Consider the following 115343-nt stretch of genomic DNA (forward strand, 5'->3'; position numbering starts at 1 on the left):
GCCTGCTTTCGAGCAGGCTTTTTGCTTTTCAATTTTCTCATTCGTCTAATTATTCATGTTGTCCTCTGCGAGGGATATAATCGTTTCCTCTTCATGCCTGTCGCGGTAATCTCATAACGTCCGGTAATCTATCGGCTGCAATGTGTGTAACCCAACTCAAATACTAATAATTAAAAGACAGTACAGACAGGATAACTATGGATTCCACCCTCACCTCCACGGGTCCCCAACAGGACGCCTCTTCGCTCAACCGTGCCCGACGTGCTGCGCTTGGTAGCTTCGCGGGCGCCGTGGTCGACTGGTATGATTTTCTGCTCTATGGCATCACCGCTGCGTTAGTCTTTAACCGCGAGTTCTTTCCGCAGGTCAGTCCGGCGATGGGAACACTTGCCGCCTTCGCTACCTTTGGCGTCGGATTTCTGTTCCGCCCGCTAGGCGGGGTCATCTTCGGCCACTTCGGCGATCGTCTTGGGCGTAAACGTATGCTGATGCTCACCGTCTGGATGATGGGGATCGCCACGGCGCTGATTGGCATTATTCCTTCCTTTGACACCATTGGCTGGTGGGCCCCTGTTCTACTGGTGACGCTGCGCGCCATTCAGGGCTTCGCCGTGGGTGGTGAATGGGGCGGAGCCGCGTTGCTCTCCGTCGAAAGTGCGCCGAAAAATAAAAAAGCCTTTTATAGCAGCGGTGTACAGGTCGGGTACGGCGTCGGTCTGCTGCTTTCTACCGGCCTGGTCTCGCTGATTAGCTCTCAAACTACCGATGAGCAGTTCCTCAGTTGGGGCTGGCGTATTCCGTTCTTGTTCAGCATCGTGCTGGTATTAGGCGCGTTGTGGATGCGTAACAGAATGGATGAATCGGCCGAGTTCGAACAGCAGCAACAGGCGCCACAGCCCGAGAAAAAGCGGCTTCCGGTCATCGAGGCCTTAATCCGCCATCCGGGAGCATTCTTAAAAATTATCGCCCTGCGCCTGTGTGAACTGCTGACGATGTATATCGTCACCGCATTTGCTCTTAACTACTCGACACAAAACCTCGGCCTGCCACGCGAGCTGTTTCTGAATATCGGATTGCTGGTCGGCGGGCTGAGCTGTCTGACCATCCCCTGCTTTGCGTGGCTTGCTGACCGCTTTGGTCGTCGTCGCGTCTACATTACCGGGGCACTGGTCGGGACGCTAAGCGCCTTCCCATTCTTTATGGCGCTGGAGGCCCAGTCTATTTTCTGGATCGTGTTCTTCGCGATTATGCTGGCCAACATCGCACACGATATGGTGGTCTGCGTGCAGCAGCCTATGTTTACCGGTTTATTTGGCGCAAGCTATCGCTATAGCGGCGCAGGCGTTGGTTATCAGGTGGCCAGCGTGGTTGGCGGCGGTTTTACCCCCTTTATTGCGGCGGCACTGGTAACATTTTCAGGCGGAGACTGGCACAGCGTAGCTATTTATCTGATGGCGGGTTGTCTTATCTCCGCCACTACCGCGCTGTTGATGCGGGATAAGCAGCACGGTTAAACCCCCGGTGCGAGGGCCGTCCAGTCTTCGCACCATCTTCCTTAACGTCTGACTTTTGTTTCACATTCCTGTGACATACTATCGGGAGAGCGGTATATCTGTGGAACAAGGAGACAGACATGAACAATAAGGGCGCCAGCCTGACCCCGGCTCAGGCACTGGATAAACTGGACGCGCTGTACGAACAGTCGGTTAAATCACTGCGTAGCGCCATTGGTAAGTATATTGAAACAGGGACCCTCCCTGACGTAATCGCCCGCCAGAACGGTCTTTTTGTCTACCCGTCACTTCGTGTCACCTGGGATGGCAGCGCCACTAATCCGCCAAAAACACGCGCCTATGGCCGTTTTACCCATGCGGGTTGCTATACCACCACCATTACCCGTCCGTCGCTCTTTCGTCCTTATCTTGAAGAACAGCTCACGCTGCTGTATCAGGATTATGATGCGCATATCTCCGTTGAGCCATCGCAGCATGAAATCCCCTATCCCTATGTGATTGACGGTTCAGAACTGACGTTGGATCGCTCGATGAGCGCCGGATTAACGCGCCATTTCCCCACCACTGAATTGTCGCAGATTGGTGACGAAACGGCGGACGGGATTTTTCATCCGGCGGAATTTTCTCCGCTGTCTCACTTCGATGCCCGACGCGTGGATTTTTCGCTGGCGCGACTGCGCCATTACACGGGCACGCCGGTTGAACATTTCCAGCCCTTTGTGCTGTTCACCAACTACACCCGCTATGTCGATGAGTTCGTACGCTGGGGCTGCAGCCAGATCCTCGCCCCGGACAGTCCGTATATCGCGCTGTCATGCGCGGGCGGGATCTGGATCACCGCCGAAACCGAAGCGCCAGAAGAAGCCATCTCCGATCTCGCCTGGAAGAAACACCAGATGCCCGCCTGGCATTTAATTACCGCTGATGGTCAGGGGATCACGCTGGTGAATATCGGCGTCGGCCCGTCTAACGCCAAAACTATTTGCGATCATCTCGCCGTATTGCGCCCTGATGTCTGGCTGATGATTGGGCACTGTGGCGGCCTGCGTGAAAGTCAGGCAATTGGCGATTATGTTCTGGCACACGCTTATTTGCGTGATGACCACGTGCTGGATGCCGTACTCCCGCCGGATATTCCGATTCCGAGCATCGCTGAAGTGCAACGCGCGCTGTATGACGCGACCAAAGAGGTCAGCGGCATACCCGGCGAAGAGGTCAAACAGCGCCTGCGTACCGGTACCGTTGTCACTACCGACGATCGTAACTGGGAATTACGTTACTCCGCCTCTGCGCTGCGCTTTAACCTCAGCCGTGCGGTAGCTATCGATATGGAAAGCGCCACTATCGCCGCCCAGGGCTACCGCTTCCGCGTCCCCTACGGCACATTGCTTTGCGTTTCCGACAAACCGCTGCACGGCGAGATTAAACTGCCTGGTCAGGCCAACCGTTTTTATGAAGGCGCCATTTCCGAGCATCTGCAAATAGGTATCCGGGCTATCGATCGTCTTCGCGCCGAAGGCGATCGACTGCACTCCCGTAAATTACGTACGTTCAACGAACCGCCGTTCCGTTAAGGCCTGAGGTAACTATGCACAACTCAACTCCTCTTTCCGCCCTGCGTAACCTGCTGATAGCGCAGGGGCTGGATGGTATGATTGTCCCGCGCGCCGACGCTCACCAAAGTGAAGATTGTACGCCGCATGATAATAAGTTGGCCTGGCTGACTGGTTTTAGCGGCTCAGCGGGACTCGCGCTGGTCCTGCGCGACCGCGCATTAATATTTGTCGATGGGCGCTATCAGGTCCAGGTGCGCAATGAAGTCTCGCTGGATGATTTTGAAATTCACCATTTACACAACGAACCGCTGGCCGACTATTTGCAGTCTCACGTTGCAGCGGGTACACGTATCGGCTTTGAGCCGCTGCTGATGGTTAACAGCCAGTTTGAAGCGCTGTCGGCTACCCACTGCGAGCTGGTACCTCTGGAGCAGGATCCCTTCGACCAGGTATGGTTAGATCGTCCGGCAGCGCCTTGCGGCATCATTCGCGAAATGCCCCTCGACATCAGCGGTGAGAGCAGCGCACAGAAACGTGCCCGCGTCGTGGAGCAGCTCACTCAACATCAGGCCGATGTGCTGGCGATTACGCTGCCGGACAACATTGCCTGGCTGCTTAATGTCCGTGGTTCGGATCTTGCTATGGTTCCGGTTCCGTTCTCATTTGCCCTGCTCCATCGCAGCGGCGAACTGGAATGGTTTGTCGATAGCAATAAAACACAGCAACTCCCCGCATCGCTGTTGGATACGCTTACGCTGGCCCCGCAAGAGAGCTTCCTGGCTCGCTGCCAGCAGTTGGCAAATGGGAAGCGCTTTCTGGTCGATAAAGACTACGCTCCGGTGGCATTGCGTTTTGCCATAGAAGAACATGGCGGCCACGTCCTGTGGGCCCCCGACCCTATTACGTTAATGAAAGCGCACAAAAATGACATTGAACTGGCAGGCTATCGGGAATGCCATGAACAGGATGGCGCAGCCTGGGTTAACTTCCTCGCATGGCTGGCGCATGAGGTCCCTTTACGCGAAGCGGCGGGCAATCCAATCACCGAACTGGAAGCGCAGGCTAAACAGCTGGAGTTTCGCCAGCAGCAGCCGGGATTTATCGAGCAGAGTTTCAGCACGATTTCAGCCTCTGCCAGCAATGCGGCGATGTGTCATTACCACTCCAGCGAAAAAACCAATACGCCAATTACCTCGCAGGCCATGTACCTGAATGATTCCGGTGGTCAGTATCATAATGGTACCACGGATACGACGCGCACCCTGGCATTTGGCCCACAGGATCCGCAGCGACGCTTGCACTACACCGCCGTGTTGAAAGGCTTCTTGTCACTTATTTCACTGCAGTTCCCCAGCGGTACTCAGGGCCATCAACTGGATGCCTTTAGTCGGCGGGCGTTGTGGGATTTGGGACTGGATTTTGATCATGGAACCGGGCACGGCGTAGGCCATCAGTTGCTTATCCATGAACAACCTCATCGCATTGCCAAAAAAGTTAACCCCTGGCCTCTGGTGGCGGGCAATATCATCACCATCGAACCGGGTTATTATCTGGCCGGGCAATATGGGATCCGCATTGAGAATCAGGTGGAGATTATCAACAGCCGTCCGGGCTTCTGCCGTTTCTCAACGCTGACGCTGGTGCCGATTGATTTGAACCTTGTGGAACTGCATCTGCTGAGCGATGCTGAGAAACAGTGGATTGATGATTACCACCAGCAGGTCAGAGAGACATTGTCCCCACGCGTAAACGCAGAAGCCCGTCCATGGCTGTTCGCCGCCACTGCGCCCATTCGCGTTCAGGCCAATTAAGACAATAAAAAAGGCAGCCCGCAGGCTGCCTTAGTTCTCCCCAACGTCTTACTGCTTAGCTGTTACGGATGTACTCATCCATTTCAGTTTTCAGGTTATCGGACTTGGTACCGAAGATCGCCTGAACACCGGAACCAGCAACCACGACGCCCGCCGCACCCAGTTTCTTCAGGCCAGCCTGATCCACTTTGGCAACGTCAGCCACGCTAACGCGCAGACGAGTAATGCACGCATCGAGGTTAGTGATGTTTTCTTTACCACCGAATGCAGCAACCAGAGCCGGAGCCATTTCGCCGGACGCACCCGCTTTGCTGTCTTCGGTCGCATCTTCACGACCTGGCGTTTTCAGGTCCAGCGCTTTGATCAGCACACGGAAGATGGTGTAGTAAACAATCGCATAACCGATACCGACAATCGGGAACAACCACAGTTTGCTGCTGTTACCGGACAGAACGATAAAGTCAATCAGACCGTGAGAGAACGATGTCCCGTCACGCATACCCAGCAGGATACAGATCGGGAATGCCAGACCAGCCAGAATCGCGTGGATGATGTACAGGATCGGCGCCACGAACATGAAGGAGAACTCGATCGGCTCGGTAATACCGGTCAGGAACGAGGTCAGCGCCGCGGAGATCATAATACCGCCCACTTTCGCGCGGTTTTCTGGTTTAGCAGAGTGCCAGATAGCGATAGCGGCAGCTGGCAGACCATACATTTTGAACAGGAAACCACCGGACAGTTTGCCCGCAGTCGGGTCGCCCGCCATATAGCGAGGGATATCGCCGTGGAACACCTGGCCTGCAGCGTTGGTGTACTCACCGATCTGCATCTGGAAAGGAACGTTCCAGATATGGTGCAGACCAAACGGCACCAGGCAGCGTTCAATGAAGCCATAGATACCGAACGCCACTACCGGGTTCTGGTATGCAGCCCACTGGGAGAACGTCTGAATAGCAGTACCGATCGGCGGCCAAATAAAGGACAGAACCACGCCTGTGAAGATGGCAGCCAGACCAGAAATAATAGGAACGAAGCGCTTACCCGCAAAGAAGCCGAGATACTCAGGCAATTTGATACGGTAGAAACGGTTGAACATATACGCTGCAATCGCACCGGAGATAATCCCCCCGAGAACACCCGTATCAGCAAGGTGTTTAGCGGCGATCTCTTCAGCAGGTAAATGCAGAACCAGCGGCGCAACAACAGCCATGGTTTTAACCATGATGCCGTAGGCAACAACGGATGCCAGTGCAGATACGCCGTCATTGTTGGTGAAGCCTAACGCAACACCGATGGCAAAGATCAGCGGCATGTTCGCAAAAACAGAACCGCCTGCTTCTGCCATTACGTGCGATACAACGGCTGGCAGCCAGCTGAAGTTAGCGGAACCGACACCCAGCAGGATACCTGCAATCGGGAGTACGGATACCGGCAGCATCAGCGATTTACCGACCTTTTGCAGGTTAGCAAATGCATTCTTAAACATAATTAGGAGTGCTCCTGAGTATTTGTGCTTATACACTTCATCCTTCAAACCGCCTCAGCGTTGGCTGCGCTCATTCACTCCAGTCACTTACTCGAGTAAGCTCCTGTCATTCACTCACTTGCCGCCTTGATGCCGCTTGAATGATTTTGTGTATTCTACGTTCTCACGCATTGGCAAGGGGGGAGAGCCTCGCCGTGGACAGAGCATCTAAGTGCTCTTTATTTATTACACAGAGTAAAATAATTCAGTCTGTATTTGTTTGACGGCTATCACAATTCAGTTGTGAATGGCCGCAAAATTCGCACATTCCGATAAAATGAGTTTCTGAATGTGTCTAACTGGTTATTCACCGCCCATTTTGTGGCGGTGAACTTTACTCGCTTTAGTTATTAATTACGAGCTTTAAAAAAAGTCAGTTAACGGACTGATTGCAGGCGAGAAGCATCGATGTGAAACAGGCGGGCAAAGTTATCAGTGGTTGCCTGCGCCAGTTCTTCCACGGCAACACCTTTCACTACGGCCATATACTCCGCAACGTCACGCGTCATGGCAGGTTGGTTCTCTTTTCCACGATGCGGCACCGGCGCAAGGTACGGAGAATCCGTCTCAACTAACAAACGATCCAGAGGAACATAACGGGCAGCATCACGAAGTTGGTCAGCATTACGGAACGTGACGATGCCGGAAAACGAGATATAAAAGCCGAGATCCAGCAATTTGCCCGCCGTTTCTCTGTCCTCTGTAAAACAGTGTAGTACGCCGCCGCAATCCGTCACCTTTTCTTCGCGCAGAATTGATAACGTATCGGCTCGGGCATCACGGGTATGCACGATAACCGGTTTCTGTAACTCGCGGCCAATCTGAATATGGTGGATGAAAGATTCCTGCTGGCGCACCTTCGTTTCCGGCGTGTAAAAATAATCCAGCCCGGTTTCGCCCATCGCTACCACACCGTCTTCGGCGGCAAAACGACGCAGGTCTTCAACATCATAAGTTTCATCCTGATTTAACGGATGCACACCGCAGGAGAAAACCACGTTGTCACGTTGGCCAACCAGTTCACGCATACTGCGGTATCCCGGCAGGGTGGTCGCGACGGCAAGACAAAATTTCACATCGCGTGCGGCCGCTTTCGCCAACACGTCATCCACGTCCTTATGCAGAGATTGATAATCCAGGCCATCAAGATGGCAGTGTGAGTCGACTAAAAACATAATGTCTCTCTCAAAGATGAGGAACAGGCAGTACGGTGCCTGGTTGCAGGTAATGCTCAATACGGAGAATAAGATCGGTTAATACCAGTTCACGGTTTATGCCCGTCACGTTCAGCAACTGCTGACGACAATGACAAACATCACCGAGTATCGCCTGTATCTGGGCGACGGATAACCGCTCGGCGATAGAAGAGATGAGATCCTGAGCATCAGGATTGGTTAAATGGGAAATCCCATAAGAACGCTTTAAGGCATCCGTCAACAGCGTGGCCAGCCAGTGTAAACGAGCGGCAGCCTGATCGTGGTTGAGCGCCGCTAACAGGATATACCAGTCGCCTGATTGCAGGGTGTTCGCCAGCGCGGCGAGGAAATCTGTGCGGTGCGTCCAGCTTTCAGCCTGTAGCAACGTTAATGCCGCGCCAGGCGACCCCGCACTCAGACGTAATGCGCTCAACAATGCTTCCGGTGACGCCGTCACTTCACGGGTAAGCCAGGAAATAGCGTATGACTCTGCCGGTGGTGCAAGGTGATGTAACCGACAGCGGCTACGCAGCGTGGCCAATAAACGCGCAGGTTCGCGACTGGCGAGGAAGAACCAGGTCTGCGCCGGAGGCTCTTCCAGCGTTTTCAGTAACGCATTAGCGGCGGCATCAGTTAACTGGGCGGCATCCGGGATCCACACCACTTTCGCCCCGCCCAGGCGTGAATGCTCGTACAGTTTCTCACTGACTTCACGTACCGCATCAACGCCCAGCGTGCTTTTGCCTTTTTCCGGCAGCAGCGAATAGTAGTCCGGATGGGTCCCCGCCTGCATCAGCTGACAGCCGCGGCAGTGTCCGCAGCTTTTATGTCCTTCCGGCTGCTGACACATTAAATAGCGACTGAGCGCGTAAATCAGCGCATCGTCGCCCATGCCGGGTAACGCCTGAATCAGTAACGCATGGTGACCACGACCCGTCTGGTAGCTCGCTACCAGTTTTTCAAAATCAGGTCGTAACCATGGGTACCATTTCATGCGCCCTGCTCCTTCACCCACTGAGTAATGGTGTTGCGAATATCAGCCATCACAGCCTCCAGCGGCTGCGTAGCGTCAATAGTACGAATGCTGGCATCTTTGGCAGCCAGTTCAAGATAGCGCGCTCGGGTACGATTAAAGAAATCGAAAGATTCCTGTTCAATACGGTCCAGTTCGCCACGCGCACGCGCACGCTTCAATCCGACTTCTGGAGTGACATCCAGATAGAGCGTCAGGTCCGGGCGAAAATCTCCGAGTACCGCATCACGCAGCGTTGCCAGCATGTTTTGATCGATACCGCGGCCACCGCCCTGATACGCCTGGGTCGACAGGTCGTGACGATCGCCAATGACCCATGCGCCTCTCGCCAGCGCAGGTTTAATAACGGTTTCGACCAACTGTACGCGCGCGGCGTAAAACATCAGGACTTCGGCTTTGTCGGTAATGACCTCGTCACCTACCGACTTAATGTCCAGCACCAGGCTTCTTAGTTTCTCAGCGAGCTGCGTTCCACCAGGCTCGCGGGTAAAAACCATGTCACGAATACCGAGTTGCTCAAGTGTCTCTACCACCACATTACGCGCAGTGGTTTTTCCGGCGCCTTCCAGGCCCTCGATGACGATATAGTTACTGCCCATTTTTTTCCTTAAGCACTTTCAGGTAATCCTGTACTGACCGGTTATGGCTGACAAGATTGGTGTTAAATGTGTGGCCGCCTTTACCATCTGCCACGAAATAGAGATACGGCGTTTTTGCCGGATGTGCGGCAGCCTGCAACGAGGCCTCTCCCGGCATGGCAATCGGGCCAGGCGGCAGCCCGGTGATGGTGTAGGTGTTATAGGCGGTTGGCGTTTCTAAATCCACACGCGACAATTTGCCATTATACCGTGTCCCCATGCCGTAAATCACCGTCGGATCGGTTTGTAAACGCATGCCAATACGTAAGCGGTTAATAAAGACCGAGGCCACCTGGTCGCGCTCGCTGGCAACCGCAGTTTCTTTTTCAATAATCGAGGCCATTGTCACTAGCTGATTTTTATCCTGATAAGGCAAGCCATCAGCGCGCCCTTCCCAGACGGTATCCACCGCTTTAACCATCTTTTGATGCGCACGTTTTAGCAGTGCTACGTCGGTCGTATTGGCGGTATACATCCAGGTATCGGGCCAGAACCAGCCTTCCACCCACTGCGGGTTTTCCAGCTTCAGCGCCTGAGCGACAGTCTCGTAGTTATCGTCGCTCAGCGTATGTTTGATATAGGGAGCATCGCGCAGTTGTTTGAGGTAATCACTCAGGCGCATCCCTTCCACCAGACGTAACGGGAACTGGGCCTCTTTACCGCTTTCCAGCAATAGCAGCATTTCTCGCACCGTCATGTCGGGCGTCAGGCGATAGGTACCCGCCTTAAAATGCGACAGGTCAGGCTCCACACGCAGCAGCCACTGGAAGACACGCGGACGATTGATAACCTTATCCGCATACAGCTGTTCACCGAGGGCCAGGCGGCCTGTACCCGCTTTCAGCGTAAAAATGGTCTCTTCTTTAATCAATAACTTACTGTCCGCCAGATGGCGAACTTTCCACATGCCCACGCCCGCGGCAATGCCCAGCACAACCAGCAATAACAGGACAACGAGTAACAGTTTTTTCATGACTAATTCGGGTGCTCACAAAGTGGGGCTAAAAAATCGAATAACAAACGTGAAGACAACATCGTGTCGCCACAGGTACGCACGGGAATAACCGGCATTAATGCGTTACAGACGACGATTTCATCGGCTTGCATAATCTCCTCCAACCCGGCATACACTTCGACAAGACTGAACGGTGATTGTGCCAGCATACGGATACAGAATTGTCGCATAATGCCGTTCACTCCGGCCTGATCCAACCGGGGAGTGTAAACCACATTACCTTTACGCCAGAACAAATTAGCCGCACAGCATTCCGTAACCCATCCCTCGCTGTCAAGAACCAGCGCTTCATCGGCATCCGTCTGCTCAAGATGAGAGCGAATCAATACCTGCTCCAGGCGATTCAGATGCTTAAGTCCGGCAAGCATAGGGTTACGCCCCAGACGCACTGGGCTTAACGCCAGCGTAATCCCTTCATGGCGCCAACGATCGTAATGTTCGGGCCAGGCTGAAACAGAGAGAATACGGGTGGCGTTGTGACAATTTGCGCCGCTGTATCCCCGACCGCCGCTACCGCGGCTAATAATGACTTTCAATACGCCACGCGCGTGTCCTTGAGCCAGCATTTTCATTTCATCTTGCAGTTCTGACCACTGTTCAAAAGCGATCAGCAACTTTTGGCAAGCGTCTTGTAAACGCGCAAGATGCGCTGCAAAGAGGCAAATTTCGCCGTCGATAATTCGCGCGGTAGTAAAACAACCATCGCCAAATTGGGTCGCTCGATCGCTTACGGCCAGCAGATTTTGCTCGCAGCCATTAATTAAGAACATGGAGGCTCCTTATATCTGGTCCGCTAGTTTCGCAGGATGAGTAACACAGGACAAGGGCGAAAAACCGAATAAAAAAAGGCCCGACAAGCGGACCTTTTCAGTTTTATTTCGATGCTAACGCATCACCTGACGAGACTTAAATCTTTTTAAAGATCAAAGAACCGTTGGTACCACCGAAGCCGAAGGAGTTACACAGAGTATATTCCAAACCACTCACCTGACGCGCTTCGTGAGGAACGAAGTCCAGGTCGCAACCTTCATCCGGGTTATCCAGGTTGATGGTTGGCGGAATAGCCTGGTCGCGCAGCGCCAGGATAGAGAAAATAGACTCTACCGCGCCCGCAGCGCCTAACAGGTGACCGGTCATGGATTTGGTTGAGCTTACCATCACACGGCTCGCCGCATCGCCAAAGACAGATTTCACTGCCTGGGTTTCAGCTTTATCGCCTGCAGGCGTAGACGTACCATGCGCGTTGACATAGCCGATCTGACCCGCTTCGATAGCCGCATCGCGCAATGCGTTGACCATTGCCAGCGCAGCGCCTGCACCGTTTTCCGGTGGTGACGTCATGTGGTAAGCATCGCTGCTCATGCCAAAACCAACGACTTCAGCATAGATTTTCGCGCCGCGCGCTTTCGCATGCTCGTACTCTTCCAGTACCACCATGCCTGCGCCGTCGCCCAACACGAAGCCATCACGCTCTTTATCCCACGGGCGGCTTGCCGCTTGCGGGTTATCATTACGCGTAGACAGCGCGCGTGCCGCGCCAAAACCACCCACGCCAAGCGGTGTACTGGCTTTTTCAGCACCACCCGCAACCATCGCGTCTGCATCACCGTATGCAATGATACGTGCGGCGTGACCGATGTTATGTACGCCTGAAGTACAGGCGGTCGCGATGGAGATGCTTGGCCCTTGCAGGCCGTACATGATGGTCAGGTGACCTGCCACCATGTTAACAATCGTCGACGGAACGAAGAACGGGCTGATCTTACGCGGTCCACCGTTTACCAAAGAGGTATGGTTTTCTTCGATCAGACCGAGACCGCCAATACCAGAGCCAATAGCGGCGCCAATACGGTGAGCGTTCTCTTCCGTAATTTCGAGGCCAGAATCCTGCATGGCCTGAACGCCAGCGACAATTCCATATTGAATGAAGGCATCCATCTTGCGCTGTTCTTTGCGCGAGATAATGTCTTCACAGTTAAAATCCTTTACTAAGCCAGCAAATTTCGTTGCATAGGCGCTAGTATCGAAATGGTCGATCAGGCTGATGCCACTCTGACCGGCAAGGAGAGCTTTCCAGGTAGACTCTACGGTATTGCCGACAGGAGACAACATGCCCAGTCCGGTCACAACTACACGACGCTTAGACACGGTTGTCCTCCAGGGAGGGAAAATAATTCAAGTGGGATAAAAAGATAAAACTCAGGCGGTCGAATGACCGCCTGGAGATGTTCACTTACGCCTGGTGGCCGTTGATGTAATCAATGGCAGCCTGAACGGTAGTGATTTTCTCAGCTTCTTCGTCCGGAATCTCAGTATCAAACTCTTCTTCCAGAGCCATTACCAGCTCAACGGTGTCAAGAGAATCTGCGCCCAGGTCTTCAACGAAGGAAGCATTGTTGGTAACTTCTTCCTGCTTAACGCCCAGCTGTTCGCCGATAATTTTCTTAACGCGTTCTTCGATAGTGCTCATACTCTTAAATTTCCTATCAAAACTCGCTTTCGCGATGGTTTTCGTAGTGTATAAAATGTTGAAAAATTTGCAACTAAATCCCGGCAGGTCTTACCACGATTTTACGTTATTTTGAGGCCATTCCCCCTAATAACGCAAATATTTTTCAATCGTGGTTAAACCATGTACATCCCGCCGTTGACGTGCAAAGTCTCACCTGTGATGTAACTTGCTTCGTCAGAAGCTAAAAATGCAACCGCACTGGCGATTTCCTGAGCGCCACCAAGGCGACCCGCAGGAACCTGCGCCAGTATACCCGCACGCTGATCATCAGACAGCGCACGCGTCATGTCCGTTTCAATAAAGCCCGGAGCAACAACGTTTACAGTAATACCACGGGACGCAACTTCGCGCGCCAGTGATTTACTGAAGCCGATCAGACCTGCTTTCGCCGCAGCGTAGTTAGCCTGACCCGCATTTCCCATGGTACCAACCACAGAACCGATAGTGATAATACGCCCATGACGCTTTTTCATCATAGCTCGCATTACCGCTTTTGACAGACGGAAAACAGATGACAGGTTGGTTTCGATGATATCGTTCCACTCGTCATCCTTCATGCGCATTAACAGGTTATCACGAGTAATCCCGGCATTATTGACCAGAATATCGACTTCACCAAATTCTGCGCGAATATTTTCCAGAACAGATTCGATAGATGCCGGATCGGTCACATTCAACATCAGACCTTTACCATTTGCACCTAAGTAATCGCTAATGGCCTGCGCACCACTTTCACTGGTTGCAGTCCCGATAACTTTCGCGCCACGGGCAACGAGTGTTTCAGCAATTGCGCGGCCAATTCCACGGCTTGCACCGGTTACCAGCGCGATTTTTCCTTCAAAATTCATGGGCTTCCTCTTTTATTGCTCTAGCGCCGCAGACAGCGCCGCCGGCTCATTCAGTGCCGAAGCGGTCAGGGTGTCAACAATACGTTTCGTCAAACCGGTGAGAACTTTACCTGGCCCCACTTCATACAGGTGCTCTACGCCCTGAGATGCCATAAATTCAACGGTTTTGGTCCACTGAACCGGGCTGTACAGTTGACGAACCAGCGCATCGCGAATCGCGTCTGCGGTAGTTTCACACTTCACGTCGACGTTGTTCACAACTGGAACAGTCGGCGCGTTGAAAGTGATTTTTTGCAATTCAACGGCCAGTTTCTCAGCGGCAGGCTTCATCAGCGCGCAGTGAGAAGGCACGCTGACCGGCAACGGCAGCGCACGCTTGGCGCCAGCGGCTTTACAAGCAGCACCTGCACGTTCTACGGCTTCTTTATGCCCGGCGATAACCACCTGACCCGGCGAGTTGAAGTTAACCGGAGAAACGACCTGCCCTTCAGCAGACTCTTCACACGCTTTAGCGATAGAGGCATCGTCCAGACCAATAATCGCAGACATGCCGCCAGTACCTTCCGGTACGGCTTCCTGCATGAATTTGCCGCGCAGTTCAACCAGACGGACGGCATCGGCAAAATCAATTACGCCCGCACATACCAGCGCAGAGTATTCGCCCAGGCTGTGACCTGCCATCAGCGCAGGTGTTTTACCCCCCTGCTGCTGCCATACGCGATACAGCGCGACAGATGCAGCCAATAGCGCTGGCTGCGTCTGCCAGGTTTTATTCAGTTCTTCTGCCGGACCTTGCTGAGTCAGCGCCCACAGATCATAGCCCAGCGCAGCTGATGCTTCAGCAAAAGTTTCTTCAACAATTGGGTAGCTTGCTGCCATTTCAGACAACATCCCAACGGTCTGGGAACCCTGCCCCGGAAACACAAATGCAAATTGCGTCATGTTAAAATCCTTATACTAGAAACGAACCAGCGCGGAGCCCCAGGTGAATCCACCCCCGAAGGCTTCAAGCAATATCAACTGCCCGGCTTTGATACGCCCGTCGCGGACGGCTTCGTCCAGTGCGCACGGTACGGAAGCCGCGGACGTATTGCCATGTCTGTCCAGTGTAACGACGACATTATCCATCGACATGCCCAGCTTTTTCGCTGTCGCGCTGATAATGCGCAGGTTTGCCTGATGCGGCACCAGCCAGTCCAGCGCAGAACGGTCGAGATTATTGGCTTCCAGCGTTTCATCAACGATGTGGGCAAGCTCGGTCACCGCGACTTTAAATACTTCGTTACCCGCCATCGTCAGGTGGATCGGGTTATCCGGATTTACGCGATCGGCGTTAGGCAGCGTCAACAACTCACCATAACGACCATCAGCATGCAGATGCGTGGAGAGAATACCCGGCTCTTCGGATGCGCTCAGTACCACCGCGCCCGCGCCGTCACCAAAGATAATGATCGTTCCACGATCGGTTGGATCACAAGTACGAGCAAGAACATCAGATCCAACGACCAGAGCATGCTTCACTGCGCCAGACTTAACGTACTGATCGGCAACGCTCAGGGCATAGGTAAAACCGGCGCAAGCGGCCGCAACGTCAAACGCCGGACAGCCTTTGATCCCCAGCATACTTTGGATCTGGCATGCCGCGCTTGGAAATGCGTGTGTGGATGATGTGGTGGCAACCACAATCAGACCAATTTCGTCTTTGTCGATGCCCGCCATTTCCAGCGCACGGTTTGCGGCGGCAAAGCCCATCGTCGCAACTGTTTCATTTGGCGCTGCAATGTGGCGTTCACGGATACCTGTACGAGTGACGATCCACTCATCAGATGTCTCGACCATTTTTTCCAAATCGGCGTTAGTACGCACGTGTTCAGGCAGATAGCTGCCGGTACCAATAATCTTCGTATACATGTACGCTCAGTCACTTTTTGGTTATATACCGCCACGAGCAAAACGCTGGTACGCTGACAGCTTTCACAAACGCGCTATTATCTGTGCGGTCGTGAGTTTGCGCTTTCGCCACCGTCCAGCAGTTCGAATCCAGATGGGTATACAGATTCCAGGCGAGCGGCAATTCGCTGAGGAACTTGTCGCTGCACCGCCTGCACTGCCTGTTCAATCGCGACCTCAAATGCTCGCTGATTAGCCGCACCATGACTCTTAATCACCGTGCCGCGCAATCCTAACAGACAGGCGCCATTATACTGGTCGGGGTTGAGGTGACTAAATCGCCTTGTCAGGCTTTTTTGTAACCAACGTTTTAATAAAAGCAGCCACCACGACCGTTTTTTGCCCTCACCCTGAGATTTCAGCAGTGAAAGGAACATTCTGACAACACCTTCCATCGTCTTTAATGTGACATTACCTGTAAAGCCGTCACAGACCAGTACATCAGTTTTGCCAGTCAGTAACTCATTGGCTTCAAGATAGCCTATATAGTTAATGGAAGGGATTGTTTTTAGCACCGCAGAAGCATCCCGAATACTGTCGAGACCTTTAGTTTCTTCTTCGCCGATGTTGAGCAACGCAACGCGAGGATTAGCAATCCCAACGACTTCTTCTGCCAGCACGGAACCCATAACGGCAAATTGCACCAACATCGTGCTATCACAATCCACGTTGGCGCCTAAATCCAGCACCACCGTTTTGCCCTTTTGCTGATGCGGTAAAACCGTCACCAACGCAGGACGCTCAATACCCTCAAGGGGTTTGAGCAATAACTTCGCAAGTCCCATTAGCGCGCCGGTATTACCAGCACTCACACAGGCTTGCGCTCGACCTTCTTTCACGAGCTCCAGGGCAACACGCATTGAGCTTCCACGACTGGCGCGAATAGCCTGCGAGGGCCGGGCATCACTGGCAATAACTGACTGAGCAGGGACAATCTGCAGACGTGAACGTTGTTCGAAGTCAGCTTTGGCAAGTAATGGCGTGATTGTATCGGGATCCCCGACTAAAAGAAGTGTGAGTTGCGAATTAGAATTCAGTGCCTGCAATGCTGCAGGCACTGTCACGGTAGGGCCAAAATCTCCCCCCATGACATCTAACGCCAGGGTTAGATGTGTCAAGGTATCGTCGCTGCCCGGTTAGGTGTTTCCCCAGTTACCCGGGGAAAGCCTCACTAAGCTTCATCACGCGTGCGCTCTCTGTCTTTCTCACCGAAGCGGGAAATCCATTGAGTCATGCGTGATTACTTAGCGATTACCTTACGGCCACGGTAGAAACCGTCGGCAGTGATGTGGTGACGCAGGTGTTGTTCACCAGAAGTTTTGTCTACAGACAGGCTGGTGACTGCGGTCAGAGCGTCATGAGAACGACGCATGCCACGTTTGGAACGGGTTGGTTTATTCTGTTGTACGGCCATGGACCTTACTCCTCAATTACTTACGCTTTAAGCTGGCTAATACGGCAAATGGGTTTGGTTTTTGCGCTTCATCAGGCAATTCGCCAAAGACCATGTCCGCCTCGGACACTTCACAGTGTTCAGAATCATGCACCGGAACTACCGGCAAGGAGAGGATAATCTCATCTTCAACCATTGCAAGCAGATCGATTTCACCGAATTCGTTAACCTCAATCGGCTCATACGCTTCCGGGAGTGCTTCAGCCTGTTCGTCAGAACGGACAGGACTAAAACAATATGTTGTGTGAACATGAAGTGGGAACGGTTTCCCGCAACGCTGACATTCGAGCGTAACCGACACTTTCGCATCACCGGTTATCACGGCAAGGCGCTGGTTATCGATAGCGAACGACATGGAGCATTCCACATCACTGTCCACACTGACCACAGAATCGGCGACGCGCTCAACCAGATCAGAAGTATAGATACCTTCATAATCGAGGCGTTTTTGAGCCGTACGAACCGGATCAAGAGTCAGGGGTAATTTTACCTTTTGCATAGGGCGCGCATATTAACTTTGTAACGTCATATAGTCAAAGAAAAAGGCAGCCTGAGGTTGCCTTTTGCCAATAATTCGCACACATTGCGGGTCATCGACTTAAAATCGCTCAAGACAAGCCAATACAGCCAGCTTGTAGGACGAAGTCCATAGTTTAAAATGGCTCTCATCAATACGCTATATGCGAGGGGAAAAATATGCCTCAACTTATACTTGCCTCGACCTCTCCCTGGCGTCGCGCTTTACTTGAAAAACTGGCAATTCCGTTTGAATGCGCGGCTCCTGAGGTGGATGAAACGCCGTTACCCGGCGAAGCGCCACGCCATTTAGTCTCGCGACTGGCGCAACAAAAAGCGCAATCTCTCGCCCAACGTTATCCAGCGCATCTGATTATTGGCTCCGATCAAATTTGTGTTCTTGATGGTGAAATAACCGGCAAACCATTAACAGAAGAAAATGCGCGCCAACAATTACTCAAAGCCCGTGGCAATATTGTGACGTTTTACACCGGACTGGCGCTTTATAATTCAGCTACCGGACATTTACAAACTGAGGTCGAGCCGTTCGACGTTCATTTTCGGCATTTAAGCGAAACGGAAATTGATGATTACCTGCGCAAAGAACGCCCGCTACATTGTGCCGGCAGTTTTAAAAGTGAGGGGTTAGGTATTGCTCTCTTTGAGCGTCTCGAGGGGCGCGACCCCAATACGCTGATCGGCCTGCCGCTGATCGCATTGTGTCAAATGCTGCGCCGGGAAGAGATGAACCCGCTGAACGCCTAGTTAATCCACCTGATGGCGACGCGATGCGTCTTATCAGGCCTACGGCGCATAACGCGATTGCAGGCCTGATAAGCAACGCGCATCAGGCTTTGCTACGTAACACCTCAAGGCAGCGCTTCAACTGTTTATCCATTGGCGCTTCAACACGCATCACTTCGCCCGTCCCAGGATGGGTGAATTTCAACGCCGCGGCATGAAGGAACAGCCTGTTCAGTCCGGTATCCGCGAGTTGTTTATCGAACTCACGGTCGCCATAGCGATCGTCAAAGGCTATCGGATGCCCGGCATATTGGGTATGCACACGGATCTGGTGCGTGCGCCCTGTGACCGGGCTACAGCGCACAAGCGTGGCAAACGCATAGCGCTCTTCCACCTTAAAGCGTGTTTCCGACGGTTTGCCTTCCTGATTCACCCGCACGATACGCTCGCCGCTTTGCAAAATGTTCTTCAACAGCGGCGCCTGCACGGTTTTGACATGCGACTGCCACTGGCCTCTCACCAGCGCCAGGTAGTCTTTTTGCATCCCTTTTTCACGCAGCTGTTCATGTAACGAACGTAAGGCTGAGCGTTTTTTAGCAACCAGCAGCACACCGGAGGTATCGCGGTCCAGGCGATGCACCAGTTCGAGGAAACGCGCTTCCGGACGTAACGCGCGTAAACCTTCAATAACACCGAAGCTTAATCCGCTTCCGCCATGTACGGCCGTTCCTGAAGGTTTGTTAAGCACCAGAATATGATCATCTTCATATAAAATGACATCAGTCAGCGCCGCAACCTTCTGCAGATTTGGGGAAATAGTCTCTTCTTCACGTTCAGCGACACGCACAGGTGGAATACGCACGATGTCCCCATCTTCGAGTTTGTACTCGGGTTTAATGCGCTTTTTATTCACCCGCACTTCGCCTTTACGCAAAATGCGATAAATCATACTTTTCGGCACACCCTTAAGTTGAGTGCGTAAAAAGTTGTCGATGCGTTGCCCTGCTTCGTCGGCAGTGATAGCAACTGTTTTTACGGCTGGAGTCTCTGTTTTCATGGGGGCCGATTTTAAATAGCCATCAAGATTCGCGCCACACATTTTTCTATGCTTATATTAACTGCTATACCCTATTACTTAAGTTTGACATAACCGATTTGGTGGTTATTAAACCAATCACTACGCGGAAGTGAAAAAACTGTGAGTAACCGGGTGATAAATGGCAAAAGTCATCTTGCTATAACAAGGTTAGCAGTGGAATAATGAGGTCGTCTCCGTGTTGAATCTTGTTAAAACAAGACCTTTTCCGGAATGACCCAATTTTGCCCGACCGATCATCAACGCAGCAATGGCGTAAGACGTATTGATCTTTCAGGCAGTTAGCGGGCTGCGGGTTGCAGTCCTTACCGGTAATAAGGAAGCTTTTCTGGAGAGTAACACCCAGACTGTTCCCCTGATAATTGCGCTGTGTTTCCGTATGAAATACAGGCAACCGACACTCTGCGCCTCTTTGAGCTGACGATAACCGTGAGGTTGGCGACGCGAATAGACACGAGGCCATCGGTTCACACCCGGAAAGGCATTACTCTGCCCGCAGCTTAGTCGTCAATGTAAGAATAATGAGTAAGTTACGATGAAAAGAATGTTAATTAACGCGACTCAGCAGGAAGAGTTGCGTGTCGCCCTTGTAGATGGGCAACGTCTGTACGATCTGGATATCGAAAGTCCCGGACACGAACAGAAAAAAGCCAACATCTATAAAGGTAAAATTACCCGTATTGAACCGAGTCTGGAAGCTGCTTTTGTTGATTACGGCGCTGAACGTCACGGTTTCCTTCCGTTAAAAGAAATTGCCCGCGAATACTTCCCCGCTAACTACAACTCCCATGGTCGTCCCAACATTAAAGATGTGTTGCGCGAAGGTCAGGAAGTCATTGTTCAGATCGATAAAGAAGAACGCGGCAATAAAGGCGCTGCGCTGACCACCTTTATCAGCCTGGCGGGTAGTTATCTGGTTCTGATGCCGAACAACCCGCGCGCGGGCGGCATCTCCCGTCGTATTGAAGGCGATGACCGCACCGAATTAAAAGAAGCGCTGGCAAGCCTGGAACTGCCTGATGGTATGGGGCTTATTGTGCGTACCGCAGGTGTCGGCAAATCCGCCGAAGCGCTGCAATGGGACCTGAGCTTCCGCCTGAAACACTGGGAAGCCATTCAAAAAGCCGCCGACAGCCGCCCTGCTCCGTTCCTGATTCACCAGGAAAGCAACGTCATCGTCCGCGCATTCCGTGACTATTTACGTCAGGATATTGGCGAAATCCTCATTGATAACCCGAAAGTCATGGAGATGGCGCGTCAGCACATCGCCGCGCTGGGTCGTCCGGATTTCAGCAGCAAAATCAAACTGTACACCGGTGAAATCCCGCTGTTCAGCCACTATCAAATTGAATCTCAGATTGAGTCCGCGTTCCAGCGCGAAGTGCGTCTGCCGTCCGGCGGCTCCATCGTCATCGACAGCACTGAAGCCCTTACCGCTATCGATATCAACTCCGCACGCGCGACCCGCGGCGGCGACATCGAAGAAACCGCATTCAACACCAACCTGGAAGCAGCCGATGAAATTGCGCGTCAGCTGCGTCTGCGCGACCTCGGCGGCCTGATTGTCATCGACTTTATCGATATGACGCCGGTTCGCCACCAGCGTGCGGTTGAAAACCGCCTGCGTGAAGCCGTGCGCCAGGACCGAGCGCGTATTCAGATCAGCCATATTTCTCGCTTCGGCCTGCTGGAGATGTCCCGCCAGCGTCTGAGCCCGTCTCTGGGTGAGTCCAGCCATCACGTCTGCCCGCGCTGCTCCGGCACCGGTACCGTGCGTGATAACGAATCTCTGTCGCTGTCTATTCTGCGTCTGATTGAAGAAGAAGCGCTGAAAGAGAATACCCAGGAAGTTCACGCTATCGTTCCTGTGCCGATTGCCTCTTATCTGCTCAACGAAAAGCGTACTGCGGTCAACGCCATCGAGACGCGTCAGAATGGCGTGCGCTGTGTAATCGTGCCAAACGATCAGATGGAAACCCCGCACTATTCCGTGCTGCGCGTCCGCAAAGGCGAAGAAACTCCAACCCTGAGCTACTTGCTGCCGAAGCTGCACGAAGAAGCAATGGAACTGCCGTCAGAACAAGAGTATGTCGAGCGTAAACAGCCAGAGCAACCGGCACTCGCGACCTTTGCTATGCCAGACGTGCCGCCAGCACCAACCGTGCAAGAACCCGCTGTTAAAGCCGCAGCGCCTAAAGCTGCTGCCGCCACCGCAGTAACAGCCTCTCAGCCTGGTTTGATTAGCCGTTTCTTCAGCGCACTGAAGTCTATCTTCGGCGGTAACGAAGAAGCGAAACCGGTTGAACAACCTGCACCGAAAGCTGAAGAGAAGACGGAACGTCAGCAGGACCGCCGTAAACCACGTCAAAATAATCGTCGCGATCGTAACGATCGTCGTGATAACCGCGATAACCGTGGCGATCGTGATAACCGTAACGAACGTGCGGAAAACGGCGAAAATCGCGATGACAATCGTCGTAACCGTCGTCAGGCCCAGCAGCAAAATGCGGAAGCGCGCGATAATCGCCAGCAATCCAGTGATGTCGCTGACAAAGCGAAATCAGGTGATGAGCAGCAGACCCCGCGTCGCGAGCGCAACCGTCGCCGCAACGATGACAAGCGTCAGGCGCAGCAGGAAGTTAAAGAGCTGAACCTGGCTGAACAACAAGCGCAGGATACCGAGCAGGAAGAGCGCGTACGTCAGCCTCAGACCCGTCGTAAACAGCGTCAGTTGAACCAGAAAGTGCGTTATACAGACAGCACGGCGGTTGAAGCCGAAGTGGCAACTACCGCTGCGGCAGCTGAGGTCGTTGTCGCTCAAGCCGTTGAGCAGTCCGTACCGACTCCGCGTACCGAACTGGCGAAAGTTGATCTGCCAGCCGTTGTCGCACCTGAGCAGGAAGACAACAGCGAAGCGCGTGACTCCAACGGTATGCCACGTCGTTCCCGCCGCTCCCCTCGCCATCTGCGCGTAAGTGGACAGCGTCGTCGTCGTTATCGTGACGAGCGTTATCCGGCTCAGTCGCCAATGCCGCTGACCGTCGCCTGCGCTTCTCCTGAATTGGCGTCCGGTAAAGTATGGATCAGCTACCCTGTCGTTCGTCCGCAGGATCAGCAGGTTGAAGAACAACGCGAGCAGGAAATTCACCAGGAGCAAACTGCCTCTGTCGCAGTAGAGCCTCAGGTTGCTGCGGCTGCCGTTGAGCACATTGCGGACACTCCTGCGCCGGTTGAAGCCGTGCAGCCAGAGGAAGTTGTAGCGGAACCTCAGATTGCCGTTGTTGAAACCACGCATCCGGAAGTCATTGCGACCCCGGTTGAAGAACAACCGCAAATTATCGCTGAATCTGACGCACCTGTAGCTGAAGAGATCGCCGCTGAAGCTCAACCGGTCGCTGAAACCCCGGCTGAAGAGCCTGCGGAAATCGTTGTCTCCCGGCCGGAGGTGGTTGAAGAAATTGCACAAGTCGCGCAAGCAGCACCTGTTGTGGAAGAAGTCGCTGCGCCGCAGGAAGTTGTTGCTGCGCCGGTTGTAGAAGCTGAAGTCGTTAAGTCTGACGTTGTCGCAACAAGCGTTGACGCCGAGCACCTTCACAGCCATGCGACTGCGCCGATGACCCGCGCTCCCGCGCCGGATTATGTGCCAGAAGCGCCGCGTCATAGCGACTGGCAGCGCCCGCCATTCGCCTTTGAAGGCAAAGGCGCCGCCGGTGGACACAGCGCCACGCATCAGGCCACTGCGCCGGCAACACGCCCGCAGCCGGTTGAATAAGTCATAATCAACATCAAAGCCGACCTTAGGGTCGGCTTTTTTATATCGGCTCTACGCGTTTCATCCCGGTTAACTGTGGCATCACATCCTTCATTAACGCTAAAAATTTGCGCAACCGTGTCGGATAGTAACGCGCCCAGGGATAAACCAGATGCACCGGCAACGAGGCTGCCCGCCACTCGGGTAGCAGCATAACTAAACGTCCGTTGGCGATATCTTCTTCAACCATCCAGCTTGAAACAATCGTCACCCCCAGCCCCGCCAGCGCGGCATTTCTTGCCACATAAATACTGTCAGTACTTAATCTGGGTGAAATAGTCAGCGTGACAGGTTCATTACGCGCCTGGTGTAGCAACGAAACGCTATGCTGAAAAAACGTGTTCACTGCAATCCACGGCAGCGCGGATAACTGCTCAGGGTGCGAAATTTCGCCATATTGCTCCAGCAATACAGGACTCGCCACCATGCTACGGGGAACTTCAGCCAGTAAAACGGAAACCGTGGCCGGATCGACTTCCGCGCCAACCCGAATCGCGCAATCAATATTATCGCTCAGGAAATCAACGGTTTTGTCGTTAAGCATCCACTCCACCGATAACTGTGGATAGCGCGAAAGAAACTGCAACAGCGGCTCAAGGAGCTGTTGCTGTCCAAACGCATGCGGCGCCCGTACGCGCAACGTCCCCACCGGTTCATCTTCCGTGACATTAAGTCCATCTTCCAGCGCCAGCCAGGCATCGATGATATTTTTGGCGTGCTGGTAACCGCGCTCTCCATCGTCGGTTAATTTCATCGCATGCGTGGTACGCATGATCAGTTTCACACCCAGCAGGGTTTCCAGGGATTGCAACCGTCGGCTTACCGTCGCTTGCGTTGTCCCCATCTGTTTTGCCGCTGCCGAAAGCGACCCTGCTTCAACGATACGCACAAACGTGCGCATCAATTCCACCCTATCTATACGTTCAGTTTTTATCATATCGGTTTCTTCATACGCCCGGCGTATAACTGTTTTACCACTGCGCTCGCTACCGCACCACCCGCAGAAGGATAAAAATAGCCGCACATCCTGTGATTGAGGAATCATTTGTGAACACACACACCGCATTTTCCCGTTGGGTCATTTTCGTTCTGGCATTAGGAGCCGGATTCAGCGTTGCCGCTATCTACTATGCCCAGCCCCTTCTGCCTTTAATGGGTCAGGATCTGGACTTAAGTATTACTGGCATGGGACTGGTTCCTACGCTGACCCAGGCGGGATATGCGCTGGGTATTCTGTTTTTATTACCATTGGGCGATCGTTATGACCGCCGGACATTAATCCTGCTGAAAAGTATCTCTCTTGCCGTACTGCTTCTGGCATGCAGCTTTACCGGGCAGTTACATTCACTGCTAATAGTGAGCCTGTTGATGGGCATGGCGGCAACAATGGCGCAGGATATCGTTCCCGCGGCGGCTATTCTGGCGCCGGAAGGCAAACAGGGAAAAACGGTGGGCACGGTGATGACAGGCGTGCTGTTGGGGATTTTACTCTCGCGTACCGTTAGCGGACTGGTGGGTGAAGCGTTTGGCTGGCGTGAGATGTACCAACTTGCCGCCGCCAGTATTGCCATGATTACCGTAATTATGTGGAAGGTACTGCCTCGCTTTACGGCCCATTCTACGCTGAGCTACCCGTCATTGATGCTCTCTATGGCGCAGCTCTGGCAACGGTATCCCGCATTGCGCCGCGCGGCGCTGGCACAGGGCTTTCTGTCCATAGCCTTCAGCGCTTTCTGGTCCACGCTGGCGGTGATGTTATCTGAACATTATCACATGGGTAGCGCTATGGCGGGCGCGTTTGGTATCGCGGGAGCCGCCGGTGCGCTTGCCGCGCCGTTGGCGGGTCATCTGGCCGATAAAGTGGGCGCAGCAAAAGTGACGCAGTTAGGTGCTTTGCTGGTAACCGTCTCTTTCGCACTGATGTTCTTGTTACCCGCCCTGCCAGTACAGGGGCAGTGGCTGCTGATTGCTGTTTCGGCGGTCGGTTTTGATCTCGGATTGCAATCCAGCCTGGTTGCCCACCAGAACCTGGTTTATGGCCTGGAGCCTCAGGCCCGGGGCCGTCTGAATGCGCTGCTGTTTACTATGGTGTTCATTGGTATGGCGCTGGGTTCCGTTCTCGGGAGTCAGGTCTATGCGCTGGCAAACTGGGAAGGTGTGGTGACGCTGGCAACCATCAGCGGTGCGCTTGCGCTGGTAATAAGGCTGACGGGAAATCTGTCGCTTAGCAAAACAACGGTAGCCTAAAAAAATGCCCGCTCCTGGGTGTTAAGGGAGCGGGCAGACAAACATACCCAGTTTCAAGATATGTTCAAAAAGAGTTTTTACCGATTAAGCTGGAACAACGACATTCCCTGCATATCGGTAAATGCTTTATAAGAGGCCTGAAGTGCGGCCTGTTGCATGACGTAGGACGAAATCGCCGCATTCCAGTCGACATCCACCAGGTTGCTCATCTGTTGGGTTTGGCCTAACGCACGATCGGCTCCCAGTGAATCCAGTGAGCTCAGTTCACTCAGTTGGGTACCCAATTCTGCGCGAACGGAAAGCACGTTATTCAGTGAGTTTTTCAAGCCACGATTGGTTTTATCGATAGCGGCTGCGGCCTTATCCTTTGCCACATCATCACCCGCAATAGGAATTTTTAGCTCTTCAATCGCGCTGTCCAGCATTTTGAACAGGTTCTTTTCCTGGGTGCTACCCGGTGGTTCCGGTACGGCGTTGCTGGTCAGGCTGGCGAAGATTTTGTCGCCCGTGTGACCAATGACCATGGTACGGGAAGCATCAACCTGCTGGGTCACATTTGTTGTTCCACCGCTATAGGAACCATCAGCCTGGGCAAACGGGGCCGATTCGGTTTTATATCCGCCAAAAATGTAGCGCCCATTACCGTCGGTGCTGTTCGCCAGGTTCATCAGCTGATCGCGGATACCCTGCAAATCAGTGGCCAACGATGCACGGTCATCATCACTTAATGTACCGTTACCGGCATAAACAATTTTCTCCTGCGCAGCCTGAATAGCCGTTGTTACCTGGCTCAGTACGTTCTCTTCCAGCGAGACTTTCTGCGTCGCGAAGGTGCGCGCCAGCGTGTACTGGCTGTTCTGCGCCTGAGCCTGAGAAAGCACTACGGCCTGCGACGCGGCAATCGGATCGTCAGACGGGCTGATCACGCGTTTGCCGGTCGACATCTGCTCGCCGAACTTCATCCATTCAGCCTGAGAGTTAGTGATGCCACGCATATTCTGCTGGTACATCATCTGGGTGCTGATACGCATTGTGTCCCTCTCCCTTAGCGAATATTAATCAATGCATCAAACAGCGCATTCGCAGTTTGCAATACCTGTGCGTTAGCCAGGTAATACTGCTGATAACGCTGCAAATTACCGTATTCTTCGTCGAGGTTTACCCCGGAAATCGACTGCTGCTGGTTATAAAGCTGCTTGACCACATTGTTTTGCGTGGTACTGCTGGTTTTCAGCGTCGCCGTTTTGTTGCCCACGTCGCTCACCAGAGTGGCGTAAGCGTCATTAAAGGTTTTATTACCAACAGTTGCCTTGGTTTGCAGATCCAGCAGTTTCTGACCGTTACGGTTATCGCTTGCACCTGTATCTGCAGCAGGATCAGTGCTTTTCTCTGACGCCATGGCGATTTTCGACTCGTCTGTCACCATGACTTTCATATCAACGATAGCGTTGCTCACGGGTTTCAGAATAAAGCTGTCGTTATCGTTAGCGCCGGTTGGATTAGCCTTAACCGTTACCTTCAGACCATCAATATCCAGTTTACCGTTCGCATCAGGTTTAGCTTCAAACGTGGTGTTATCGGCCAGACGCGTCACCTGCCATTTGCCGCCGCTAAACACAACTTTATAGTCGGTAGCCTGCACTTTCGAACTGTCATCAACTTCAGCACTTAATTCTGCTTTACCGGTATTTTTAGCGTTACTCAGTACGGACGGGCTGCCGATAGCAAAGAAATCTTTACCCGCATCGCCGTTAGCATCAAAACCTTCTTTATGCTGGGTGTTAAACGCATCGGCAAACGCCAGCGCCAGTTGGCCCAGCGTGTTACGCGTTTGATCCAGTTCCTGCGAACGGAAGGTGAGCAGTCCACCCAATGAACCGGTATTCAGCAGTTTCTCAGGGATCTCAACCGCTCCGGCAACGCCATCCACATACGCAACGGTTGTACGCGAAGGATCGTCACTGGAAGGCACTGCCGCCAGTTGGCGCGCATTGCTGCCCTGCACCAATGAATAACCGTTCGCCATGGTTACGTTGTAAGTACCGCCGTCCTGAACGCTGACTTCCACGCCGACAAGCTGGTTCAGTTCACTGACCAGTTGGTCGCGCTGATCGAGCAGATCGTTAGGGGATGCCCCCGCCCCAACACCGGTCAGACGAGAAATCTGGTCGTTAAGGCTGGCGATTTGTTTCGAGTAGTTGTTGATCTGATCGACGCTGGCTTTGATAGCGGTATTAACCTGCTTATCCTGATCGCGCAGATACTGATCGGTCGTTTTAAACTGATTCACCAAACCGTCAGCTTTACCGATCAGCGCCTGGCGTGCCGCCGGATCTTCGGCGTTACTGACCAGCGTTTGCAGACTGGTAAAAAAGTCCTGCATTGAGGTCGAAATCGAACTGGTTTTGCTGGACAGCAGGTTGTCGATTTTCGACATTTGCTCATAACGGGTCGTCAGACCGCTGCTCTGGTTTTGCGCTGCCCGCAGCTGATTGGTGATAAACGAGTCATACTCGCGCTGCACGCCAGAAACATAGACGCCATTGCCTACCCAGCCCCCCGCACCCAGCGTGCTGTTCGCTTGCGCCATAATTGTCGTTTGTCGGGTATATCCGGCGACGTTATAGCTGGAGATGTTATTACTGGCAGTGTTCAACGCGGCCTGCGCTGCGCTGAGTCCACTCATCGCGTTATTAATCAAGCTGGACATGGAGGTTCCTTGTAATCCTTCAATACTCGTTATTATCGGCAGCAGGTCGGTAGACTTGAGCTATTTAAAAGAGATTATCGATGTTCGTGCTGTAGGTTTTGCTCACCTTTTCACTCATCGATTTCAACTGCTGGATCATGCTGGTTAATTTCCGCGCATAGTTAGGGTCGGTAGCGTAACCGGCATTTTGCAGGGCCTGCGCGCCCTGCTCAGCGGTTGCAGCTGCGGTCACCGCCGCATAGCGCGGGTTACGGGAAATCAGCCCGACATAATCCGACAGCGCCTCAAGGTAAGAGCTATAGACGCGGAATCTGGCTTTCACCTTTTTCGCCTCGCCGTTTTCATATTCGGTGGTGGTGATTTCGGTCGTTGGTCCCTTCCAGCCTCCCGAAGCCTTCACGCCAAAAATGTTGAAGCTCGGTTCACCGTTTTCCCGGCGAATTTGCCGCTGACCCCATCCGGACTCCAGCGCCGCCTGCGCCAGAATCAGATGATGCGGAACGCCGCTTTGCTGACTCGCCAGTTTTGCCGGCAGCGACAGCTGGGCGAGGAAGTCTTTACTGTCGCCCGACAGCGGCTCATCATTACTTTCCGTCGTCCTCGGGATGGCTTTGCGCACCAGTTGCGTCAGCGCCTGGTTTTGATAGCTGGTCACCGTTTCCAGCGGAAACTTCATCGGTACCTGTGGCGCATCATCAGCAGGTTGCGCTTGTCCTTGCGTCATCTGCTTAACCATCATTTCAGCCAGTCCCAGACCTTTGCCTGCGGTCATCTGCTGCGCAATTTGTTGGTCATACATGCTGGTATACAAACGCGTTGAATCGCTGCTAAACACACCATCTTTCGGCAACGCTTCACGCATGCTTTTCAGCATCATCTGCACGAACATCCCTTCAACCTGACGGGCCACGGGGCGAATATTCGCCGCCGGATCCTGACCCGCTTTCGCTTTCAGTTCGTTCAGTGCTTGCGCATCCCAGGCGGCGCTGGTCAGCAGTTTGCTGTCGCCAATCATCAGATGATTTCCAGTTTGGCGCGTAAGCAACCCGCGCTCTGCATCGATTGCAGAATGGACATCAGATCCATCGGCGTCGCCCCCAGCGCATTCAGCGCGCGCACGACGTTGTTCAGATTGGCGCTGGAACGTACGCTTTGCAGCGAGCCGCCGCTCTGGCGCAGATCGATCTGCGTTTGTGGCGTCACTACGGTCTGTCCGCCGCCAAACGGCGTATCCGGCTGGCTGACGTTTGCCTGGCGGTTTACCGTAATCGACAAGTTACCCTGCGCCACGGCACAGCTATCCAGCGTGACTTCACGGTTCATGACTACAGATCCCGTACGCGAGTTGATAATGACCTTCGCGTCCTGCGGCGTGACGTTCACCTCCATATTCTGGATGTCGGCAAGGAAGCGTACCTGTGAACTGTTGCCGCTTGGCACACGCACTTGTATGGTCCGGGCATCCAGCGCCGTCGCGCTGCCAAAGCCACGCGAGCGGTTAATGGTGTCGGTAATCTGCTGCGCCATAGTGAAATCTTCATTATTGAGCTGCAGATTAATAGTGTTGCCGCCGCCGAACTGGCTGGGCAACTCACGTTCGATGGTCGCGCCGTTGGTGATGCGTCCGCCATTGAGCTGGTTAACTTGCACGCTACTGCCACCCGCAGCCGCGCCCGCACCGCCAACCAGAATATTCCCCTGCGCCAAGGCATACACCTGGCTATCGACCCCTTTCAGCGGGGTCATCAGCAGCGTTCCGCCGCGCAGGCTTTTGGCGTTCCCCATGGAAGAGACCACCACGTCAATGGTTTGCCCCTGGCGACCAAAAGCCGGGAACTGCGCGGTAACCATCACCGCCGCCACGTTTTTCAGCTGCATATTGGTGCCGGTTGGTACGGTGATCCCCAACTGCGACAGCATGTTATTGAGCGTTTGCGTCGTAAACGGCGTCTGTGTGGTCTGGTCACCGGTACCATCCAGCCCGACCACCAGCCCGTAACCTATCAACGAGTTTTCCCGCACGCCCTGCACGCTGGTCAGGTCACGAATACGGTCGGCATGCGCAAAGGCGGTTGCCAGTACCAGTACCATTCCAACAAGAGATTTAAACACCGGGTACCTCGCTTACATCGGCGACAAGTTAAGGAAGAAACGCTGCAACCAGCCCATATTTTGCGCTTCATTGATGTAGCCGTTGCCGACGTACTCAATACGCGCATCCGCAACCTGAGTTGACGGTACGGAGTTGCTGCCACTGATGGTGCGCGGGTTAACGACCCCGGAGAAGCGAATGAACTCAGTGCCCTGATTAATGGCGATCTGTTTTTCACCCACGACATGTAAATTGCCATTCACCAGGACCTGATCGACCGTTACGGTCAACGTCCCGCTGAAGGTATTGCTGGCGTTCGCGCCGCCTTTACCGTTAAAGGTGTTCCCACCGGAGGCTTCTACGTCGGCACGTTCGTTACCAAACAGCCCTTGCAGATAGCGCGGTACGGTATCAAAACCAAAGTTGGTCTTGCCGTCGCGACTGGCGTTTGCCGAGGAGCTTTTGCTCGCGCTGACGTTTTCCTGCAATACGATGGTCAGCGTATCGCCAATATTGCGCGGACGGCGGTCTTCGAAAAGCGGCTGATAACCGTAGTTAATCGGCTGTGCCGACTGGAAGATTGAGCCATTCGCCACCGGCGTCGGGCCTGGAACCGGTTGAGCAGATGTCGCGCCCTGCACGAGCGGCGTGGCTGGGATCCAGGCGCACCCTGTCAGTGAAACCACCAGCAGAGCTAAAATTGGGTATGGGTGAAGCGCGTATTTTCGCATTGCGGTCATCTTCAAAATCAGTGTGCCGGTGAGGTTCTCACCCCACCGGACTCCACTTTAGAGTTGCGTCAGTTTTTGCAGCATCTGATCGGTGGTCGATACCGCTTTACTGTTGATTTCGTAAGCGCGCTGAACCTGGATCATGTTTACCAGTTCTTCCGCCACATTGACGTTAGAGGTTTCAACATAACCCTGGTACAACAGACCCGCGCCGTTCAGCCCCGGCGTGCTCTCATTCGGCGCGCCGGATGACTGCGTTTCGGTGTACAGATTCTCACCAATACTTTCCAGGCCGGTGTCGTTCATAAAGGTGGTCAGGTTAAGCTGCCCGACCTGAACAGGCGCAGCCTGACCCTGTTGGGTCACACTGACAATACCGTCACGTCCAATGGTGATGCTGAGCGCGTTAGCCGGGATGGTGATGGCAGGCTGAACCTGAAAACCACCCGCCGTCACTAACTGACCGTTCTGATCCACCTGGAAAGAACCGTCACGGGTATAAGCTGACGTACCATCAGGCAGCATGACCTGGAAAAAGCCCTGGCCTTTAATCGCCACATCTTTACTGTTATTGGTTTGCGACAGGTTCCCCTGGCTGTGTAAACGCTCGGTTGCCACCGGACGCACACCGGTACCAATCTGCAAACCAGACGGCAGTGTGGTTTGTTCAGAAGACTGGGCGCCAGGCTGGCGAATCGTCTGATACAACAGATCTTCAAACACCGCACGTTGGCGCTTAAATCCGTTGGTGCTGACGTTTGCCAGGTTGTTGGCAATCACATCCATGTTGGTTTGCTGCGCATCCAGGCCGGTTTTGGCGATCCATAATGAACTGATCATAAAATGTCCTGTGTTAACTCATCGACAGCAGTTGGTTAGCGCGGCCCGCGTTATCATCCACGCTACTGATAATCTTCATCTGCATTTCAAAGCGGCGGGCGTTGGCAATCATGTCGCTCATCGCGGCAACCGGCTTGACGTTACTACCTTCCAGCACGCCCGACATAACGCGGATGCTCGGATCGGCCTGTAACGTCGCGCCACGGGTAGCCTGTGCGGCCTGAGTCAGACGAAACATACCGTCATCACCACGTTGCACTTCATTCCCCGTCGCCTTCACCAGCTTCAGACGCCCAACGGGCGCAACCGTATTGGCAGGATCGCCTGGGTTAAGCGCCGAGATCGTCCCGTCAGCCGCAATGGTGACTTCGGAACCTTCCGGTACGGCTATCGGCCCGGCTTCACCGATTACCGGATGCCCCTGAATAGTGAGTTCACCCGTAGGGCTTACCTGAATGGCGCCATTACGGGTATATCCTTCGCTACCGTCTGCGGTCTGGACAGCCAACCAGCCGTCCTGTTGCAACGCCACGTCCAGCGGGCGTGAGGTATAGTCCATCTGGCCCGGCGTCATGTCGGCCCCCGGCGTGGAGGCCACCACCAGCGTACGCGTCGGTAAAGACAAACCTTCAACGGGAACCGCACGCAGCGCATTGAGCTGCGCACGAAAGCCCGGCGTGGAGGCGTTTGCCAGGTTGCTGGCCGTCACCGCCTGTTGATTCAGCGTCTGACTGGCCGCGCCCATAGCGGTATAAATTGCGTGATCCATTAAGCCATCCCGTCAGGCGCTTAGCGCAGGTTGACCAGCGTGTTGAGGATCTGATCCTGGGTTTTGATGGTCTGCGCGTTCGACTGATAGTTACGCTGAGCGACGATCATATTCACCAGTTCTTTACTCAAATCCACGTTTGAGGCCTCCAGCGCGCCGTTGGTCAGTTTGCCGAAGTTACCTTCGCCTGCGGTACCCAGCAGCGCCACGCCGGAAGCCTGTGTAGCCGCCCAGACGTTGTCGCCCTGAGACGCCAGACCTTCATTGTTGGCAAAGTTTGCCAGCACGATCTGGCCCAGTACCTGTTGCTGTTCGTTGGAGTAATTACCGACCACGGTACCGTCATTGTTAATCTGGTAGCTCACCAGATCGCCCGGCTTGTAGCCGTTCTGATTCGTGGCGACGATGTTGTTGGCACCGGTGTTCTGCTGCATGGAGTTCAGGAAGCTCAGGGAGAATTTTGCGGTATCTGCACCGTTAATTTGCCCTGTTTCGATGTTGATGTCCGTTCCTGCTGGCGTACCGGTTGCCGTAGCGCTAATCCCTAAAAACGCACCATTTTCGTTAAACTGCATAAACCCGGCTGATTTTGCGGGGTCGCCGGTTGAGGCATCCTGTGTGTGAATTTCCCAGGTGTTGCTCTGCGCGTTTTTGACATAAAAAATATTCATGTCATGGGCGTTACCCTGACTATCGAAAACGGTAACAGTGCCTTTTTTGTTGTAGGAATCCGCATCGTTTGGATTAAACGGCGTTTTGCTTGGCACCTTGTCAGTGGAGTTCAGGTTGATCTGCATTGACGCGGTAGTCGTGGTTTTCGCCGCCATCAGCGTATTCGGAATAGTGATCGGTGCCGGGTTAGCACCTTGCTGTATTGTCGGCGGTGTACCGGTAGCAGGATAACCTGTCAGTTGCAGCCCCTGCATGTTAACGATATTGCGGTTTTCATCGAGCTTGAACTGACCGTTACGGCTGTAGAATACAGAGCCGTTGCTGTCTACCATACGGAAAAATCCGTTCTGGCTGATAGCCACATCCAGTCCGCGTCCGGTATTGGTGGTAGTACCATCGGTAAAGTCCTGAGTAATACCCGCAACTTTAACCCCCAGGCCCACTTTAGAACCGGCGAACATATCGGCAAAAGAAGCCGTACCAGATTTAAAACCGTAGGTAGCGGAGTTGGCGATGTTATTACCAATGACATCGAGGTTGGTCGCTGCAGCGTTCAGACCGCTGACCGCTTGAGAAAAGGCCATGACTTACTCCTGATAAGTGTGAGGGCTTAGATTATTTGCCGTACTTCGTCGAGGGTGGTGGTTCCATAGGTGCCCAGGTCCAGCGTATTACCGCCGTTACTGCGAATAACACCCTGCACCAGCGCAAACTGAAGCGGCTGCGCCACCAGTTGCGTTCCGCCATTGCTGGCAGCAATTGAGACGTTATAAGAACCGCTTGGCGCATCCGTGCCATCGGTCATGGTGCCGTCCCAGGTAAAGGTATGAACTCCTGCTTTCAAGCCGCCGATATCAATAGTGCGTATCACTTTGCCGTCTTTATCGGTAATCGTTGCAGTGACCTTATCTGCTGGCTGCTGCAGCTCAACGCCAAACGGCGTGGTGGTGGTTTTCGCGCCCTCTTCCGTACCTTTACCGGTCAGGATGGTGGTGCCGGGGATCATGACGCCGTGACCAATCAACGTACTGGCCTGCAGCGACTGACTGTTGTCGATCTGCCCGGAAATAGACCCCAGCGTGGTGTTCAGTTTCTCAATCCCACTCACGGTGCTGATTTGCGCCAGTTGGGTGGTCAGTTCGTTGTTTTGCAGCGGGTTGGTTGGGTCCTGGTTTTTCAACTGTGCGACCAGCAGCGTCAGAAAACTGCTTTGCAGGTCAGCGGCATTACTGCCCGTCAGGGAGCTATTCCCGGTAGCGGCTTTAACGCCTGCATTGCTCGGGTCATTCATGGTTACAGCAACAGACATGTGCGTCTCCTTTACTGGCCTAACGTAAGCGTTTTGAGCATCAAGCTTTTCACGGTGTTGAGCACTTCGACGTTTGCCTGGTAGCTACGCGAAGCGGACATGGTGTTGACCATCTCGCCGACGACGTCCACATTCGGCATTTTTACGTAGCCGTTCGCATCGGCCAGCGGATTACCCGGCTCATACACCAGCTTATCCGGCGCCTGGCTTTCAATAACGTCAGCCACTTTTACGCCGCCTGTAGCCGCCCCTGGCGCGGCATCAACCTGAAAAACAACCTGTTTGGCGCGATACGGCTGACCGTCGGGTCCGGTGACGCTATCCGCATTCGCCATGTTGCTGGCCGCCACGTTCAGACGCTTAGACTGCGCCGTCAGCGCAGAGCCTGCGATATCAAAAATATTTAACAGCGCCACGAATTAGTTCCCTCCTTGCAGCACGTTCATCATGCCTTTGATTTGTCCGCCCAACGCGGTCAGCCCCATTTGATATTTGAGGCTGTTGTCTGCAAATTGCGTACGTTCCCGGTCCATATCTACCGTATTACCATCCAGAGACGGCTGGTCAGGAATGCGATAGAGCAATTCCGTAGCGGGAGCAGAAGCGGTTTGGGCCGGAATATGTTGTGCAGAGGTCAGCGTCAACGAGACGCCGCCGGTTTGTTCCCGTCCACGCACCATGACTTTTTTCAATTCACTGGCGAAATCCAGATCGCGCGCCTGATACCCCGGCGTGTCGGCATTGGCAATGTTGGCGGCCAATATTTCCTGGCGCTGGGCGCGCAAATTCAGCGCTTCCTGTTGAAAACGTAAGGCGGCGTCGAGCTTATCGAGCATATCTCCTCCGCAAATGACAAAATTCAGCCGACAGCTTAAATCCCATTACGCGCGCGTTATCGCCGGAATAAACGCAAAATGCGTCGCTATTTGTTGCGTTGATGACTGCGTCACACAGGTAAAATCCTGCCACTACCTGAAAAAGCGCGAGGTTTTGATGCAAACGTTTAAACGTGGAATAGTTGTGGCAGCACTGCTGTTCAGCCCTATGACGCTGGCGCAAGACCTGAATTCACAGCTGACGGCATGGTTTTCCCAACGTCTGGCCGGATTTAGCGATGAGGTGGTCGTCACTATCCGTACGTCGCCTAACCTACTGCCCAGTTGCGAGCAACCCGCATTAAGCGTGTCAGGCAACGCGAAACTGTGGGGGAATGTGAACGTGCTGGCCCGCTGCGCCAACGAGAAACGTTATTTGCAGGTGAATGTGCAGGCCACAGGAAACTACGTGGTTGCCGCCGCGCCCGTCGCCCGGGGCAGCGCGCTAACCCCGACCAGCGTGACGTTAAAGCGAGGCCGGCTGGACCAACTGCCGCCGCGCGCCGTGTTAGATTTGAATCAGGTGCAGGACGCGGTGAGTCTGCGCGATCTGGTTCCCGGTCAGCCGATACAGCTTTCAATGTTGCGCCAGGCCTGGCGGATCAAAGCTGGCCAACGCGTACTGGTTATCGCCAATGGCGATGGCTTTCGGGTGAATGCCGAAGGTAAAGCGCTGAACAATGCCGCCGTCGCACAGAATGCGCGAGTGCGGATGATTTCCGGCCAGGTGGTGAGCGGCATCGTCGATTCTGATGGGAATATTCTTATTAACCTATAATAGGTTAAAGATTTTTTAGCGTGTGCCGATAGATAAACAACCAATGATTACAGCGGGCCGCTATAGCGTACCCCCTCGATGAGGATAAACAAAATGAGCATTGATCGTACCTCACCATTGAAGCCAGTCAGTACCGTTCAGCCACGTGAAACCAGCGATGCGCCGGTACAAAAAGCGCGGAAGGAAAAAACCACCGCGACCACCAGCACCAGCGTCATGCTGAGCGACGCCCAGGCCAAACTGATGCAGCCCGGCACCAATGACATCAATATGGAACGCGTCGAAGCATTAAAAACCGCGATCCGTAACGGTGAGTTGAAAATGGATACCGGAAAAATTGCTGACTCGCTCATTCGCGAGGCACAGAGCTACTTACAGAGTAAATAAAGTATGACTCGTTTGTCAGAAATACTTGATCAGATGACAACCGTCCTCAATGACCTGAAAACGGTAATGGATGCTGAGCAGCAGCAGCTTTCCGCCGGATATATCAACGGCAGCCAGCTACAGCGTATTACAGAAGAAAAAAGCTCTTTGCTGGCAACCCTTGATTATCTGGAGCAGCAGCGCCGTCTGGAGCATGACGCCACGCGCAGCGCCAACGATGAGATTGCTGAACGCTGGCAGACGATCACTCAAAAAACGCAGCATTTGCGCGACCTCAACCAGCACAACGGATGGCTGCTGGAAGGGCAAATTGAGCGTAATCAACAAGCGATTCAAGTGCTGAAACCGCACCAGGAGCCGGCGCTGTATGGCGCAAACGGTCAAACCTCTGCTGCGCACCGCGGCGGGAAAAAATTCTCTATTTAATGCCAGCCTGATCGCTCGCAGCTTTCAGGCCAGCGCGTTCTGCAGGCCGGATCCGGCGTAACGCCGCCATCCGGCAATTATCGGTTACGCCGTCCGGCGCACAAACTCTTTCACTTTAAAGCCCAGCACAGCAAGTGCGGCGAAGTAAGCTGCAATCCCAGCCACCACGACGGCCATCAGACGCAGTAAACGCCACAACATCGTTCCCTGCGACCAGTCCGGCATGATATAGAGCATCCCGAACAGGACCGCTGACATCACCACGACGGAAATCACCAGACGCGCCAGAAACCAGGCCCAGCCCGGTTGCGGGGTAAAGATTTTCTGTTTACGCAACTGCCAGTAAAGCAGTGACGCGTTCAGACATGCCGCCAGACCAATCGACAGCGACAGCCCGGCATGCTTCAGCGGGCCGATAAACGCCAGGTTCATCACCTGAGTCATAATCAGCGTCACAATAGCAATTTTCACCGGCGTTTTAATATCCTGGCGCGAGTAAAAACCAGGAGCCAGAACTTTCACCACGATCAAACCAATCAAACCGACCGAGTATGCCACCAGCGCGCGCTGGGTCATGGCGGCATCAAAGGCGGTAAATTTACCGTACTGAAACAAAGAAACCGTCAGCGGTTTTGCCAGAATACCCAACGCCACAGCGCTGGGTAATGCCAGCAGAAAACACAGACGCAGCCCCCAGTCCATCAGACGACAATATTCATCATGATTACCGCTGGAAAAGCTTTTTGATAGCGATGGCAACAGGATAGTCCCCAGCGCCACGCCAAGGACGCCGGACGGGAACTCCATCAAACGGTCGGCGTAATACATCCAGGAAACCGAGCCGGAGGCCAGAAATGAGGCGAAAATCGTATTGATGATCAGTGAAATCTGGCTGACGGAAACCCCGAGGATCGCCGGTCCCATTTGCTTGACGACGCGCATCGCCCCCGCATCGCGGAAGTTCACGCGCGGCAGCACCAGCATGCCAATTTTCTTCAGATGCGGCAGTTGATACACCAGTTGCAGCACGCCGCCAACGGTCACGGCCCATGCCAGCGCCAGTACCGGAGGATTAAAATAAGGCGCGGCAAACAGCGCAAAACCGATCATGCTGATATTCAAAAAGGTCGGCGCAAACGCCGGAATAGAAAAGCGGTTCCAGGTGTTAAGGATTGCGCCGACCAGCGAGGCCAGTGAAATCAGCAGGATATAAGGAAAGGTGATCCGCAGCAGTTGGGTAGTCAAGGCAAATTTGTCGGCGGTGTCGGCAAACCCTGGCGCAGTGACTAAAATCACCCACGGCGCAGCCAGCATCCCGGCAACCGTCACCACGGCCAGCGCCAGCGTCAGCAGCCCTGAAACATAGGCAACAAACACGCGGGTAGCATCCTCACCCTGCTTACTTTTGTATTCAGCCAGAATAGGCACAAACGCCTGAGAAAATGCGCCTTCAGCAAAAATTCGGCGTAGCAGGTTAGGAAGTTTGAAGGCCACAAAAAAGGCATCGGTCGCCATCCCTGCGCCAAAGATTCTGGCGACAATCGCATCACGCGCAAAACCCAGCACACGTGAAAACATCGTCATCGAGCTGACGGCTGCCAGCGACTTTAATAAATTCATCTATGTTGTATTCCAGACCCTGAGGCAAAACCCCGTATAACCAACATCGCCATCCGGCAATGTCACTGTGCCTGATGGCGACGCCGCAGCGTGTTATCAGGCCTACAAGCCAGCCTATGGTTGAAAAGAGGTGTTATTTTGAGTTGGCATATAGTACCTGGATTACAATGAATTACTACCGCCAGATGTTACAGGCGGTTATTCAGCCATCGCCTCCCGCCATAGCTTTTCGACAACACGCTGGGCCAGTAGCGCCTGCTCGCCTGCCGTCTGAGGAACCGTCTGATTTTGCACACACTCCATGAAATGCCGCGCACATCCGGCAAAACCTCGCTGTTCTAAGGTCGTTTGCCAGCCTGCTACCGGCTTGTGTACGACACCTTGCCCACGTTCTTCCCGCCATTCCCGCATATCTGTGACGTCAATCAGTCCCCCATCGGTCACCGCCTGAACGCACTCCCGCTGGCTACCGGCACGCCGATGCATACTGGTTGTTATCTGTAGCTGATCGACAGAAAAATGGTGCTCGGCGTAGAGCATCGCGCCAGCGTCATTAGTCAGCAAAGTACCGCTATTTAACTGCGCCTTCCCTCCTGCCAACCACAACGCAGTATCGACCACGTGCAGATAGTCATCCAGCAGAGTGAAACGCAGGTCATGCGGCCCCACGCTGTCCGAACGATGCTTATCCATACGCACAGACGCTGCGTTGCCCAACTGGGCTTTGAGATCCTGATACAGCGGCGCAAATCGGCGGTTAAAGCCGACCATCAACGCCAGTTTTTTCCGCGCGGCCAGCTCGACCAGTTGTTCAGCCTCACGCAGGTTTTCTGCCAGCGGTTTATCCACACACACATGGACCCCGGCATTCAGGAGTTCACTGACCACCGCAAAATGCGTCGCGGTGCTGGAATGGACGAAAACCGCGTCGCAGGTTTTCGCCAGATTCACCAGGGAGTCAACGTAGGGTATGCGCCAGGTCTCACAGACACGCAGCGCTTTTTCCCGCGAAGGTGAAAACGCGCCTTGCAGCGTCCAGTCAGCGGAACTGCCCAGTACGGGCAGCCAGGCTTTTTGCGCAATGCCACCCAGACCGACAACACCGATACGTAATTTATTCACGTTAGTCTCCCAGGTGCGCCAACAAAGAATCCAGCCGCTGCTTAAGTTCCGCGACTTCTGTTTCCAGGGCTTCAACGCGCGCCTGCAGATCGCCAGACGCGACCGGGAGTTCATCTGCCGCAGCGATGGGCTCATCAACATCACCGCAAAACAGGTGCATATAGCGACTTTCGCGTTTACCCGGCTCGCGCGCCAGACGGATCACATAAGGGCCATCTTCACGGGTCGCCAGTTTTTCCAGCGTCGACTCCACTTCAGCCATATCGCGGAATTCGTACATTCGCGAAGCACGGCTTCGCAGTTCGCCCGGCGTTTGCGCGCCGCGCAGCAACAGCGTGGTGACCAGCGCCACCTCGCCTGCGCTGAGTTTCAGATTGCCAAATTCAGAGTTGCAGAAACGCTGCTCATATTTCGTGACGCGATTGCCAAAGCCGCTCACCGTACGCAGAAAATGCCGCTTCACCAGGTTATCAAGCTGATCCTGCACTTCCGATTCCGACAGATTCATCACCGGTTCACGATTCGTTTTTTGATTGCAGGCGGTGACGACGCCATTGACAGAAAGCGGATACTGTTCGGGCGTGGTGACCTGTTTTTCCAGTAAACAGCCAATCACGCGTGCTTCGGTGGCGGTTAATTCGTATTTCATCGTCTTCTCCATTATTCAGGCTAACCTGAAACTTAGCGGCCAGGGGTCCATTCTGATGTGGTCAACGCCGTCAGCACATGATCGCGCCACTGCCCGTCAATCAGCAGGTAATCTTTGGCATACCCTTCTTTTTCAAAACCGAGTCGCGCCAGCAAGTCACCACTACGTTTATTGTGCGGCATATAGTTCGCCATAATGCGGTGAATATGCTGCGTGCGCTGCATATAACGAATGGCCGAGGTTAAAGCTTCGTACATCAGCCCCTGCCCCTGCCACTTTTGCGCAATGGAATAACCAAGATAACAAGCGTGGAAAGATCCCCGCACCACGTTCGAGAAGTTCGCGACGCCGATAATCTCTTTTTCTTCCGGATCGAGCAGCGCAAAATAATACGCGGTGCCTTGTTTATGAAACTCAGAGATCATACTCAGACGCGCCTGCCAGCCGGAGGGATAACAGTGGCTTTCATCGCGAATAGGTTCCCAGGGTTTTAAGAAATGACGATTTTCTGCGTAATAATCTGCCAGACGCCAGGCATCACGCTCGTGCACTAAACGCACGACCAGGCGGTCCGTGGTTAAGCGCACTTTTGGCACGTTACTGCGATAGCCAAACATTCTATACCTACTCCTTCCCGTAACGTCTTCAATACGCTATTCGCGATACTATACCTGTGCAAATATGCCCTTTGAAAAGAGCAAATTGCCATTTTTTGAATTATTCACACATTTTGATGAAAACTCTCTATCAAGACGGACTTTTGATAAAAAAATATTGTCCCGCCAAGGGTGGGAAAAGCGATGACGACACCGCAGAATAGGAGATGCTTATCTTTTAAACTCTAACCAGAGTGACGAGTTTTTCCCGGGAGGGGAAATGTCGCAAGTCTCGCAGGCAAGGAACCTGGGTAAATACTTCCTTCTCATCGATAATATGCTGGTCGTGCTGGGCTTCTTCGTCGTTTTCCCGCTGATCTCAATTCGCTTCGTCGACCAAATGGGCTGGGCTGCCGTTATGGTCGGGATCGCGTTAGGATTGCGTCAATTTATTCAGCAGGGTCTGGGTATTTTTGGCGGCGCTATTGCTGACCGTTTCGGCGCAAAACCGATGATCGTCACCGGTATGCTGATGCGCGCCGCCGGGTTCGCCACCATGGGTATTGCCCACGAGCCGTGGCTGCTGTGGTTTTCCTGTTTTCTTTCCGGGCTGGGCGGCACGCTGTTCGACCCTCCCCGTTCGGCGCTGGTGGTCAAACTGATCCGCCCTGAAAAGCGCGGGCGTTTTTTCTCTATCCTGATGATGCAGGATAGCGCAGGCGCCGTGGTTGGCGCGTTACTTGGCAGTTGGCTGTTACAGTACGATTTCCGCCTGGTCTGCGCGACAGGAGCCATTTTGTTTGTTCTGTGCGCGGCGTTTAACGCCTGGCTACTCCCGGCATGGAAATTGTCGACGGTGAAAATTCCGGTACGTGAAGGGATGGGCCACGTGATGCATGACAAACGTTTTGTCACCTATGTGCTGACGCTGGCGGGTTATTACATGTTGGCGGTACAGGTCATGTTAATGCTGCCAATCATGGTGAACGACATCGCTGGCTCGCCTGCCGCCGTGAAATGGATGTATGCCATCGAAGCATGCCTCTCATTAACGCTGCTCTACCCTATTGCCCGCTGGAGTGAAAAACGTTTTCGCCTGGAACATCGCCTGATGGCCGGTCTGCTGGTGATGTCTCTGAGCATGATGCCCATCGGTCTGGTCGGCAATTTACAGCAGCTATTCACGCTGATCTGCACCTTCTATATCGGCTCGATCATCGCCGAACCGGCGCGTGAAACCCTGAGCGCCTCGCTGGCCAATGCACGGGCGCGAGGAAGTTACATGGGCTTCAGCCGACTTGGGCTCGCCATCGGCGGCGCAATTGGTTATGTCGGCGGCGGCTGGCTGTTTGATATGGGCAAAGCCCTGGCGCAGCCTGAATTGCCATGGATGATGCTCGGTATTATCGGCTTCATCACCTTCCTGGCTTTGGGCTGGCAATTCAGCCACAAACGCCCGACGCGCGGCATGCTGGAACCCGATGCCTGATAGCTAATCCGGCGCACGAGCACTTTTCAGTTTTTTCTGCTGGTGCCCGGGGCGCTGGTACTCGATGATGCTTTGTGTCACGATTACGCCATATGCATCATGTTGAGGACTCCCATGAAAAAGCTTTTTTTTGCCGCTGCACTGATTGTCGGCGGCCTGTTGGTTGGTTGTAATCAACTCACGCAATATACGGTTAGCGAGCAAGAGATTAATCAGGCGCTGGCGAAGCATAATAACTTTTCAAAAGATATCGGTTTGCCCGGCGTCGCTGAAGCACACATCGTACTGAGCAATCTCGCCAGTCAGATAGGGCGTGAAGAGCCTAATAAAGTGACTCTGACGGGTGATGCCAATCTGGACATGAATTCCCTGTTTGGCAGTCAGAAAGCCACCATGAAGCTGAAACTTAAAGCGCTACCGGTCTTCAATAAAGAGAAAGGCGCGATTTACTTGCAAGAGATGGAAGTCGTGGACGCGACCGTCACACCTGAAAAAATGCAGTCGGTGCTACAAACGCTGATGCCGTATTTAAACCAGTCGCTGCGTAATTACTTTAACCAACAGCCTGCCTATGTTCTGCAGGACGACAGCAGTCAGGGTGAAGCGCTGGCGAAAAAACTGGCGAAAGGTATAGAAGTGAAACCGGGCGAAATCATCATCCCATTCACCGACTAATAAACCAGAGGGCGCTGATGCGCCCTTTTTTTTCGTGCAAACGAAAACGTTTCCGCTTATCCTTTGTTTCCGGCAAAAAAGACAATCCTCAGCCGGAGCATATTGATGACTGCACCATCCCAGGTTTTAAAGATCCGCCGCCCAGACGACTGGCATCTTCACTTTCGCGATGGCGACATGTTAAAAACTGTCGTGCCCTATACCAGCGAAATTTACGGCCGCGCCATTGTCATGCCGAACCTGGCACCGCCCGTCACCACAGTTGATGCAGCTATCGCTTATCGCCAACGCATTCTTGATGCGGTACCTGCCGGACACGACTTCACGCCCTTAATGACCTGTTATTTAACGGATACATTGGATCCCAATGAGCTGGAGCGAGGTTTCAACGAAGGTGTGTTTACCGCCGCGAAACTCTACCCGGCGAATGCCACCACCAACTCAACGCATGGCGTAACCTCTATTGAAGCCATCATGCCTGTGCTGGAACGGATGGAAAAATTGGGTATGCCGCTATTGGTGCATGGTGAAGTGACACATGCGGATATCGATATTTTCGATCGCGAAGCACGCTTTATTGAGACGGTGATGGAACCGCTGCGTCAGCGGTTGACTGCGCTGAAAGTCGTGTTTGAACATATCACCACTAAAGATGCTGCCGAATATGTGCGGGATGGTAACGAGCTTCTCGCCGCCACCATTACGCCACAACATTTGATGTTTAACCGCAACCACATGCTGGTCGGCGGCATTCGTCCGCACCTGTATTGTCTGCCAATCCTTAAACGTAACGTCCACCAACAGGCGCTACGTGAGCTGGTCGCCAGCGGATTTAGCCGTGCATTCCTTGGTACCGACTCAGCGCCGCATGCCCGTCATCGCAAAGAATCCAGTTGCGGCTGTGCCGGGTGTTTTAACGCCCCGACCGCGCTGGGCAGCTATGCCACCGTATTTGAAGAGATGAATGCACTGAGCCATTTTGAAGCCTTCTGCTCACTCAATGGTCCGCAATTCTATGGTCTGCCGGTGAATGAGACTTTTATTGAGCTTGAACGCGTGGAGTACCATGTCCCGGAGAGCATTACGCTGGCAGATGACTCGCTGGTGCCTTTCCTGGGTGGCGAAACGGTACGCTGGTCAGTAAAAAGCTAAAAAAAAGTGTAGCCAGCTGATCTGAATAACTGTATAAATAAACAGTATATTCAACAGGGGGCTATTATGCGTATTGAAGTCACTATTGCCAAAACTTCACCTTTGCCTGCCGGTGCGATTGACGCATTGGCAGGTGAACTCTCCCGCCGTATTCATCATCATTTTCCGGATAACGAGGGTAACGTTACCGTCCGTTATGCCGGAGCTAACAATCTGTCGGTAATTGGCGCGACCAAAGAGGACAAAGAACGCATCAGCGAGATCTTGCAGGAGACCTGGGAAAGCGCGGATGACTGGTTTATCAATGAATAAATAATGATATGCAGTGATGTTTGTTTGCCGGGTCGCCCCGGCTTTTTTTTACACGCAGTTTTAAAAAAAATGCAGACTCCCCCTGGTGGCCATTTAATTTAATATTAATTCCCTGGTTATCTTTTAACCAGAACGACAAAATAATTGTGCAACTTGCTAAAAAAAAATGAATGACATGTTGCTTTATTAGTCAGATAACGCTGAAAACTATAAATTTATGCGCTGCCCTCTTTAAATTTTCAATGAATACCCTTATTTATTGATATACTGAAGTTGCTTCAGAAAAAAAATGCATTGAACCTCGAAAACCGTTGTCTAGTAACACGAATTAGGGGGCATGATGGAAAAGAATAATGAAGTCATTCAGACTCATCCGCTTGTAGGATGGGACATCAGCACCGTTGATAGCTACGACGCGCTGATGCTGCGTTTGCACTACCAGACCCCGAATCGACCGGACCCGGATGGGACTGAAGTTGGTCAAACGCTCTGGTTAACCACTGATGTTGCCAGGCAATTTATTTCGATATTAGAAGCAGGAATCGCCAAAATTGAATCCGGCGATTACCAGGTAAATGAGTATCAGCGCCATTAAATCTGATACATCCAACCATCAAAAGGCACCTTAACGGTGCCTTTCTTATTTCCCGGTTGAATATTCCAGGTCAGTTATTTACCCTGCTACTATCGCGATTGCAGAGAGAAGCGGATGAAATACGACTTAATCATTATTGGCAGCGGTTCCGTGGGTGCCGCAGCCGGATACTATGCCACTCGCGCCGGTCTGAACGTTCTGATGATCGATGCGCATATGCCACCACATCAACAGGGCAGCCACCACGGCGACACACGATTAATTCGTCATGCTTATGGCGAAGGTGAGAAATACGTTCCGCTGGTGCTGCGCGCGCAGACATTGTGGGATGAACTTTCCACTCAAAATGAAGAACCGATTTTTGTACGCACCGGGGTTATCAATCTGGGCCCGGCAGATTCAACTTTCTTAGCTACCGCAGCGCAAAGCGCGAAACAGTGGCAACTCAACGTCGAACATCTTGATGCCGCCGCCATCATGGCTCGCTGGCCCGAGATTCGCGTACCTGAAAATTATATTGGTCTGTTTGAAGCTGAGTCGGGCTTTTTGCGTAGTGAGTTAGCGATTAAAACCTGGATTCGTCTGGCTGAAGAAGCTGGCTGCGCACAGCTGTTTAAATGCCCGGTCACGGCTATTCATCATAGTGAAGATGGCGTCACAGTAGAAACCGCCGACGGTGACTACCACGCCAAAAAAGCCCTGGTCAGCGCCGGGACATGGGTACAGGCATTAGTACCGGAACTGCCGATACAGCCAGTGCGCAAAGTGTTCGCATGGTATCAAGCCGATGGCCGCTATAGCGTTAAAAATAACTTCCCGGCCTTTACCGGCGAGTTGCCAAATGGCGATCAGTACTACGGTTTTCCGGCAGAAAACGACGAACTAAAAATTGGTAAGCACAACGGCGGACAGGTAATTCACGCAGCCGAAGAGCGCAAGCCGTTTGCCGCTGTAGCCAGCGATGGCTCCGAAGCTTTCCCATTCCTGCGTACAGTTCTGCCCGGCATTGGCTGTTGTCTGCACGGTGCATCCTGCACTTACGATAATTCGCCGGATGAAGACTTTATCATTGATACGCTACCTGAACATGACAATACCCTGATCATCACCGGACTGAGCGGGCATGGCTTTAAGTTTGCCTCCGTACTGGGGGAAATAGCCGCGGACTTTGCGCAGGACAAACCGCCAGCCTTTGACCTGACGCCATTCAGGCTGAGTCGCTTTACGCGATAATGATTAATGGCCTCGTGGTGAGGCCATTTTTAATGACAGGAATAACATCGATGCGGCGCATCTTTCACTATCTGGTTAATAATATTCGTGAGCATCTTATGCTCTACATTATTTTATGGTCGCTGCTGGCAATTATGGATGTGATATATATTATGTTTTTCTGACCAGATCGCACTGACACTAATTGACAAAAACTGATATTTACTTAAATTTCATTGCAATAAACTGAATAAGAAAACCCTATCAACACCGTGTAATGATGCCCACCTTTTGCTCATTCTCTCTAATACCTTGATGATGACATCAATATTCAATCAATTTTATTGAATATGAAAATAAATATCATCATCATTGTTATTTATTAGTTGCATTAATGTCTTTTACGCGCCATTTTCATTTACTCCTGAAATATCTAACGGTGTACTTATGCAATTCACTAATAGTCCACAGCGCTATGGCGTGGTGTCTGTCGCATTGCACTGGCTGATGGCGATTGCTGTATATGGCATGTTTGCGTTGGGTTTATGGATGGTCACGCTCAGCTATTACGATGGCTGGTATCACCAGGCCCCTGAACTGCATAAAAGCATCGGGATCCTGCTCATGATGGGACTGGTCATTCGCGTTGTCTGGCGGTTGTTCTCCCCTCCCCCAGCTGCGCTGACAAGCTATTCCCGCTTAACCCGCATCGCAGCGGCAATGGGTCACCTTGCGCTCTACGCCCTGCTCTTTTCGATTGTTATCAGCGGTTATCTGATCTCGACCGCAGATGGCAAAGCGATAAGCGTATTTGGTTGGTTTGATATTCCCGCCACCCTTGCCAACGCGGGCGCTCAGGCCGACCTTGCCGGCAGCCTGCACCTGTGGCTGGCATGGACCGTGGTGGTTTTATCGCTTCTTCATGGGCTTATGGCCCTGAAACATCACTTTATCGATAACGACGATACCCTGAATCGCATGTTGGGAAAATCGTCATCTGACTATGGAGCTTAAAATGAAAAAAAACCTGCTGGGATTGACACTCGCCTCTCTGTTATTCACGACCGGATCGGCTATGGCGGCAGATTACAAAATTGACAAAGAGGGACAGCATGCCTTTGTTAATTTCCGTATTCAGCATCTGGGTTACAGCTGGCTGTACGGCACCTTTAAAGATTTCGACGGTACGTTCACCTTTGATGAAAAAAATCCCGCAGCCGATAAGGTTAACGTCACCATCAACACCAACAGTGTTGACACCAACCACGCCGAACGCGACAAGCACCTGCGTAGCGCGGATTTCCTTAACGTGGCTAAATTCCCGCAGGCGACCTTTAGCTCCACCAGCGTGAAAAAAGAGGGGAACGACCTCGATATCACCGGTAACCTGACCCTGAATGGCGTCACCAAACCAGTGACGCTGGACGCGAAGTTGATCGGTCAGGGTGGCGATCCATGGGGTGGTACGCGCGCCGGTTTTGAAGCGCAAGGTAAGATTAAACTCAAAGACTTCAATATCACCACCGATCTCGGCCCTGCTTCACAGGAAGTCGATTTAATTATCTCAGTGGAAGGTGTGCAGCAGAAGTAACGCATAAATGTTGCCGGATGAGGCGATAGCCATCATCCGGCAACATTTTTATTGCGCGGGATCCGGAATACCCAGTTTGGTATTCAGACGACCGCGGGATTTATTAAAGATTTTGTTGCCATTTTCACGCCCGGCGCGACGACGTCGTTGCTCTTCTTCCGGCAACTCACTCTCTTCGCAACACAGCTCACTACAGCAGCCTTTATACTTCTGCGCGCAAGCCGGGCACTGAATAAACAGCAGATGGCAGCCATCATTTTTACAATTAGTGTGGCTGTCGCATGCGGTTCCGCACTGATGACAATGCGCGATAACATCTTCAGAGATCCTTTCGCCCATACGCTCATCAAAAACGAAATTTTTGCCGATGAAACGTACCGGAAGCCCCTGTTCACGCGCCTTGCGGGCATATTCAATAATCCCCCCCTCAATGTGCCAGACTTTGCTAAATCCGTTATGTTTCATCCAGGCGCTGGCCTTCTCACAGCGGATCCCGCCCGTGCAGTACATAACTATTTTTTTATCTTTATGCGCCTGCATCATTTCAACCGCTTTCGGCAACTGGTCACGGAACGTGTCTGCCGGGATCTCCAGCGCATTCTCGAAGTGCCCCACCTCATATTCATAGTGGTTGCGCATATCAATGAATACCGCGTCAGGATCGTCCAACATGGCGTTCACTTCTGCCGCCTTCAGGTAATCACCCACGTCGCTGGCGTTAAAGTCAGGATCATCAATGCCATCCGCCACAATACGTTCGCGGACTTTCATGCGTAGCACCCAGAATGATTTTCCGTCATCGTCCAGGGCGATATTAAGACGTAATCCATCCAGTGCGGGATTGAACGCATACAACTGTTGGCGGAATGCATCCACGTTGCTTTGCGGCACGCTGATTTGCGCGTTAATGCCTTCATGGGCAAGATATACACGCCCGAACACATTCAGCGCAGTGAACAGTTGGTACAACGCATCACGCGTATGTTGCGGGTCATCGATGGTGAAATATTTATAAAACGAGATCGTCGTGCGCGGCTCAGTCTCGGCCAGCATTTTGGCTTTGAGCGCGTCGTTCGAAATGCGGTTGTGTAACACTGGCATGGTGTACGTATCCTGCAAATAGGGAGTAAATGAAAATCGGCGGCATCATAAAGCAAACATCGCCAATTTACATCCACACATTTTACGCTACATTTCTTACTTCACGATAAAAACGCAACAACAATTGCCGATTTAATCACCGTTCTCCCGTCACAAATTTTTGATACGCGCGAAAAAATGCGACAATACAGGGAATTGGTCGTTTGAAGACAGGATAGACATGACGAATTTACCCAAGTTTTCGGCTGCGCTACTGCATCCACGTTATTGGTTAACCTGGCTGGGTATTGGCATCCTTTGGTTAATCGTACAGTTGCCCTACCCGGTACTTTATAAGTTGGGCTGTGCATTAGGTCGTCTGGCGTTACGTTTGATGAAACGCCGGGCAAAAATCGTTTCACGTAATCTGGAGCTGTGCTTCCCGCAGATGAGTGAGCAGGAACGCCAGCAGATGGTCGTCAGGAACTTCGAGTCCGTCGGCATGGGCGTAATGGAAACCGGGATGGCCTGGTTTTGGTCCGATAAGCGCATTTCACGCTGGACAGAAGTGATCGGGATGGAACATATCCGTGACGTTCAGGCGCAAAAGCGGGGGATCCTGTTAGTCGGTCTGCACTTTCTGACCCTGGAACTGGGTGCGCGTCAGTTTGGTCTGCAGGAGCCTGGTATCGGTGTGTATCGTCCTAATGACAATCCGCTGCTCGACTGGTTACAGACCTGGGGACGCATGCGCTCTAATAAATCAATGCTTGATCGTAAAGACCTGAAAGGAATGATTAAAGCGTTGAAAAAAGGCGAAGTGGTCTGGTACGCGCCGGATCATGACTACGGTCCTCGCGCCAGCGTGTTTGTGCCGCTGTTTGCCGTTGAACAGGCCGCCACGACCTCCGGGACCTGGATGCTTTCACGCATGTCGAATGCGTGCCTGGTGCCATTTGTTCCTCGTCGTAAGCCCGACGGGAAAGGGTATCAATTGATTATGCTGCCGCCAGAATGTTCACCGCCGTTAGACGACGCGGAGACCACAGCTGCATGGATGAATAAGATCGTTGAGCAATGCATCATGATGGCCCCAGAACAATATATGTGGCTGCATCGTCGCTTCAAGACCCGTCCTGAAGGCGCCCCTTCCCTGTACTAAAACCCGGTTGCAGTCCAGTGGGCTGCAACCCTCTCCTGACTCGCTTTAGGTTTAACTGCTATCCACATTGCAGCAACTATCAACCGGGCGCATAATTAGTCTGCTTACTTATATTCAATCGATAGCGCATACAGCGCATCACACTGCGGATCGTTATGTCACCCTCAGATGCCCCCATAAACTGGAAACGCAACCTCACCGTTGCCTGGATAGGTTGTTTTTTAACCGGCGCAGCATTTAGCCTGGTCATGCCCTTTTTACCCTTGTACGTTGAGAGTCTCGGCGTCACGGGGCATAGCGCCCTGAACATGTGGTCAGGTCTGGTCTTCAGCATCACCTTTTTGTTTTCAGCCATCGCCTCCCCTTTTTGGGGTGGCCTTGCCGACCGCAAAGGGCGAAAAATCATGCTGCTGCGTTCCGCGTTGGGTATGGCTATTGTGATGCTACTGATGGGCCTGGCGCAAAATATCTGGCAGTTCCTGGTTCTGCGCGCGCTGCTCGGTCTGCTCGGCGGTTTCATTCCCAACGCCAATGCGTTGATCGCCACCCAGGTTCCACGCAATAAAAGCGGCTGGGCGCTGGGAACGCTCTCTACCGGCGGTGTCAGCGGCGCACTGCTAGGGCCGCTGGCAGGTGGACTACTCGCGGACCATTATGGATTGCGTCCCGTGTTCTTCATTACCGCCAGCGTACTGCTGTTCTGTTTTATCCTGACGCTATTTTTTATCCGCGAGCGTTTTCAGCCGGTAAGCAAGAAAGAGATGCTGCACATACGCGAAGTCGTGGCCTCGTTAAAAAACCCCAAACTGGTGCTGAGCCTGTTTGTCACTACCTTAATCATTCAGGTGGCGACCGGTTCTATTGCGCCAATCCTGACGTTATACGTGCGGGAGTTAGCCGGGAACGTCAGTAATATCGCGTTCATTAGTGGGATGATTGCCTCCGTACCCGGCGTAGCAGCGTTAATCAGTGCCCCAAGGCTTGGCAAACTCGGTGACCGGATTGGCCCGGAGAAGATTCTAATCGTCGCGCTGATTATTTCCGTGCTACTGCTGATCCCGATGTCATTTGTACAAACTCCCTGGCAATTGGGCGTTCTGCGTTTTTTATTGGGTGCTGCCGACGGTGCTCTGCTCCCGGCGGTGCAAACGCTGCTGGTTTATAACTCAACCAACCAAATAGCCGGGCGTATTTTCAGTTATAACCAGTCATTTCGCGACATCGGCAACGTAACGGGACCATTAATGGGGGCGGCAATATCCGCCAACTACGGCTTTCGCGCGGTCTTCTGCGTGACCGCGGGGGTTGTACTGTTTAACGCGATCTACTCGTGGAATAGTCTGCGCCGTCGCCGGAGTGCCGAGCTCGCTGGATAATTTGTATATATTGCCTGAACCCGAAGAGTAAACTTTGCGTTTTCAGGCAGTATTCATTTTACTTTTAATGATAGTAGTAACACACCTTATTTCTGCCAGAGTTTTTGGCGTCATACAGCGCAGCATCCGCATAAGAAACAACTTTATCCGCTGAGTCATCATCAACTTTAGTACAATATACACCGATGCTGATCGTCATCTTTTCTTTTAAATCATATGCATTAGGTATAGTCGTTCCATGCTCAACATTTCTTCTGATTCGTTCTGCAACGACAATAGCTTCATCTTTATCCTTGCACTTAAGAAGAATCGCAAACTCCTCGCCGCCGATGCGCGCAAAGATATCCGAATCTCTAACTGACTTGTTGATTATATCAACAATACTAATGATTACCCGATCCCCCTCCTGATGCCCATAGGTATCGTTAATGCGTTTAAATTTGTCGATATCCAAAACCATTACGCAAACCACGCCTTTCGCTAGCGATGCTTTTAACGATCTATAGAACAGTTTCCGGTTGTATATTTTGGTCATGGCATCTTTGATAGCCGAATCCGTTTCTTTTTTTAGAATGATAAAAGTGTTATACATTAAGATCGATATTATACAAAGGGTACTGATCACCTCAATCCCTCTGCTGATATACCAAATATACATACTATATTCATCTAAACTTAATAGCAGCACATTGGTTAATATTCCTGAGCAACACAGTAAGCCGATACTTTTCCATAAGATATTATGCGTTTTGGTTTTAATGACCAAATAGAGTAGAACCAATCCCCAGGCAACAATCAGAGAGTAAATGTAGCCAATATGCCAGTGTACGGTTATGTTGTCGGGTTTCAAGCTCGTAATCTCAAGGGTCATGCCCGGGTTATAACTGGCCAGGCTATGTGCCAGGACAGCGATAGCCAACATGATCAAAAATGCTACCGCTATATAGCATGGTTCTCTTTCTTTGGTTTCAAGGATTGTCGAAGATGCTTTATAAGATTTCAAGGATACAAATAATAAAGCAATAAAACTCAGCTGGCGAAAATAATAGAATATAGCGATATCGTTAGTTCTTTTTTCTATCGAAGTGTGATCATTGATTAAATCCTGAACGATATAGATAGTTTCCACAAAGAAAATATTATTGCTAAGAAATGCCATACCTAAGACTATGAGACATGTTAGATCTTTTCTGCATAAATACTGAAACAACATAAACAGGAAAATAATTCCATATAAAAAGAATAAACCTACTATGATAATCAAATATATTGTTTGCGGAACACTTTGTATTGTTAATTTAAACTGTGTAAGACATAACCCACCAAGAATATAGCTGATTAAGCAAGTTATATAGAACGCCATCAACTTCCTGTTATTTGAATTACTGTTTTCCATAACATCCTTAGGAGTATTCTTGAGTTGGCATTTTATATAATAAAGCATAAGCATTTGCAATCTATATAGCCGTACAACTTCAGTGATATTTATTCATTTATTATTTAATGATTTTTTATCCATTTATAACACCTGGTATTAATCATCTATTATTATGTGTCCTTTTTTAAAACGCCTCACGCCATTAACAGATGTTGCACATAGCGGATACTTAGTCATTACCTTTCCGGCTCTTGAGTTCAGTATCTCTCAATAATTACCTCTGTGATTTTTTCACATTAATAAATATTTTTTCCTTTATTTTAATAAGGTTAGACATCCCCTCATCAGTACAATGGGCATTACCGCAAGCAAAAACACGAGTAAATACGTATTAAATCTGAAGATTCATTTATATAACAGTATCGTTTATTTATTTGATTTTCATTACGCCACTGCTAACCACACACATTACCTTTTTTTCTCAAATTCGCGGTCGTCCATTACGCCAACTTCAGTATCTCGCATTGTAAATTTTTCCATACCAATCGAAGACGTCATCATAAAACCCTGTCGTCGCTACCAACGGCTGGCATTCATTTAGGTTAGCTCTGCAGTCAATGGGTTTGACGCTCCGCGGATCGAGGTCTATAGATTGAATCATCACCATTTATTGTTCACCTTAGGAGAAGATTATGGCAAAGAATGACATGTATTTTTATGCCACGCTGGAAGAGGCTATTGATGCTGCTCGTGAAGTGTTTCTGGCAGATAACCCAGGTCTGGAGGCTGACGATGCCAGTGTTCAGCAGCTAAGCGTACAAAAATACGTGCTACAGGATGGCGACATTATGTGGCAAGCAGAATTCTTTGCCGATGAGGATGATGTCGATGGCGAATGTCTGCCAATGCTAAGCGGTGAAGCGGCGCAAAGCGTTTTTGATGGTGATTATGATGAGATTGAAATTCGTCAGGAGTGGCAGGAAGAAAACACGCTTCACGAATGGGACGAAGGTGAATTTCAGCTGGAGCCTCCCCTTGATACCGAAGAGGGTCAGACCGCAGCTGATGAATGGGATGAACGATAACTACTCGTAAGGCCCATGGTGAATGTCGAGCGGTAACAACAGCGTATCAAACACCAGCGAAAACGGCAGGTCGAGGATGGTGACGTAGCGCCATGCGGAATCCCGGACATCCCACTGTACGCCCGGATAGTATTGGTTGCCATGCCCTTGTCCTGGGATGGTCCGGCTAATGATGCTGCCGCATCCGCTCAGGAACAAGACCATTATCGCCACTGCCACTATTCGCATCTGGTACCCCATGACTCTTTTTATTCAGTATAAAAAAATACCGGCACCAGGCCGGTATTTTCACATTACAGAACGCTTATTTTTTCCTGAGCGCTAACGGATTCAGGGTCAGCCCCTGATAGTAATTCACCCACGAAGAATACTTATCAGGTGAATTCCAGACGCGATAATGCAAACGCGCCATGGTCACCGGATCGCTTAACAGCACAAGGCGACGATCGCGATTCAGTTTCTCCGGCGTTTCGTTCAGCGCCTGCTCCACATGACGGTCGCGTGCAATCTCAAGTACGTTACTCACACGGTGGCGAGCAGTCGCCATTGCCGTAGCCAGCGCGTTAAACGACGGGTTAAACACAGCATGCATAAAACCGTCGTCCAGCGTACGATTACGGTTCATTACCAGATAGGTATCTGTATCCACCAGCACCTGCGGCGGAGAGTACTCTTCCGGGATCAGGAACAGCTTCCAGCGTTTGGTTCGTAACCCAACCGTAGAACGACTGGAAATTACGGAAACAAACGGCGAGAGGATCAGCGAGAAGACAATCGGCGCCAGCCAGAACAGAAAACGCAGATCCAGCCAGGCCATACCCACAGCCCACACCAGCCCCAGCAAGAGCTGAGAACCGTGACGCATAAATGCTTCCCCCCACGGGGTGGAATCGTCATCACGCTGCGGCGAATTCCACACCACTTCCCAACCGAGGAATGCGCTCACCACGAAAACGGTATGAAACAGCATACGCACCGGCGCCAGCAGCACGGAGAACAGAACCTCCAGCAGCAACGACAGCGTGACGCGAATAAATCCGCCGTACTCTTTCGTCCCTTTACACCAGATAAGCAAAATACTCAGCAGCTTCGGCAGGAACAGCAGCACCATGGTGGAAGCAAACAGCGCGATCGCCAGTTCAGGACGCCACTGCGGCCAGACCGGGAATAGCTGCCGCGGTTGCAGGAAGTACTGCGGCTCCGTCAACGCATGGACTACCTGCAATGCGGTAGACAACGCGAGGAACATGAACCACAACGGCGCTGACAGATAGGACATAACGCCGGTCAGGAACACCGCGCGGTGAACCGGATGCATCCCCTTAACCAGGAACAGACGGAAGTTCATCAGGTTGCCATGACACCAGCGACGGTCACGCTTGAGCTCATCCAACAGGTTTGGCGGCAGCTCTTCATAAGAACCCGGCAGATCGTAAGCGATCCACACGCCCCAGCCGGCACGACGCATTAATGCCGCTTCCACGAAGTCATGGGAGAGTATCGAGCCTGCAAATGAACCTTCGCCAGGTAACGGCGCAAGCGCACAGTGCTCAATAAACGGCTTCACGCGAATGATGGCGTTATGCCCCCAGTAGTGCGATTCACCCAACTGCCAGAAGTGAAGCCCGGCGGTAAACAACGGGCCATAAACACGGGTCGCGAACTGCTGGCAACGCGCATACAGCGTATCCATACCGGAAGCCTTCGGTGAAGACTGGATAATCCCGGCGTTAGGATTCGCTTCCATCAGACGAACCAGACCGCTCAGACAGTCGCCGCTCATCACGGAGTCAGCATCCAGCACCACCATATAGCTGTACTGATTCCCCCAGCGGCGGCAGAAGTCATCGATGTTGCCGCTTTTGCGCTTCACACGACGACGACGACGACGGTAGAAAATCTGCCCTTCGCCCTGCACTTCGGCAATCAGTTCCATCCACGCTTTTTGTTCCGCTACGCAGATATCAGGATTGTAACTGTCGCTCAGGATGTAAACATCAAAATGCTCGGCGTTGCCCGTGGCTTTAACTGACTCCCACGTGGCGCGCAGCCCCGCGAATACGCGGTCAACGTCCTCGTTACAGATAGGCATAATCAGTGCGGTGCGGTGTTCAGGATTCAGTGGTTCGTCCCCGACCGTTGAGGCGGAGATACTGTACTTATCTCGCCCAATCAGCAGTTGCAGGAAGCCCATCAGCGCAGTCCAGAACCCTGCAGAGACCCAACAGAAAAGCACGGCAAACAAAATCAGGATCCCGGTCTGTAGCATATAGGGCAGCAATTGCATAAAGGAGACCCACAGGTCCTGCCCCATCATGTCGACCGGATTTATGAATGCCCAACCCTGATACGGAAGGATCGTCTTCATATACCAGGTTGCTACCACCGTTTGCGCCAGCGTTAAGATCAACAGCGTATAGCGGCGGATTGTGCCAACGGTACGCCATTTTTGCTCGCTCTCTTGTTCTTCTTTCGTCAAACGCGAAAGATAACGCGGAGTCACATCACGTCCACGCAGACGATCCCAAAAACGACCAACCGGGTTGGTACGCCAGGGATCGGGGAACATTGAGGTACGCGTTGCTTTAGGCATTGCCTGAAGCTGATCGCGTCCTTCATCGTCTTTAACCAACTGTTCTTTCGCCAGAGAATCTGGCCATGCTTGCTCAAGACGAGCTTTCACAGAACCCTGCGGTGAATCATCTTCGCGCGAGTAAGTACGATGCTCGGCATCCAGCGCCTGATGAACGGCGCGGATGTCAGTTTTCGGCAGGGCCGCTTTTTCGATATCCGAAAGCGGCATTGCGTCAATATACTCAGTAGTCTTATTCATTGGCAGGTAACTGGTAGCTCCAGGTTTCACTCAACGTCTGATCGGCATTGACCAGGGCTGCTCGCATTTCAGTGGTTTTCTTCACGTCTTTCACCTTCACACGCAGCATCAAACGCCAACCTTTAGTGACCGGGTTGTAACGCACGGTGTTTTCAACGATCTCGCCGTTGTCGCCAATGCTGGTTTGTGCGGTAACCGGGGTATCCTGTGGCAGCTTTTTCATGTCTGCGCCGGTAAAATCCACCACAAACGCGATAGTACCGTCTGGCTGACGAATCAGATTGGATTGTTTAACATCACCCGTAGAACGACGAGTCTGTTGTACCCAGGCATTTTCCGGCGCATGAAGCTTGTCTTCATCACGCGTGAACGTCAGGGAGTACTTGAAGTTCATCTCTTTGCCCGCTTCAGGCAGTTGATCCGGCGTCCAGTACGCAACGATGTTATCGTTCGTTTCATCGTTAGTCGGAATTTCAACTAACTCAATTTTACCTTTGCCCCAGTCACCTTTTGGCGTGATCCAGGCGCTTGGACGCAGGTCGTAACGATCGTCAATATCTTCAAAACGCGAGAACTGACGGCCACGCTGCAACAGACCGAAACCTTGCGGGTTTTCCATGGCAAAGCTGCTCACCGCGAGATGTTTCGGGTTGTTCAGCGGCCGCCAAATCCATTCGCCGTTGCCAGCGTGGATAGACAAACCATTAGAGTCATGCAGTTCCGGACGATAATTCGTTGCCGGAGAAGGCTGATTTGGGCCGAACAGGAACATACTGGTTAACGGCGCCACGCCCAGCTTGCCCACTTTGTCGCGCAGGTAAACTTTGGACTGAACATCAACAACCGTGTCGCGACCCGGAATAATGACAAAGCGATACGCTCCGGTTGCGCGCGGAGAGTCCAGCAAGGCGTATATGGTTAAACGTTTGTCAGTCGGTTTCGGACGTTCGATCCAAAACTCACGGAAGCGGGGAAATTCTTCACCAGAAGGGAGAGCGGTATCGATCGCGAGACCGCGCGCAGACAGACCGTAGACCTGGCCTGCGCCGAGAACGCGGAAATAGCTGGCCCCGAGCATGCTGACGATTTCATCGTTTTTATCTTTGCTGTTGATCGGATACAGCACTTTGAACCCGGCGAAACCGAGATCTTTTACCGTGTCTTTATCATGCTGAACATCGCCAAAATTAAAGTAATCCGGGCTATATTTGATTCTTTTCACCGCAGTGGCGGTAACTTCGTTGATTTTGACCGGCGTGTCGAAGTACATACCCTGGTGGTAGAATTCGAGCTTAAATGGGGTCTTGAGATTGCTCCAGTAGGCTTTATCGCGATTAAACTGGATCTGCTGATAATCCGCATATTTCATGTCGCGGAAAACGGAGGGCAAGTTACTTTTTGGCGCCTCATAGCCTTTACCGGCTAAGGATTGAGCTTGTTTTGCAACATCATCAATGCTGAACGCCCAGCTCGATGATGTGTACAGCGTTAACATGACTGCTGCACCCAACCAACGCATTTTCATCATTTGTAGTTTATGTTTCATAATTAGTAAGCACTTCCCCCTTTGTGTGCTTATATTGATCCGATCCATTTTAATGGATAATCGGGTATTCCGACAACTGAATCCCTGTATTGTTCGCGCGCTGGCTCATGCTTTAAGCAGCTTTGTCTGCTGTTTTCACTTTGCGTGCTTATCCTGGAGACAGGTTGTTGGACTTCGTGTAGGGTTGGCCTCGAATGTAACCATTATTCGTCTTAGGGATAAGACGAAAAGTCTGAGAATACGTAACTGTCTATGAGCCCTGTATCACCACCACGTGAATATTTTCTTGACTCCATCCGTGCCTGGCTAATGTTGTTAGGGATCCCCTTCCATATTTCTTTGATCTACTCCACTCATACATGGCATGTGAACAGCGCAGAGCCGTCATGGTGGTTGACCCTTTTTAACGATTTTATCCATGCATTTCGCATGCAGGTTTTCTTTGTTATTTCGGGTTACTTTTCGTACATGTTATTTTTGCGCTATCCGCTAAAGCGGTGGTGGAAGGTGCGTGTCGAACGCGTGGGAATCCCGATGCTGACGGCGATTCCATTGCTTACGCTGCCGCAATTTATCATGCTGCAATACGTGAAGGGCAAAGCAGACAGTTGGCATACTCTCAGCGGGTACGAAAAGTACAACACGCTGGCCTGGGAGCTTATTTCCCATCTGTGGTTTTTACTGGTTCTGGTGGTTTTAACGACCGTAAGCATGTGGGTATTTACCCAGATGAAAAATAAGACGATGCGTAGCGAAGGTGCTAACCCCTCTGCTGTGTCGATGACCAAATTAACGCTGATTTTTATTTTATTGGGTGTCGGTTATGCCACCGTCAGAAGGACGATTTTCATCCTCTACCCTTCAATTCTCAGCGATGGCATGTTTAATTTTATTGTTATGCAAACGCTGTTCTATATACCTTTCTTTATGCTCGGCGCGCTGGCGTTTATCAACCCTAATCTGAAAGCGCTGTTTACCAGGTCATCGCGTGGCTGCACGATAGGCGCCGCATTGGCGTTTGTCGCTTACCTGCTCAATCAACGTTATGGCAATGGCGATGCCTGGATGTATGAAACCGAATATGTCATCACCATGGTCATGGGACTGTGGATGGTGAACGTCGTCTTTTCGCTTGGCCACCGTTTGCTGAATTTCCAGTCGGCCCGCGTGACCTATTTTGTCAACGCGTCACTGTTTATCTATTTAGTGCACCACCCTTTGACGCTGTTTTTTGGCGCGTATATCACACCGCATATCTCATCGAATCTACTGGGCTTTTTGTGCGGCCTGCTGTTTGTGGTGGGGATTGCGGTGATACTGTACGAACTCCATTTGCGCATACCGGTGCTGAAGTTTCTCTTTTCGGGTAAACCGGCCGTTAAGCAAGATAAAAATAAAGCTGTCGCTGGTTAATTTTTCTCTCATTGCGTGGTTCAGAGCAGCCACTCAATGGGTAACACCGACGCAAGCTTCACCAGAACCCGCTTCCAGAATCCTGTGGCGGGTTCTTTTTTTAGTACCTGTTCGCTGCCGGAAACGCGATCCACCCAATTAATTCTACCCCAGCGGTCGAGGCGCAGTTGCCAAGCCATGTCACGCTGGCTCTGCATAAAACGTTTATGGATCACTTCAGCCAGCACTTCACTCTCAATCACAAACCCCATTTCCGTATTAAGCAGCGTTGAACGGGGATCAAAATTAAGCGAGCCGATAAATACTTTTCGACCGTCAATACTGAAGGTTTTAGCATGCAGGCTGGAACCTGAATTACCGGTTAATCCGCGATCGTGGACCACCGAAACGCGTTCGCGGGTAGGTTTAAGTTCGTATAATTCTACCCCGTAGCGCAGCAGTTTTTTTCGCCATCGCGCATAGCCCGCATGAACGATAGCCACATCATTTGCCGCCAGCGAATTGGTTAAAATCGCAATCTTGACGCCTTTCCTTACCATTCTCAACAGCTGCGCCACCCCAGCCCGAGTCGGCACAAAGTAGGCGGAAATAATATCAATGCGTTCGCCCGGCGACCCCATCACATCAAACAAACGCTGCGGTAATAACGAATGGCGCGGCGCTTTCCCTTCACCTTTGACAGGATCATCACTCAACAAACGCGTTTTCGCCCAAATCAGCGGCAGCGACTGCTGATCGAGGCTGGTCATAAACTGGCTGGTTTCCAGCTTATGCAGATAGCGACGAGTAATATCATCGTTATACCAGGATTCAGGCAGCTCGATACGCTGCGAAGAATCTGACTCCGACATCTCAAGTACGTTTTGTAACGTTGAAACAGAACGGCAGTGCCAGTAACGCTCAAAATCATCCGCAACATCTTTGACAACGGGACCAATAGCCATGACGTCCAGATCGGAAAACAACGGTTGCTCACCCGCCCCAAAATAGGCATCACCAATATTACGCCCACCCACGATGGTCACCACGCCGTCAGCGGTATAACTTTTATTGTGCATTCGCCGATTTAGCCGGGCAAAATCGGTCAAATAGCCCAGGGCGCGCAGGATGCGAAAGGAAAAGGGATTAAACAGACGAATTTCTATATTAGGATGGCTATCCAGCAGCCGCAGCGTGTCATCAAGACCCGGCGTGTTGTTGTCATCCAACAGCAAGCGAACCTTCACTCCACGTTTCGCCGCCGCCAACAGAACTGAAAACAGCAACAGACCGGACATGTCGTTCTCCCAGATGTAGTACTGCACATCCAGTGTACGTTCCGCCATTTCTGTTAGTCGATAGCGAGCAGCAAAGGCATCCAGGCTGTCATCCAACGTAAGAATGCCACAGTCTCCAGGATGGTTAGCACAAAGTGGCGTGATGGCCCGCTCAAGTCGCGTCATATCAGTCCGTGTTCTTGTCACCTTGCCGGGAAAGTAGTCTCTTGTAGAGTTGAGCGTTTTCTTCGTCAAAACAAACAAAGTATATTTGATCGGGAAGCGTACGACGGGTAATAAATTTTAACACCGTATTTACCGCTATTTCTGCCGCTGCGGCGCGGGGATACCCGTAGACTCCGGTACTGATCGCCGGAAAAGCAATGGATTGATACCCATTGGCCAGGGCCAATTGCAGCGAATTCAGATAGGCGTCTTCAAGACGTTCAGCCTCATGATGCCCTCCACCTTGCCAGACAGGCCCTACGGTATGAATGACCGCTTTTGCCGGAAGCGCCCCCGCCAGCGTGATAACGGCATGCCCGGTCGGGCATTCTCCCTGTTGCTGGATAACCTGTTTGCAGGCCTCCAGCAATGCGGGGCCGGCGGCGCGATGGATTGCTCCATCAACACCACCACCTCCCAGTAGCGATGAATTCGCCGCGTTGACGATCACATCAACAGCGATCGTCGTAATATCGCCGTGTAACACATGCACGCGTGAATGCATAAATTCCCCCTGACAAAACACGATTCATCAAGTGTACAGCAGGGATTTCCTTGAAATCTCACTTTTTAACCACAAGTTTGCATGTCTAAGCCAGAATGGTTCATTTATATTCAATGTTAAGGATCGCCATGTTTTTCTGTTCATTGAGGTAATGCATTTTCACAGTAGCAATTTGCTGCACATTCTGAGGGGCAGCCGTGACCTGTTGATGATTATAGAGACTATTACGGGTGGTGCCATTGCGCATACAAGACAATTCGACCTGTTGTTGTTGGGTGTTAACGTCGCAGGGTGCTTCAACTATTGCGCCGCGAAAATGGATAACGCCGCCGGGCGAGATCTGTTGCGCCATTATGGGAAAAGTGAAAAGAGATAACGTACATAAACTGGCGCTAAAAATACGTTTAAAAAATGTGCACATAAGGGTTCCTCAATGATTAGTCATCCTTGAGGGATCTGAATGATCCTTCACCACTGCGAGTTACGATCAAATAAAAACGCTGTACGTTTCTATATTCATAGAACAGCGCCGCATTCCCAGCCACACCCTTAATGCAAATACAGCAAAAATTATGGCTGACTGGTTGAGTCAGGCCATTGTTGTGACAAATGCAGAGACTGCCCGTCCGAAACGGTAACGATAATTTTGACCGAATCCCCCGGTGAAATATTAAAGCTCAGTTTGGTTAGTTCAATCGGCCGATTAGCGGGGACCGAAAGGCTTGTTTTCTGCTGCGATTGGCTTTGTCCTCCCTCCCCCTTACGAACGGCAAGGACCTGGACCTCACAAACGCAGGGTTGGGCTAACGTCACCTGAGGAATAATGGTGTACATATCGCCTTGTTGGGTCGTATTGAATGTTATTTGATTTGTCAGCGCGGCAATGAGTAATAATGTATGCATCATATTCTCCCGAAAAAAAAACAGGGCTCACGCCCTGTTTATTATCAGTCAGAAAACTGAATTAGTGTTGGTTAGCTGTTGCATTGTTGCCAAAACCAACTTGCTGAATCAGCACATTGGAGTCAGAAGCAGTCTGATTAACCAGCGCGCCGTTGCGGCCACCGAACTGGGTCACACTAATATCAGCATTTTTTGCATTCCACTGATCGATGGTGGCATTGTTCTGGAAGCCAGTCTGTTTCAGGCTAATAGTACTGTCATCAGCCCCCTGGCCTACGACCGCGCCATTACCACGCCCATGTTGGGTGATGGTGACATCTGATTTACGCGCATCGCTTTGCAGAGCATTCGCAGCGTTGTTTGAACCATATTGGTAGATACTCAACGAAGAGTCTGGGCCATAGTTGCTACCGCCGCCATGATGATTACCGCCCCATTGCGGAACAACACCTGCCAGAGCACTGCCAGAAACGACGATTGCTGCGAATGCTGCCACTTTTAAAAGTTTCATGGTAAACCCCCATCGGATTGATTTAAACGTCGATAATGGATTAGCGTTGAGTTACGCGAATTGCCATTTGCGACTGTCTCTGCACCACAACTGCTGTTTTTTGTGTACCATACTGGGTAATATTCGCTTTATTACCAGAGCCTTTCTGGATAATTACAGCTGTATTACCATAAGAACCTTGTTTAATACTCGCGTCATTGGAACTACCCACCTGATCAATATATGCAAAGTTATATGATCCCGTCTGGTCCGTATTCGCCCGGTTACCAGAACCTTCTTGCGAAATGACCGACAATAGCTTCGAGCCCCCCTGACGAGTATTTGCACTGTTCGCAGTGCCAACCTGACCAATAATGGCTGCCTGATTAAATGAAGACTTACTTAATTCATTTACCGCAAAGTTATATTCTGAATTAGCTAAATCATAACTTGTTGCGGATGCAATCCCAGGCACACCCAGTATTGTAAACATCATAAATAACAACTTGTTTTTCATGTTGTCACCCTGGACCTGGTCGTACATGAAGTTAAATTAGTTACCACTCAAATTGTTGTTAACATGACTTACATTTGTTAACGTCACGTTACGATGAAGAGTATGTCCGTTGAAACATTTTAAATAACTCACCCGCCAGTGGTATTTTTATATCCTGATTCACACCAAAGTATTAATTAACAGTAAAAAACACGGTTGCGACAACAGGTTCTATTTATTTTTTAACCCTGCAAGTGAATTTCTATGCAGTAACAAAAAAGTGCATTTTCCGCGATTTCCGGGCCTCCCAGCTTAGTGCTGCGATAGGCATAGGTACAAGTCGTGACAAGCATCATTTTTTTCTATCTAAAATTGTCCAACTTAAATCCAGGCGAAACAATCCGAATTCATTAGGAATGTAAAACTAACAAACTATAAATTTATTTATTTAATATCAATGATATAACATAATTTGTATGATTTTTTAAATCTATGCAATAATGCTGAAATGTACAACTTTACTATCAAATCTAAACTCAATTAAAACCCAAAAATCACATTTTAATATATAAATTTACATTATGTAACATGTTTAACACTTGCTTTAAGATTTGTAATAGCTAGATTGAAAACAGTTGAAGTCCATTTGTTTTAATATTTTCACCCCGTTGGGTCGATATTTTATTTCTACACAGCAGTGCAACATCTGTCAGTACTTCTGGTGCCTCTATTTTAGTAGCGGCAGCTGTCAGGTGTGCGACTAAAAAGTGGAGTTTCATCATGTTTAATGAAGTCCATAGTATTCATGGTCATACATTATTGTTGATCACTAAACCTTCTCTGCAGGCAACTGCGTTATTACAACATTTAAAGCAATCACTGGCGTTAACCGGAAAACTACATAATATTCAACGTTCTCTGGATGATATTTCCTCCGGCTGCATTGTTTTAATGGATATGATGGAGGCAGATAAAAAACTGATCCATTACTGGCAAGATAATTTAAGCAGAAAAAACAACAATATAAAGACTTTATTGTTGAATACCCCTGATGATTATCCCTATCGGGATATTGAAAACTGGCCGCATATCAATGGTGTATTTTACGCAACCGAAGATGAACAACGTGTAGTCAGCGGCTTGCAAGGTGTGTTGCGCGGTGAATGCTACTTTTCGCAAAAGCTCGCCAGCTACCTGATCACGCATTCCGGAAATTACCGTTATAACAGCACGGAGTCGGCACTACTCACTCACCGTGAAAAAGAGATCCTTAATAAACTGCGTATCGGTGCCTCAAATATTGAAATCGCGCGTTCGCTGTTTATCAGTGAAAATACCGTGAAAACGCACCTTTATAATCTTTTCAAAAAGATAGCTGTCAAAAATCGTACGCAGGCGGTCTCGTGGGCCAATGATAACCTCAGGCGATAAAGCCATGAAACGCTATTTGAACTGGATTGTGGCAGCAAATTTGTTCTTTGCTGCCGGGAATCTACACGCGGCTGTAGAGGTGGAGGTTCCCGGACTGTTAACTGACCACACTGTCTCTTCCATTGGCCATGATTTTTATCGCGCCTTTAGTGACAAGTGGGAAAGCAAGTACACAGGAAACTTAACCATTAATGAAAGGCCCAGTGCACGTTGGGGAAGTTGGATTACGATAACGGTTAATCAGGACGTTATCTTCCAGACCTTTTTATTCCCGACGAAAAGAGACTTCGACAAAATAGTGGTCTTCGCATTGGCAGAAACTGAGGAAGCATTAAATCGCCGGCAAATAGATCAAACACTATTAAGCACAAGCGATTTAGCGCGTGATGAATTCTAAAACATGATTTTGTCCGGAGGCTTTCATGCGTGTCAAACATGCAGTGGTTTTGCTCATGCTAATTTCACCATTAAGTTGGGCCGGAAACATGACGTTCCAGTTCCGCAACCCTAACTTTGGTGGTAATCCAAACAACGGCTCTTTTTTGTTAAATAGCGCTCAGGCGCAAAACTCATATAAAGATCCGAGCGCTGGCGACTACGGGATCGAAACCCCAACAGCACTGGATAACTTTACCCAGGCAATTCAGTCGCAAATACTCGGCGGCTTACTCACCAATATCAATACAGGTAAGCCGGGGAGGATGGTAACCAGTGACTTTATCGTTGATATCGCCAACCGGGATGGGCAACTGCAATTGAATGTCACTGACAGGAAAACGGGAAGAACTTCGACTATTGAAGTGTCAGGTTTACAAAACCAGTCAACCGATTTCTAAATGAGAGCCACGAAAGGAAAATATCATGCAGCGCTTACTTATCATGGTGGCAGTAATTTTACTCAGCGGATGCTTAACCGCCCCGCCTCAAGAGGCCGCTAAGCCGACATTAATGCCCCGAGCCCAAAGCTATAAAGATTTGACGCATCTGCCCATGCCTACAGGTAAGATATTTGTGTCGGTATACAACATTCAGGATGAGACTGGCCAGTTTAAGCCTTACCCGGCAAGTAACTTCTCTACCGCCGTCCCGCAAAGCGCCACGGCTATGCTCGTCACCGCATTGAAGGATTCTCGTTGGTTCGTCCCGCTGGAACGTCAGGGGTTACAGAACTTGCTTAACGAACGAAAAATCATTCGTGCGGCACAGGAAAACGGTACGGTTGCCATTAACAACCGGATCCCGCTCCAGTCTCTGACCGCTGCAAACGTCATGGTGGAAGGGTCCATTATTGGTTATGAAAGCAACGTAAAATCAGGTGGTGTCGGCGCGCGCTATTTCGGTATAGGCGCCGATACGCAATACCAGCTTGACCAGATAGCGGTAAACCTGCGTGTGGTTAACGTCAGTACCGGTGAGATCCTCTCATCGGTGAATACCAGCAAAACCATTCTGTCTTATGAAGTACAGGCAGGGGTGTTCCGCTTCATTGACTACCAGCGTCTGTTGGAGGGTGAAATTGGTTATACCTCTAACGAACCGGTTATGCTCTGTCTGATGTCAGCAATTGAAACCGGCGTTATCTTCCTGATTAATGACGGAATAGATCGCGGGTTGTGGGATTTGCAGGATAAGAAACAAGTTGATAATGACATCCTGGTTAAATACCGCCATATGTCGGTACCGCCAGAATCCTGATGGGTCGTTACAGCATAAAAAGCGTGAGGGAAGCCTCACGCTTGTTTTATTTACTGGTCGGGGTTGGCGATATCCTGTTTTCACGGCGTGACGCCAGCCACAAGCCGCTATTTTTCATCGCATAGCCAAATACCAGACCCAGCGCTAAAGATGGCACGACCAGTCGCCAGTCCCCCTGCCCTGCAAACGTTGCACAAGCCCCAATAAACGTGCCTGGCACGAATGAAAGCAACCATTGCTTTGCCTGAATACACATCAAAAACGCGACAATTCCCGTCATGACATAGCCGACAATATCCATATGCGGGGCAAGCGCACTGCCGTTAATAATCACCAACGCCCACACCACACCGCTTAGCAGCGTACACGCCGAGATCCACAACCCTTTCAGCCCACCTTGCGGACAGGCAAAGTAGGCAGTGCAGCCCAGAAACCCAGCCCAGCTGAGTAAACCGAGAGAAACGGCCACCCATCCCCAGATCCCGGAGAGAATGCCCGTTGTGATTGCAATTGAGAGAAGTATGTTCATGCCGCGCATCTTAGCAGAAAAACGGCATTGGAATGAGATCGCGCACACAAATTATGCAAGTTGATAAATTGCGTTGCAGCTTAGTGTGATTTAAATCACATTTATTCGTCTGTCTCTTCCTGTAATTCGTCCCACATCGCACCAATCGCATCACGTGTCAGGGGCGCAATAGTACGCCAGAATGGCGTATTCGCATGCGCTTCAACTTTGCCCAGAAACGTGCCGCACCAGGGTAACAGGTAGTCCACAAACAAGGTTTCAAGCGCTTCGCTTTCATCTTCCGCAGACTGGTCTTCAAGCCATGAAGCCGCCAGCAACAGCGTGCCAATATGATCTGCCGGCGTATCTGCCAGCGGCATTCCCCGGGCAGAAAGGAATGCACGCACATCCGATTCTTTAGCCCCTTCTACCCAGGCGCTGCGATAAGGCGGCACCGCGCAATCGTCTCCCACAAATAACGCGTTGTAATCCGCAGCCAACTGAGGCATATCGCAGCTCTTCTGCAGACGAGCCAGCAGTTCGTCCTGTTCCAGCGGCCAGTTGGCGGAGAGTTTACCTTCGCTAATCAGGGTAAACAGAGGAACCAGTAAAGGGTCCTGCGGTTGGCGGTAAAACAGCGAGCCCAGTACACGACACAGGATAGAAAACTCGTTCATTAATATATTCCAGTTAGTAACAATTACAGTTCAGCAAATTCCGCGATCGGCTCCATGCCTCGCGATTCCAGAAACGTCAGCAAGCGCTTTGGTGTAACGTTTAAAATTCGGTCTTCCGGGAAATTCACATCATCGAGTATTTTACGACATTCACCGAAATCTCCTAAGGTGAAAGCGGTATGTGAATCTGACCCTAACGCGACCCAGCCGCCGGCATCACGCACAGCCGCAGCAACAGCGCGGCAATTGTCCTCACTGCCCTTACGCGAATGCAAAAACGAAGAGTTGTTGATTTCCAACGCAACCTGGTATTTTGCCGCTGCCTGAGCAATGGCAGTGATATCGACGGGATATTTGGGGTTACCCGGGTGGCTGATGATATGGACGTTGCCACTGGCCATAGTGGCTATCATCGCCTGCGTATTCGTCTCTTTATCGTGTGGCGCAAAAACCGGCTCATGAAAGCCTGCGATAATCAGATCCAGGGAAGTGAACATCGGACCTGAACAGTCAATTTCGCCTTCAATATTTTTAATATTCGCTTCAATTCCGCGCAGGATCCCTATGCCGTCCACGACACGAGGCCAAATGCGCATATTAATAAAGTGCCAGTGGTGAGGCGCATCCGCCATGTCCGGTCCATGATCGGTAATGGCAAACAGCTTGATGCCTTTGCGACGAGCTTCAGCGATGTAATCACTTAAGGTGCTGTAGGCGTGGGTGCTGGCGACGGTATGCATATGCAGGTCAACGGGATACATAACTCTCTCCTGTAGTCATTTTCCGTCAAGGATAGCAGGTATCGCCGCCATTTATTAGCGGAAACCCGGCACTTGCCGGGTTGGCATTAGTATCCCCGTACGCGATCGACCTGACCCGTAACGGCTTTGCCACTTTCCAGACTCAAAATCGTACGGGAGATATAATCCACCGCTTCCGGCGGACGGGTAACAGCGGCGATGTGCGGTGTCATCGCCACTCGCGGATGTTTCCATAGCAGGCTGGTTTCCGGCAGCGGTTCACGGCTATAGACATCCAGCATGGCGCCTTTCACCTTGCCGCTGTCCAGCGATGCCAGAAGATCGTCTTCATTGAGATGAACGCCACGCGCCAGGTTCAGCACATAAGCGCCATCTTGTAACTGGCTAAGTAAACCAGCGTTAATGATGCCCACGGTTTCTGCCGTATTGGGTAGAAGATTGATAAGCACGCGAGTTTGACTCAAAAACGCACCCAGCTCTTCGGTACCGGCAAAGCTTTCCACGCCAGGCCAGGATTTACGCGTACGACTCCAGCAGCGCAGCGGGAACCCCCATGACTGCAAACTCTCGGCAACTTTCGCACCCAGGACCCCGGCCCCCATGATCCCGATGGTGAACTCATCGCGGGTATACTCTGGCAATGGTTGCCATTTCGCCTGATTTTTTAACGCCTGGTAATCATCAAAGCGACGAAACCAGTGCAACACCTGACTTACCGCATATTCCTGCATTTGCAGGCCCATACCCGTATCTTCCAGACGGAAAAGCGGGATCGAGGTATCCAACATTTCCGGGTGAGCGTTTAGCTTACTGAGAATGGAATCGACGCCAGCACCCAGCGCAAATACGGCTTTTAATTTTCGTCCCGCGAGCATTTCAACCGGCGGATGCCAAACCAGCGCATAGTCAGCATGCGCATTATCACCCGCTTTCCACTCACGGACGTTCGCGCCTGGTATTGCTTTTGCCAGCGCATTAATCCACCAGGTTGTTTCGAATGTTGGGTGATAAAAAATTATATCCATTTTGTCTCCTGAGCATTGCTATGCGGAACTTTCTCGCACTTATTATCATCATTTTTCGAGGGATCCTCAGAGTAGCAAATTTTAGGATGCTGGCAAAAAAAACAATTCCCGCTTATTTAAGCTCCAGATTGTTTGAAGTTTGTGTAAATGCACGTTTTTTTCAAAAAGTTGATTGACGCCGGGACGGTATTTCCCTAAATTAGCGCCCGTTCCGGTAGCGCAGGAACAACAATATGGTGAGGTGTCCGAGTGGCTGAAGGAGCACGCCTGGAAAGTGTGTATACGGCAACGTATCGGGGGTTCGAATCCCCCCCTCACCGCCATATTTTAAGAAGAGCTCGTACGCAAGTACGGGCTTTTTTTTCGCATATTGCACGCCCGTGGGGTTCGACTGCTGGCATAGTGAGAATTAAAAGAAACGGCCCCTCTCACCACTGGCAAGAGGGGCCGTTCGTTATAACCGGCTGTCGATTATGCGCCTACTGGCACATTATGCGCGGTATTTTGCAGCACCGGTCCGGTATATTTCTCGATCTGCAACTGTGACATCTGCCCGCAGTTCCCCTGCGCCAGGCTGGAGGAACCGACGTCAAAGGTCAGGCAGTTGACGTTACCGTTCTTACACAGCGAACCAGGCTGTGACGGATCGGCCGGGTCAAACCACGCTCCTTCGCTGATCCGCACCACCCCTTCACGGACGTTATCGGTAATCACTGCCCCAACCAGGATCTGCCCGCGATCGTTAAAGGCACGAACCAGATCGCCCGCACTAATGCCACGTGCGCTGGCATCCTTCGGATGGATCCAGATAGCCTCACGGTCGGCTACTGCATACTTCTTACGTAGCGGCGTGTTGTCGAGCTGAGAGTGTAGACGGTTAATCGGGTGACCGGTATTCAGCGACAGCGGGTATTTCGCTGCTTCCGGCCCGCGATACCACTCGTGAGGCGGCATCCAGGTCGGGATCGCTTTACAGTCCTCGTAACCCATTTTGGCAATGGCATCAGAATAGATTTCGATTTTGCCGGACGGGGTACCCAGTGGATTAAGCAGCGGGTTCTCGCGGAAATCAGCGAAGCGTACCCACTGTTTATTCTCTTCCGGAATCGGGAAGCGGATATAGTTGTTGGACGCCCAGAACATATCAAACGGCGGCAGCGCCACGCGTGCGTTACGCGCCTGGGCTTTCATGTCGTCATACATGCCTTTTAACCATAACATCTCATCTTTACCTTCGGTAAAGGCGTCGTGTACGCCGAGGATCTCGGCAATACCGGCAAAGACGTCAAAGTCATTTTTCGCTTCATGCTGCGGCGGCACACACTGGCGTAGCGGGAAGACGTAGAGCTGCGAGTAGTCGCCGCCCATGTCCAAATCGTTACGTTCATAGGTCGTGGTAACCGGCAGCACGATATCAGCATGTTTCGCTGTTGCCGTCCAGTAAGGTTCGTTGACGACCACGGTCTCCGGGTTCTGCCAGGCTTTGACCAGGTTATTGGTATCCTGATGTTGGTGGAAGGTATTCCCCCCCGCCACGTAGACCATTTTAATATCCGGGTAGGTCACTTTCGTGCCGTTATAATCAATGGTCTTGCCAGGGTTCGCCAGCGCATCGGCAATACGCGCTACCGGGAACGGTGTAATGTCTTTTGCCGCCGGAGAGGTTGGGCTACCCGCCGAGATCCCGGCGAGAATGCCGCCGCGCGCGGTCGGACTACCGCCTGAAGAGTAGTGATAGCTAAAGCCGAAGCCGCCGCCAGGCAGACCAATCTGCCCCAGCATCGACGCCAGGGTCACCATCATCCAGTGCGCCTGCTCGCCGTGATGTTGGCGCTGAATGCCCCAGCCGCCCATGATCATGGTGCGGCGTTTTGCCATATCGCGCGCCAGCTGTTTGATCACCTCGGCGTCAACACCGCTGATGTCCGCCGCCCAATTGGCGTCTTTCACAATACCGTCGTCCTGACCGGTCAGATACGCTTCAAACTTATCGAAGCCGACGGTATAGGTTTTCAGGAAGTCAGCGTTATGCAGTTTTTCCACCAACAGCGTATGGGCAATCCCCGCCATCAGCGCACAGTCGGTATAGCTGTGCGGGCCAATCCACTCGGCACCCAGCATGCGGGCGCTGTCGCTGTGCACCGGATCGATACAGATCATCCGGGTGCCTTTTTTCTTCAGCGCTTCAAAACCAGTCTGGCTGACGTGATCCGGCAGGTTCCAGCTGTTTTTAAGCGTGATCATAGGGTTACAGCCAATCATCACCACCAGCTCGGTGTTTTCAATGACGTTCGGCCATGCGGTCTGCTGCTCGTAAACCTCAACAGAGCCCACTACATGCGGCATAATTACCTGTGCGGCACCGGTCGAGTAGTCGCCGGAGTAGCCGACAAAACCGCCTGCCAGGTTCATCATGCGCTGCAGTAGCGTTCTTGGGTTGTGGAACATCCCCACGCTTTTCCAGCCATAAGAGCCCGCATAGATAGAGGACGGTCCGTGCTCTTTCTGCAGACGGCTGATTTCACCGGCCACCAGATGCAGCGCCTTATCCCAGCTCACGCGCACCCACTCATCGCGGCCACGCAGCTCTGGTTTACAGTCTTTCGCGCCGCCTTCCAGCCAGCTTTTACGCACCATCGGGTACTTGATGCGGTTTTCGGCATATACCTGATAAGGTGCCATGGTAATCAGTTCGTTCGGATACGGATCGTCTTTCACCGGACGAACGTCAACCATTTTGCCATCGCGGACAATCGCTTCAAACGCGCCCCAGTGGGCACCGGTCAGAATGCCGCTTTCCGCCTGGCGTAACGCTACAAACTGCGGCAGGGCCTGGCTTATCGCTTCGGCCAGCGCCGAGCGTGGCCACATTCCCGCCAGCAGCGGCGCCGCCATTAAAGCTCCGGCACCAGCCAGAAAACGGCGACGAGTCAGATTCATACCTGCTTCCTGGCTCTGCTCCGCCATGTCATGGTCATTATTCTTTTTCATCATGGCTCCTTATTTTTTGTCCTGATCGGCTGCTGCGGGCATGTCGCTCGCGTGTTTTTGTACGTACTGGGTCAGAAGACGAACCTGTTCCTGCGTCAGCGACGTACGACCGGACATGCCTTTAACCACCCCAATCCACTGGTTGGCGTTAAAGCGATTCAACTCGGTAAGACCGTGGCAACCGGTACAGTTGTTAGCCATGAGTTCGGAAGCATAGCTCCAGATTTTTTGTTGATCGCCAATCAGACTTTTCGCCGGCAGCCAGACCTGCAGATCGACTTCATGCCAGACCTGTTTCGTCTCTTCATCGGTTACCGTGCTGTTCACTTTCAACGCTTTACGCGCTTCCTCACCCAGCAGGGCGCTCATGATGCGTTTACCACGCGCGGCGTAGAACGCCTCGGTGACGCCATCCTGCTGCCAGCCTTTGACGTCAGCCAGTACCATATCACCGTCACGTTTCACTACCTGCACTTCGGTGGAAGCCATCAGGTTACCGTCGTTATGATCGGTTGTTTTCTCACTAAGCCAGAACGGTTGGGTTTGAATGGTGTACAACGTGGTCGCCGTTGCCGGCGTTTTCGCTGCCGCATTCGCCAGTTCGCTCGCCCCTGCTGCTGCCAGGCCACTCATGTTCGGTAGAATGTGTGCGACGCCTTTATGACAATCGATACAGGTTTCACCCTCTTTGATCGCCACCGGGTGCTGCTTACGGGCTTCAGGCGTTTGCGCCAGTATATCCATCGCTTTGTAGTCGTGGCAGGAACGACAGGTTGCCGAGTCGTTCTTCTTCAACCCATCCCAGACGCTCTGGGCCATCGCGAGCTTATGCGCCTCGTATTTTTCTGGGGTATCGATTTTGCCGGTCATTTCACCCCAGACATCTTTCAGGGCGCCAATTTTGGTCAGCATATAATCGATCGGTTGGTGGGGAACGTGGCAATCGGCACACTCGGCGCGAATACCTTTATTGTTCTGGAAATGCACACTGCCCTGATATTCCGCCAGAGGTTGTTGCATGGTATGACACGACACGCAGAATTCAGTGTCGCTGGTTTTATGCATGATAGTTGCCGTACCCGCCAGCAGCACGACACCAATAATGATCCCAACCAGCAGGGCGATAAATATAATTTTTCGCCTACCTGAACGTTCCAGTGAAAGTTTTCTCATCTTATTATTTAACCCTTTTCCTAAAATAAAGACGCAATAGTCCTTGCCACATGACAATCGCTATATAAAAATATTTATAGCGATTACCGTCATCTTCTACTCCAACAATGCTTATGGAAGTTTGATTCTGCGGGCTAATCATCAGAGGTTGATTAGCCGATAATTTCAGCGTGGTATCACATTGCAAATCGAACAAACCTTCGCGCAAATGTTGATATATTTTGATTATTTCAGTGTAGCGATTTGTTCTTTTTTCGCGCGGTCGATACTACGAATAATGATCTCTCGTTGGCTATCGTCCGGCGGTAACAGTTTCAGCATCAGTTGCCATGCTGCTATCGCTTTATCATATTGTTGATGCTCAAAGGCGTTAAACGCCACAAGGCTGAGTACCCGTACATCGTTATGGTTATTTTTAAGCAACGTATCAAGCAACTGCTGGGCTTCACGGCTATCATTCGGATCCGTAGAGTGCAGCAATGCTTCGGTATAACCCAGTTGCGCATCCGCATTTCCCGGCGCCAACTGTCGCGCTTTATCAAACGCCTGTAACGCAGCCCCGGGGTTATTCAGCACCAGTTGTAGCCTACCGAGCATCGTCCAGCTTAGCTGGTCTGCCGGATATTGCTGCAGACGAGTACGTAGCCCCAGCGCCAGGCGAAACAGCTCTTCTTCCGACAGCGGTTTCCCCTGGGGATCCATCACGCGCTGCATCAGTTGCGGCGTTTGCTGCACGACCTGCTGCCACTCAATTACACGGGGGACGTAACTCGTTCGGACGAATACCCCTACGCATAAAGAGGTTAGTATAATAACCCCGAGAATATACACCCAATAGCTACTATTTTTGTTATCCGTTTTTGGCGACTCAGGCAAATCTTCCAATAAATTCAAGCGTAAATCGTCAACCAACTGCTGTTGCTGAGCCGCATTTACCGGAGAAATGTCTTCATCAAGCTCCTGAAGACGCGCACGAAAAATCATATGATTCATCGTATTACGATCAACGCGCTGTCTGCCTGACCAGGGAATAAACAGCAGTGCCGCCGTCCCCAGCAGTAAAATCATCATGATAAGAAAAGCGACGATCATTTCAGGGTCCTTTTGTTTTCATCGAGAAGCGCTTGCAAACGCGCCTGCTCATGCGGACTAAGTTCCTTTTCCCGCGCTGCCCGCGGGCGACGGCTTAAACGGAAAATGACCAGCGCGCCGCCCAGTACAAAACAGGCGGGCAGCAGCCAGAGGATCAGCGTCGCCAACGTTACCGGCGGCTCATAGGTGACGAAGTTACCGTAGCGCGCCACCATATAATCGGTAATTTGCTGATTGCTTTGCCCCTCCTCCATCAGTTGCCAGACTTTTTTACGCATATCGGCGGCAATCATCGAATTGGAGTCGGCAATACTGTTGTTTTGGCATTTCGGGCAGCGCAGTTGCGCGGTCAGTTGACGGAACTGTTGCTCCTGAGCCTCATTTTTAAACGGATAAGTGTCAATCGCCGCCAGCGCCTGAAACGATAGCAGCGCCGTCAGCAACGTCATTAGCAAAAATCTCACGCGCTGCCCTCCCGACTGTATTTATTCCACAACGGCAGGATTTCCTGCTGCCATACCTGTTCGTTCAGATCGCCTGCATGGCGGTAGCGAATAATGCCTTTGCCGTCGATAAGAAAGGTTTCCGGCGCACCGTAGACACCGAGATCCAATCCCAGCATACCGTCACCATCAAACACCCCCTGCGCGTACGGATTACCCAGCTCCTGCAGCCAGTCCAGCGCCTTCTGGCGATCGTCTTTATAGTTAATGCCCACGATGCGAATACCCTGCGCCGCGAGGGAACGCAGGTATTGGTGCTCCGCGCGGCAAGTTGGACACCAGGTCGCCCAGACGTTAAGCAGCACCGGCTTACCATTGATAATACTGGACGCGTCCAGCATCATGTCAGGCTTCTCCAGCGACGCCAGATGAAACGCGGGGAGCGGTTTGCCAACCAGCGCCGACTCCAGCGCCGTCGGGTCATCGCCGTCGCTATTGCGCAGCAGTTGCCACATCAGCGCCGCCACCAGAACCAGAAAGATAACCAGCGGCAGATAAAGGACTTTGCGGTTCATTGTGCGTTCTCCGGCAGCGATTTACGTAAGCGGTAGCGCGGGTCCAGAATGCACAATACGCCACCAAGCGCCATTAACATTCCGCCAAACCAGATCCAGCGAACAAACGGTTTGTAGTACAGGCGCACCGCCCAACTGCCGTCATCCAGTTCTTCACCCAGCGCGGCATACAGATCGCGCACCAACCCGCCGTCGATGGCGGCCTCGGTCATCTCCATCCGGCTGCTGCTGTAGACGCGTTTTTCTGCCCGCAGCGTGCTGATATGCCGCCCGTCCTGCGAGACGTCAATCACCGCTTCACCGCCAAAATAGTTCGGGCCGGTAATGTCCTGAACGTCGCGGAAGACAAAGTGATATTGATGAATATCGACGCTATCGCCCGGCTTCATACGCACATCGCGCTCAATGCTATAGTTCTGGCTAAAGGCGATGCCAATCACCGTCACCACCAGCCCGACATGCCCAGCCACCATCCCCCAGTGGCTGCGCCCCAGGCGAGTTAGCCCGCGCCAGAAGGTATGGCGATCGGTAGCGCGTTCCACTACCTCCATCACTGTCAGAACCAACGCCCACAGCGACATCAGCAGACCAAGCACGGTCATCGCCTTAATACGGTCCTGCATCAGCCACGGCAGCACCACGGCCAGCACAATCGACACCAGCGCCGCAACCAGCAGCCGCTTACGCAGATTATGCAATTCATCGCGCCGCCAGCGCACCAGCGGCCCAATCCCCAACAGTAGCGAGAAGGGAATCATCAGCATGATAAACAGCGAATTAAAGAATGGTTCACCAATTGAGATACTACCCAGCCCCAATAATTTATGAATCAGCGGCAGTAATGTGCCCAACAGCACCACCAACATCGCGGCGATCAGCAGGACGTTATTCCCCAACAGCAGCGACTCGCGCGACCACAGCTCATGACGTACCCGAGAGCGCACCTTCCCGCCTTTAATGGCAAACAACAGCAGCGAACCGCCGATGGTAATCACCAGCAGCGTCAAAATAAACAGGCCGCGCGTCGGATCGGAGGCGAATGAGTGTACAGAGATGAGCACCCCGGAACGCACCAGGAAGGTGCCGAGCAGGCAGAGCGAGAAGGCGAGGATTGCCAGCAGCACGGTCCAGGATTTGAAGCTACCCCGCTTCTCCGTTACTGACAGTGAGTGAATCAGCGCCGTACCGGCCAGCCACGGCATCAGCGAGGCGTTTTCGACCGGATCCCAGAACCACCAACCGCCCCAGCCCAGCTCGTAGTATGCCCAGGCAGAACCCAACACAATGCCCACCGTCAGGAAGCTCCACGCCGCCAGCGTCCACGGACGCGACCAGCGCGCCCAGGCGCTGTCCAGACGCCCGGTCATTAACGAGGCGATGGCAAAAGCAAAGGCGACGGAAAAACCCACGTACCCCATGTACAGCATCGGTGGATGAAAAATCAGTCCAATATCCTGCAGCATCGGATTCAGATCGCGGCCCTCAATCGGAAAGTCCGGCAGCGTGCGAACAAACGGGTTCGAGGTCAGCAGGATGAACACCAGGAAGCAGAAGGAGATCATCCCCATCACCGCCAGCACGCGGGAAGATGCTTCCAGGGGAATGTTGCGGCTCAGCGCCGCCACGGCAAAGGTCCAGCCGCTCATCAGTAGCACCCACAGCAGCAGCGACCCTTCGTGCGCCCCCCAGGTAGCCGCCACGCGATACCATACCGGCAGCAGCGTATTCGAGTTGCTGGCGACATACTGAACGGTGAAATCATTCACCACAAAAGCATAAACCAGTATCAGGAATGACCCGAGGATCGCCGCAAACATGGCAAACGACAGCGGTTTCGCCAGCGCCATCATCCGCGTATCCTGGCGCATCGCGCCCCAGGTCGGATACAGCCCGAGCAGGCAGGAAATACCCAGCGCCAGGCACAGCAGAAAATGCCCAATTTCAGGGATCATTGCGCGGCTCCTTGTTGATTCCCGGCAGGGTGATGATTTTCATCCATCGCCTCTTTAATCTCCGGAGGGGTATAGTTTTCATCGTGTTTCGCCAGCACCTCTTTGGCGCGGATATGGGTACCGTCTTGCAGTGTTCCTTGTGCCACCACTCCCTGCCCTTCTCTGAACAGCGCTGGCAGGATCCCCGTATAGCTCACCTCTACCACGCCGCGCGCATCGTAGAGCTTAAAGGTCACGTCCAGCGTTTTATCGTCACGCTTCACGCTGCCGGGCATCACCATGCCGCCAATGCGCAGGCGCTGTCCCGGTTCCGGCTTCTGGCCATTTTCCCGCTTGCCGTAAATGATTTCCCCCGGCGTATAGAAGAGATCGATATTTGCGCTGAGCGCATACATCACCAGTCCGACCGTCAGCGCCAGTCCTCCCAACACGCTACAGGCAAGCCAGAGTCGTACCTTACGCCGCGGATTCACAACGCCTCTCCTTTTTTACGCGCCGCCTGCATCCGGCGCTCGCGCGCCATTTGACACTGTACGTCAGCCAGCAGCGCCCTGCGCTGCCAGCAGGCATGCCAGACCACAACCAGCAGCGAGAGCGCCGTCACGGCAACCGCCAGCCAGACATAAAAGGCGTAGCCGCCCATCTGCCAGAAATCACTCCAGGAGTGGAAAGCGCTGGTCATGAATTAACCTCGCTCTTGCGCCCGGAAACCAGCTGCGCCACCCATGGGCGACGACGTTCCTGCAGCAGAATCAAATTACGCATACGCATTAATGTCAGAGTAATAAAAAGGAATAAGAAGCCGAAAATCGTTAAACGCAACGGCATACGCATAGATGGATCGATGGTTTTCTGCATATTGGTCGACCCCTGATGCAGGGTGTTCCACCATTCAACGGAAAAATGAATAATCGGCAAATTGACTACCCCGACCAGAACGAGGATCCCGGCGGCGCGCCCGGCCAGGCGGCGGTCGTCAAAGGCGTGATACAAGCCAATCACGCCGACATATAAGAACAGCAGCACCAGCTCGGAGGTCAGACGCGCATCCCACACCCACCAGGTTCCCCACATTGGTTTGCCCCAGGCCGAACCGGTGACCAGCGCGATGAAGGTATAGACAGCGCCGGGAAGCGCCATCGCAATCACCGCGTTGTCCGCCATTTTCATTTGCCAAATCAGGCCCACAAAGGCGGTCACCGCCATCGAGCCATAAATCCCCATCGACCAGATAGCCGCGGGCACATGCAGATACATGATGCGATAGCTTTCGCCCTGCTGATAATCCGCTGGGGCGTAGACAAAGCCCCAGATGCAGCCCACCACCAGAAACAGCGCGCTCAGGAGTGCCATTGCCGGAATAAATCGCCCGCAGACCTTATACAACCGCTCTGGAATGGCGAGTTGGTGTAACGCTTTCCACATTTTTTCTTTGCCTCATATTCCCGGAGATGACGGAAGTTATTGCACGCTGATTCGTAACGCTGCCGCAGTGGCGAACGGACTTAAGGTGGCGCTTCCTGCCAGGAAGGCCCCGAGAATCGCCAGATAGCCGTCAACCGGCAGCAGCATCTGCGCCGCGCCCACGGCGGCGGTTGCAAAAATTAATAAAGGGATCATCAGCGGCAGCACCAGCAGGCTGAGCAATACGCCGCCGCGCCGCAATCCGACGGTCAGTCCGACGCCAATCGCGCCAATAAAACTTAGCGTGGGCGTACCCAACAATAGCGTAAGCGCCAGCACTTGCCACTCCGCAACGGAGAGGCCGAACAGCGTGGCGATAAGCGGCGAAATGATTAACAGCGGTAGCCCGGAAACCACCCAGTGCGCGGCGACTTTCGCCAGCACCACCAGCGAAAGCGGGACTGGCATTAGCATCATCTGCTGCAACGAACCGTCCAGCCAGTCATCACGAAACAGCCGATCCATTGCCAGCAGCGAGGAGAGTAGCGCTGCTACCCAGACGATGCCGGGGGCAATTTGCCGCAGCAACTGCGGCTCCGGGCCAATACTGAGTGGAAACAGCGTGACGATAATCAAGAAAAACCACAGCGGGTTGATAATTTCGGCACAGTTACGAAAGGCAAGACGCAGGTCGCGCCAGAAAATCTGCGTGATCATGCCATAGCCGCCTCATACTCATTGAGCGTAATCGTGCGCAACGGGACGCAGAGAGGCCGTAAAGGTTGATGGGTTGTCAGAATAACTGCGCCGCCATGGACGACATGCTGCTCCAGTCGTGTGGTCAGTTTTTGCACGCCAGCCACGTCCAGCGCAGTAAAAGGTTCATCTAAAATCCAGAACATTGCGCGGCTGAGCCACAGCCTGGCCAGCGCTACGCGCCGCTGCTGCCCGGCAGAAAGCTGAGCCACAGCCACATCTTCAAAACCGACCAGTCCGACCTGCTCCAGCGCTTGCCAGCGCGTCTCAAGCGACGCCTGCGGGTGATAAAAACGCAAATTTTCCTCCGCCGTCAGCCCCCCTTTTACGCCAACCTGATGGCCAAGCCACAACAGTTGACGATGCCAGTCGTCACGCATCCGATGCAGCGGTTTTCCCTGCCACAAAATCTGCCCTTCGCTCGGCGTTGATAATCCGGTTAGTAGCTGTAATAAAGAGGTTTTTCCTGCCCCATTAGGCCCCGATATTTGGACAACTTCGCCGGGTTGAATAGAACATGATAGGCGGCAAAAGAGCAGACGTTCATCCCGCAGGCACGCAATATTTTTTAATTCAAGCATTAGAAGGCGGATCCAGTTCGGGAGCGCAGCGTATTCAAGGATCTACAGTATAGCGAAAGTATGCGTTTCAGTTTGCCAAATATGTTAAAAAATATAAAACGCTCATGATCTGGAACATTATCGTAATATTTATCTCATCACGAATGTTTCATGATTATTAATAATAACTCGCCAATTAAGCGATAGCCGCCATTTTTTCGCCAGCCATCAACCATGCCAACCCACCCGCACCCTACAAGTGTACAATTAACAGACATAAATGCTGCATATGCATTTTTAATATTAAAACTTAGGAAGGACAGTGCTGATATTAATCTTTTCTCTCCCTGGTTGTATGCTACGTTAATACACTTTCAAAAAGCAGGGACAATAAAATGAGTGTTATTTATGTTGTTGTTTTAACCTATATAAAACCGTTGAATGACGTTGATAGCCTACTTCCTGCCCACGTGGATTGGCTGCAAAAAGGCTATGCGGAAGGTTTATTCCTGGCATCAGGCCGCAAAATTCCACGTTCCGGTGGTGTGATATTGGCAAAATGTGATGACGATGAGAAATTAGAACACTATCTGAGTCAGGATCCCTTCCAGCAGGCTGGCGTCGCGAAAGTTGAGTTGATCCCATTTGAAGCGACCATGACGACTGCCGCCTTAAAAGATATTCTGTAATACCGCAAAAACAAAGCCCGGTTTCCCGGGCCTTGAAGACGGCGTACTCATCAGTTGTAAGCGTTGAGCGTTCGCTGACAGAGCGCCGAGCGAACGCAATCATCTTTATTGAAACGAACGATCCCAACCATTTCATCTTCTTCGAAACGGGCCAGCGCATCGCTTAGCCCTGAGCGAACGTGGGCGGGTAGATCGCACTGGGTTACATCCCCATTCACAATCACCGTCACATTTTCCCCGAGGCGAGTCAAAAACATCTTCATTTGCGCAGCAGTAACATTCTGAGCCTCGTCAAGAATGACCACGGCATTTTCAAATGTTCGTCCACGCATATAGGCGAACGGCGCGATTTCCACCTTACCAATCTCAGGTCGCAGGCAATATTGCATAAAGGAGGCTCCCAGACGTTTCACCAGCACGTCATACACCGGGCGGAAATAGGGAGCGAACTTCTCGGAAACATCTCCAGGTAAGAAGCCTAGATCTTCATCAGCTTGCAGAACCGGACGGGTTACAATAATCCTGTCCACATCTTTGTGGATCAGCGCCTCTGCTGCTTTTGCCGCGCTGATCCAGGTTTTACCACACCCGGCTTCACCGGTGGCGAAGATCAGCTGTTTACTCTCGATAGCATTCAGGTAGTGCGCCTGAGCCTCATTTCGCGCCGTGATTGGCGTGGCATCGCGACTATCACGCGCCATTCCGATCGCTTCTACGCCGCCCATCTGCACAAGCGAGGTGACCGATTCATCTTCACGTTGCTTATGGCTACGCGAGTCCCGCCTCAGCACCCGTTTTGCTTCGCGACGAGCTTTGATCACTGCTTTTTGTCTTCCCATGGATAGCACCTTGAGTTGTAGGTATACATCACACGCGCCGTTAGCGGCACGATTATGCGCACGAACATCTGAGGGTTGGCTTCCTTGTAAGCCATTGCTTGCTTTTGGATAAGACGCCACCCACGGCTACGCGCACCGTACAGGGCGTCAGTTACAAGGATAAAAAGTGAAAGGGGGAGAGATTTAGCGGTGACGAAGTGGCTACCGGAAGAGAAACGTCCGCGTAAGGTACTGCTGTTACTGTGAAAAACGTGTCCAGTACAGGACTTTTCCATTCGCGATCTCCATAGTGAACAACTATCACCGCCGGGAACTACCGCTGTTACTTATAAGTACATCATAATCTTTCGCTAATGCAACAATATTTTTACTTGCCATTAACTTGATTTTGACTTGTCGCTACAGACAGTCTCTTGCAGAAAGATGACAAAATTATTTCATTCACAGACCGATCATAAAAAATAATTCGTTCATTCATGAAGATGTCAGTAAAAGCCCCGCCGCGCTGCGGGGCATAGATATCAAGCTTCGAGCAGACTCTGTCCGAGATAATGATCTGCGGTTTTGACACCCGGCAACGCAAAGAAGTAACCGCCACCAATTGGTTTGACATACTCCTCAAGCGCTTCACCGTTCAGGCGTTTCTGCACTGTCAGAAAACCTTTTTCCAGATCGTGCTGATAGCAGACGAACAACAGTCCCATATCAAGTTGACCGGAATTGGTCACGCCGAGCGAATAACTATAACCGCGACGCATCATCAGGCTGGACTCGGTCTCCTTCGTACGCGGGTTTGCCAGACGGATATGGCTGTCGAGCGCAATCACCTCACCTTCTGGATCGCTGGCATAGTCAGGCACATCGTGCTCATGCTGCATACCCAGCGGCGCACCGGTGTGTTTATCGCGACCAAAAATCGTTTGCTGTTCTTTCAGCGGCGTGCGATCCCAAAACTCCACGCGGAACTGAATGAGCCGCACGGCCTGATAGCTGCCGCCTTGCGCCCATGCAGGTTCGCCCTGCCCGTCCGTAACCCACACCACGTTTTGCATCAGCTTCGCATCTGTAGCGTCCGGGTTCGCGGTACCGTCCTTAAAGCCAAGCAAGTTGACCGGGGTCTCTTTCCCTTTACTGCGCGCGGCGTGATCGGAAATAAATCCTTCACGTTTCCAGCGAACGCTGAGCAGATCGGGCGTATGTTTGATGATATCGCGCAGCGCGTGGATGACGGTGTCCTGTGTGTTGGCGCAAATCTGCAACAGCAGATCGCCATGGCACAGCGCTGCATCCAGAGAATCATTCGGGAAGCGCGTCATTTTTTGCAGCTTTTTCGGCATCTGCGGTGTCAGACCATAGCGCTCGTCAAACAGCGAGGATCCGACCGACAACGTGATCGTCAAATTGTCTGGTGCGATGTATGCGCCAAGGATACCGGAATCCATCGGCGGTAACCGCGGATTCGGCGTATCCGGCGCAGGCCCACCGGTAGTCAGAAACGCAAAACGACGGGTTAGCAACCGGAACAGACGTTCAAGATCGGCCTTATCGCTGGCGAGAACATCGAACGCCACCAGCATCATGGATGCCTGCTGCGGCGTCAGGATCCCCGCCTGATGTTGGCCATAAAACGGCTGCACTTCACTGCGCGCATCAGGAGACAACGTTCCCGGCGCGCTTTGCGGTTTTTGCGCATGGGCAACCGGGCATCCGCCGGCCAACGCCAGCGCGCCGCCCAAAGCGCCCATCCCTTTCAACAAACGTCGGCGTGAAGGTTCGCTCACGCCGTTTTCATTATCTTGCTGCATAGTGCTTAATCCAGACCCAGAACACCGCGTAATTGAGACAAGTCTTCCGCCAGCGTCGTGATTGGCCCTTTCAGCGCATTGCGATCGGCATCGGTCAGTTTGTCATAGGTTTCAAAACCGTCTTTGGTACGGTACTTGCTCAGAATGGTATCGACTTTTTTGAAGTTCGCATCCACCTTCGCTAACAGTTCAGCATTGGATTTTTGTAACTGAGAACGCAGGAGATCGACAATTTTCTGCGCGCCATCAACGTTGGCCTGGAAATCCCACAGATCGGTATGGCTGTAGCGATCTTCTTCCCCACTGATTTTGCTGGCTGCCACTTCTTCGATCAGCCCTGCCGCGCCACCTACCACTTTAGACGGTGGGAAGGCCAGCTCGCTAATACGCGTTTGCAGGTCAAGGACATCGTGGTTTAACTGGTCGGCATACTTGTCCATCCCTTTGGTGGTATTGTCACCGAACAGCGCTTTTTCCAGACGGTGGAAGCCGGTAAATTTCGGATCGGCAGCTTTTTGTTCGTAATCATCTTCCCGCGCATCAATGCTGCCATCGAGATCGGAGAACAGTTCGGCAATCGGTTCAATACGCTCGTAGTGCTGACGCGTTGGCGCATACAAGGATTTTGCTTTTTCCACATCGCCGGCTTTAATCGCATCGGTGAAGGCTTTGGTACCCGCTACCAGTTGCGCGGTTTCTGCCGTCACGTAGGCTTTGTACTCGGTAATCGCGCCGCCCAGACTCAACAGAGCATCACTGTGCGCGGCATCCGCTGTAGCGCTTCCTTTTACGATCAATTTGCCTTTCGGGTTGGTCAACAAACCACAGGTCATATCATATTCGCCAGGCTGCAGGTTGGCCGTCATTTTCTGGCTAAAGCCCGGCGCAATGTTTTCGCGCTCTTCAACCACCATAACGCCTTTGAGGATCTCCCACTCCAGCGCTTTCTGGCTGTGGTTCTGGATGATGAACTGCGTTTTCCCGGCGTTAACCGTGATCGTCATCGGCTCACACTGTTTATCGTTAACCGTGACTTTCACCTGCGGAATATCGGCGGCTTGTGCAGAAAAAACGGATGCAAACAGCGTGGCAATACCCAACTGCAGCGCACTACGGCGAAAATGAAACGTCATAACATGGTCCTTTGAATAAGTATGTTGTAACTAAAAAGTATTCCGCATCGCGTTTTTTTTAAGGTGCGGTACGCGATGCCGTAGTGCCTGAACGCGGCGGTAGCGCAAAAATAATGAATGCCGGAATCAGGTAGATAAACCAGACAGCCACTTCACTCACGCTTGGCGCCTCCTGATAGCCGAAGATTCCTTCCATCAACGTGCCAAACAGCGAGTGCGTCGAAAGTACGCTGCTTATGTCAAACGCCACATCCTGAAAATGATTCCATAACCCGGCTTCGTGGAAGGCGCGGATGGCTCCAGCAGCGAGTCCGGCGGCCACCAGCAAAATGAACAGACTGGTCCACTTGAAGAATGCCCCGAGATTGAGACGAATACCGCCGAGGTAAATCAGGTAACCCAGTACCACCGCGGTGGCCAGCCCCAGCATCGCGCCCAGCGGCGGCCAGATGCCGACATCCTGCTGAAACGCCGCCAGCAGGAAGAACACCGACTCCAGCCCCTCGCGGGCGACGGCAAAAAAGACCATCATCACCAGCGCCCAGCCGTGATGGTTGCCGCGCTGTAACGCGTTATCGACAGCCTGTTCAAGCTGGACTTTGACATTACGTGAAACTTTACGCATCCAGAACACCATCCAGGTGAGGATCACCACGGCAATGACCGCCACGATGCCTTCGAACAGCTCCTGCTCTTTTTGCGGAAATTCCCCGGTGGTTTCGTTGATGAAAATCCCTAACGCCAGGCATAACGCCGCCGCCAGCAGCACACCAATCCACATCACACCAATCCAACGACCACGCTGAGTCCGTTTCAGGTAGCTGGCAATCAGGCTGACAATCAGCGCGGCCTCTAACCCTTCGCGCAACATAATTAGAAATGGAACAAACATGCGAAGAACCCTTAAACGTTATTCTCAGTCAATTGATGCAAAGAAAAGTAAATTACAGTGATAGTGATTATCATTACAGGAAAGAAAAACTCAAGCAGAATGTTTTGAGAATGATGACTGAATGTAAAAGGTTAGGCAGGTAATGGTTATAGCGAGCTTGCAGCGTAGGTAATAAAAGCCCCCCACATGCGTCAATGTCATTAAGTTAACGCCTCTATATCAGAAAGCATCAACCTGTATTCGCGAAGGTAATGAACATGCTATTTCAGGGAAAGGATTCCGTTCACCTCATGTACATCGTTTCTCTGAAACACCGATTCCTGTGAACGTGTAAAGGGCGTTCTCCGCCACGCCCTTTACAATCCCGACTCCCGGCGGGAAAATTGCCGCTCCGCGGTTCCCTCTGCTTATTCCTTCAGGCTACCGGTCCGGGCGCGAGGTAGCGTCCCTGCAAAGCGCGCCCTGAGCCAGCATCCATGCTGGCTCTCCCGGCCTTACGGAAACACGTCGGCAATTTTCAGCCGGACCAGCCCACACCTCACCATCTGCGTTTTTGGTCTGAACAGCAAAACAGATTTAACTGGAAGTCAGAGCATTGAAGCGATGACTCCGGTCCGGCTGAAAATCGATGAGGCGTTGACGGCTGACCGGGTCTGTCCGCAGGGATGCGGACAGAGGGGACGGCCTGCAGGGACACAGGCTCGGCCCCGACCCGACAGGCAGACGGCATAAGACGAATAGCTCGCGCAGCGACGATTTTCCCGCCGGGAGCCTGGGATGCAAGGGAGGCGGCGGTGAGCCTCCCTTGCACGTTCACAGGTATAGCGATATCAGAGAAGCAATGCACATAAGGTGAACGGAAACTAATTCAGGGTAAAACGTTCTCCATACATGCTTAACCGAACGATATTGCGCACGCGGCGGGCCTGAGGACAAAGGTAGATTATTCTGCCTGTAAACGAGACGGCGGCGCGGAGTGATAATGCGCGTCAGCCTCGGCAAAACGTTGCTGCATTGCGGTTGATGGCGCTTTACCCAACAGACTAAAGACGACAATACCGATGCTGCCGAAAATAAAGCCAGGGATGATTTCATACAGACCCAGCCAGGCAAACTGCTTCCAGACGATTACCGTCACCGCGCCGATGATCATCCCTGCCAGCGCGCCGTTGCGGGTCATGCGCGACCACATTACCGAGAACAGAACCACCGGACCAAACGCCGCGCCAAAGCCTGCCCAGGCGTAGCTTACCAGACCCAGTACACGGTTCTCCGGGTTGGCCGCCAGCGCGATGGACACCAGGGCCACAACCAGCACCATGATACGACCAATCCACACCAGCTCTTTCTGGCTGGCATTTTTACGCAGGAACGCTTTGTACAAATCTTCGGTGATTGCGCTGGAACACACCAGCAACTGGCAGCTCAGGGTCGACATCACCGCCGCGAGGATCGCAGACAGCAGAATACCGGCAATCCACGGGTTGAACAGGATTTGCGCCAGTTCAATAAACACACGCTCAGCGTTCTGGTTAACGGCACCTGCCAGCGACGGGTTGTTATTAAAGTAAGCGATACCGAAGAAACCAACGGCTACTGCGCCGCCCAGACACAGGATCATCCAGGTCATGCTAATACGACGTGCATGCACAATACTATGGTGAGAATCTGCCGCCATAAAGCGCGCCAGAATATGCGGCTGGCCAAAGTAGCCCAGGCCCCAACCCATCAGAGAAATGATGGCAACAAAATTCAGCCCTTTGAACATGTCTACGTTCTCAATGCTCTTTTGTTTAATCACTTCCAGCGAATCATCGAATCCACCCACGCCGATAATGACCATGACCGGCGTCAGGATCAGAGCAAAGATCATCAGGCTGGCCTGAACGGTATCAGTCCAGCTTACCGCCAGAAAACCACCGATAAAGGTATAAATGATCGTCGCAGCCGCCCCCGCCCACAGTGCTGTTTCGTAGCTCATGCCAAAGGTGCTTTCAAACAGACGCGCCCCTGCCACAATCCCTGAAGCACAATAGATGGTGAAAAACAGCAGAATAACCAGCGCGGAGATAATCCGCAGAATGCGGCTTTTATCTTCAAAGCGACCGGTAAAGTAATCCGGTAAAGTCAGCGCATTGTTATTGTATTCGGTGTGTACGCGTAAACGTCCGGCCACCAGCTTCCAGTTGATCCATGCGCCCAAAATAAGGCCGATGGCGATCCAGCTTTCTGAAATCCCCGACAGGAAAATCGCGCCTGGCAGCCCCATCAGCAACCAGCCACTCATATCGGATGCGCCAGCGGATAACGCGGTCACGAATGGACCCAGACTGCGTCCACCCAGAATGTAATCGTCAAAGTTTTTGGTTGAACGCCATGCAATAAACCCTATCAATATCATGCCGAAAATATAGACACAGAATGTCACTAACATCGGTGTGCTAATAGCCATCAAAACTCTCCAAAATTATGTATCAGCAATGCCGTGGCTTGCCGTTTTATTACCCTGCCGGAACGTGGCAAAGATATCTATGTTTACCAGGCGACCGTATCCTGCCGGAAGCGATGGTCATTCACAATCGATTTAACACACCATTTACATCAAAATTGATCCAGAGTAGATAGCATTTTTCTGTAGGTTGCACTCTCTCACACTTTTCTTGGTTGCACCTTTGAAAAGTGTTAACTACCGCAGAGAAAAAGATTCCGTAATTTTTATTCGCCCTGTCACGAACACCAACTTTATTAACATTTCATTCATTTTCAAGCTTGCAAACCACGTCACATTTAACACGGTTGCACAAAGTTGCAACATAGTGGATATTTCTCGGTAACTATCAGACCCGTATTTCAGTACAACAGGAGTAAACGGCATGGGAACCACCACGATGGGGGTTAAGCTGGATGACGCCACTCGCGAGCGTATTAAAACAGCCGCATCACGAATCGATCGCACACCGCATTGGCTGATTAAACAAGCCATCTTTAATTATCTTGAAAGACTGGAAAACGACGATGCGCTTCCTGAACTGCCGGCACTGCTGGCAGGCGCGGCGAATGAGGGCGAGGAGTCAACCACGCCGCAGAATGAAACGCATCAGCCTTTCCTGGAATTTGCCGAACAAATTCTGCCGCAGTCCGTTTCCCGTGCGGCAATCACCGCCGCGTACCGCCGCGCCGAAACCGACGCCGTGCCGATGCTGATGGAGCAGGCACGTCTGCCGCAACCCATCGCCGAGCAGGCGCATAAGCTGGCGTACGATCTGGCCGACAAACTGCGTAACCAGAAGACCGCCAGCGGTCGCGCCGGAATGGTACAAGGTTTATTGCAGGAGTTCTCCCTTTCTTCGCAGGAAGGCGTGGCGCTGATGTGTCTGGCGGAAGCCCTGCTGCGTATTCCCGATAAGGCAACCCGCGATGCGTTGATCCGCGACAAAATCAGCAACGGTAACTGGCAGTCGCACATTGGGCGTAGCCCGTCTCTGTTCGTTAACGCGGCGACCTGGGGACTGTTGTTTACCGGTCGTCTGGTTTCTACGCATAACGAAGCCAGCCTCTCCCGCTCGCTCAACCGTATTATCGGCAAGAGCGGCGAACCTTTAGTGCGTAAAGGCGTCGACATGGCGATGCGCCTGATGGGCGAACAGTTCGTCACCGGGGAAACCATCGCCGAAGCGCTGGCTAACGCACGTAAACTGGAAGAAAAAGGTTTCCGCTACTCCTACGACATGCTGGGCGAAGCGGCGCTAACCGCCGCTGATGCTCAGGCTTATCTGGTTTCTTACCAGCAGGCGATCCACGCCATTGGTAAAGCGTCTAATGGACGCGGCATTTATGAAGGGCCCGGTATCTCTATTAAGCTGTCGGCGCTGCACCCGCGCTATAGCCGCGCGCAATATGACCGCGTGATGGATGAACTCTATCCGCGCCTGAAATCGTTGACACTGCTGGCCCGTCAGTACGACATCGGTATTAATATCGACGCCGAAGAGGCTGATCGACTGGAGATCTCCCTCGATCTGTTGGAAAAACTGTGCTTCGAACCCGAACTGGCGGGCTGGAACGGTATCGGCTTTGTTATCCAGGCCTACCAGAAGCGCTGCCCATTTGTTATCGACTATCTGATCGATCTCGCCACCCGCAGTCGCCGCCGCCTGATGATCCGTCTGGTTAAGGGCGCATACTGGGATAGCGAAATCAAACGTGCGCAAATGGACGGTCTGGAAGGCTATCCGGTTTATACCCGTAAGGTGTATACCGACGTTTCCTATCTGGCCTGTGCGAAAAAACTGCTGGCCGTACCGAATCTGATCTACCCGCAGTTCGCCACCCATAACGCCCACACGCTGGCAGCGATTTATCAGTTAGCGGGGCAAAACTATTATCCTGGTCAGTATGAGTTCCAGTGCCTGCACGGTATGGGCGAACCCCTGTACGAGCAGGTTACGGGCAAAGTCGCGGATGGCAAACTGAACCGTCCATGCCGTATTTATGCACCGGTAGGTACACACGAAACCCTGCTGGCGTACCTGGTGCGTCGTCTGCTGGAAAACGGCGCCAACACCTCGTTCGTCAACCGCATTGCTGACACCACTTTGCCGCTGGACGAACTGGTTGCTGATCCGGTCGAAGCTGTGGAAAAACTGGCGCAACAGGAAGGCCAGACAGGTTTACCGCATCCGAAGATTCCCCTGCCGCGCGACCTGTACGGTAAAGGCCGGGAAAACTCAGGCGGACTGGATTTGGCTAACGAACATCGTCTGGCCTCGCTGTCCTCTGCCCTGCTCAATAGCGCGCTGCAAAAATGGCATGCCAAACCGATTCTCGAGCAGCCGGTTGCTGACGGTGAAATGACGCCGGTCGTTAACCCGGCCGAGCCAAAAGACATTGTCGGCTACGTGCGTGAAGCGACTCACAGCGAAGTGGAACAGGCATTACAAAACGCCGTTAATAATGCGCCAATCTGGTTTGCGACGCCGCCACAAGAGCGCGCCGCTATTTTGCATCGCGCTGCCGTTCTGATGGAAGGCCAGATGCAGCAATTAATTGGCATTCTGGTACGCGAAGCGGGTAAAACCTTCAGCAACGCCATTGCAGAAGTGCGCGAAGCGGTAGACTTCTTGCACTATTATGCAGGCCAGGTACGCGATGACTTCGATAATGAAACCCACCGTCCGTTAGGCCCGGTAGTTTGTATCAGCCCGTGGAACTTCCCGCTGGCCATTTTCAGCGGACAGATTGCCGCCGCGCTGGCCGCAGGCAACAGCGTACTGGCAAAACCAGCGGAACAAACCCCGCTGATTGCCGCCCAGGGTATCGCTATTTTACTCGAAGCGGGCGTACCGCCAGGCGTGGTACAACTGCTGCCAGGCCAGGGCGAAACCGTCGGGGCGCAGCTCACTTCCGATGAGCGCGTACGCGGCGTGATGTTTACCGGCTCGACGGAAGTCGCCACGCTGTTGCAACGCAATATTGCGACCCGCCTTGATGCTCAGGGCCGTCCAATCCCACTTATCGCCGAAACCGGTGGCATGAACGCGATGATCGTCGACTCCTCAGCGTTAACGGAACAGGTGGTGGTCGACGTGTTGGCTTCTGCTTTTGACAGTGCCGGACAGCGCTGCTCCGCGCTGCGCGTCCTGTGTCTGCAGGATGATATTGCCGACCACACGCTGAAAATGCTGCGCGGGGCGATGGCGGAATGCCGCATGGGTAATCCGGGTCGCCTGACTACCGATATTGGGCCGGTTATCGATGAAGAAGCCAAAGCCAATATTGAGCGCCATATTCAGGCCATGCGCGCCAAAGGACGTCCGGTATTCCAGGCCGTGCGTGAGAACAGTGACGATGCGCGGGAATGGCAAACCGGTACCTTCATCGCCCCGACGCTTATCGAGCTGGAAAGCTTCGATGAATTACAAAAAGAGGTGTTCGGTCCGGTACTGCATGTCGTGCGTTACACCCGTAACAATCTGGGCAGCCTGATTGAACAAATTAATGCCTCCGGCTATGGCCTGACGCTGGGCGTCCACACCCGTATCGATGAAACCATCGCTCAGGTCACGGGATCTGCACATGTGGGGAACCTGTACGTTAACCGTAATATGGTTGGCGCCGTCGTCGGGGTGCAGCCATTCGGTGGCGAAGGCTTGTCAGGAACCGGACCAAAAGCAGGTGGACCGCTGTACCTGTACCGCCTACTGGCTAACCGCCCGGAGAATGCGCTGGGCATTACGCTTGCCCGTCAGGATGCAGACTACCCTGTCGATGCGCAGCTCAAAGCGGCTCTCGTGCAACCGCTGGAAGCACTCACCGAATGGGCCGCCGATCGTCCGTCGCTGCGTGCGCTTTGCCAGCAGTTTGGTGAACTGGCGCAGGCCGGAACACAACGTCTGCTGCCAGGACCAACCGGCGAGCGCAATACCTGGACACTGTTACCGCGCGAGCGCGTACTGTGTATCGCTGATGACGAGCAGGATGCGCTGGTGCAGGTTGCCGCTGTGACTTCGGTGGGAAGCTTGATCCTGTGGCCGGATGATGCGTTCCATCGTGAACTGGCAAAACGTCTGCCAGTTGCAGTCTCCGGGCGAATTCAGTTTGCCAAAGCGGACAACATCGCCACGCAGCCGTTTGATGCCGTGATTTTCCATGGCGATTCCGATCAGCTTCGCGCGCTGTGTGAAGCGGTGGCGGCCCGTGAAGGAGCGATTGTGTCGGTTCAGGGCTTTGCCCGCGGCGAAAGCAATATCCTGCTTGAAAGGCTGTATATTGAACGCTCCCTGAGCGTCAATACCGCCGCCGCCGGAGGCAACGCCAGCCTGATGACAATCGGCTAAGGTTGTGGTTAATTAAGGCTCCGGTAACGGGGCCTTTTTTATAAAGTCAGAGGGAAACATGAAACGAATTTTACTGACATGTGCAGCGCTGCTGCTGAGCGGCCAGGCGCTGGCAGATGACTGCGCCAACGCGAATAATCAAGCTGAAATGAACACCTGTGCGGCAGAGCAGTTTAAAGCGGCCGACGCCAAACTTAATGAAACGTATCAGAATGCGCTGAAGCGCGCCGCCCCGACCCAGCGCGATTTACTGAAAAAAGCGCAAACTTCGTGGATAACCCTGCGCGATGCAGACTGTGCGTTAATCAGTTCCGGTACCGAAGGCGGAAGCGCCCAGGCGATGATTTCCAGCCAGTGTTTAACGGATAAGACCAACGAGCGCGAAGCGTTTCTCGCCTCGCTTTTACAGTGTGAAGAAGGCGATTTAAGCTGTCCGCTACCGCCTGCCAGCTAACGCACGCGGATCCCTTCGATAATCATCCGCTGTACGCTCTCAACGGTCTGGTTAAAAAAGGCTTCATCACGCAGCGTTGCGCCCGTTACCGCCTCTACCTGTGGGGCAAAGTCTGCATAATGCTGTGTTGAAGCCCAAATCATGAAAATCAGATGGTGCGGATCGACAGGAGCCAGTTTCCCACTGCTGACCCATCCGGCAATCAACGCCGATTTCTCATCAATCAGCGTTTTAAGATCGCCCGTTAATTCAGCCATCAACAATGGCGCGCCCGCCAGCATCTCCATGCAGAATAACCGGGAAGCCTGCGGGTAATCGCGCGACACTTCCAGCTTCAGGCGAATATATTCTTTAATGGCCACCAGCGGCGCAAAGTCTTCGCGAAACGCCTTTAGCGGTGCCAGCCAGATGTCGAGGATTTGCCGTAAAACGGCAATATAGAGCACCTCTTTTGACGGGTAGTAATAGAGCAGATTCGTTTTTGACACCCCCGCCTGCTCTGCTACCTGTTCCAGACGCGTACCGTGGATCCCATATTGGGAGAAGATATTTAATGCCGCGGTTAAAATAGCCTGACGTTTTGCACTGACGGCCTGCGAGCGTTTACCGTTTTTTTTCTCTGCGCGTTGGACCATGCGCCCTCTCCTTCTTGTGAGGGCGTCAGCATACCAAATCACACGGTGAATGGTTAAATTAAAGCGATTCAGGAGGCGCCGCCTGCGGCTGCGCTTTTTTCTTCTTGAACTTCAGTTCGCTGACCAGCACGCCAACAATAATGAATGCCGCGCCTAACAAAGCCAGTAGCGGTAGGCGTTCACCCGCCAGACGACCAAAGATCCCCGCCCACACCGGCTCTCCGGTGTAGATGACCGTCGCCCGCGTCGGCGAAACGCTGCGCTGCGCCCAGTTCATGGTGACCTGAATAATCGCGCTAAAAATTCCTAATCCCAGCGCGACCACCAGCAATCCTGTCGACATCGGCGGTACAGACTCTCCTGCCGGGGCCATGGCAATAAACGCCGCCACAGAAGCGGTTGCCAGTTGCACCACCGTTACCCGACGCACATCTACTTTTCCCGCCCACGCGCTAATCAGAATAATTTCTGCCGCAATCGCCACCGCGCCCGCGAGCGTGATCCACTCACCGTCACCCAGCGCCAGTAAATTTCCCCCCGGCCCGGCAAGAAAAATCAACCCGATAAAGGCCAGTACAATCCCGACACACGGCATCAGGCCAGGCATACGCCCCAGGCACAGCCATTGCAACAGCGGCACCAGCGGTACGTACATCGCGGTAATAAACGCCGATTTACTGCTGGGAATAAACTGCAAGCCCCAGGTTTGCAGGCTATAGCCCAGCGCTATCGCAATGCCGATCGCCACGCCAGCTTTAAACTCCAGCCAGGTCAGCTTATGCAGCGTTCGCCACGACAGAAGCGCAACGGCCAGCGCGGCAGTAGCAAAACGCACACCGACAAAGAAAAAGGGCCCGCTCAGAGTAACGGCATATTGCACCGCCAAAAACGTTCCACCCCAGAACATGGTGATCACAATGAGGATCGCCTCCTGAGGTTTAACCGAAAAGGAATAACGAGAAAGTAAAGACATGAGACACCCGATTAACAGAATGTCATTCAGTCTGCGTTGCGTTTTGTTACAGTTCAACCTTGCTGACAAAAAAAACCGCCGGATGATCCCGGCGGCGGTGGCTTCGTGACGGCTAAGATGAAACACGAGACCGTCACGACATAACTAACAGGCAATGCAATAATTACGATTTATTGTTGCCGTGGCTATTTTTGCCCCCTTTCTTGCCTGCTTCTGAAGCGCGTTGCGGGTCATTCTTGAAGTTGCCCCCGCTGTGCTGGCCACCTTTTCGACCTGCTTCTGATGCTCTTTCGCGGTCTTCCGCAAAGTTACCGGAACCGCCTCGATGGTTTGCCATTACTGACCTCCGTCATTGATTAGACATCATATTGCATAGGTACTGAGGAGTGATACCTCAACGCAGCGTCTGGGCGAGGCCCTTGTTTTCACTGCGTGGAATTAAGCTTAGCGAAGACCGGCCTGTTGACCAGCAAATTGTAATATCCTGCAACAGGATCCGCTGCATGATCAAAATAATAACAAGAAGAAATCAATAAGCCTTTCTTATGACTGCCAAATTTCGCACGGTTAAATATGTATCATTTTGCAACAAAAGAGGATGTTATAAAAATTGTTATAAATCAAAGAAGTGTTTGTGAAATTTGCACTCCTGACAGTACGTCATATCTTTATAGGTAGGTAGCGAATCGCTACGGACACGGTTAACTCGAGGAGTAGTGTAAAATGGCAAAAGTTCTGGTGCTTTATTATTCCATGTACGGACACATTGAAACTATGGCCCATGCAGTTGCAGAAGGCGCGAATAAGGTAGACGGCGCGGAAGTCATCATTAAGCGTGTACCGGAAACCATGCAGCCTGAGATTTTCCTCAAGGCGGGCGGTAAAACACAAAATGCACCAGTCGCCACCCCGCAAGAACTGGCTGATTACGACGCCATCATTTTTGGTACCCCCACACGCTTTGGCAATATGTCCGGCCAGATGCGTACCTTCCTTGACCAGACTGGCGGGCTGTGGGCTTCCGGCGCGCTGTACGGCAAACTCGCCAGCGTATTCAGCTCAACGGGGACCGGCGGCGGTCAGGAACAAACCATTACCTCAACCTGGACGACGCTTGCCCATCATGGGATGGTGATTGTGCCGATCGGCTACGCAGCGCAAGAGCTGTTTGATGTCTCACAGGTTCGCGGCGGTACGCCTTACGGCGCAACCACTATCGCCGGAGGCGATGGATCCCGTCAGCCAAGTCAGGAAGAGTTGTCTATCGCCCGCTATCAGGGTGAATATGTCGCAGGTCTGGCAGTAAAACTCAACGGCTAATCTTCAACAGGAGGATTCGAATGCCAACTCAAGAAGCGAAAGCCCATCACGTCGGTGAATGGGCAAGTCTGCGCAATACATCGCCGGAAATAGCCGAAGCCATTTTTGAAGTCGCGCATTATGACGAGAAACTGGCGGAAAAAATTTGGGAAGAAGGTAGCGATGAGGTGCTCATCAAAGCCTTTGAGAAAACAGACAAAGATTCGCTCTTTTGGGGTGAACAGACTATCGAACGCAAAAACGTCTAGCGCTCTGACTCCCCCGCTCGCACGGGGGAGTTTTTCTTTTACTTCGCCGCCTCATTCAACACGCTATCGAACTTATCGATTGGGCAGAAGCCGTTCGCATCTACCGGACACCCTTTCAGCTCCAGCGTCACACGCTGCGCCGGGGATTTCAGCGTCAGGACATCCGCATTACGCAACTGCTGCGAGCTTTGATAGACATATTCGATTTTCATCAGATCACGATTCGCCTTGCTGTCATGCCAGCGCTGGAAGACAATCTTCCCGCCGATCGGCGTACGCTCGTTCTGGTCGTGAAGCTGATACGGTTTGAAATCCAGCGCGGTAAGCAGCGAAGCAATGTTTGAGTCATGCCCCACCAGCACGGTTATTTTCGGTGCTTTCATGCGTTCGGTGACCAGCGCATTATCAATATATTTCACCAGCGGTTTGGCGACGTTCTGCGCCACTTCCGGCGAGGTGAACAGGCTGTCCTGATAGCCATTTTTCAGCTTCGACAGCACCTTCCACTGTTGATCGGACTTAATTTCCCCCCAGGCGACCTGGTCCATCGGGAATCCTTCGTAATATTGCAGCGTGAAAGCATCGACCAGCGAGTTCCCCACCTTTAATGGTCCTGACACCCCCGGCTCCTGCTGGTATTTGGCGCTAAACGTATCTTTGGCGTCGCTCAGGGAAAACTGCTGTTTTTCTTTGCAGGATGGCGAGTCTTTGTAGTCTGTCATTTGCTCAAGCAATTGATAGCTGTCGCTGAGCTGCATTTTGCTGCGCTCTTTTTCCATCGCCTGGACAGCCTGCTGGCTGAAGGCGGCAGAATCATCGGTGATCACCGGGTTAAAGGTGGGATCCATAGTGCCCATTTTTTCCTGATGATGAACTGGAACATCGCACCCCGGGAATGCGCCGGTGACAAAGAACTGCGCCGTAGCAACCGTACGCTGTAGGCTATTCGCATAGGTATAGACCGTGTCCGGAGCCGGACATTCGCCCGTTTTTACCATCCCTTGCTCTGCCAGCCACTCACGCATGTAGTGACCCATATAGACTTCCAGCACGCCGCCTTTGGTGGTGAGTTGCCCGCCAGGAACATCCCATTCCGGCCATTGTTTAGGCGTGGACTGCTCAAGAACGCTGCCGTTATTGGCTAAAGGTGCACGTAAGTTATGCCGACTCATCATCAATACTTGCTGAAGCTGGTAGCCTTCCGGCGCGGTCTGCGCGTACGCGGCGCCTGACACTAATACAGCCCCTGCCACGGCTGCGGCGATTAACGATTTATTCATCCCTACGACCTCTTGTTGTTATCAATCACAACAGAGTGTGACAGAAACAGGACATTTTTCCGGGAACGCTTTCGCAAAACAGGGCATCTACCGTGTTGTTTTAATACCGAACTCGCTATTGAGTTTGCGGATCCCTGGTGGGGTAAAGGTGACATGGCGACTACCGGTCTGCGTTTTAATCCACTTTTGTTCGGTAAACCAACGTAGCAGCGTTGCGCCAAGCACGCCGCCAGGATGGTAACGTCGCTCACTCCAGTCCAGACAACCGCAGGCTAATTTCCGCCGTGACGAACCGGTAAAGAGGACGATCCCCATTTCCGTCAGTTTTTCCTGCCCAAGTTCAGTTAGCGTTTCACCATCCGGCGTTAACCACTGACGGGAAACGAACGTATCAAACAGTCTCACCGCCACTTCTCCGGCGAGATGGTCGTAGCAGGTGCGGGCATGCCGCAAACTTAGGGGCGTGGTGATTTTTCGAGGGGGAGATGTCGCCCACGCCACCCCCATCAGTCGTTCCAGCAGTTCAGCAATCTCCGCGCTTGCGAGGCGAAAATAACGATGCCTTCCCTGAGCGAGCGCCACCACAAAATGTTGTTCGCACAAACGCGCCAGATGCGCGCTGGCAGTCGAAGCAGACACATCCGCTACGGCGCTAAGTTCGGTCGCGGTCCAGGCGCGGCCATCCATCAGCGCACACAGCATACGCGAGCGCGATTTATCGGCCATGACTGCCGCAGTGAGCGCCATGCGCGACTCCAGCTCGCCCTCTTCTTCCTTTAACATTACGGATGCCATAGTGACCTCGTTGGCGCTAAATATCTGAATTAACGATGCCATGAAAACGCGCTAAAGTCACCGAAGGGTCACACCGCACGCACCATCATCTCCACACCCAGTCCAAGCAAACACAACAGAAAACAGCGTTTAAACACCAGCGGAGATATAACCCGTCGCACACGAGTCCCCATCCACTGACCAATCAGCGCAGGCACAATGGCCAACGCCGATAAGCTCAGCGACTGTGCGGGCAGCGCATTGTGCCACCACAGTCCGAGCGCCAGCGCCAGCGTTGAAAATGTGAAAGAGATCCCCAGCGCCTGCACCAGTTCATCTTTCTCAAAACCCAGGGATTGGATCCAGGGCACCGCAGGCATCACAAATACGCCGGTTCCGCCGGTCAGCAAGCCGGTAACGAATCCAACAACAAGGGAGTATGGTTTTTCACGGTGCGCGGCCACCGCGATCGTCTTACCCGCCAACGTCCAGATGGCGTAAGCCACCAGCGCTACGCCGAGCGCAAACTGGGTACGGGCCGTGTCGCCGCCGGTAATCCAGGCGCTGGCAAGCAGGGTCGCCACCACTACCGTCAACAGCATTGGCCACAGCCGTTTGAGCAATCTGCGTGTATTACCGCCGCCGCCAAACTGGAACAAATTACTTATAAGCGAGGGTAAGAGCAGCATTGCCGCCGCGGCAACCGGCGAAATAAGCGATCCGAGGATCCCCATCGCCACGGTGGGTAACCCCATACCGGTGACCCCTTTCACCATGCCGGCGAGGACAAATGTGGCGGCAATCATCATTACCAGAGAAGGTCCAAACGCTACAGAACTCGTCATGTTGCACTTTCCTGCAAAGAGAAGGTGACCTATTCTGAACACCAATCACCCTGCTTGCTTCGCCAGACAACGAAATATGTCCTCCCGTTTTAGCGGCGGCAGCATAAAAAATGCCGGGTTTCCCCGGCACGAATATCAGAACGTTTTCGCCCTCCACAACCGAAGCTTCATGCCCCAGTAACTGGTCCAGCCGCTGGTTGTAGACACCACCCGGCCTTGCGACATTACCACCAGCGTGGGCGTGACGCTGATTGCCCAACTGCGGGAAATTGCCCCGTTTGCATCATTGATGACCGGAAAGTCCACGCCTTTTCGCGACAGCCAGCGGGATACCTCGGCTTCATTGCCGGAGCGTAGCGCAATGGTCATCACGTTTTCCCCTTGCGAACGTAGCCTGGCGACTTCCGGCGTCGTGAAGCGACACACGCCGCACCAGCTGGCCCAGAAATAGAGCAATACTGGCTCGTGTTGACTCAGCGCCGCCAGCGTGACGGTTTCACCATCCAGCGTTTGTAAAGGTGTGCTGTCAAAAGAGGCAGGGAGCTGCGGGGCACGCCAGGCATCCATCAGCAGCATCACACCGGCCAACAACGCCAGTAAGATCAGCCCTTCGCGCAGCCAGCGGCGCAGTTTACTGACCATTGGCTGCCGCCAGTTTTTCTTTTACGACTTCCTCAAGCGTTTCCCATGGTACTGCGCCCGGAATGAGTTCATCGCCAATAATCGTTGCAGGAGTACCTTGCACCCCGACCAGTCGCGCCAGTTGCAGATTCGTACTCAGGGTTTCAGCGCTTTGCGCGTCCAGCGTCACCGGATTGGCACCCGCTTTTTCCTGGGCCTGCTTGATACTCACGTCAGTATGATAGCCCTTCTTCTGCATCAGCTTTTCATGCAGCGCCAGAAACTGCTGCGGATGCTGATGCCAGGTAGTCAGCACGGTCCGCGCCGCCAGTTCCGAACTTTTCCCTTTAAATGGCAGCGGTTTAATGACCACCGCCACGTCAGGGTATTTCTGCACAATTTTCTCCAGCATCGGATCGAGCTGTTTGCAGTATGGACAGTTGTAATCGGTAAAGTTTATCAGCGTCAGTTTCGCCTGCTTTGCACCAATTCGTGGACTGTTAGGATCGTTAAACAGGGCTTCCTGAATAAGCGCTTCGATTTGTTTTTCCTGCTCCGGGGTAAATGGCGCAGGCTCTTTCGCCACGCTGACGGCGGAAAACAGGCTTAACAACAGAACAATCATCATCTTCATGGGGTGACTCCTTTAGCATCATTCAACATTTGCAGTACCGCATCGCGGGTTAACAACGTTGGCAACGCCTGACCTTCCGGCAGACCGGGGCCATAAATTTGGTTATACGGCACAGCAACCTGGCCGCGTTTTTTCAAAAATTCGGTGATGGCTTCAGAAGGGAGCGTCCAGTCGCCGCGCAGCGCCACAACATCCGGCTGCTGCAGCGCGGCCTGGACGTCATCTTTATGCAAGACGTTGTATTTATTTACCTTACAGGTAATACACCAGTCCGCCGTGACGTCAATAAACACACGCTTGTGTTGCGCCAGCGCCTCTTCAATCGCCTGCTCGCTAAGCGGTTGCCAGTTCACGCTCTCTTTAGCGCTACTTTGCCCTGCCAGCCCTAAATGCGGGAGCAGCAATGTCGCAAGCCAGATAGCCGAACCCAGCATCATCACGCCAAGCAAACGCCGCAGGATATTCATCCAGCGCCCCGGTCGCGGCAGGCGCAGCGCCAGACCGGGACGCAGGGCCACCAGCAGCCACGGCAGGCTCATCCCCAGACCTAGCGCGATAAACAGTCCCCACAGCGTCGGCAATGAGGCCGTCAGCGCCACCGCCACAGCCGTGCCCAGAAACGGGGCGCTGCATGGCGTGGCGAGCAGGGTCGCAAATGCGCCTTGCCAGAAATGTCCCGCCAGGCCGTTGCCGCCATGAGTCGCCAGCGTGGTGGTCATCGCTGAAGGCAAGCGGAACTCAAACCACCCGAACAGGCTGGCGCTGAACGTCAGCATCACCAGTACCATGACACCGATGAACCACGGATTCTGGAACTGGATCCCCCAGCCAAGCGCCTGATTGGTTAACCGCAGTACCGTCATCAATAGCGCCAGCGCCATAAAGGAGACCAGTATTCCGGCTACCGATGCGAGGAATTGACGGCGAATCTGGCGGCGGCTTTTTTCCTCAACCAGTAAAATCGAACCCAGCTTCATACCCAGCACCGGTAACACGCAGGGCATCAGGTTGAGAATCAACCCGCCCAGTAACGCCATTAGCGCCACCTGCCACAGCGGAAGCGAAGCGTTATCGATGGCTGGCGCTTCGCCAATCGCAAGACGGCTTTCCTGCGCCACGCCATTATCAGCCAAAACCAGCGTGACCGACTTACCGCGCAGATCCGGCGCGCCTTCCCCCCAGCCATCATGTACAGGTACCGTGGCGCGTAGCGTTTCCCCGTCAACCTGGATTTGCGGCATACCAAAATCCGCATCATCTACGGCATCCAGATACAGCCCTGGTGCAGTCCAGCCTCCGGCGCGCTGCGCCTCAACGACCAGTTCTCCAGCACGCGCCCCGGCATGAAGAGAATCAGTCAGGCCACTGGCGAGCGGGATCTGCCCCATCGCCTGAGCATAGTCATGCGCAAAAGTCGGATCCTCGGCGGTGGGCGTCACGGAAAAAGGAAAATCCGTCAACAGGCAAACGTTGCTACAGGTAGATAGTGTCAACACGCCGCTAAGCGTGGCGGGCGATCTGCCGCGCACCATCATCGGGAACGTCACCCGATCGTGATACCCCTGGGTGGTGATATTGGCGACCTCAAAACGCGCAGGGGTTGGCCAGAACCAGTCGACCGTCGGCATTTCGCCCTTCCAGGCGATAGACGGCGCAACGCCCCCCTCCCCCGGCGAACGCCAGTAGGTTTTCCAGCCATCTTCCAGTTTAACATCCAGCAGCAGACGGGTTTCACCGGCGGCTGAGGTATCGGCGCGTAATCGCACGCTGGCGTGATCGTTATCGGGTGAACGTAGCCAGCCGGGGTCAGCCGCCCAGGATACGGGCAGCCAGAGTAATAACAGACAGAGCAGCGCCTGCCTGAAAACAGTCATCATAGTTTTTCTCCGTGAATAATTATCTAACAGTCAGCAACGGCTGTTCTGTCATTCACGGAAGACGCAAAATCGGAGATGTACCCTGAGAGTGGGCGGCGAGATGGCTCGCAGTGGGAAAAAAGGTAAACGAAACGCCCGCACTGGCGCCAGTAGCGACAGCAGCAGACACAGCGCCAGAATAATGCCCTCAAACAGTACCGGCGGCGCAGCCAGTAACGACTTCGCGCTCAGTTCACAAGGGGTAACCGGGGCAGCCTCATCAGGTTGCGCTTGTTCGCTTGTGACAACGCTGGTGGCAACGGTGTTCATCTGCAACGCGTGCAGGCCCGCCATGCGTTGCGCGGTGCAAACCATCACCACAACACATGCCAGACAGAGGAACCACCATCCCAGCCGTTGACGTTTCGCCATTCTACCCTCACTGATTGATGCGGGTTATCTTAACCACTCGCCAGGTTTTAGCAACCTTTGCGCTGTAAAGTTATGTCCTGTTATTTGAAGGTCATACACGCCCTCGCGCAATAAAAACGCTATATGTGAAATGATTATTCATCATATTTTCAGCATTCCTTATTACAATATAACATTGCGGATTAAATACCCCCTTAAAATGTTACGCCAGTTATTATTCATTATTTATAAAGGGTACCCGATAATATTTAACACCAGCACAAAAAAGACACGTCGAATGTACTGCCATGTATTGATGCGTAAATGAAAGTAAGGGTCAGCACATTTTCAATGTGAGTATCGTATTATAGCGTAACGTAATGGACATCCGTTCATTTCAAGAACAACATGTTTAATAAATGTTATTTAGAGTATATGGAAATGAAAAAATATTTATTACCCCTGATTGGATTACTTTTCACAGTCAGCGCTCAGGCAGCAACATTTACCGACGGCAAAGAATTTATCTCACTGGAAAAACCCGTCGCTACTGCACCAGCAGCGCTGAAGTTTTTCTCGTTTTACTGCCCTTCATGCTATCAATATGATGAAGTGTTTAAAGTGACTGATAACGTAAAAAAAGTTCTGCCTGCTGATGTCAAACTCACCGAGTATCACGTCGATTTTTTAGGCCCTTTGGGGCAAGACATGACGCATGCCTGGTCAGTCGCCATTCTCCTGAACGTGGAGGACAAAGTGAAACCATTGCTTTTTGATGCCGTGCAGAAAAAACAAACGATTAAGACAGCAGACGATATTCGTAACGTATTTATCAACGCCGGCGTTAGCGCCAGCGATTATGATGCTGCGTGGAATAGCTTTGCCGTGAAATCACTCACCGCCAAACAACAGGAAATGGCTAAAGCGGTGGATTTAAAAGGTGTACCTGCCATTTTTATTAACGGTAAATATATGATCAATCCGAAGGGACTGAAGTCAGATGACCTTAATTCTTTCGTACAGAACTATGCAGACACGGTCCGCTTCCTGATGACCAAATCCTGATATTTCGCTAATCCGACTATTCGCACCACACAACAGACGCCACAACCTTGCAACGCGCTGTTGGTGGTGCGACGCCAGCATCGTTTATACCGATATCCTTTCTTCCCGGTTGGCATTCGCCGTTATCAGGATTACCCTAAACTTAGCGGTGACACCTTTTGTCAGGGTTCACCTTCTGCAAGTGTTGATTTACACGAGAGAACGCTATGGAATTAAAGGATTATTACGCCATTATGGGCGTGAAACCGACAGACGATCTCAAGACAATCAAGACCGCCTATCGTCGACTCGCCCGTAAATACCATCCTGATGTCAGCAAAGAGCCTGACGCAGAGGCCCGGTTCAAAGAGGTCGCTGAAGCCTGGGAAGTACTGAGTGATGAACAGCGACGCGCCGAGTACGACCAGTTGTGGCAGCACCGCAACGACCCTCAGTTCAACCGTCAATTCCAGCAAGGAGAGAATCAAAACTACAGCGCCGAAGATTTCGACGATATTTTCTCCTCCATTTTTGGTCAGCATGCACACCACACGCGACAGCGCCATGCCAGTCGCGGACACGATATTGAAATTGAAGTTGCCGTATTCCTCGAAGAAACGCTCACTGAGCACAGCCGCACTATCAGTTACAACCTGCCGGTTTACAATGCCTTCGGCATGGTTGAACGGGAAATTCCCAAAACGCTCAACGTGAAAATCCCGGCAGGCGTGGGCAACGGTCAGCGTATCCGTTTGAAAGGCCAGGGTACCCCTGGTGAAAACGGAGGGCCGAACGGTGATTTGTGGTTGGTGATTCATATCGCACCGCACCCACTGTTTGATATCGTCAATCAGGATCTGGAAGTTGTCGTTCCCGTAGCGCCGTGGGAAGCTGCTTTGGGCGCGAAAGTGACCGTACCTACGCTGAAAGAAAGCATCCTGTTAACCATCCCTGCGGGCAGTCAGGCCGGGCAGCGGTTACGCATTAAAGGCAAAGGTCTGGTGAGTAAAAAACATACCGGCGATTTGTACGCGGTGATCAAAATCGTGATGCCGCCGAAACCTGACGACAACACAGCCACCCTGTGGCAACAGCTGGCAGATGCACAAAAGACCTTTGATCCGCGCAAAGAGTGGGGGAAAGCATAATGGCTAACGTCACTGTCACCTTTAGCATTACCGAATTTTGTCTGTACACCGGTGTATCAGAAGAGGAACTGCATGAGATTGTCGGCTTAGGGGTGATTGAACCCCATGAAGACGAGACCTTTGACGATCATGCCCTGACCGTAATGCGACGCGCAATGCGCCTGCGCCAGGAGCTGGAGCTTGACTGGCCGGGAATCGCCGTTGCGCTGACATTGTTAGAAGAGAACGCGCAGTTGCGTCAGGAAAACCGCGTGTTGCGCCAACGGCTGTCTCGCTTTATCAGCCATCCTTAATACGTCGGGGTCAGCATCGCGCTGGCCCTGCTCACGTTTAATGACATTACTCAACAGATGGCATACAGTCAGAACAAGAAATATCTCAAACCATAAGACGTTAGGCCATGCAGCTAAAACCCCTTACCAAAGGTCGTTTTCACAATATCTGGCAGCAGGATGATGCCTTAATCGAGAAAATATTCCTGGAGTTGCTCTCTGAAACCCAGATTATCCAGGAAGATGAATATCTCTATCGCCAGGGACAAATTGTTGATCGCCTGATTATGGTGCAGTCGGGCAGAATTTCTTTGCGCTACAGCGCTGAGAATGGGCGTCGTTTTCAACTGGGCGCAATGGAATGTGATGAGCAACTGTTTGGAGAAATGGAGTTTTTTACCGGTTACCGCTGCCAACTGGATATCGTAGCCGAAGAGCCGCTGACCGTTGCGGTGTGTAGCTGTGAACGCCTGGAAGAGGCGCTGAACCAACACCCCAGACTGGCGATATTTTTCGCCAGCGCGATGGCCGTTGACTATCAGGATATGTTAGAAATTTTCCTGCACCGGATGCTCTACCCGATCGTACACAACGTCGCGTACGACCTGTATCGCCAGCATCAGAACAAGCAACCGATGGATGGTTTTCATAAAAAATATCAGGAAGCGGAGCGATTCGGCACCACCGACAGGGTATATCGACGGGCGGTAAAAGCGTTGACGGATGCCGGGCTGGTAACGCGCACGAAACAAGGTCTGGAAATTAAGGATCTGGAAGGTTTACGCCAATTTCTCGGCAACGACATCATTGACTGACACACCAACCATTCTGAGTGTTGGTGTGCCGTCGGGTCGCTATCAGAACTTATAGGTGAGATTGAAATAGTGACCAAGACCGGTGGTGCGCCCTGCTCCACCATGGTTTTCCATCAATGCCATATTGCGGAAATACTTCAATCCATAACCTACCGCGTAGTGCTCTGAATGCCAGTAAATGCCGTTATACCATTCAATCGCGTTATTACTGTATAGCGGTTGGTTAGCAATCTTGTTAGCGGCAAACTGATAGTCAAAGTATCCTTGATAATTGAGATAACTGCCGTTGGCGAAGGTATAGAATGGCGTCGACCAGTTGGTCGAGAACATGTAACCATCCCACTTACCTTCGTTATCCGCGCCGTAGTTTTCACGAACATAGTGTGCATAGATGTTCATTCCCATCATACCAAACCATGGAACCTTAACATCCGTACCTAAACCAACGTAATGTTCAAACAATTCCCGATCGCCAATGTTATTCACCGTCGCGATATAGAATTCGTTAAACGGCCCCACGGATAAATCTTTATTAAAAATAGCATCCAGGGAAAACCGCGGGGAAATCTTGGCGAAGAAGTTATCACCACCGTGACGGTCGTCCTGCTTGCTGTCTAAAATATCAAAAAAATCGACATAACCATACAGGTCGATAATCCCGGAACGTGCACCGAACTCCAGTTCCAGATAGGTGTCATTACGAATACCATACGGTACTTTCGCATCCACACTTTGCATTAAATTCAATTGCATCCAGTTAAAATCATTTTTGCGAATATTGCCATCAGTATAATCAGCCGCAAGGGCTTGCGTGCAGCTGATAGCAAATACAGTACCCAGAACTGTTTTTTTAAGCATTGATATATTTTTCTTCAGCATTTTCAATTCCTTTGAGTAAGGTTGTGAGTCGCCCCACCCGATAAAGGGTGTGGCGGCTGGCTATCTAATTAAGGAGGTAAGCGTTATTACTGTATTTATTTACGTTTGAGTTTGAGTTTGAGTGTCCCCATCAGCATGACGAAGATAATTAAATACAACACCGGTATTGCATACATAATTTTCTGCAGTCCCATCGTTTTTTCCATCAGGGCGCTGATCGCCGGACTAAACATGGCCCCGGCACTACCACTAATTAAAATATATGAAACGTTCTGACTACTCGCGCGCTTCACAAAAGAAACACCATAAGCAATAAAGGAGTTATACAATGCCGCACAGACAAACCCATAACTGTAGGCAAGATAATCAAGCCCAGAGATCTGTTCTTTCGTAACGATAATAGTGGTAATCACACACGCCAGCAGAATAATACTGAGCAGGAAATAATGGATCTTCACCCGGGCAACAATCACGGTAGAGACTAACGCCCCCACCAGCGCAGCCCCCCAGTATTGGGTAATAATATTCCCGGCCTCTTCAAACGGAATACCAAACTTGTTCTTCACAAATAACGGTGCCCAGGTGAGGAAGGTGTACAGCGCCAGCATGCCTAAAAACAGACCTATACCGCCGCTAATAATCCCAGGATTCCACTCTGATTTCACTGCGTCTGTGCGATCCGCCTCAGGAGCCGTTTCACAGGCATTGAAGCGGGTTAGCATCACACCTCCCAGCGTGAGTAAGGCCACTATGCCAACGCTAAGGTAGCTATAACTCCACGACATATTATGCGTCAGGGCAAAGGTAGTGATCAGCGGAAAAACCACGCCCGCCACGTTAAAGGTGGCATCCTGTACCACCAGCATTGTGCTCTGAATGCGATCCTGCCAAACCGAAACCACGATCGTTCCCGCCACGCACAGGCCAATCCCCCCACAGAATCCCACTAAGGCCATGGCGACCATCACCGGCCATAAGCCGGGGCTTACGTGCATCGCCAGCGCGCAGAGGAACACTATCGAGTAGATAATGAGCGTCATACGCTTCACACCAATTTTTTCTATCAGGAAAAAGGCGGCGATAGTCCCGGCTAATGCTCCGCCATTGAGTAACGAAAATATCGAGGCGACAGTATTTACATCGGCACTGTAGCGTACTGCAATCGGTTCAATCAGCATGCCGAACTGACTGGCAAACCCTGCCATTATAAAATTTGCCAGAAAACTAATCAGCGTAAGTGCTATTTTATTCTTCATATAATGCCATCTCTGATTGGTTCAATTAGAAGTCAGGGCTAAGCCGTAACGGCAGTATTTAGCGCCAGCTCAATCATATTTTTAAAGGTTAACTGTCGTTCTTCTGCCGTCGTTTCTTCTCCTGTCAGGCAATGATCGGATACGGTTAAAATAGCCAGTGCTTCAATACTAAACTGATGCGCCAGGGCATAGAGTCCTGCCACTTCCATATCCACCCCCAGTACACCGAAGTTTTCCAGTGCCGGAATTAAATTTTCGTCAGGGTCATAATAAAGATCGCCACTGAAGACGTTACCGACCTTAATATCGATTCCGGCCTTTTGTGCCAACGTCCACGCCTGCTGTAATAGTGGAAAATGCGCAGACGTCGCCATTGCGTAGCCCGCGCTACGTTTTAAATTTGTAACGGAATCCGTTCCGGCAGCGACGGCAAGGATAATATCGCGCATTTTGACATGATGTTGTGTCGCCCCCATACTACCGATGCGAATAATTCTCTGCACACCAAAGTCATGTACCAGCTCATGGGCATAAAGCGTCATTGAAGGAATGCCCATTCCGTGCCCCATTACCGAAACGGGTTGTCCAAAATAAAGACCGGTATAGCCCAACATATTGCGCACATTGGTAACTTCGCGGTAATCCATTAAATAGTTTTCGGCAATAAATTTCGCGCGTAGCGGATCGCCCGGCATAATCACAGTTGGCGCAAAATCACCCGGTTTAGCATTAATATGTGCAGTCATAACAATTCCTGAATTATGGGTATTGAAAATATGCAGGGATTGTAACCAGACGTTTGCAGGGGATTGAGGACAAAAGTCCTGCTCAGAGGATCGGCCTCTCATTTCTGAGAGTTAGTGTTGCAGTCTTGTGGCTCAGCGGAAAACCGCGCCCCCGGCACAGTCGCTCGGAGGTATCGCAAAACAAGCCTCTGCGAAAGGTCAAAGTCGAGGTGTCGATCTCGTTTTGCATCAATGTTAAACTCGCACACTTTCTATTAGACCTTTCTTAATTATGATAAAGCTACTTTCACGCTACATTTCCGTTGGGATTGTAAACACGGCATTACATTGGGCGGTGTTCGGCATCATGGTATACATCATGAAAAATGACCAGGCCGTGAGCAACGTGGTGGCGTTTTTGATAGCTGTGACATTTTCATTTTTTGCCAACGCAAAATTTACATTTAGTGCAAAAGCCACCAGCCGGGGGTATGTGCTATTTGTTGGATTTATGGGGCTACTGAGCTTTATCTCTGGTCAGGTATCCGATCACTACAACATTTCCCCTCTCATAACGTTGATAGAGTTCTCCTGTATCAGCCTGGTATGTGGCTTCTTATACTCAAGGTTCATTGTTTTTAGGGATCCGAAATGAAAATCTCTCTGATTGTGCCGGTGTTCAATGAAGAAGATACTATACCTATTTTCTACAACACGGTGCGTGGGCATGAAGAACTAAAAAAATATGATGTCGAAATTGTGTTTATCAACGACGGTAGCAAAGACGCTACAGAATCAATCATTAATGCTCTCGCCGTATCTGATAAGCTCGTCGTCCCCATTTCATTTACGCGCAACTTTGGAAAAGAACCAGCAATTTTTGCAGGCCTTGAGCGTTCCTCTGGTGAAGCAGTTATTCCGATCGATGTTGACCTACAGGATCCAATCGAAATAATTCCATTGATGGTCGATAAGTGGCTTGCGGGCGCAGATATTGTGCTGGCAAAGCGTGCAGACCGCTCCACGGATGGAAAACTGAAGCGTAAAACCGCTGAGTGGTTCTATAAATTACACAATAAAATAAGCGATCCGAAGATCGAAGAAAACGTTGGTGACTTTAGACTTATGTCCCGCGATGTAGTTGATAACATCAAACTCATGCCGGAACGTAATCTCTTTATGAAAGGTGTGCTTAGCTGGGTCGGTGGCAGTATTGATGTTGTTGAGTACACACGAGCAGGACGCATTGCTGGTAAATCAAAATTTAATGGCTGGAAATTGTGGAATCTTGCCCTGGAGGGTATTACCAGTTTTTCAACGTTCCCATTGCGGATATGGACCTACATTGGTTTTTTTGTAGCCGCCGTATCCTTCTTGTTCGGTGCATGGATGATTATAGACAAGATTTTTTGGGGAAATCCGGTTGCGGGATACCCATCTATTATTGTTTCAATCCTTTTCCTGGGTGGGATTCAGTTAATTGGTATCGGTGTGCTCGGTGAGTACATAGGTAGAATCTACATCGAAACCAAACAACGGCCACGCTATATAGTTAAAAAACAAGACAGGATTTAAAATGTTCTCCAGATACGATAAAAAAGCATTGTTTATTTACTCAGGATTAGCCCTGTTGTTTATCTATCCCTTAATCCAGGCAGGCATATATTATAGAGATGACTTAGATAGATCTATAACTGGATATTACGGCTGGCGTGGTTTAGGTCGACCTTTTGCAGATATTTTAACAAGGTTTTTTTCTGCCAGTGGGCACTATAACCTTGACCTGTTTCCTTATACAATGCTCGCATCATGTATTTTTTTAGGTGCATCTTCGCTTGCACTCAGTAAGCACCTGTTTAAATCAGACATTTCGAACGCAAACATGGTGGCAGCACTTTTAATATTCAATCCATTCATTTTGCAGAATATTGCGTACAGATATGATAGTCTCGGAATGTCGATTGCCTTTTTCCTTGCGGTGATTGCATATACCTATAAAAATAAAAACCAGAGGATAGAGATTGCAACAAAATTAGTAGCTGGCGTATTATCTTTAACCTTATATCAACCATGTGCCAATATTTTTATTGGCTTGCTTGCAATTGATGTAATCATCATCGCAACAAAAAAAGATATAAAGATCAAGGAATCGATATTTTTCTTATGCAAGAAAACAATTTTATTCGTATCATTTTTTCTTATCTATATGCTTTTCTTCTCGCCCAAAAATAACTCTCGAGCAGAATTAATACATCCAGACCAGAGTGGATTGGGGCATCTGGCCAAAACATTAATTGCCTTAAAAGAAATGGTTCTTTCTTATCTCTATCACCCGGTTTACATTTACTTCGCAATCCCAATACTTATCAGTTGCGTGTTTATGCTCATTGCTTACCGTACTAATATTAAGCAAATAGCAACATTTATTTTGTATGGAGCTATCTCCTTTTTAATATTCATTATTTCACTTATGGGACCAACATTATTACTTCAGGACGCACCAGTACTTCCCCGTACTTTAGTCTCATTTTCAGTTATACTGGTTATAATTGCTATACCGATTATGCGTTTCGCTCCTCGTTTTAAATACGCTGCACTGATCCCAGTCATTGCTTCGCTTGCTTTTAGCGCTCAATTAAGCAACGCTATGAAGTCACAACAAGAATATGAAGATTTTGTTTTTAACATGATTGCGCAAGACATTGCCACTCATAAAGACATCGCTTCCATTGGTACTGTAGGCCAATTGAATAAAAATGAAAGAGCAAAATTATTAATAGATAATAAACCACTTATAGGCTATTTCGTTTTTCCCGCCACTGAGTTTTTAGCGTCATATCAATTGGTCAACAAAGGGTTCACGCAAACCCTTCATGGTTATGGGGATGAGCAAGAAAACAAAAATAGACTATCTGATATGATAAAAAAAGGTATTAAGCCGGTATCATCAAATGAATATTATACATTATTCATTTCGGACAATAACGCCATCGTGTTTTTAGGAAAATATAACAATTAATTATTACCAGCCCTCACACTTAATGTTGAGGGCTTTATTTTCGAAGAGTCAGCAGCAATCATATCCAGCGAAAAAGAAGTTACCCAGAGCTCGCCTGAGCTGAAGTGGTAAGTATGATGGTTACTCGGTTATGCCCTTCAGTTACCAATTCCAGGCGACGTAACATTACCAACTCTCACAGTAACAGTTTTCGCATTTCCCTTATAAGCAAAAAGGGGTTACCTTTCGGTAACCCCTTTTCATGTTTGGCGGAAGCGTAGAGATTCGAACTCTAGAACCCTTTCGGGTCGCCGGTTTTCAAGACCGGTGCCTTCAACCGCTCGGCCACGCTTCCAATGAGGCGCACTATAAACATCCCGAACGGACCTGTAAAGTACCAATGTGTTCGTTTGCCTGAAAAACAGCCAAAATAGTGTTAATCGACTGAAATAAAAACAAATTGGCCATTTATTCAGCACAAATAGCGGCTACCACGCTTAATGTTTTTTGATGTACATATCTTTGGTGTAGTAATTTCCGCGGTTATCCGGCGCAAATCCTCCTACCCACGGCTTCACCAGATGAGTGCGAACATAGTGATAAATCGGAATAGCAGGTACATCCTCACCTAACAGATCTTCAGCCTGCTGGTAGTCTTTACCTCGCTCTTCCAGTGAACTTGCTTTCGCTGCATTATGCATCGCTTCATCAAAGGCGGGGCTACTGTACCCGGTGGTATTCTCACTGTCCCCGGTGCGGAAAATATTGAGGAAACTAGAGGCATCGTCATAGTCGGCTATCCACGCATAGCGCACAATGTCAAAATTACCGGTGTGCATAGTATCCAGCATGGTTTTCCATTCCTGATTTTGCAGCTTCACCTCAACGCCAAGATTTTTCTTCCACATTGACGATGCGGCAATCGCAATACGCTGGTGCGTTTCGAAGGTGTTGTAGAGCAGATTTAAGCTCAGCGGATGGTCAGGACCATACCCGGCCTCCGTGAGCAGTTTTTTAGCTTCAGCAATGCGTTTGTCGAGTGGCCACGACGCATACTCTGGCGCATGCAGTTGTACTCCACCTATTTCAGGCTGGCTGATAACCCACGCCGCACGTTGCCCCTGGCCCATCACCTTTTGCGCAATGATGTCTTTATCCAACGCCATATTCAGCGCCCGACGCACGCGCGGGTCATTAAAGGGCGCTCTGGTCGTATTGAACTGATAGTAATAGGTTGAAAGCTGAGGCGAGACATGGAGTTCATCGCCCATGGTCTTTTTCAACTGTGCAAACTGATTGACCGGTACGCTATACACAATGTCAATCTCACCCGCCTTATAGCGGTTCACGTCAGCAGACTCTGAACTAATGGGCAGGTAAGTGACTTTATTAATGACCGTGTGCCGATCGTCCCAGTAATGCGGGTTACGCTCGGCAACGATGCGCTCATTGACCACCCACTGCGATAATTTGTACGCTCCGCTGCTGACAATATGCTCTGGGCGGGTCCACTTATCGCCAAAACGGCCAATCAGCACTTTATCGAGCGGGACCAACGACGGGTGCGCCAGCATCGCCAGAAATGCCGCCGTCGGTTGCGTTAAGGTAATTTCCAGCGTGGTATCATCCAGGGCCTTGACCCCTAGCGTAGCGGGATCTTTGTTACCCTGAGCAATATCGACCGCGTTCGCCACGTGCATATTGCCCAGATACGAGGCATATGGTGAAGCCGTTTGCGGCGAGACCAGGCGCTGCCAGCTCCAGACGACATCCTGTGCGGTGATAGCCGATCCATCCGACCAGGTTATGCCCGGACGTAAATGAAAGGTCCAGACGGTGTTACCTTTATTCTCCCAGGAGGCGGCAAGACGGGGTTCAATAGACCCATCCGGCTTAACTGCCACCAGACCGTCGAACATATCGCTGATTAAATTAAACTCCACGTTGCTTTCGACTTTATGCGGATCCAACGACGCCGGTTCGCTGCCGTTGTTTCTGACCAGTTCCTGTTTTTCTGCAAGTACTGTTCCTGCCGGAACATTTGCCGCCCTCGCCGCGCCGTTTACCGACATCAAACAGACAGCCAACAGCGTAAATGTAAATCTCTTCGTTTTATCTTGAGTCATTTCCTTTACCTTATTGCTCTGTTTATGATGACACCGCTGTCACTGTCAGAGAGAAACGGGAATTACGCAATATTTTTCAGTAACCTGGCCGATATCTAACAGGCATTTTTACACATACAGTGCTAACATCTGATTCGGGAGCTTTTGCTGAAATAATATGCTTAAGCCTGGCGGGTTAAACTGCGTAAAGATGGGTAAAACCGCTGTGTCATTCCCCTTGATTTCATTATCCTTCATCATTAATTACATCTGTCATAAGAGAGTGACTCATGGATCGTATTATTAGTTCTTCGCGCGATCGTACATCGCTACTCAGCACACATAAGGTGCTGCGCAACACCTATTTCCTGCTCAGCCTGACGCTGGCGTTTTCGGCGATCACCGCAACCGCCAGTACGGTGCTGATGCTGCCTTCTCCGGGACTGATCCTGACGCTGGTGGGTATGTATGGTCTGATGTTCCTGACCTATAAAACGGCGGATAAACCCGTTGGTATTCTGTCAGCTTTCGCTTTTACCGGCTTCCTGGGCTACATTCTGGGGCCAATTCTGAATACCTACCTGTCTGCAGGTATGGGTGACGTTATCGGCATGGCGCTGGGTGGTACGGCGCTGGTCTTCTTCAGTTGCTCTGCGTATGTGCTGACCACACGGAAAGATATGTCCTTCCTCGGCGGGATGCTGATGGCAGGTATCGTGGTTGTGCTGATCGGTATGGTTGCGAATATCTTCCTGCAACTGCCGGCACTGCATCTGGCGATCAGCGCGGTGTTTATTCTGATTTCTTCAGGCGCAATCCTGTTTGAAACCAGCAATATCATCCGTGGCGGTGAAACCAACTACATCCGCGCCACTGTTAGCCTGTACGTTTCGCTGTACAATATCTTTGTCAGCCTGCTGAGCATTCTGGGCTTCGCCAGCCGCGATTAAGCAGCATCACTGATACGAAAAAAGAGAATGCCATTGGCATTCTCT

General features: G+C 51.8%; 116 protein-coding genes and 2 tRNA genes. 40 read left to right on the plus strand and 78 right to left on the minus strand.

Translation table 11 applies throughout. The features are described 5' to 3' along the window. Positions 1-197 precede the first annotated feature (197 nt). The 3 genes from shiA to FDX09_RS22430 all read left to right on the plus strand — a co-directional run bounded on the left by shiA (position 198) and on the right by FDX09_RS22430 (position 4881). Positions 198-1514 (plus strand): shikimate transporter, encoded by a 1317-nt coding sequence (gene shiA / locus FDX09_RS22420; protein ID WP_038639777.1) that lies wholly within the window; start codon positions 198-200, stop codon positions 1512-1514. Positions 1515-1633: 119 nt separating this feature from the next. Continuing rightward, entirely contained in the window at positions 1634-3088 is a 1455-nt protein-coding gene (locus FDX09_RS22425; RefSeq protein ID WP_137347894.1) for an AMP nucleosidase, read from the plus strand. 14 nt (positions 3089-3102) lie between these two features. Next, positions 3103-4881, plus strand: a complete 1779-nt coding sequence (locus tag FDX09_RS22430) for an aminopeptidase P family protein (protein WP_137347895.1) — start codon at positions 3103-3105, stop codon at positions 4879-4881. Between the two features lie 55 nt (positions 4882-4936). On the opposite strand, the gene ptsG is transcribed toward FDX09_RS22430, so the two are convergent. The 14 genes from ptsG to yceD form a co-directional block, all read right to left on the minus strand. Continuing rightward, the gene (ptsG, locus tag FDX09_RS22435) at positions 4937-6370 is read right to left on the minus strand and encodes a PTS glucose transporter subunit IIBC (RefSeq protein ID WP_003036277.1); all 1434 of its coding nucleotides are present in this window, start codon (positions 6368-6370) and stop codon (positions 4937-4939) included. Positions 6371-6786: 416 nt separating this feature from the next. Continuing rightward, complete coding sequence (locus FDX09_RS22440) at positions 6787-7584, minus strand: metal-dependent hydrolase (RefSeq protein ID WP_038639768.1); 798 nt, start codon at positions 7582-7584, stop codon at positions 6787-6789. A 10-nt stretch (positions 7585-7594) separates the two neighbouring features. Continuing rightward, positions 7595-8599 (minus strand): DNA polymerase III subunit delta', encoded by a 1005-nt coding sequence (gene holB, locus FDX09_RS22445; RefSeq protein ID WP_110498357.1) that lies wholly within the window; start codon positions 8597-8599, stop codon positions 7595-7597. Then, on the minus strand, positions 8596-9237 hold the full coding sequence (gene tmk, locus FDX09_RS22450; protein WP_038639762.1) for a dTMP kinase: 642 nt from the start codon (positions 9235-9237) through the stop codon (positions 8596-8598). Before tmk ends, holB begins: the two co-directional genes overlap by 4 nt. Further along, positions 9227-10249 (minus strand): cell division protein YceG, encoded by a 1023-nt coding sequence (gene yceG, locus FDX09_RS22455; RefSeq protein ID WP_038639759.1) that lies wholly within the window; start codon positions 10247-10249, stop codon positions 9227-9229. Before yceG ends, tmk begins: the two co-directional genes overlap by 11 nt. A 2-nt stretch (positions 10250-10251) precedes the next feature. Beyond that, on the minus strand, positions 10252-11061 hold the full coding sequence (gene pabC, locus FDX09_RS22460; protein WP_069323326.1) for an aminodeoxychorismate lyase: 810 nt from the start codon (positions 11059-11061) through the stop codon (positions 10252-10254). A 136-nt stretch (positions 11062-11197) separates the two neighbouring features. Next, positions 11198-12439: a beta-ketoacyl-ACP synthase II gene (gene fabF / locus FDX09_RS22465; protein ID WP_038639753.1), complete on the minus strand. Its 1242-nt coding sequence runs from the start codon at positions 12437-12439 to the stop codon at positions 11198-11200. A gap of 85 nt (positions 12440-12524) precedes the next feature. After that, positions 12525-12761 (minus strand): acyl carrier protein, encoded by a 237-nt coding sequence (acpP, locus tag FDX09_RS22470; protein ID WP_000103754.1) that lies wholly within the window; start codon positions 12759-12761, stop codon positions 12525-12527. Between the two features lie 155 nt (positions 12762-12916). Then, positions 12917-13651, minus strand: a complete 735-nt coding sequence (gene fabG, locus FDX09_RS22475) for a 3-oxoacyl-ACP reductase FabG (RefSeq protein ID WP_006685074.1) — start codon at positions 13649-13651, stop codon at positions 12917-12919. 12 nt (positions 13652-13663) lie between these two features. Continuing rightward, positions 13664-14593 carry an ACP S-malonyltransferase gene (gene fabD / locus FDX09_RS22480; RefSeq protein ID WP_087857783.1) on the minus strand — a complete coding sequence of 310 codons (930 nt, stop codon included), beginning with the start codon at positions 14591-14593 and terminating at the stop codon, positions 13664-13666. A gap of 15 nt (positions 14594-14608) precedes the next feature. Beyond that, positions 14609-15562, minus strand: coding sequence for a beta-ketoacyl-ACP synthase III (locus tag FDX09_RS22485; RefSeq protein ID WP_137347896.1), 954 nt, complete (start codon positions 15560-15562; stop codon positions 14609-14611). A gap of 77 nt (positions 15563-15639) precedes the next feature. Next, positions 15640-16719: a phosphate acyltransferase PlsX gene (gene plsX, locus FDX09_RS22490; protein WP_137347897.1), complete on the minus strand. Its 1080-nt coding sequence runs from the start codon at positions 16717-16719 to the stop codon at positions 15640-15642. Between the two features lie 122 nt (positions 16720-16841). Continuing rightward, positions 16842-17015 (minus strand): 50S ribosomal protein L32, encoded by a 174-nt coding sequence (rpmF, locus tag FDX09_RS22495; RefSeq protein WP_003036242.1) that lies wholly within the window; start codon positions 17013-17015, stop codon positions 16842-16844. A gap of 16 nt (positions 17016-17031) precedes the next feature. Further along, positions 17032-17553, minus strand: a complete 522-nt coding sequence (gene yceD / locus FDX09_RS22500; protein WP_003036239.1) for a 23S rRNA accumulation protein YceD — start codon at positions 17551-17553, stop codon at positions 17032-17034. A 197-nt stretch (positions 17554-17750) separates the two neighbouring features. Between yceD and FDX09_RS22505 the strand changes: the two genes are divergently transcribed. Further along, positions 17751-18335, plus strand: a complete 585-nt coding sequence (locus FDX09_RS22505) for a nucleoside triphosphate pyrophosphatase (RefSeq protein ID WP_038639734.1) — start codon at positions 17751-17753, stop codon at positions 18333-18335. 82 nt (positions 18336-18417) lie between these two features. On the opposite strand, the gene rluC is transcribed toward FDX09_RS22505, so the two are convergent. Then, on the minus strand, positions 18418-19371 hold the full coding sequence (gene rluC, locus FDX09_RS22510) for a 23S rRNA pseudouridine(955/2504/2580) synthase RluC (RefSeq protein ID WP_167371252.1): 954 nt from the start codon (positions 19369-19371) through the stop codon (positions 18418-18420). A 574-nt stretch (positions 19372-19945) separates the two neighbouring features. Between rluC and rne the strand changes: the two genes are divergently transcribed. Continuing rightward, positions 19946-23182 carry a ribonuclease E gene (gene rne / locus FDX09_RS22515; RefSeq protein WP_137347898.1) on the plus strand — a complete coding sequence of 1079 codons (3237 nt, stop codon included), beginning with the start codon at positions 19946-19948 and terminating at the stop codon, positions 23180-23182. 40 nt (positions 23183-23222) lie between these two features. On the opposite strand, the gene FDX09_RS22520 is transcribed toward rne, so the two are convergent. Beyond that, positions 23223-24158 (minus strand): LysR family transcriptional regulator, encoded by a 936-nt coding sequence (locus tag FDX09_RS22520; RefSeq protein WP_137347899.1) that lies wholly within the window; start codon positions 24156-24158, stop codon positions 23223-23225. A gap of 110 nt (positions 24159-24268) precedes the next feature. Between FDX09_RS22520 and FDX09_RS22525 the strand changes: the two genes are divergently transcribed. Next, positions 24269-25468 (plus strand): MFS transporter, encoded by a 1200-nt coding sequence (locus FDX09_RS22525; protein ID WP_137347900.1) that lies wholly within the window; start codon positions 24269-24271, stop codon positions 25466-25468. Between the two features lie 77 nt (positions 25469-25545). Here the strand turns inward: FDX09_RS22525 and flgL are convergent, their stop codons facing one another. The 11 genes from flgL to flgB all read right to left on the minus strand — a co-directional run bounded on the left by flgL (position 25546) and on the right by flgB (position 35427). Then, complete coding sequence (gene flgL, locus FDX09_RS22530) at positions 25546-26499, minus strand: flagellar hook-associated protein FlgL (protein WP_110498365.1); 954 nt, start codon at positions 26497-26499, stop codon at positions 25546-25548. A gap of 14 nt (positions 26500-26513) precedes the next feature. Further along, a complete protein-coding gene (gene flgK / locus FDX09_RS22535) occupies positions 26514-28178 on the minus strand; it encodes a flagellar hook-associated protein FlgK (RefSeq protein WP_069323316.1) in 1665 nt (554 codons plus the stop codon). Between the two features lie 64 nt (positions 28179-28242). Further along, on the minus strand, positions 28243-29193 hold the full coding sequence (gene flgJ / locus FDX09_RS22540; RefSeq protein ID WP_085048529.1) for a flagellar assembly peptidoglycan hydrolase FlgJ: 951 nt from the start codon (positions 29191-29193) through the stop codon (positions 28243-28245). Beyond that, complete coding sequence (locus FDX09_RS22545; protein WP_087857787.1) at positions 29193-30269, minus strand: flagellar basal body P-ring protein FlgI; 1077 nt, start codon at positions 30267-30269, stop codon at positions 29193-29195. Before FDX09_RS22545 ends, flgJ begins: the two co-directional genes overlap by 1 nt. A 33-nt stretch (positions 30270-30302) precedes the next feature. Continuing rightward, positions 30303-31001 (minus strand): flagellar basal body L-ring protein FlgH, encoded by a 699-nt coding sequence (gene flgH / locus FDX09_RS22550; protein ID WP_016152630.1) that lies wholly within the window; start codon positions 30999-31001, stop codon positions 30303-30305. A gap of 57 nt (positions 31002-31058) precedes the next feature. After that, positions 31059-31841 carry a flagellar basal-body rod protein FlgG gene (gene flgG / locus FDX09_RS22555; protein WP_006685087.1) on the minus strand — a complete coding sequence of 261 codons (783 nt, stop codon included), beginning with the start codon at positions 31839-31841 and terminating at the stop codon, positions 31059-31061. A 13-nt stretch (positions 31842-31854) separates the two neighbouring features. Continuing rightward, positions 31855-32610: a flagellar basal body rod protein FlgF gene (locus tag FDX09_RS22560; RefSeq protein WP_038639704.1), complete on the minus strand. Its 756-nt coding sequence runs from the start codon at positions 32608-32610 to the stop codon at positions 31855-31857. A gap of 20 nt (positions 32611-32630) precedes the next feature. Continuing rightward, entirely contained in the window at positions 32631-33866 is a 1236-nt protein-coding gene (gene flgE, locus FDX09_RS22565) for a flagellar hook protein FlgE (RefSeq protein WP_085048530.1), read from the minus strand. Positions 33867-33892: 26 nt separating this feature from the next. After that, positions 33893-34591 carry a flagellar hook assembly protein FlgD gene (gene flgD, locus FDX09_RS22570; protein WP_038639698.1) on the minus strand — a complete coding sequence of 233 codons (699 nt, stop codon included), beginning with the start codon at positions 34589-34591 and terminating at the stop codon, positions 33893-33895. Positions 34592-34602: 11 nt separating this feature from the next. Further along, a complete protein-coding gene (gene flgC, locus FDX09_RS22575; RefSeq protein ID WP_006685091.1) occupies positions 34603-35007 on the minus strand; it encodes a flagellar basal body rod protein FlgC in 405 nt (134 codons plus the stop codon). Positions 35008-35010: 3 nt separating this feature from the next. After that, complete coding sequence (gene flgB / locus FDX09_RS22580) at positions 35011-35427, minus strand: flagellar basal body rod protein FlgB (RefSeq protein ID WP_038639692.1); 417 nt, start codon at positions 35425-35427, stop codon at positions 35011-35013. Positions 35428-35584: 157 nt separating this feature from the next. On the opposite strand from flgB, the gene flgA reads away from it, so the two are divergent. The 3 genes from flgA (at position 35585) to flgN (ending at position 37057) form a co-directional block, all read left to right on the plus strand. Continuing rightward, on the plus strand, positions 35585-36244 hold the full coding sequence (gene flgA, locus FDX09_RS22585) for a flagellar basal body P-ring formation chaperone FlgA (RefSeq protein WP_038643111.1): 660 nt from the start codon (positions 35585-35587) through the stop codon (positions 36242-36244). A 93-nt stretch (positions 36245-36337) separates the two neighbouring features. Continuing rightward, on the plus strand, positions 36338-36631 hold the full coding sequence (flgM, locus tag FDX09_RS22590) for a flagellar biosynthesis anti-sigma factor FlgM (RefSeq protein ID WP_003832153.1): 294 nt from the start codon (positions 36338-36340) through the stop codon (positions 36629-36631). 3 nt (positions 36632-36634) lie between these two features. After that, positions 36635-37057 (plus strand): flagella biosynthesis chaperone FlgN, encoded by a 423-nt coding sequence (flgN, locus tag FDX09_RS22595; RefSeq protein ID WP_069323314.1) that lies wholly within the window; start codon positions 36635-36637, stop codon positions 37055-37057. Positions 37058-37141: 84 nt separating this feature from the next. Here flgN and murJ read toward each other — a convergent pair whose 3' ends face one another. From murJ to rimJ, 4 genes are all read right to left on the minus strand, one after another. Further along, positions 37142-38677, minus strand: a complete 1536-nt coding sequence (gene murJ / locus FDX09_RS22600; RefSeq protein WP_038639684.1) for a murein biosynthesis integral membrane protein MurJ — start codon at positions 38675-38677, stop codon at positions 37142-37144. Between the two features lie 198 nt (positions 38678-38875). Further along, positions 38876-39799, minus strand: coding sequence for a Gfo/Idh/MocA family oxidoreductase (locus tag FDX09_RS22605; RefSeq protein ID WP_137347901.1), 924 nt, complete (start codon positions 39797-39799; stop codon positions 38876-38878). 1 nt (position 39800) lies between these two features. Then, positions 39801-40448, minus strand: a complete 648-nt coding sequence (locus FDX09_RS22610) for a YceH family protein (protein WP_069323312.1) — start codon at positions 40446-40448, stop codon at positions 39801-39803. Between the two features lie 32 nt (positions 40449-40480). After that, a complete protein-coding gene (rimJ, locus tag FDX09_RS22615; RefSeq protein ID WP_006685101.1) occupies positions 40481-41065 on the minus strand; it encodes a ribosomal protein S5-alanine N-acetyltransferase in 585 nt (194 codons plus the stop codon). 259 nt (positions 41066-41324) lie between these two features. On the opposite strand from rimJ, the gene mdtH reads away from it, so the two are divergent. The 9 genes from mdtH (at position 41325) to FDX09_RS22660 (ending at position 48070) form a co-directional block, all read left to right on the plus strand. Further along, positions 41325-42533 (plus strand): multidrug efflux MFS transporter MdtH, encoded by a 1209-nt coding sequence (gene mdtH, locus FDX09_RS22620; RefSeq protein ID WP_038639676.1) that lies wholly within the window; start codon positions 41325-41327, stop codon positions 42531-42533. A 114-nt stretch (positions 42534-42647) separates the two neighbouring features. Continuing rightward, positions 42648-43208: a lipoprotein gene (locus FDX09_RS22625; protein WP_038639673.1), complete on the plus strand. Its 561-nt coding sequence runs from the start codon at positions 42648-42650 to the stop codon at positions 43206-43208. A gap of 105 nt (positions 43209-43313) precedes the next feature. Beyond that, entirely contained in the window at positions 43314-44360 is a 1047-nt protein-coding gene (gene pyrC / locus FDX09_RS22630; protein WP_137347902.1) for a dihydroorotase, read from the plus strand. Between the two features lie 66 nt (positions 44361-44426). Beyond that, the gene (gene dinI, locus FDX09_RS22635; protein WP_006685106.1) at positions 44427-44672 is read left to right on the plus strand and encodes a DNA damage-inducible protein I; all 246 of its coding nucleotides are present in this window, start codon (positions 44427-44429) and stop codon (positions 44670-44672) included. Positions 44673-45012: 340 nt separating this feature from the next. Beyond that, positions 45013-45267, plus strand: a complete 255-nt coding sequence (gene bssS / locus FDX09_RS22640) for a biofilm formation regulator BssS (RefSeq protein WP_003036154.1) — start codon at positions 45013-45015, stop codon at positions 45265-45267. A gap of 114 nt (positions 45268-45381) precedes the next feature. Then, positions 45382-46500 carry an N-methyl-L-tryptophan oxidase gene (solA, locus tag FDX09_RS22645; protein ID WP_121528873.1) on the plus strand — a complete coding sequence of 373 codons (1119 nt, stop codon included), beginning with the start codon at positions 45382-45384 and terminating at the stop codon, positions 46498-46500. 50 nt (positions 46501-46550) lie between these two features. After that, a complete protein-coding gene (locus tag FDX09_RS22650) occupies positions 46551-46664 on the plus strand; it encodes a YceO family protein (RefSeq protein WP_003036148.1) in 114 nt (37 codons plus the stop codon). 262 nt (positions 46665-46926) lie between these two features. Next, on the plus strand, positions 46927-47493 hold the full coding sequence (locus FDX09_RS22655; RefSeq protein ID WP_121528872.1) for a cytochrome b: 567 nt from the start codon (positions 46927-46929) through the stop codon (positions 47491-47493). Position 47494: 1 nt separating this feature from the next. Further along, a complete protein-coding gene (locus FDX09_RS22660; RefSeq protein WP_038639660.1) occupies positions 47495-48070 on the plus strand; it encodes a YceI family protein in 576 nt (191 codons plus the stop codon). Positions 48071-48118: 48 nt separating this feature from the next. Here FDX09_RS22660 and FDX09_RS22665 read toward each other — a convergent pair whose 3' ends face one another. After that, the gene (locus FDX09_RS22665) at positions 48119-49171 is read right to left on the minus strand and encodes a rhodanese-related sulfurtransferase (protein ID WP_087857791.1); all 1053 of its coding nucleotides are present in this window, start codon (positions 49169-49171) and stop codon (positions 48119-48121) included. 220 nt (positions 49172-49391) lie between these two features. Between FDX09_RS22665 and FDX09_RS22670 the strand changes: the two genes are divergently transcribed. Both FDX09_RS22670 and mdtG read left to right on the plus strand, forming a co-directional pair. Then, entirely contained in the window at positions 49392-50312 is a 921-nt protein-coding gene (locus FDX09_RS22670; RefSeq protein ID WP_038639653.1) for a Kdo(2)-lipid IV(A) acyltransferase, read from the plus strand. A gap of 155 nt (positions 50313-50467) precedes the next feature. Then, complete coding sequence (gene mdtG, locus FDX09_RS22675; protein ID WP_137347903.1) at positions 50468-51688, plus strand: multidrug efflux MFS transporter MdtG; 1221 nt, start codon at positions 50468-50470, stop codon at positions 51686-51688. Between the two features lie 64 nt (positions 51689-51752). Here mdtG and FDX09_RS22680 read toward each other — a convergent pair whose 3' ends face one another. Further along, positions 51753-53084 (minus strand): sensor domain-containing diguanylate cyclase, encoded by a 1332-nt coding sequence (locus tag FDX09_RS22680; RefSeq protein WP_137347904.1) that lies wholly within the window; start codon positions 53082-53084, stop codon positions 51753-51755. Positions 53085-53773: 689 nt separating this feature from the next. Here FDX09_RS22680 and FDX09_RS22685 point away from each other — a divergent pair. After that, complete coding sequence (locus tag FDX09_RS22685) at positions 53774-54151, plus strand: MysB family protein (protein ID WP_038643106.1); 378 nt, start codon at positions 53774-53776, stop codon at positions 54149-54151. Here the strand turns inward: FDX09_RS22685 and FDX09_RS22690 are convergent, their stop codons facing one another. From FDX09_RS22690 to mdoG, 3 genes are all read right to left on the minus strand, one after another. Next, entirely contained in the window at positions 54152-54379 is a 228-nt protein-coding gene (locus FDX09_RS22690; protein ID WP_038639644.1) for a YceK/YidQ family lipoprotein, read from the minus strand. 76 nt (positions 54380-54455) lie between these two features. Then, positions 54456-56984: a glucans biosynthesis glucosyltransferase MdoH gene (gene mdoH, locus FDX09_RS22695; RefSeq protein WP_038639642.1), complete on the minus strand. Its 2529-nt coding sequence runs from the start codon at positions 56982-56984 to the stop codon at positions 54456-54458. Continuing rightward, entirely contained in the window at positions 56977-58512 is a 1536-nt protein-coding gene (gene mdoG / locus FDX09_RS22700) for a glucans biosynthesis protein MdoG (protein WP_087857802.1), read from the minus strand. Before mdoG ends, mdoH begins: the two co-directional genes overlap by 8 nt. 270 nt (positions 58513-58782) lie before the next feature. On the opposite strand from mdoG, the gene mdoC reads away from it, so the two are divergent. Then, the gene (mdoC, locus tag FDX09_RS22705; protein ID WP_121528871.1) at positions 58783-59943 is read left to right on the plus strand and encodes a glucans biosynthesis protein MdoC; all 1161 of its coding nucleotides are present in this window, start codon (positions 58783-58785) and stop codon (positions 59941-59943) included. A gap of 20 nt (positions 59944-59963) precedes the next feature. Here the strand turns inward: mdoC and FDX09_RS22710 are convergent, their stop codons facing one another. The 6 genes from FDX09_RS22710 to csgB form a co-directional block, all read right to left on the minus strand. Continuing rightward, the gene (locus tag FDX09_RS22710) at positions 59964-61385 is read right to left on the minus strand and encodes a phospholipase D family protein (protein ID WP_085048536.1); all 1422 of its coding nucleotides are present in this window, start codon (positions 61383-61385) and stop codon (positions 59964-59966) included. A 1-nt stretch (position 61386) separates the two neighbouring features. Continuing rightward, positions 61387-61929 (minus strand): O-acetyl-ADP-ribose deacetylase, encoded by a 543-nt coding sequence (gene ymdB, locus FDX09_RS22715; protein WP_038639630.1) that lies wholly within the window; start codon positions 61927-61929, stop codon positions 61387-61389. Positions 61930-62029: 100 nt separating this feature from the next. Then, complete coding sequence (locus FDX09_RS22720; RefSeq protein ID WP_085048537.1) at positions 62030-62350, minus strand: type 1 fimbrial protein; 321 nt, start codon at positions 62348-62350, stop codon at positions 62030-62032. A 149-nt stretch (positions 62351-62499) separates the two neighbouring features. After that, positions 62500-62832: a curli assembly chaperone CsgC gene (gene csgC / locus FDX09_RS22725; protein ID WP_038639625.1), complete on the minus strand. Its 333-nt coding sequence runs from the start codon at positions 62830-62832 to the stop codon at positions 62500-62502. A 61-nt stretch (positions 62833-62893) separates the two neighbouring features. Continuing rightward, entirely contained in the window at positions 62894-63343 is a 450-nt protein-coding gene (gene csgA / locus FDX09_RS22730; protein ID WP_006685125.1) for a curli major subunit CsgA, read from the minus strand. A gap of 40 nt (positions 63344-63383) precedes the next feature. Then, positions 63384-63839 (minus strand): curli minor subunit CsgB, encoded by a 456-nt coding sequence (gene csgB / locus FDX09_RS22735; RefSeq protein ID WP_137347905.1) that lies wholly within the window; start codon positions 63837-63839, stop codon positions 63384-63386. Positions 63840-64598: 759 nt separating this feature from the next. Here csgB and csgD point away from each other — a divergent pair. From csgD to csgG, 4 genes are read left to right on the plus strand one after another with little or no spacing between them, the layout of a single operon-like run. Then, a complete protein-coding gene (gene csgD / locus FDX09_RS22740; RefSeq protein WP_069323303.1) occupies positions 64599-65249 on the plus strand; it encodes a biofilm master transcriptional regulator CsgD in 651 nt (216 codons plus the stop codon). A gap of 4 nt (positions 65250-65253) precedes the next feature. After that, the gene (gene csgE / locus FDX09_RS22745; protein ID WP_038639617.1) at positions 65254-65646 is read left to right on the plus strand and encodes a curli production assembly/transport protein CsgE; all 393 of its coding nucleotides are present in this window, start codon (positions 65254-65256) and stop codon (positions 65644-65646) included. Positions 65647-65671: 25 nt separating this feature from the next. Continuing rightward, positions 65672-66085: a curli production assembly/transport protein CsgF gene (gene csgF / locus FDX09_RS22750; RefSeq protein WP_016152599.1), complete on the plus strand. Its 414-nt coding sequence runs from the start codon at positions 65672-65674 to the stop codon at positions 66083-66085. A gap of 25 nt (positions 66086-66110) precedes the next feature. Then, the gene (gene csgG, locus FDX09_RS22755) at positions 66111-66944 is read left to right on the plus strand and encodes a curli production assembly/transport protein CsgG (RefSeq protein ID WP_003036082.1); all 834 of its coding nucleotides are present in this window, start codon (positions 66111-66113) and stop codon (positions 66942-66944) included. Between the two features lie 46 nt (positions 66945-66990). Here the strand turns inward: csgG and FDX09_RS22760 are convergent, their stop codons facing one another. From FDX09_RS22760 to ghrA, 4 genes are all read right to left on the minus strand, one after another. Further along, positions 66991-67473, minus strand: coding sequence for a DUF1097 domain-containing protein (locus FDX09_RS22760; RefSeq protein ID WP_038639615.1), 483 nt, complete (start codon positions 67471-67473; stop codon positions 66991-66993). 101 nt (positions 67474-67574) lie between these two features. Beyond that, complete coding sequence (locus FDX09_RS22765; RefSeq protein WP_038639611.1) at positions 67575-68129, minus strand: molecular chaperone; 555 nt, start codon at positions 68127-68129, stop codon at positions 67575-67577. A gap of 23 nt (positions 68130-68152) precedes the next feature. Continuing rightward, positions 68153-68890 carry a phosphatase gene (locus FDX09_RS22770; protein ID WP_038639608.1) on the minus strand — a complete coding sequence of 246 codons (738 nt, stop codon included), beginning with the start codon at positions 68888-68890 and terminating at the stop codon, positions 68153-68155. An 86-nt stretch (positions 68891-68976) separates the two neighbouring features. Next, on the minus strand, positions 68977-69915 hold the full coding sequence (gene ghrA, locus FDX09_RS22775) for a glyoxylate/hydroxypyruvate reductase GhrA (protein WP_137347906.1): 939 nt from the start codon (positions 69913-69915) through the stop codon (positions 68977-68979). A 235-nt stretch (positions 69916-70150) separates the two neighbouring features. Between ghrA and FDX09_RS22780 the strand changes: the two genes are divergently transcribed. Continuing rightward, positions 70151-70238: transfer RNA gene (locus FDX09_RS22780), tRNA-Ser, on the plus strand. A 148-nt stretch (positions 70239-70386) separates the two neighbouring features. On the opposite strand, the gene torA is transcribed toward FDX09_RS22780, so the two are convergent. The 11 genes from torA to ccmA all read right to left on the minus strand — a co-directional run bounded on the left by torA (position 70387) and on the right by ccmA (position 80882). Next, the gene (gene torA, locus FDX09_RS22785; RefSeq protein WP_170973270.1) at positions 70387-72882 is read right to left on the minus strand and encodes a trimethylamine-N-oxide reductase TorA; all 2496 of its coding nucleotides are present in this window, start codon (positions 72880-72882) and stop codon (positions 70387-70389) included. A gap of 33 nt (positions 72883-72915) precedes the next feature. Then, positions 72916-74079, minus strand: coding sequence for a NapC/NirT family cytochrome c (locus FDX09_RS22790; protein WP_137347908.1), 1164 nt, complete (start codon positions 74077-74079; stop codon positions 72916-72918). Between the two features lie 225 nt (positions 74080-74304). After that, a complete protein-coding gene (ccmI, locus tag FDX09_RS22795) occupies positions 74305-75171 on the minus strand; it encodes a c-type cytochrome biogenesis protein CcmI (RefSeq protein WP_087856996.1) in 867 nt (288 codons plus the stop codon). Further along, positions 75168-75620 carry a cytochrome c-type biogenesis protein gene (locus FDX09_RS22800; RefSeq protein ID WP_170973271.1) on the minus strand — a complete coding sequence of 151 codons (453 nt, stop codon included), beginning with the start codon at positions 75618-75620 and terminating at the stop codon, positions 75168-75170. Before FDX09_RS22800 ends, ccmI begins: the two co-directional genes overlap by 4 nt. A gap of 11 nt (positions 75621-75631) precedes the next feature. Continuing rightward, positions 75632-76189, minus strand: coding sequence for a DsbE family thiol:disulfide interchange protein (locus tag FDX09_RS22805; protein WP_038639592.1), 558 nt, complete (start codon positions 76187-76189; stop codon positions 75632-75634). Further along, on the minus strand, positions 76186-78141 hold the full coding sequence (locus FDX09_RS22810) for a heme lyase CcmF/NrfE family subunit (protein WP_137347910.1): 1956 nt from the start codon (positions 78139-78141) through the stop codon (positions 76186-76188). The genes FDX09_RS22805 and FDX09_RS22810 overlap by 4 nt, the downstream gene beginning before the upstream one ends. Beyond that, positions 78138-78614, minus strand: coding sequence for a cytochrome c maturation protein CcmE (ccmE, locus tag FDX09_RS22815; RefSeq protein ID WP_042309391.1), 477 nt, complete (start codon positions 78612-78614; stop codon positions 78138-78140). The genes FDX09_RS22810 and ccmE overlap by 4 nt, the downstream gene beginning before the upstream one ends. Next, on the minus strand, positions 78611-78823 hold the full coding sequence (gene ccmD / locus FDX09_RS22820; RefSeq protein ID WP_137347911.1) for a heme exporter protein CcmD: 213 nt from the start codon (positions 78821-78823) through the stop codon (positions 78611-78613). The genes ccmE and ccmD overlap by 4 nt, the downstream gene beginning before the upstream one ends. Then, a complete protein-coding gene (locus tag FDX09_RS22825) occupies positions 78820-79566 on the minus strand; it encodes a heme ABC transporter permease (protein ID WP_085048544.1) in 747 nt (248 codons plus the stop codon). Before FDX09_RS22825 ends, ccmD begins: the two co-directional genes overlap by 4 nt. 36 nt (positions 79567-79602) lie before the next feature. Next, the gene (gene ccmB, locus FDX09_RS22830; protein ID WP_069323296.1) at positions 79603-80262 is read right to left on the minus strand and encodes a heme exporter protein CcmB; all 660 of its coding nucleotides are present in this window, start codon (positions 80260-80262) and stop codon (positions 79603-79605) included. Next, positions 80259-80882, minus strand: coding sequence for a cytochrome c biogenesis heme-transporting ATPase CcmA (ccmA, locus tag FDX09_RS22835; protein WP_121528865.1), 624 nt, complete (start codon positions 80880-80882; stop codon positions 80259-80261). The genes ccmB and ccmA overlap by 4 nt, the downstream gene beginning before the upstream one ends. Before the next feature lie 374 nt (positions 80883-81256). Here ccmA and FDX09_RS22840 point away from each other — a divergent pair, with 374 nt between their 5' ends. Next, positions 81257-81550, plus strand: coding sequence for a YciI family protein (locus FDX09_RS22840; protein WP_121528864.1), 294 nt, complete (start codon positions 81257-81259; stop codon positions 81548-81550). Positions 81551-81600: 50 nt separating this feature from the next. On the opposite strand, the gene phoH is transcribed toward FDX09_RS22840, so the two are convergent. The 6 genes from phoH to putP form a co-directional block, all read right to left on the minus strand. After that, positions 81601-82389: a phosphate starvation-inducible protein PhoH gene (phoH, locus tag FDX09_RS22845; RefSeq protein ID WP_006685183.1), complete on the minus strand. Its 789-nt coding sequence runs from the start codon at positions 82387-82389 to the stop codon at positions 81601-81603. Continuing rightward, entirely contained in the window at positions 82368-82664 is a 297-nt protein-coding gene (locus tag FDX09_RS23750) for a hypothetical protein (RefSeq protein WP_170973269.1), read from the minus strand. The genes phoH and FDX09_RS23750 overlap by 22 nt, the downstream gene beginning before the upstream one ends. A gap of 246 nt (positions 82665-82910) precedes the next feature. Then, a complete protein-coding gene (gene efeB, locus FDX09_RS22850; protein WP_087856992.1) occupies positions 82911-84194 on the minus strand; it encodes an iron uptake transporter deferrochelatase/peroxidase subunit in 1284 nt (427 codons plus the stop codon). 5 nt (positions 84195-84199) lie between these two features. Next, on the minus strand, positions 84200-85327 hold the full coding sequence (efeO, locus tag FDX09_RS22855; RefSeq protein WP_121528863.1) for an iron uptake system protein EfeO: 1128 nt from the start codon (positions 85325-85327) through the stop codon (positions 84200-84202). A gap of 58 nt (positions 85328-85385) precedes the next feature. Beyond that, the gene (gene efeU, locus FDX09_RS22860; RefSeq protein WP_137347912.1) at positions 85386-86219 is read right to left on the minus strand and encodes an iron uptake transporter permease EfeU; all 834 of its coding nucleotides are present in this window, start codon (positions 86217-86219) and stop codon (positions 85386-85388) included. 943 nt (positions 86220-87162) lie between these two features. After that, complete coding sequence (putP, locus tag FDX09_RS22870) at positions 87163-88671, minus strand: sodium/proline symporter PutP (RefSeq protein WP_038639556.1); 1509 nt, start codon at positions 88669-88671, stop codon at positions 87163-87165. A gap of 421 nt (positions 88672-89092) precedes the next feature. On the opposite strand from putP, the gene putA reads away from it, so the two are divergent. Further along, the gene (putA, locus tag FDX09_RS22875) at positions 89093-93055 is read left to right on the plus strand and encodes a trifunctional transcriptional regulator/proline dehydrogenase/L-glutamate gamma-semialdehyde dehydrogenase (RefSeq protein ID WP_085048550.1); all 3963 of its coding nucleotides are present in this window, start codon (positions 89093-89095) and stop codon (positions 93053-93055) included. Between the two features lie 58 nt (positions 93056-93113). Beyond that, positions 93114-93509 carry a lysozyme inhibitor LprI family protein gene (locus FDX09_RS22880; RefSeq protein WP_085048551.1) on the plus strand — a complete coding sequence of 132 codons (396 nt, stop codon included), beginning with the start codon at positions 93114-93116 and terminating at the stop codon, positions 93507-93509. Here the strand turns inward: FDX09_RS22880 and rutR are convergent. The 3 genes from rutR to FDX09_RS22895 form a co-directional block, all read right to left on the minus strand. Continuing rightward, on the minus strand, positions 93506-94144 hold the full coding sequence (gene rutR, locus FDX09_RS22885; protein WP_038639547.1) for an HTH-type transcriptional regulator RutR: 639 nt from the start codon (positions 94142-94144) through the stop codon (positions 93506-93508). The two genes, FDX09_RS22880 and rutR, sit on opposite strands and share 4 nt — an antisense overlap. 58 nt (positions 94145-94202) lie before the next feature. Then, a complete protein-coding gene (locus FDX09_RS22890) occupies positions 94203-95117 on the minus strand; it encodes a DMT family transporter (protein ID WP_137347913.1) in 915 nt (304 codons plus the stop codon). 163 nt (positions 95118-95280) lie between these two features. Then, on the minus strand, positions 95281-95454 hold the full coding sequence (locus tag FDX09_RS22895) for a general stress protein (protein WP_003036022.1): 174 nt from the start codon (positions 95452-95454) through the stop codon (positions 95281-95283). Between the two features lie 386 nt (positions 95455-95840). On the opposite strand from FDX09_RS22895, the gene wrbA reads away from it, so the two are divergent. Together wrbA and FDX09_RS22905 are read left to right on the plus strand one after the other, a co-directional pair. After that, positions 95841-96437: an NAD(P)H:quinone oxidoreductase gene (gene wrbA / locus FDX09_RS22900; protein WP_003036019.1), complete on the plus strand. Its 597-nt coding sequence runs from the start codon at positions 95841-95843 to the stop codon at positions 96435-96437. Between the two features lie 20 nt (positions 96438-96457). Then, complete coding sequence (locus FDX09_RS22905) at positions 96458-96685, plus strand: YccJ family protein (RefSeq protein ID WP_038639537.1); 228 nt, start codon at positions 96458-96460, stop codon at positions 96683-96685. A 38-nt stretch (positions 96686-96723) separates the two neighbouring features. Here FDX09_RS22905 and agp read toward each other — a convergent pair whose 3' ends face one another. From agp to FDX09_RS22940, 7 genes are all read right to left on the minus strand, one after another. After that, a complete protein-coding gene (gene agp / locus FDX09_RS22910; protein WP_137347914.1) occupies positions 96724-97965 on the minus strand; it encodes a bifunctional glucose-1-phosphatase/inositol phosphatase in 1242 nt (413 codons plus the stop codon). An 87-nt stretch (positions 97966-98052) separates the two neighbouring features. Then, a complete protein-coding gene (locus FDX09_RS22915) occupies positions 98053-98760 on the minus strand; it encodes a winged helix-turn-helix domain-containing protein (protein ID WP_137347915.1) in 708 nt (235 codons plus the stop codon). Between the two features lie 68 nt (positions 98761-98828). Continuing rightward, positions 98829-99584 carry a sulfite exporter TauE/SafE family protein gene (locus tag FDX09_RS22920; protein WP_137347916.1) on the minus strand — a complete coding sequence of 252 codons (756 nt, stop codon included), beginning with the start codon at positions 99582-99584 and terminating at the stop codon, positions 98829-98831. A 135-nt stretch (positions 99585-99719) separates the two neighbouring features. Then, positions 99720-100226: a protein disulfide oxidoreductase gene (locus FDX09_RS22925; RefSeq protein ID WP_137347917.1), complete on the minus strand. Its 507-nt coding sequence runs from the start codon at positions 100224-100226 to the stop codon at positions 99720-99722. Then, positions 100216-100839, minus strand: a complete 624-nt coding sequence (locus FDX09_RS22930) for a DsbA family protein (RefSeq protein WP_085048557.1) — start codon at positions 100837-100839, stop codon at positions 100216-100218. The genes FDX09_RS22925 and FDX09_RS22930 overlap by 11 nt, the downstream gene beginning before the upstream one ends. After that, the gene (locus FDX09_RS22935; RefSeq protein ID WP_137347918.1) at positions 100836-102716 is read right to left on the minus strand and encodes a protein-disulfide reductase DsbD domain-containing protein; all 1881 of its coding nucleotides are present in this window, start codon (positions 102714-102716) and stop codon (positions 100836-100838) included. The genes FDX09_RS22930 and FDX09_RS22935 overlap by 4 nt, the downstream gene beginning before the upstream one ends. 48 nt (positions 102717-102764) lie before the next feature. Beyond that, the gene (locus FDX09_RS22940; protein ID WP_137347919.1) at positions 102765-103127 is read right to left on the minus strand and encodes a copper resistance protein; all 363 of its coding nucleotides are present in this window, start codon (positions 103125-103127) and stop codon (positions 102765-102767) included. 420 nt (positions 103128-103547) lie between these two features. On the opposite strand from FDX09_RS22940, the gene dsbA reads away from it, so the two are divergent. The 4 genes from dsbA to FDX09_RS22960 all read left to right on the plus strand — a co-directional run bounded on the left by dsbA (position 103548) and on the right by FDX09_RS22960 (position 106385). Then, on the plus strand, positions 103548-104171 hold the full coding sequence (dsbA, locus tag FDX09_RS22945) for a thiol:disulfide interchange protein DsbA (RefSeq protein WP_110498837.1): 624 nt from the start codon (positions 103548-103550) through the stop codon (positions 104169-104171). Positions 104172-104377: 206 nt separating this feature from the next. Then, complete coding sequence (gene cbpA / locus FDX09_RS22950) at positions 104378-105298, plus strand: curved DNA-binding protein (RefSeq protein ID WP_085048559.1); 921 nt, start codon at positions 104378-104380, stop codon at positions 105296-105298. After that, a complete protein-coding gene (gene cbpM, locus FDX09_RS22955; RefSeq protein WP_038639509.1) occupies positions 105298-105591 on the plus strand; it encodes a chaperone modulator CbpM in 294 nt (97 codons plus the stop codon). The genes cbpA and cbpM overlap by 1 nt, the downstream gene beginning before the upstream one ends. A 107-nt stretch (positions 105592-105698) precedes the next feature. Then, positions 105699-106385 (plus strand): Crp/Fnr family transcriptional regulator, encoded by a 687-nt coding sequence (locus FDX09_RS22960; protein ID WP_038639506.1) that lies wholly within the window; start codon positions 105699-105701, stop codon positions 106383-106385. Positions 106386-106427: 42 nt separating this feature from the next. Here the strand turns inward: FDX09_RS22960 and FDX09_RS22965 are convergent, their stop codons facing one another. The 3 genes from FDX09_RS22965 to deoD all read right to left on the minus strand — a co-directional run bounded on the left by FDX09_RS22965 (position 106428) and on the right by deoD (position 109266). After that, a complete protein-coding gene (locus tag FDX09_RS22965) occupies positions 106428-107264 on the minus strand; it encodes an outer membrane protein OmpK (protein WP_069323282.1) in 837 nt (278 codons plus the stop codon). Between the two features lie 95 nt (positions 107265-107359). After that, on the minus strand, positions 107360-108520 hold the full coding sequence (tsgA, locus tag FDX09_RS22970; protein WP_137347920.1) for an MFS transporter TsgA: 1161 nt from the start codon (positions 108518-108520) through the stop codon (positions 107360-107362). A gap of 38 nt (positions 108521-108558) precedes the next feature. Then, on the minus strand, positions 108559-109266 hold the full coding sequence (gene deoD / locus FDX09_RS22975; protein ID WP_087857512.1) for a purine-nucleoside phosphorylase: 708 nt from the start codon (positions 109264-109266) through the stop codon (positions 108559-108561). A 271-nt stretch (positions 109267-109537) separates the two neighbouring features. Between deoD and FDX09_RS22985 the strand changes: the two genes are divergently transcribed. The 3 genes from FDX09_RS22985 to FDX09_RS22995 are packed head-to-tail and all read left to right on the plus strand — an operon-like array spanning position 109538 to position 112264. Further along, positions 109538-109900 carry a GtrA family protein gene (locus FDX09_RS22985; RefSeq protein WP_038639494.1) on the plus strand — a complete coding sequence of 121 codons (363 nt, stop codon included), beginning with the start codon at positions 109538-109540 and terminating at the stop codon, positions 109898-109900. After that, positions 109897-110820 (plus strand): glycosyltransferase family 2 protein, encoded by a 924-nt coding sequence (locus FDX09_RS22990; RefSeq protein WP_087857513.1) that lies wholly within the window; start codon positions 109897-109899, stop codon positions 110818-110820. Before FDX09_RS22985 ends, FDX09_RS22990 begins: the two co-directional genes overlap by 4 nt. A gap of 1 nt (position 110821) precedes the next feature. After that, positions 110822-112264: a glucosyltransferase domain-containing protein gene (locus tag FDX09_RS22995; RefSeq protein ID WP_137347921.1), complete on the plus strand. Its 1443-nt coding sequence runs from the start codon at positions 110822-110824 to the stop codon at positions 112262-112264. Positions 112265-112510: 246 nt separating this feature from the next. Here FDX09_RS22995 and FDX09_RS23000 read toward each other — a convergent pair. Then, a tRNA-Ser gene (locus FDX09_RS23000) sits at positions 112511-112598 on the minus strand. A 142-nt stretch (positions 112599-112740) separates the two neighbouring features. Further along, positions 112741-114369 carry an ABC transporter substrate-binding protein gene (locus tag FDX09_RS23005; RefSeq protein WP_087857535.1) on the minus strand — a complete coding sequence of 543 codons (1629 nt, stop codon included), beginning with the start codon at positions 114367-114369 and terminating at the stop codon, positions 112741-112743. 269 nt (positions 114370-114638) lie between these two features. Between FDX09_RS23005 and yccA the strand changes: the two genes are divergently transcribed. Beyond that, positions 114639-115298: an FtsH protease modulator YccA gene (gene yccA, locus FDX09_RS23010; protein ID WP_003035917.1), complete on the plus strand. Its 660-nt coding sequence runs from the start codon at positions 114639-114641 to the stop codon at positions 115296-115298. Positions 115299-115343 lie beyond the last annotated feature (45 nt).

It is taken from the genome of Citrobacter sp. wls717 (assembly GCF_005280955.1).
GTDB classification, from domain to species: domain Bacteria; phylum Pseudomonadota; class Gammaproteobacteria; order Enterobacterales; family Enterobacteriaceae; genus Citrobacter; species Citrobacter werkmanii.

Coding starts and splice junctions, on each gene's coding strand:
- putA (WP_085048550.1), top strand. CDS start 89,093: ATGGGAACCACCACGATGGGGGTTAAGCTGGATGACGCCACTCGCGAG.
- mdtG (WP_137347903.1), top strand. CDS start 50,468: ATGTCACCCTCAGATGCCCCCATAAACTGGAAACGCAACCTCACCGTT.
- FDX09_RS22905 (WP_038639537.1), top strand. CDS start 96,458: ATGCCAACTCAAGAAGCGAAAGCCCATCACGTCGGTGAATGGGCAAGT.
- efeB (WP_087856992.1), bottom strand. CDS start 84,194: ATGCAGCAAGATAATGAAAACGGCGTGAGCGAACCTTCACGCCGACGT.
- csgC (WP_038639625.1), bottom strand. CDS start 62,832: ATGCATACATTATTACTCATTGCCGCGCTGACAAATCAAATAACATTC.
- ccmA (WP_121528865.1), bottom strand. CDS start 80,882: ATGCTTGAATTAAAAAATATTGCGTGCCTGCGGGATGAACGTCTGCTC.
- shiA (WP_038639777.1), top strand. CDS start 198: ATGGATTCCACCCTCACCTCCACGGGTCCCCAACAGGACGCCTCTTCG.
- flgE (WP_085048530.1), bottom strand. CDS start 33,866: ATGGCCTTTTCTCAAGCGGTCAGCGGTCTGAACGCTGCAGCGACCAAC.
- FDX09_RS22810 (WP_137347910.1), bottom strand. CDS start 78,141: ATGATCCCTGAAATTGGGCATTTTCTGCTGTGCCTGGCGCTGGGTATT.
- FDX09_RS22430 (WP_137347895.1), top strand. CDS start 3,103: ATGCACAACTCAACTCCTCTTTCCGCCCTGCGTAACCTGCTGATAGCG.
- cbpM (WP_038639509.1), top strand. CDS start 105,298: ATGGCTAACGTCACTGTCACCTTTAGCATTACCGAATTTTGTCTGTAC.
- flgM (WP_003832153.1), top strand. CDS start 36,338: ATGAGCATTGATCGTACCTCACCATTGAAGCCAGTCAGTACCGTTCAG.
- FDX09_RS22995 (WP_137347921.1), top strand. CDS start 110,822: ATGTTCTCCAGATACGATAAAAAAGCATTGTTTATTTACTCAGGATTA.
- FDX09_RS22425 (WP_137347894.1), top strand. CDS start 1,634: ATGAACAATAAGGGCGCCAGCCTGACCCCGGCTCAGGCACTGGATAAA.
- flgH (WP_016152630.1), bottom strand. CDS start 31,001: ATGCGAAAATACGCGCTTCACCCATACCCAATTTTAGCTCTGCTGGTG.
- bssS (WP_003036154.1), top strand. CDS start 45,013: ATGGAAAAGAATAATGAAGTCATTCAGACTCATCCGCTTGTAGGATGG.
- FDX09_RS22930 (WP_085048557.1), bottom strand. CDS start 100,839: ATGAAGATGATGATTGTTCTGTTGTTAAGCCTGTTTTCCGCCGTCAGC.
- flgA (WP_038643111.1), top strand. CDS start 35,585: ATGCAAACGTTTAAACGTGGAATAGTTGTGGCAGCACTGCTGTTCAGC.
- FDX09_RS22840 (WP_121528864.1), top strand. CDS start 81,257: ATGAGTGTTATTTATGTTGTTGTTTTAACCTATATAAAACCGTTGAAT.
- torA (WP_170973270.1), bottom strand. CDS start 72,882: ATGGCGGAGCAGAGCCAGGAAGCAGGTATGAATCTGACTCGTCGCCGT.
- cbpA (WP_085048559.1), top strand. CDS start 104,378: ATGGAATTAAAGGATTATTACGCCATTATGGGCGTGAAACCGACAGAC.
- FDX09_RS22685 (WP_038643106.1), top strand. CDS start 53,774: ATGTATTTTTATGCCACGCTGGAAGAGGCTATTGATGCTGCTCGTGAA.
- holB (WP_110498357.1), bottom strand. CDS start 8,599: ATGAAATGGTACCCATGGTTACGACCTGATTTTGAAAAACTGGTAGCG.
- fabD (WP_087857783.1), bottom strand. CDS start 14,593: ATGACGCAATTTGCATTTGTGTTTCCGGGGCAGGGTTCCCAGACCGTT.
- csgF (WP_016152599.1), top strand. CDS start 65,672: ATGCGTGTCAAACATGCAGTGGTTTTGCTCATGCTAATTTCACCATTA.
- flgD (WP_038639698.1), bottom strand. CDS start 34,591: ATGTCTGTTGCTGTAACCATGAATGACCCGAGCAATGCAGGCGTTAAA.
- agp (WP_137347914.1), bottom strand. CDS start 97,965: ATGAATAAATCGTTAATCGCCGCAGCCGTGGCAGGGGCTGTATTAGTG.
- csgA (WP_006685125.1), bottom strand. CDS start 63,343: ATGAAACTTTTAAAAGTGGCAGCATTCGCAGCAATCGTCGTTTCTGGC.
- FDX09_RS22720 (WP_085048537.1), bottom strand. CDS start 62,350: ATGTGCACATTTTTTAAACGTATTTTTAGCGCCAGTTTATGTACGTTA.
- FDX09_RS22710 (WP_085048536.1), bottom strand. CDS start 61,385: ATGACGCGACTTGAGCGGGCCATCACGCCACTTTGTGCTAACCATCCT.
- FDX09_RS22610 (WP_069323312.1), bottom strand. CDS start 40,448: ATGAAATACGAATTAACCGCCACCGAAGCACGCGTGATTGGCTGTTTA.
- FDX09_RS23750 (WP_170973269.1), bottom strand. CDS start 82,664: ATGGAAAAGTCCTGTACTGGACACGTTTTTCACAGTAACAGCAGTACC.
- FDX09_RS22770 (WP_038639608.1), bottom strand. CDS start 68,890: ATGTATCCCGTTGACCTGCATATGCATACCGTCGCCAGCACCCACGCC.
- putP (WP_038639556.1), bottom strand. CDS start 88,671: ATGGCTATTAGCACACCGATGTTAGTGACATTCTGTGTCTATATTTTC.
- ccmD (WP_137347911.1), bottom strand. CDS start 78,823: ATGACCAGCGCTTTCCACTCCTGGAGTGATTTCTGGCAGATGGGCGGC.
- yccA (WP_003035917.1), top strand. CDS start 114,639: ATGGATCGTATTATTAGTTCTTCGCGCGATCGTACATCGCTACTCAGC.
- mdoG (WP_087857802.1), bottom strand. CDS start 58,512: ATGATGAAAATGCGTTGGTTGGGTGCAGCAGTCATGTTAACGCTGTAC.
- efeO (WP_121528863.1), bottom strand. CDS start 85,327: ATGACGTTTCATTTTCGCCGTAGTGCGCTGCAGTTGGGTATTGCCACG.
- ccmI (WP_087856996.1), bottom strand. CDS start 75,171: ATGATCGTCGCTTTTCTTATCATGATGATTTTACTGCTGGGGACGGCG.
- FDX09_RS22670 (WP_038639653.1), top strand. CDS start 49,392: ATGACGAATTTACCCAAGTTTTCGGCTGCGCTACTGCATCCACGTTAT.
- FDX09_RS22765 (WP_038639611.1), bottom strand. CDS start 68,129: ATGAACGAGTTTTCTATCCTGTGTCGTGTACTGGGCTCGCTGTTTTAC.
- dsbA (WP_110498837.1), top strand. CDS start 103,548: ATGAAAAAATATTTATTACCCCTGATTGGATTACTTTTCACAGTCAGC.
- FDX09_RS22790 (WP_137347908.1), bottom strand. CDS start 74,079: ATGAGAAAACTTTCACTGGAACGTTCAGGTAGGCGAAAAATTATATTT.
- FDX09_RS22825 (WP_085048544.1), bottom strand. CDS start 79,566: ATGTGGAAAGCGTTACACCAACTCGCCATTCCAGAGCGGTTGTATAAG.
- csgB (WP_137347905.1), bottom strand. CDS start 63,839: ATGAAAAACAAGTTGTTATTTATGATGTTTACAATACTGGGTGTGCCT.
- flgK (WP_069323316.1), bottom strand. CDS start 28,178: ATGTCCAGCTTGATTAATAACGCGATGAGTGGACTCAGCGCAGCGCAG.
- FDX09_RS22960 (WP_038639506.1), top strand. CDS start 105,699: ATGCAGCTAAAACCCCTTACCAAAGGTCGTTTTCACAATATCTGGCAG.
- flgG (WP_006685087.1), bottom strand. CDS start 31,841: ATGATCAGTTCATTATGGATCGCCAAAACCGGCCTGGATGCGCAGCAA.
- solA (WP_121528873.1), top strand. CDS start 45,382: ATGAAATACGACTTAATCATTATTGGCAGCGGTTCCGTGGGTGCCGCA.
- phoH (WP_006685183.1), bottom strand. CDS start 82,389: ATGGGAAGACAAAAAGCAGTGATCAAAGCTCGTCGCGAAGCAAAACGG.
- FDX09_RS22760 (WP_038639615.1), bottom strand. CDS start 67,473: ATGAACATACTTCTCTCAATTGCAATCACAACGGGCATTCTCTCCGGG.
- FDX09_RS22940 (WP_137347919.1), bottom strand. CDS start 103,127: ATGGCGAAACGTCAACGGCTGGGATGGTGGTTCCTCTGTCTGGCATGT.
- rpmF (WP_003036242.1), bottom strand. CDS start 17,015: ATGGCCGTACAACAGAATAAACCAACCCGTTCCAAACGTGGCATGCGT.
- tsgA (WP_137347920.1), bottom strand. CDS start 108,520: ATGAAGAATAAAATAGCACTTACGCTGATTAGTTTTCTGGCAAATTTT.
- FDX09_RS22690 (WP_038639644.1), bottom strand. CDS start 54,379: ATGCGAATAGTGGCAGTGGCGATAATGGTCTTGTTCCTGAGCGGATGC.
- flgB (WP_038639692.1), bottom strand. CDS start 35,427: ATGCTCGATAAGCTCGACGCCGCCTTACGTTTTCAACAGGAAGCGCTG.
- rluC (WP_167371252.1), bottom strand. CDS start 19,371: ATGAAAACAGAGACTCCAGCCGTAAAAACAGTTGCTATCACTGCCGAC.
- yceD (WP_003036239.1), bottom strand. CDS start 17,553: ATGCAAAAGGTAAAATTACCCCTGACTCTTGATCCGGTTCGTACGGCT.
- FDX09_RS22880 (WP_085048551.1), top strand. CDS start 93,114: ATGAAACGAATTTTACTGACATGTGCAGCGCTGCTGCTGAGCGGCCAG.
- rutR (WP_038639547.1), bottom strand. CDS start 94,144: ATGGTCCAACGCGCAGAGAAAAAAAACGGTAAACGCTCGCAGGCCGTC.
- FDX09_RS22935 (WP_137347918.1), bottom strand. CDS start 102,716: ATGATGACTGTTTTCAGGCAGGCGCTGCTCTGTCTGTTATTACTCTGG.
- ymdB (WP_038639630.1), bottom strand. CDS start 61,929: ATGCATTCACGCGTGCATGTGTTACACGGCGATATTACGACGATCGCT.
- FDX09_RS22655 (WP_121528872.1), top strand. CDS start 46,927: ATGCAATTCACTAATAGTCCACAGCGCTATGGCGTGGTGTCTGTCGCA.
- mdoH (WP_038639642.1), bottom strand. CDS start 56,984: ATGAATAAGACTACTGAGTATATTGACGCAATGCCGCTTTCGGATATC.
- deoD (WP_087857512.1), bottom strand. CDS start 109,266: ATGACTGCACATATTAATGCTAAACCGGGTGATTTTGCGCCAACTGTG.
- csgG (WP_003036082.1), top strand. CDS start 66,111: ATGCAGCGCTTACTTATCATGGTGGCAGTAATTTTACTCAGCGGATGC.
- FDX09_RS22520 (WP_137347899.1), bottom strand. CDS start 24,158: ATGATAAAAACTGAACGTATAGATAGGGTGGAATTGATGCGCACGTTT.
- FDX09_RS22650 (WP_003036148.1), top strand. CDS start 46,551: ATGCGGCGCATCTTTCACTATCTGGTTAATAATATTCGTGAGCATCTT.
- mdoC (WP_121528871.1), top strand. CDS start 58,783: ATGAGCCCTGTATCACCACCACGTGAATATTTTCTTGACTCCATCCGT.
- FDX09_RS22965 (WP_069323282.1), bottom strand. CDS start 107,264: ATGCTGAAGAAAAATATATCAATGCTTAAAAAAACAGTTCTGGGTACT.
- csgE (WP_038639617.1), top strand. CDS start 65,254: ATGAAACGCTATTTGAACTGGATTGTGGCAGCAAATTTGTTCTTTGCT.
- yceG (WP_038639759.1), bottom strand. CDS start 10,249: ATGAAAAAACTGTTACTCGTTGTCCTGTTATTGCTGGTTGTGCTGGGC.
- rimJ (WP_006685101.1), bottom strand. CDS start 41,065: ATGTTTGGCTATCGCAGTAACGTGCCAAAAGTGCGCTTAACCACGGAC.
- tmk (WP_038639762.1), bottom strand. CDS start 9,237: ATGGGCAGTAACTATATCGTCATCGAGGGCCTGGAAGGCGCCGGAAAA.
- FDX09_RS22440 (WP_038639768.1), bottom strand. CDS start 7,584: ATGTTTTTAGTCGACTCACACTGCCATCTTGATGGCCTGGATTATCAA.
- FDX09_RS22890 (WP_137347913.1), bottom strand. CDS start 95,117: ATGTCTTTACTTTCTCGTTATTCCTTTTCGGTTAAACCTCAGGAGGCG.
- mdtH (WP_038639676.1), top strand. CDS start 41,325: ATGTCGCAAGTCTCGCAGGCAAGGAACCTGGGTAAATACTTCCTTCTC.
- ghrA (WP_137347906.1), bottom strand. CDS start 69,915: ATGGATATAATTTTTTATCACCCAACATTCGAAACAACCTGGTGGATT.
- FDX09_RS22660 (WP_038639660.1), top strand. CDS start 47,495: ATGAAAAAAAACCTGCTGGGATTGACACTCGCCTCTCTGTTATTCACG.
- pyrC (WP_137347902.1), top strand. CDS start 43,314: ATGACTGCACCATCCCAGGTTTTAAAGATCCGCCGCCCAGACGACTGG.
- FDX09_RS22895 (WP_003036022.1), bottom strand. CDS start 95,454: ATGGCAAACCATCGAGGCGGTTCCGGTAACTTTGCGGAAGACCGCGAA.
- FDX09_RS22920 (WP_137347916.1), bottom strand. CDS start 99,584: ATGACGAGTTCTGTAGCGTTTGGACCTTCTCTGGTAATGATGATTGCC.
- FDX09_RS22485 (WP_137347896.1), bottom strand. CDS start 15,562: ATGTATACGAAGATTATTGGTACCGGCAGCTATCTGCCTGAACACGTG.
- FDX09_RS22560 (WP_038639704.1), bottom strand. CDS start 32,610: ATGGATCACGCAATTTATACCGCTATGGGCGCGGCCAGTCAGACGCTG.
- FDX09_RS22680 (WP_137347904.1), bottom strand. CDS start 53,084: ATGGAAAACAGTAATTCAAATAACAGGAAGTTGATGGCGTTCTATATA.
- ccmB (WP_069323296.1), bottom strand. CDS start 80,262: ATGATCACGCAGATTTTCTGGCGCGACCTGCGTCTTGCCTTTCGTAAC.
- dinI (WP_006685106.1), top strand. CDS start 44,427: ATGCGTATTGAAGTCACTATTGCCAAAACTTCACCTTTGCCTGCCGGT.
- FDX09_RS22985 (WP_038639494.1), top strand. CDS start 109,538: ATGATAAAGCTACTTTCACGCTACATTTCCGTTGGGATTGTAAACACG.
- FDX09_RS22505 (WP_038639734.1), top strand. CDS start 17,751: ATGCCTCAACTTATACTTGCCTCGACCTCTCCCTGGCGTCGCGCTTTA.
- flgL (WP_110498365.1), bottom strand. CDS start 26,499: ATGCGTATCAGCACCCAGATGATGTACCAGCAGAATATGCGTGGCATC.
- FDX09_RS22925 (WP_137347917.1), bottom strand. CDS start 100,226: ATGGTCAGTAAACTGCGCCGCTGGCTGCGCGAAGGGCTGATCTTACTG.
- FDX09_RS22625 (WP_038639673.1), top strand. CDS start 42,648: ATGAAAAAGCTTTTTTTTGCCGCTGCACTGATTGTCGGCGGCCTGTTG.
- ptsG (WP_003036277.1), bottom strand. CDS start 6,370: ATGTTTAAGAATGCATTTGCTAACCTGCAAAAGGTCGGTAAATCGCTG.
- acpP (WP_000103754.1), bottom strand. CDS start 12,761: ATGAGCACTATCGAAGAACGCGTTAAGAAAATTATCGGCGAACAGCTG.
- FDX09_RS22805 (WP_038639592.1), bottom strand. CDS start 76,189: ATGAACCGCAAAGTCCTTTATCTGCCGCTGGTTATCTTTCTGGTTCTG.
- wrbA (WP_003036019.1), top strand. CDS start 95,841: ATGGCAAAAGTTCTGGTGCTTTATTATTCCATGTACGGACACATTGAA.
- rne (WP_137347898.1), top strand. CDS start 19,946: ATGAAAAGAATGTTAATTAACGCGACTCAGCAGGAAGAGTTGCGTGTC.
- pabC (WP_069323326.1), bottom strand. CDS start 11,061: ATGTTCTTAATTAATGGCTGCGAGCAAAATCTGCTGGCCGTAAGCGAT.
- FDX09_RS22665 (WP_087857791.1), bottom strand. CDS start 49,171: ATGCCAGTGTTACACAACCGCATTTCGAACGACGCGCTCAAAGCCAAA.
- flgN (WP_069323314.1), top strand. CDS start 36,635: ATGACTCGTTTGTCAGAAATACTTGATCAGATGACAACCGTCCTCAAT.
- FDX09_RS22915 (WP_137347915.1), bottom strand. CDS start 98,760: ATGGCATCCGTAATGTTAAAGGAAGAAGAGGGCGAGCTGGAGTCGCGC.
- fabG (WP_006685074.1), bottom strand. CDS start 13,651: ATGAATTTTGAAGGAAAAATCGCGCTGGTAACCGGTGCAAGCCGTGGA.
- FDX09_RS22990 (WP_087857513.1), top strand. CDS start 109,897: ATGAAAATCTCTCTGATTGTGCCGGTGTTCAATGAAGAAGATACTATA.
- FDX09_RS23005 (WP_087857535.1), bottom strand. CDS start 114,369: ATGACTCAAGATAAAACGAAGAGATTTACATTTACGCTGTTGGCTGTC.
- murJ (WP_038639684.1), bottom strand. CDS start 38,677: ATGAATTTATTAAAGTCGCTGGCAGCCGTCAGCTCGATGACGATGTTT.
- FDX09_RS22800 (WP_170973271.1), bottom strand. CDS start 75,620: ATGACGTTGCTGACGGCGCTGCTATCGTTTCAGGCGCTGGCGGCGATT.
- csgD (WP_069323303.1), top strand. CDS start 64,599: ATGTTTAATGAAGTCCATAGTATTCATGGTCATACATTATTGTTGATC.
- flgJ (WP_085048529.1), bottom strand. CDS start 29,193: ATGATTGGCGACAGCAAACTGCTGACCAGCGCCGCCTGGGATGCGCAA.
- efeU (WP_137347912.1), bottom strand. CDS start 86,219: ATGTTTGTTCCATTTCTAATTATGTTGCGCGAAGGGTTAGAGGCCGCG.
- FDX09_RS22545 (WP_087857787.1), bottom strand. CDS start 30,269: ATGGTACTGGTACTGGCAACCGCCTTTGCGCATGCCGACCGTATTCGT.